Raw genomic sequence first — 111907 nt, forward strand, 5'->3', positions numbered from 1 at the left:
GGTTGAAACATTATGACTTCCTGCTAGTTGGTGCGCTTCACTCCATTCTGCCGCCCCATCTTTATATATTTCCACAACATCAAGATTTACAATATCCGTTCGGCTGTCTTGCATTAATTTAACTGTAAACATTTCTGTTTCTCCTGCTTCTGCTTTCAGTAAAAAAGAGCGCCTTAGCGCCCCTTCGGTTATTTGGGCTTTGTCCAAGCTTTCAAAATTAAGTCATAAATGATTTGTTGTTCAGGGAGTGGTCATGATTGCTCCCGAAATATAAACTCAACCCTGCATTTAATAATCTCGGTCAAGATTTCATCTCTTTTCTTATTTAAAGCAAAACTACCATCTGCATTTTGTTTGTGCTTTTCGATATAACCTTGCTCTTGGTCAGCCACAATCACATGATTATGCTGAATACCATCCACCAGAACACGCACACCTTGGAACTTGCGCTGAAGCTCAGGATCAGATGTTAGGTCGTCAACAGTTACTCTCATAACTCCACATTCCTAAATGTCTGCTCATCCATTTCTCTCAATTCAGCAATAGTGAACTTTCTGCCTGAGAGTGGATCAACAAACTTATCTATTGAATACTTCCCGTCCTTATACAGTTTGTACCGAGCATCCCCCAGCACACTGCGCTGATGATCTGCATCTTGTCTGGCGAACCATTCTTTATAGCTGGTGTTTGCATCAACCTGACCAATGATTCCGTCTCGCTGATCTTTCGAAATATCCTTCACTCTTTTATCTGAGGCAACGAAAGGTCTTAACCCGGAAATATCACCATCCTTATCGCAACCAACCTGATTGGTACGGCATCGGAAATGATATGGAGTCGCCTGATGCCCAGCTCCAATCTTCTGCACTCGCCCATCACGCGACATACATACAGAAGTCGTCCTGAAATCGAGTGTGGCAATATCTTTGGTGTATTCAAAGCCTAGAGCTTGCCAAGTCTCTAGGTAAGTATTGGAGCTAATATGGGCGCGTGCAGTACGTACTTCTGCATCAATGATATTCCGGGTTTGATTGAGTAATCCGTCCTGATAATTGAGTGCCTTTCGCCCTTTTATCCGCTGAATGATCTGCTGGTTGGTTTGTCCATTTGCAATCCCATCACGTAAGACATACTCAACCTTTTTTCTTAAATCAGCCGCAATGCCAGGGAAAATATAGTCAAGTAAATGCCCACCTGCATAAGGTGTTTTTGAGGCTAATTTATAAAGCTTTTCACCATTAAGCTTTGGCGGTTTTTTTCCTGCCAGTCTATAAATATAGCTGGCTTCATAAGCTGCCAATGCTACAGCTGACACGACAAATACCTCTGGTAGTGACACCATTAAAGAATGCTGCCAAGTATCAAGAATACTTTGCACTTCCTTTAACTGAGGAGTCGTGTACTTTGCACCGGATAATGCTGTTAGTTCCGCTTCACTCAAGTCTTCAAGTAGGTTGCGTAACTGGTTCAGCATTTCTAATGAAAGGCCATCTAGTTGAGCCAGAATCTCATTAACCGCATGTGATGAAAGGCGCTGTAGGTAAGAGTTATGCTGGGTGAGAGCATCAACTATTGCTTGCTGGAGTTCCTGGTTGTTCATCATTTACTCCATTAAATGGCTGATACCCACTTAAAGGCATTTGGGTCAGTTCTGTTTCCACTCGCTTTAACTCATCCTTATACTCATGCTCTGGCAGATTACCCGTCGCAATGTATTCCCAATAAGTCTGGAATGAGTTTTTCCCGGCAATCGCGCCTTCATAAAGCTGTTTAGCCAATTCGATGTCATATGCCGTAGAGCTGAATTCTGGCTTTACACTGAATGTGTATTTTGATGGGTCCAGCTTTAACCACTGAGCCGCATACTTGATTGCCTGCTCAATTGCTTCGGCAGCACACATCACAATGCTGTGAAGACTTGCATGCTGGTCATCCTGCCTGGCTCGACGAGCTTCACCTGATTCCTGGGTATTAGTATCGATAACTTTGGCACCTGCTTCTAAAGCTGCATTTTTCTGTGCATCCATTTCGGATTTGGTTTTATCAATACCAACACCTTGAATCTCTAGGTATCCGCATTTCGCTTCTAGTGGAAGTAGCCATGCTGCCATTACACCCGTTACAGAAACATCGTCGTCATTGCCCAAGCCACTAATCCATGGTTGTGGATGAGCCGTGTGATGCAAAGACTGAAAGTAATCAGCTGATAACTGGTAATACTTCAATGCGGCCTTTGCCATAGTCAGTAGCGGTACAGTTCCTACACTTGGCGCATTGTCCGTCGTGCCACAAAATACGAATGGGGTGAAACTCAGACTATTACTGCCGAGTGTTGGGGTTTTATCCTGCTCAGCACTGCCATCAAATAAGCGAACATTCAAAGAACCATCTTTTAGACCTAAAACCCGGTGAACAGTCTTAGTGCTATGGCTAAATTCATCTTCACTATTCTCGAATTGTTCCTCGAGCACCACCAGATTTAAATCCCGACGCCCACCAACATTGTTTTCCTTCCAGTTAATAATGGATAGAGCGTTATAAAGCGCAAAATATGGCTTTCCATCACCATCCACATCAACTAAAAGACCACAACGACCATATTCGAGTAGCTCTAGCACAACCCGGATAAATAGTTGTTTTAAACCAAATCCATCATTGGTGGCGTTTTCGCTTAGCCCAGCCATTAGATTACTAGGCAAATTGATTTCAGGATTCAGTTTAGATACCAGCCCAATCATTGTCCGTAGTGAATCTTGCACCCATAAAGGATATTGCGCCCGGGAGACATAACCTTTATAGATCTCACCAGTTAGATCGCCCTGCTTTTCAGCTTCAACCATCCCTGCTGATTTAGGTAAATATTGAGTCGTTGCTGACTTAATGGATTCTTCGCCGGCTACAGCATCCTGCATTATTTGCCAGCTTTTCTTTGCAGCAATATACTGCGGATGTTGATCTGTAACAGCCATAAATACACCAATAAAAAAGCACCTCGAAAGGTGCAAAATATTTAAGCCATGCCGCGGATTCTTCGAACCCCTATAGCCTTTTTATTAATCGGGAATAGATAAGCAACTGGATATGTACCAGCATCATTCATGTGATCAAAGCCTGCTTTCTTGTCTGGTTGTCCGTTCTCGTCATAAATCTGACGTTCCTGACATTTCGCAAAATGTGGGCACTTGCATGTATTTACAAACAAACGTCTTTCACCCAATGTATTACAGAGCAATGAGTTCATAGAGTTAATACGATCTTTTACAGCCGGGTTTGATGCATTCACATACACCTTAAAGCCTGCCTTTTTCAGCATCGCAATATCGGTTTCACTGGCGTTATTGGATTTGCGGTTATCGCCTGAAGCATCTGGGTACACACCAATAGAGTGTTTTGGGTACCGCTCTTTAATCGCTTCAATCATTGCAGGCGTATCAAATAGATTCACAAGCTCATCTACTGCATGCATGGTGTCACCACGACGCACATAAACCACAGCGGCCATTTTGGTAACGTTAAAGTCCATGCCGATGTGAAGCGTGTCGCCATCTTGAACTGTTTCACTTGAGCTATTGAGTACCCGGTTAAAGCAGTAATAAATAACGCCCTGATAACTCTCAAAACTAGCTTCATATTCCTGACTGAATGTTTTCGGGTCCATCTTGCGCTTGGCAACAATGATTTCCGATTCAGGAATATTTCCGCCTTGCAATGATGTATATGAGAAGCTTCGACAATCAGGCTCATGACCCGGCTGACCATCCATGAAAGTGTCATAGCAATGGTTGAAGCCTTTCGGTGTACCAATCCTTAAAACATGACCACCAACACGCTGCTCACCATTCACGATGTACTTACAGGTTGAAAGCATTGGACGCAGCACTTCTTCCCATGCAGCCCATTTACAGTCCGCCCATTCATCAATAATCAGGAAAAATAAGCCAGATCCACGAAGGTCATCATAGTTATCCAGACCAACCACACGCATGACATGACCACTTTTTAAAGTGATCGTGCATTCAGTTTCGTTGGGCTTTCCTGCGCGCCACGATGGCGGAATCGCCTGTTTTAATCGTTTCCAGAAGACACGCTTGGCCTGCTTGAATGTAGGTGCTGCATACCAGATTTCATCTTCAACCGACACATTCCATTTAGCTGCCAGTCGTGCAGCTCGACGCATCTCAGCCTTGGCCAAGAATGTCTTGCCAAAACGTCGACCACATACAGCATCACGAAAACGCGCTTCTTTTTGCCAGCCCCATAAGTAGATATTGGCCTGCTTTGGTGTAAGAGTGACTGCACCTTCTGGTGGCTCAAAGAATTGGCTCATTTGGAATTTCCTCATCAGGGTTCAGGCTGATTTTGTAATCTTCCTCAGGAGGTCGAGTTGCAGGAGGTCTTACTTCTTTTTGCAGTTTCTCAAGCTCTAAACGCTTAATCTCAATTTCAATCTGTTCTTTTTCAGATAAGCCACTTGGACCAGCACTTTTACCTGACTGCAGTAATCCTTGCGCCTGTTTAAGCACGTTCTGACGCATGACTTTGTTTTTACCCCAATCGTCATACATCTTTTGGAGTTCTTTAAAGTGGAATGCTTTGTTGGCAATCGGAATGTCTTCGATGTTTTCTTTAAAATCCTTTCGAGTTCGCTCAAAAAGGTCTTTTAATTTCTTGCTTAAATTACGTCCTGAGTATTTTGTTGGATCGTATAACGCCACCTGTTGACGGCTAATTTCTATTTTAAATTCCTGCTTTACAGTGTCTGCTACCTGTTGAGGTGTTTCAAAGCAAGCAAGAGACTGAACTATAAAGATTTTTACAGGCTCTTTAAGTGCTGCCACAGCCACCTCTCCGTAAAGCTACGTAAAGCAAAGCAGGCAAAAAATTTAAGCCAACTTCAATAAACACGTACCACATGCATGAGCAATTTTTGCTTTGCCGATTGTTGGACCATCATTTGCAAGCTCCACCATTTTTTGAACGTCTGGTGATGCACCGTAACGCTGGACTACACCATGGAATTCTTCGACGTCATGACCGCGCAAGAACAGCCTAGGCTCACCCATTGATGTATATTCAAACTCACCATATTTGTCTTTCTTATGCCCAATGTGATAAAGCTCATGCTCTACCAATGCGCAGAAATCCACATCACTCATCACCTGGCATACACGCGCATCCAATGTGATGATGTATTTAGGCACATCACCAAACCAGTCAATCAATTGAAGCTCTTGCCGGTCTTTACGCCAACCACCCACATTAATCATCACTCGTTCAGTCTGACCCAATACACGACGGTCTTTAGCTTCGCACTTGGTATAGGCCCAAAGGAATGAAATCTCAGGAGGTTGAAAACTTAATAGATGCTCATGATCTGGATTGTGGAGTTTCCCCCATTCTTCAAGAAATGTCTCTCTAATCCACGGCCATAAATCATTGTTGGCTGGCTCGAAGTGAAGTAGACCACTAGTTTCAATAAATTCTTCATCCTCGACATCTGTATTTTGATTATCTTGGATTGGCGGGTATGGTCTTTTCATAATCTTCAGCCATTAAAAAAGCCACCTTGCGGCAGCTCTATTTTTAACCCCTGGCCTCTCGACCAAGCTCATCTTCAGGAACTCTATAACGCCAATATCGATCAGGCTTAACCCACACAACATTGTCTTCAGTCTTCTTTTTAAAGCCGCTATTGACGCTTAATTTAAGCACTAAATTACCATCTGCATTTTCCTTTAAAAAATCCATTTGGTTTTGCTTAACTAAAAAATCGACTACGTCTTCTTGATAGAGGCAGCCATCTTTTTCAAGATTGATCAGCATCCATTGGATTACTTGATCAAGCATCTTGGCTGGGCCTGGGTGTTGGCTCAGTTTGTTCTGAAATATCAACAAGACTTTCTTCAGGGAAATTGCCACTATCTAATTTTTTCCCCGCAAACCACAGGCAACTGTACTTCCCGCTAAAATACTCACGCCCACTATCGTATTCTTTTGACATGAGGATTCGATCAATCGACATATCAGGGCCACCAACGTTCAGTTTAACCTTATCGCCAATCCGGTATTTAGGTTTACGCTCTTCGCTCATATTTTTCTCTTAAAGTTTCATTTGAATTAGAACCTTAAGATGAAGAATATTTACACAAGAGTCAATCCTCATAACACCACTTCAAATCATCCGGCACACTCAAATGCACATGCAGCTGAGTCACAGCAAAGTCATGCACATAATTCAAATACTCGGTCATTTGCTTAACTGTCGCCTTGGTTGTACTGCAAAGCCTGATGACCTGTTCACCGATAGCCTTATACTCATCTGGTTCGGTTTGCTTTACCTTAGCAATGGCATGACACATTTCACCAAACTGCTGGTCATCTCGACGATAGATATAAATCAGAAACTTCTTCTTGAACTCGTAATGGAGTGAATCTTCGTCCTGACCAGTCTTTCTTCTAATCTCACCGATCCACTTCCAGTAAAGTCTGTTCTGTGCTGCTGAACGCTCATCTGGTGTTTGATTAATCCTCACCACCAACGGCTTACCCTCACCAATCGCCTGGTTGTAATGGGTATGCATGTAGTTAATGGCTTTGGTGATGTCTGCATGACTCTGGATAGGAAACACGGCTTTTTGCATTTCCTGCTCCCAATAAAAAACCACCGCAATGGGTGGTTATATTTCCATTAATGACAGTATCGATCCCAATCTTCTTGCAACTTAAGTTTTTGCTGCTCCGATAACCGCCCTAGCGCATAAATTACGTAAGTGTTTTGACCTTCATCCACGGAGAATTGTCTATAAAACTTACCTGAATTACTCTCTATATATTCGCTAGGTGAGTAGTGGTTTGGGAAAGGTACTTTAGTGAAATCAAATTCACCATAATCATCTTCTATTGCTTTGAAGTGAACAATAACTTGCATGTCAAATCCATTTGAAAAATTGAAGACTATAATTTACGTCAAATAGATAGTTGAATCCAAATTAAATCAAAAAACTTCTTTATCTTCCATCACCAACATCCGCTCAACTCTCACCAACCACTGATCAAACATTGCTTCACTCTCTACCCGATTGCCCAATTGAAAGGTATCAAACTGGAAATGACATGAATGGCATAGTGGCACGGTGAATAGGTCAGAACTTTTAATCCCTCTACCCTTGCCATGCTTGGCGCTATTTGAATGAGCAGCTTGACTATGTGGATTACCGCATCGAATGCATGGCAGCTTTCTGATTGCTGCGAGTCTTTTGGGGTTCCGCATTTAATTGTTCTTCTATGCCGTGGATCTGCTTATTTACTTTGCGAAGTTCAGCACCGCACATTTCTTTAAATGCATAGCTTGAATACAAATGGTTGTAATTCATTAATCGACTGCGGTTTCTTTCGAGTACTTCTAAATTTCGTTTTGCTTCTATGATGTCCATACACCACCAATAAGAAAAGAAAAACCCCTCAACATCTAGAATGCGAGGGGTTTTGATTGCCGTAATACGTTCGGCGAATTCGCTATATAACAAACAAAAGGGATTTTTTAATGAAACTTCGCTATATGGCTAATCTATTTTAACTTTTCCACACTTTCGACATTCAGCCTGATTAAAGATATCAGACTCGTAATCGTAGTGATGAAAGCAGAATAAGCGTTTTAGGAATTGGAGCATCTGGATCTCCTGGCAATAAAAAACCCCAACTCAGGGGTTTAGTTTTAAAAGTCTATTAATAATCTATAGCTATAAAAGAACCTTTAGTGGTAATACTGTTGTTAGAAAATTCGCTTTTACCAACCTCAAGTTTTTCTTTAGTGCCCTTTATATTAATACCCAATAATGTGAAGTCTAAAAATGTAACCTCAGCTTCTGCTTTTTTATAAACAATTTCCAATATTTTTTCTTTTTGAAGAAAAAGAGAGAAAATACCTTCGTGAGCCAGAACTCTGAAATTTTTATGGTTTGGTACGGAGGCTATAATTAAAGGTAATTCACCGTTATGGGATTGTGGGAGATTCAACCAAATCTGAGGAGTTTCACCCTTACCAATTAAAAATACCACCCTATTTTTAGCAGTTATTATTAACCCATTATTGGTTAATTTATTACTACATAAGACAAGGTCTTTATATGGCTTGTAACTTTTTGGTAAGTCGATATTAAACATAATTTAACCTTCCCACTAACTACTTCTTGCAATGATCACTAAAATATTTTTCTATAGCTTTCATTATCTTAGAACGTTCATTTGGTAGGTATTCTCCAAGAAGATAAAGCACTAGGCTTATTAACAATCCAACGGCTATTGTAATCCATTCGGAATTTTGTACCGCACTAGCATTTTTATTGACAAAATAATCTGTTATGTTTTTAAAAATATTGAGAACATAGCCTATCACCCCACCAAGAATATATCCTGACAGTGTTTTAAGCTTAGATTCCTTCATTTTTAATCTTAGAAAATCAGCTTCCTTTAAAGGATAAACCGCTTGCAGTGACTCTAAGTTTCCGCCACTTACAATCCCCTTATCAACCTTAATTGTTTTGCTAATTTCCTGACTTACATAATTATCAGACACTTATCTTGTCCAGAAAAACAAGTCTGCCAATTCTATAGTATTTCTCAGATTAATCACTAAATATATTAAAATTTTATGCGCACATTGGTATAGAAAACCCATGCTCTTTCCAGTTGAGCTAATGGCGCTTTATTTTAGACAACAAAAAAGCCCACCATTTGGCGAGCTTTTAAATCAATCTAGTGCTTTAACGTACACTTCGATCACTATAACAGAAATATGCCATATCCCGTGCGCACGGTCAATAACTATTCAATCTATTTTCAACCGTTTATCATGGCCACATAAATAAAACTTGCCGCAGTAAATCATGCTCTTGATTGAGGTTCTGCCCAAAGTAAATTCACGCACCATTTGATCGAGTGACATCCCTCTCACATTCTTCTCAATGAACAACTGCACCGCACGCTTACCAGACTCACAAACCATCGTCGACTTATTGAAATCAACAATCAATTTCCGCACCTGCTCAGCCTCAAAATCATTAATCTGGCAAATGATCTGATCCTTGCGTGGTGCTGCCCCTTTGTTATTTTCAAGAATCAGCCAGTATATTTGATTGACCCCAAGTGAGTCCGGCTCATGTCCTGACTTCATACGTGAAATCTGGATGTATGCCCCATACTGCTTAAGCCAATCTTCAATACTAAAACGATCCCAATTCATCACTTCCGCCTTAACCATCGCATTCATCCCTATTTCCCTCAAACCTTTAACTTTTCAACTTGAATAATCAGCTTCCCGCCTTTTTCTGATGGCAACCGCTTCACGAGCAATTCATCCACTTGGGAATCATCCAGAATCAACCCACCTTTCGACAAAGCATCAAAGCAAGGCTTAACGATGTTATCGATGTCACGTATTTTCGCATCAGGTGGCGCGTATTCGATCTTTACGCGAACTCTGCCCTGATACCCTGCTGGCTCAATAAAACGCTTCATAACGTCAATAAAATGGATTGCACGCTTACTTAATCGATTGGTCTTGTTGGCCCCACGAATCCAATAGTGATTCACCGAAGGAGGTGTGATTAAAACTTCACACCAGAGCAATTCATCATTCATCACACCAAATCCTTTCCCTTCGACCAGATGAGCCGGAATCTTTGGCATTGGATCTGGATTGGATTTCTTTTTCCCCGACTTAGTTGTTACACCAAATCGAGGGCCAATACCGGCTTTTCGTGCCTGTGCTGCGGTGATTCGAAGATTAGTCATTGGCACCTCGCCACATCATCACAGCAAAGCAGGCCATGAGAATAAGCATCAACACGCCCAATGTTGTTGTTTTGAACTCCGCAAAAAGAATCACATTACAGAGCAGAAGTACCGCTACTTCTTGTTGGAATTTACTCATGCTCACCTCGCAGGGCTTCTAAATTCTCAATTTGAGCCTCGATAACATCCGCAAACTCACTATCGTCAGACCACAAATCAAATTCATTTCTTATGCTGGTGGTAAGTTTCTTGTATTCATCAATCCGCTTTTGCTGATCCTCAACTTCCTTCTTCACCTGGATATAACAAGCCTCCATGTTATTCAGCTGCTCTTTCAGGCTTTCAATCTGCTTCTCATACTTCCGCAGGTCGGCATCTTGGAGTTTGATTACTTCATCCATTTCTTGGGTTTTTGAATGCTCCTCCTGGAACATCCACCATGCAGCAGTGAGCAGCTCAGCTTCTTTATTTCGCCATTTTTCTGTGGCCACATAGCAATTCAAAGATTCATCAAACTTCAGAAGTGTTGAGCAGAAATATTTAAACGTTCTTGTTTTCTCGAACTCTTGTACTAATTCATTCATCCCAACCACTCCAATCACCCCGAATCAAATCTTCAAGCTGCTTACTTTCTTCATCTGCCGCCTGGTGCATCATTTCAAATTGCTGCTGAAGTAATTCCTTTTCCTGTAGATCAGTCGTCCGGTTGATCTGGTCTCTTAATTCTGTGAATCCTGTCATGCTGCTCTCCCTAGTGCATCAACCCATTTATCTAATTCAATCTGAGCAAACTGTTTAATTTCACGATCCTTGCTATGGCTTAAATGAGCCGCTTTAATGATGATTTGCTCAATCTTTTTCTGATTGCTTTTCTCATCCAGCTCAATAATTGAGATGCCATAACTAATTGCATTCCACTGGCTTTCCGAGATCCCTTTGTCCATCAATGAGACTTTGCTAACAAACTGCCGTGAGCAATTTAAAACTTTGGCTAGAGCACTGGTCCGACCCACTCCCATCTCAAGCCAAGCACGTATTTTTTTATTTCTGCTCATCCCTGTACTCCAAATAACTGCTTGGTCTTTTCTGTAGCCACATACAACCTGGTGCAGTGATTACATCTAAAAGCCAAGTAGCCCGCCTGAACTAGACCGCGCAATTTTTGATTTAAAGAAGATCTAGTTTTGTCACATACATGCTCTTCAAGCTCAGCTGACGTGACCTCATGTTTAGAAAAGGCCACATACACTGGGATGTCTTTGATTTCTTCGAAGCGCTGGATACTTGGTATGTTCACGCTGCACCTCCGAATAAATCACCCTGTTTTTCTGCTTGAGGATTAATCCAAAGTATTTCCTCACGTGTAACACCACCATAGGCACCTGAAGCCTGTGTGAACTTGGTGAGTTTTCTCCAGTTTCTTAATTTCGTGTCATACAGCTCACTCTGGTACCCGCATAAAATCACCTTGCCCTTTAATGAGAGAATGAGATCCAATAGCTGAATATGCTGCTCATCTGTTAAATCATGGCGATATGCCTTGGTACCAGAATCACGAGTACTACAGAGGTATGGTGGATCTATAAAAAATAGGGTTTCTGTTGAGTCGTATTGCTGGATAATTCGCAATGCATCATCATTTTCGATATATACAGATTTAAGTCTTTTAGCTGCCTGAATAAGTCTTAATGGATATTCATCCCAAAGCTTGGACTCATACGGTTTATCTCTGCCGCCAGTTGCCCTAAAGCCCGTTTTACCCTTAGTGGCTCCCGCAGATCCAAAGCCCATCTGTGCACGAATTACTAATCTTCTAGCTTTTTCAATTTCACATTCAGTGTGGCCATAAGCATCAACAAATTCATTCCTTGCATATGGGGTTAATTCAAGTTGCTCAATTAACTTCATTCGCTTTGATTCACACCGAAGCACCTTAAAGAAATTCACCACTTCAGAATCAAGGTCGTTATAAATCTCGGTACCACTCGGCATTTTGCTAAGCAAGATTGAAGCACCACCACCAAAAGGCTCTACATAGGTTTCATGTTTAGGAAAGTGGCTAATAATCCAATCAGCTAAACGAAACTTTCCACCGTGGTACCGGATAAGAGGATGATTCATTTTCACACCCCACCCCCTGCGCTTTCCTCTACTCGTACCGATGCAAAGCGACAAATATCCAAACGATCCATCACTCGAACTACGCCTTTTTTGCCATGACGGTTTTTAGCGATAATAATTTCTGTAATACCACTCGGCATTTCGTCATCACTGTTTACGATTGGATGGGCCAATAAAATCTGATCCGCGTCCTGCTCAATCTGGCCAGACTCTTTCAGGTCAGATGCTTTCGGACGTTTACCTTTTTCAGATTCACGGTTGAGCTGTGCCAGTGCGATTACAGGGCAATCAAATTCCTTCGCCATGGCCTTTAAATCACGACTGATTGAACTCACTTCCTGATAGCGGTCTTTCTTCGTCGGATCACGTACAAGTTGCAGGTAATCGACAATGATGCAGCCCAATTTTTTATAGTTGCGCTTGGCCTTACGTGCATAAGAATGAATCTCTGCAATAGTTGGCTTCTGCTTATCTTCGATGTGAATTGGCAGCTTGCTAAAACGATCCTGAGCGCCTGCAAATTCCATCATCATGCCGTCGTACAGGTCAGCATTGTGGATGTTGTTGTATGGAATCTGAGTGAGTGCTGAGATACAACGATTCGTGAATGTCTCTACATCCATCTCGGCAGATACAACCAGTACCGCTTCCTTGAACTGCATAGCGGTTTGAATCGCCACCATTTGCGCTAGAGTGGACTTTCCTGATCCAGGTCTACCACCAATCACACAAAAATGGCCGCGCTGAATGGTGCCCACTACGTTGTCCAAATGAGGCAGATTAAACTTAACCCCTGTGTACTGCTTATTGGCTTTTGCTTCTGCCTTCTGAATGAGTTGCTCACCAGAGCGTTTTAATGCTTCAGCAAACGTAAAACTAGACTTCTCCAATTTCTCATTGGTGGTCGCCTTGTTCAGGATATTTTCAGCAGCGTTATGCACATCAGGTACGGTTAAGTCTCTTGCCACTTCCTGAATGCTTCGGCCCATCTTTTCAACTTCACGATGCGCTTTCAGCTTGTTGAGTTCAGCAACATAAGATTCCAGGTTGTAGAAACTCGACGGTGCATCTGCCATCAGTGTCATCAGGTATTCAGATGGGCTTACACCAACCAGTGAGTTTTTCTCATTCAGTTTCTGTTCAACGAAAACCACGTCGTACGGTTTGTTTTCATTGGCAAGGTCGGTAATGGCCTTGTAGATCTCCTGGTGACGAGTTGCGAAGAAGCAGTTTTCATCCAGATCGCTCATCACGGTTTCAAGTGAGTTTTGAACGGTCATCAGTGCAGCAAGTACGCATTGCTCGATGGAGTTGTTATGAATATCGATCATTACCAATCCCCCATGTCGGCTTGATAGTTTTGAGGGTTTACTGGTTGAGAAAGAAGTGGATTTCCATACTCAGGATTTTGTTTTTTGTACTGAACAAACTTGTCGATAATCCACGCTGTGAATTTATGGAGTTTTTGAGATTCAGATAAAACTCGACCATCAAAATGAGAATTAAATGAACTCAGTTCAAATTCGAAATTTGGTAATTCAAAAATTGATTTTAGGTTTTGTTCATGTCCTGCAATTTTGATTTTATCGGCAAGTATTTTTTGATTAGGAATCCAGTCGTGTTCACAAACAAGATTCATTGAAAGATTCATTGGGAGATTCCCTATCCCAAATTTGGGTTCGTTACCGATACCGTTTTTGGGTTCGTTACCCTCCAAAATTGGGTTCGTTTGACCGTCTTTAACTGACCCATTATTGGTATCGTTCCCAATTTCGGTATTGTTCCGTTTTTGGGTTTGTTTAACTGTACCAATATTGGGTCTGTTATCTTCACGTGAACTAACTCCAATTAGCTGTAAAACTCGAACTTGTTTTGTGTGACCTTTACGCTCACCAGTGTCCGAAACAAGACCCAATTCAATAAGCTCGTTGACAACTTTTTGAACCGTTTTAATGTTCAAAACAGTATCTTCAGCAATACGTTTATTGCTTGGATAGCACTTATGATCCTCACCAGCCCGATCAGCAAGTGAAAGTAAGATGAGTCTTTGAGGTGAGCTTTTGACTGGCGCACTCCATGCCCAATTTGTTGCGTCAATACTCATAACATCACCTGCATTGCGAATTTGCATAATTCATTTTTCGCTTTGGCTACAGCCTGAGAATTGGCAATTGTTTTTTCAGCCATGTATCGTTCGACTGCTTTTTGAAACAAGTAAATCTTTCTATTTACTTCAATTTCGGTTAAAATTTGATTGTTCATAATGGGTTCCAACCTTTTGAATATTAAAAGCCTGACAGCGCACGTCAGGCTTTTTCTTTGCCTAAATCCCCGTGAATCCCTTCCAATCCCTCTCCAAAGCTAACGTCTGTAGACAGATCCCTTACTAAAGCTCCTAATCCCAAGCGCTCGAATGATTTTGCTTGTAAATTAAGTACATGCCACTCACCGACGATTTCCTTCTCTAGGAGATACGCCAGGTATTGAGCAAGGTCTTTACCCTTAATTTCGGCAAGTAGTTTTGCCCGCTCATGGATTTCAGGAGACAAGCGAACATGTGTAGATTTCTTTTCAAGACTCATAAATTCACCTATGCAACTTCTTTACTGTGTTTGATTGGCTGCTTGCCAGCAGCTAAATCTCGAATTTGGTATTCACGTGCTAATGGGATTTTGTTGTTAGGCCACTGGTAAACAGCAGAAGGTTCAATTCCTAGCAAGCCGGCTAGTTCAACGCCATTAACCCCAAGCAACTTGTATGCTTCTTGTTTGGTCATTGGTATTTACTCAATAAAGTAAGATTTCTTAGTATTTAATCAAAGAAAACTTATAAAAGCAATATGTAAGATTACTTATATGGAAAAAACAACTATTGGTCAGCGCATACGTGCGCTTAGACGTTCGAAAAAATTAACTCAAGTGCAATTAGCAAAGATTGCTGGAGTGAGTTCGCCCGCTGTAACTGAGTGGGAAAAAGATAGTTATTTGCCCAAAGCGGGATCATTAGAAGCAATGGCAAATCATTTTGGGGTAACGGCTGAATACATACTGACTGGCAAAGGTAATCCTAGCGCCACGCAAAAAGAGCAGTCCAATGTGGTTCCTGTGGCACCACGCATGGCCCCTGTCTTGTCATGGGTTCAGGCAGGTACGATGACCAATGTCGAATCTGTTGACATGTCCCAGGTGGAAGAGTGGCTGCCAATTCCAGATGGTGATTGTGAAAAATGCTTTTACCTGAAAGTTCAAGGCTTGAGTAACTACCCGGAATTCCATGAAGGTGATTACATTCTTGTAGATCCGACCCTGCCATTTGGCGACATGAACTCAGGCGACATTATTGTTGTTAGAAAGTTTGATGATGCAACTTTTAAGCGCCTGGTGATTGAGCCAGATGGCAGTAAATACCTTCAGGCAATCAACCCTGAATTTAAACCAAATATCATTCCGCTTGATGAAAATTGTGAATTTGTTGGTGAGGTGGTGGATTGTATTCGCTACGTTTATCGAGCTAAGAAAAAACCACGTAAAGGTTGAGAGCTCTAACTTTCTCAATTCTCATATTGTGAATATTTTTTATTTTGGGGTGCTTATGACAAAAAAACTATTGAAATATATTGCGCTATTGGCAATTGGGTTTATTGGTGGGTGCCTCTCACCTATGTTTTTATCACTATTCTCCCCGAATGTTGCTTCACTTGATCAAGCATATTCTATAGCGAATACATATATTGTTTTTACTACCATTTTCTTTGTAGGTATTACAGTATTACTGGCTCTTGGTAGTTATGTGATAAGCCAACAATTGGCTACAACACGAGAGCAGCTTGAAACTCAAGCCCATAAAGATTTAATGAAACGTATTAAATATAGTGAGTCAATTGCTACAGATATTGTTAAAAGCCTTGCTGAAAATGGTGATTTTAAAAACCAAATAACCCAAAATATTAAAGAGCATACTCATAGAATCCTAGCTGATGCGGCGCAGGAAAGTAACAACAAGGTTATAGAGGAGCAATCCAAAACTGTTAAACTTAAAGGCATGCTTGATGGTCTGGGTAAAAGGGAGGAATCGTGAGAAATTATACAAATTACGATATAGCTAATAAGGCATACTCTTATCTTCCTGATGGTGCACAAACCAAACCTCCAATTGATATTGAAGATATTATTATCTCTAATGGTATTAAAATTCGTGAAGATGGGTCTTTAAGTGATGGTGTGATTGGTAAAATCACATTCGAAGAAAGCAAGGCTATTATCTCTATTAATCCACGAGAAAATACATACAAGTCACGCAGAAGATTTACACTTGCTCATGAATTCGCTCATTTTGTGCTTCATTCTAATGAAGGCCAGCGTGAATTTATTGATATGAGTGACACTATGTATCGGTCTGATGCATCAAATGATTATGAGGTTGAGGCCAACCATTTCGCAGCATGTATATTGATGCCGGAAGGTTCGCTTATAGATTATGCAGAAAATTTGGTTGGATATTTCAAAGAAAATCCATTGGAATTTTCTGAGGACGAATTTGTTAGGAGGCTGGCATTTACATTTAATGTTTCTATCCAATCAATGCGTTTTAGATTAACGAATATGGGCATATTGAAGTAACTATGTCATAGGCAATAACAAGAAAACCCACCCCAGAGGTGGGTTTTCTTTTTTCTATTAAAACATAGAAAATAAGTTTTCTAAAAATAAAACTAACATTTCTTATATTTATGCTTGACACTAAAACTAAGTTTTCTTATATTTAACTCACAAACAAAGAAAGGCCCCAGCGTTGCTGTAACAACCTGGAGCGTGACCCACAACCAGCCTGTGAGTGAGATAAGTATGGCAACTAAATCCAATATTCTCAAGTCTGCATTCATTGCAGCATCAATCAGCGCGGGGATAGCAGTAGCTTACGCTTTCCAGCCGGCTAAAACTGCTGATGAATTAGCAGAGCCGCAAATCAACATCGCTGCAAAGCAATACGAAGTTCAAAGCGTGAATTGCAATCAAATCTGTGTCGCTACTGTTAAAGCTGACGATTACAACATCTATGTCGAGTATGCGCTGGATGATGGCTCGGTTGAGTTTTTAGACATTCTCAATGTCGTGCGTCATGAGGAAGCGGTTAATGCCTATGTTGATCGTTATGAGATTGAAAAGATTAATGCTGCGATTGCGAAGGGAGAGCGCTGATGGGTATTAAAAAATTAGTAACCATGACGGTTGAAGTTGAGATTGAAATTGAACTTTCAGACAGCCTTGCAAACCCAACTCCTGAAGATATTGAAGGCATTAATTACTGTGGCTTCGATGTTGAGAACTCTGATGATGTTTACAAAGAGGCTGCTCGCTTAGTCCTTCTTGGTTATGACGATTGCAACAATGATGTTTTTGGGTACATCAAACAATCATGGACCAAGGGTCTAAGCAATCCCCCAGAAGCTACAAGTTTTTATGACCTTAAAGATCTTTATGTCGAGGATTTTAAGGTTGAGGAAATTAACGCTGCGATTGCTGGGGGTGTGAAGTGAGTCATCCAACTTTAGAGCAATTCTTGAAAGATGTTGCCCACCATCAACTGACTGTGAACCTAGATCAAGGCTTATTTCGGGACGTGACAATTCAAAGACCGGGTTGCTGTGAAATGCATTATCACATCACCACTCGTCCGGGCTATTTAATGTTTACCGGTGACATGGGCAGCTTTGTATTTACTCGCCTTGCGGACATGTTTGGCTTTTTCCGTGACAAAGATGGCTACGACATTAATCCGGGTTACTGGGAAGAAAAATTAGAGGCTGTGGATTCTCGCGGTGGTGCCAAGGAATTCTCAAGCGACTTAGCAAAAGAGACATTAATTGAACATCTGCAAGATCATCTTGAAGGGCTAGATTCGGGTCGCTATGAGAAAGATCAGTCTGATGCTGAAGAAGCCAAAGAAGCTATAGAGCACCTGATTGGCTTGGCCGAAGATGATAAGCATGATTTTTACGAAACATTGCGCAACTGGGATGCTGATGATGCTGGTGGCTTAGATATGGATTGCTGGTGGGAGTGGGATTTTAACGATCATACCTATCGCTATATCTGGGCATGTTTTGCCATTGTTCACGCAATCAAGCTGTATGACGCGCATAAATCTAATGAGGTGCAACCATGAACACTTACGCTCAATTCTGTGGATGTGGTGCGGCAATGCGACCTATCAGCCACATCGGCAACCAATCTTTATTTCTGTGCCGTGATGGTCATAACACTCGCGTTACAAGCTGCAAGGTGAATGAAGATTTCACCCGTGATTTGTACTTTTCAGACCTGCCGAGCTTCAAGGTGGATTCTGATATTTCGATTGAAGATAACGTGCTGACGTTTGGTTTATATCGTCAGATTGGTGAAAACCTGTATGCAACAGCTGATTGTTCAATGCCTGTATTGCCTCACACGATGACGCAAATGCGTAGCTCGAATGGTGATATGCGATATGCCGAGCCAGTGGATATTGATTCTTGGTTGGTGGTGAAAGATACACCTGTGACCTTGCTGGATGTTTGGAACTTTGAAGGTGGGGAAGGTCAGACATTTACGCTGACGGATGAGCAGATTAAAGAATTACAGCGTCTTGTGAATGAGTACGCGGAACAACTATTTGAAGAGGTGGTTTGAGATGAATGCACCAGTAAAAACAGAAAATCAGGTTGCTGAGCATGATCCTAAGTCGATCAAAGCTTATGTATCAGACGCAAAAATCCGCCAAAAATTTGAAGAAGTGCTAGGTAAGAAAACTCAAGGCTTCCTGGCTTCGGTAATGCAGGTGGCGAACCAACCACAACTTAAAGGCGCAGTACCTGCAACTGTAATCAATGCAGCAATGATGGCAGCAACACTCGATTTGCCAATCAATAATAACCTTGGCTTTGCTTACATTGTTCCATACAAGCGCAAGTTTAAAGATGCTCAAGGTAAATGGTCTGAGTCTTTAGAGGCTCAATTCCAGATGGGATACAAAGGCTTTATTCAGTTGGCACAGCGTTCAGGTCAGTTTGCACGTATTGCAGCAACACCAGTATTTGAAGGTCAATTGATTTCAGCAAATCCCCTGCTTGGCTATGAGTTCGACTGGACAGTTCCAAATCAGGGTGAAGCTATTGGCTATGTGGCTTTCTTTAAGTTGCTGAATAGTTTTACTGCTGAGCTTTACATGAGCACTGCTGATGTGAAAAAGCATGCGGGCAAATACAGCCAGTCATTCAAATATGGTTCTGGTGTCTGGAAAGACAACTTTGAATCCATGGCTCTTAAGACTGTGACCAAGCTGCTGTTATCTAAACAGGCACCACTTTCAATTGAAATGCAGACGGCACAACTTGCGGATCAGGCGATTGTTCGTGATGTGGAAACCAATGATTTTGATTACATCGACCATAACGAAAGTGTTGGTGCTATTGAAACCAAAATGACTGTTCCAGATGCTGAGTTTCCGGTGCTTCTTGAGCAAGTTAAAGCAGGCGCATTCGAGAAAGACTATGTGCTGAGTGAATACGCGCTGACAGATGCACAACGTCAAGCTGTGGAGGTGTTGCCATGAAGTTATTCCGCTGTTCTTCCCTTCATAAACTTATTGGTGATGGTCGCTCTAAAGCGGCTATCATCAGCGATACAGCAAAATCAGCAATTCGTGATGTGGTTAAAGAAGACCTTTATGGCTTCCGCTCATTCACTGGTAATCAGTACACGGCTAAAGGGAATTTGCTTGAAGATGTGGCGATTGAAATGTCTGGAAAGATGCGATTTCGTAAGCTTACAAAACATGTTGGTCGGGTCGGTAATGACCTGATCACCGGTGAGTGTGATGTGCTGGATCCGGAACGCAAGCTGATCATCGACACCAAATGTACCTGGGATATTGGCACCCATCCTTTCTTTGTTGATGAGGCAATGGAGAAGGTTAAAAAAGCAGGATATGACGTTCAGATGCAGGCTTATATGTGGCTGTATGAATGCGAAGTTGCTGAGGTGGATTTCTGGTTATTCCCCACTCCTGTTGAGCTTACAAAAGATTGGGATGATCGAGAACAGTTGATCGATATGGTTGAAGCTATCGACATTCGTGACCGACTAACCACTGTAGTTATTGAACGTGATGAAGCAATCATCCAGAAGATCAAAGATAAGATTCCGCACTGTCAGGAGTATTACGCAAAGCTTATGGCTGAACGTAGCAAGGGAGTGAAAGCAGCATGAAAAAACCAACTCTAGTCCATCCGCTCATGACTGAAGCATTCATTATCTGGCTGCTCAGTATTGGCTACAGAGCAACGGTCAATCAGCATGGCGTTCGCTTCTTTTGTGAAGTGGTGAATAAGAACTTTCCGCGTGATGTGGTGATTGCAGGGACTGGCCGATTGAATAAGCCAGCAACTCAATTGTTTGAAGAATTTAAGAAATATAACCCTTTTGAGGTGGCGTGATGGATATTAATAAAGAAAGAGAAGCGTTTGAGCAAGCATTAGTAAATCAGAAAAATGTTTCTATTAATAACTTGCATGTATGTACCATTTTTGATGCTGAAAAAAACAAATACTCACCTTCTGATGTGTGTGATCCAAAAGAAGATTTTATTGTTGATTGGATTAATTCTAGTTGGTCGATCTGGCAATCAGCCAAAGCCCAAGCGGTGCCGGAATGGATCCGCATGGAGGATAAATATCCAAAAGCTGGCGAATCGGTTTTGATATGCATCAATGGAATACGTCAAAACATAGCATATTTTTATGATTGCTCAGTAAGTAATGAATACTCTGACCACGATTGGTTTGAACCGGTATTTACGGGTGGTGAAGCCGGCGATGAGTGTGTTGTTAAGACCGAAGATGTTACTCACTGGATGTTGCTACCACAGGAGCCAGCCAATGACTGAAATTCAACAAACAAACATTGCTGTGGCTAACTTCATCATTGATGAGCTGCACAAGGACAAGCCTTTCAATTTGGTTTTGGATGCAGGTGAAACGGGTGCTTTGTATCACATTGCGAGTGAATCACATCACCTGCACAGTGATTTTGTTCGCAAGCTGGAAGCAACCTTAAGACAGCGCGTGAACAATGGTACTGGCGTGATTCTTGAGATTAATAGCAATGCTGATCTGTATTACCACATGCTGTCGTCATATATCGCGAAGTTTGATCAGTATGGCGTGGTAAAGGCTTTGGGAGAAGTGTCGTGAATTTGATTGAGCAATTGGGCGGGTATGAAGAAGCAAAAGAACTTCTAAGAATATCCATGATAAAAGGTGATTATGATGGGGGTGTTTTAAAGAAGACTCTCCTAGAATACCGCCGTCAGCACAATATTTTTGAGAAAGGCGATCAAGTTTGTTATATAGGCGAAATTCAGAAAAACCCTTTTTGGGACTTAAATTCCATTTTTACTATCAAAGAAATTTGGGATGGCGAAATAGATTTAATTACCAGTGATGATGATCTTGGTTGCTTCCCTGTGCGACCTCATCAGATTGGCCATGCCACAGATGCGGAAATAGAAGCTGGTAAAAGATTGGAGGTGAATCAATGACGGCAATGGCAAACATGGGTAACTTTATTGTTGCCCTGCCACCTTCAGACATTTGGTTGACAGATGATCAGGCGGCAGAATTTTTGAGTTATGAAAAGGGATATTTCAAAGCATCCATTATCTGCTTAAAGGGATTTCCAAAACCAAAGTACATTACCGAAACCGTAAAAGGTCGAAGATGGAATTTAAAAAAACTATCTGACTGGCTGGAAAGCAGGCCTGAAGATTTGAAAAAAGCAGTAGGCAGACCCCGCAAAATATAGCGGGGTTTTTCTTGATTAAAATATGGATTACGCCAGAATTACGCCAAAGGTATTATAAGTTATTGATTTTATAAGTGGTAGTGGTGCGCTCAGCGGGACTCGAACCCACGCCACAGGCTTCGGAGACCTGTACTCTATCCAGTTGAGCTATGAGCGCGCGATGCACATCATAACAAAAATTCGCATAAGGTAAAGCAACTATCTATAACTTCGTTATTTTTATGCCTATCCTTTATACAGTGTGCCAAAACAGCAACAGAGAATTCCATGTGAATGACTTGGTTTATTTTGCAAGATCACTCACAATATCTCAACTTTTCACCATTTGAGATCTCTATGACTGATGCGCTGACATTAAGGGATTTGTCGAAGACCTATGGAAATGGTTTTCAGGCACTTAAAGGAATCAACTTAACTGTACCTGAAGGTGAATTCTATGCCCTGTTAGGACCTAATGGCGCGGGCAAGTCCACTACTATTGGTATTATCAGTTCATTAACAAGAAAAACCTCTGGAACTGTTGAGATTTTTGGTCACAATCTGGATACCCACCCTTCTGAAGCCAAACAATGTTTAGGCGTAGTACCCCAAGAATTTAACTTCGCCCAGTTTGAAAAGACCTTTGATATTCTGGTCACTCAAGCTGGTTATTACGGTATTTCTAAAAAAATTGCTCAAGCGCGTGCTGAAGAATATTTAAATAAACTGGGTCTTTGGGAAAAACGCGCTACTCAAGCTCGCATGCTTTCAGGTGGTATGAAACGTCGCCTGATGATCGCCCGTGCGATGATGCATGAACCAAAATTATTGATTCTGGATGAACCGACCGCCGGTGTGGATATCGAATTGCGTCGTTCCATGTGGGATTTTCTTAATGAAATGAACAATAATGGTACTTCTATTATTTTGACGACTCATTATCTGGAAGAAGCAGAGATGTTGTGTCGTCGGATTGCGATTATCGACCGTGGTGTGATCAAAGAAGATACCACCATGAAGAACTTCCTGAATCAGCTTAATGAAGAATCCTTTATCTTCGATCTGGCTGCGCCTATTGAGCCATTAAATATTGAAATTATTGGTGTGAAATTTAATTTAGTTGATCCAATGACCCTAGAAGTGACACTGGATAAAGCTCATAGCATGAATGACCTGTTCCAGTTACTGGAATCTCAGAATATTCAAGTACGCAGTATGCGTAACAAGTCAAATCGCTTAGAAGAACTGTTTGTGAAAATGGTCGAGAAAAATCTGGATGGAGCTACACAATGAATATAAATCAGCTCGGCGTCGCCTTATATACCATCGTTCATAAAGAAGTTCGCCGCTTTATGCGGATCTGGCCACAAACCCTGTTGCCACCTGCCATTACCATGAGTCTATATTTCGTGATCTTCGGTAATCTAGTCGGTTCACGTATTGGGGAAATGGGCGGCTATAGTTATATGGAGTTTATTGTCCCTGGTCTGATTATGATGGCGGTGATTACTAATAGTTATGCCAACGTTTCTTCCAGCTTCTTTAGCTCAAAATTTCAGAAAAGCATTGAAGAGCTAATTATGAGCCCTGTACCTTTACATGCCATTTTATGGGGCTATGTATTGGGTGGTATAATTCGTGGTCTGTTTGTTGCCATTATTGTCAGTGCCATGAGCCTGTTTTTTGCAGACCTTTATATTACTAACTGGTTTGTGACTATATATACAGTACTCATTACCTCGCTATTATTCTCTCTAGGCGGTTTTATTAATGCTGTCTATGCCAAATCTTTTGATGATATTTCGATCATCCCGACTTTTGTACTTACACCACTGACCTATTTAGGCGGTGTATTTTATGCGATTTCAGCCTTAAGTCCGTTCTGGCAAAATCTCTCTTTAGTTAACCCGATCGTGTATATGGTCAATGCGTTCCGTTTCGGCATTTTAGGTCATAGTGATGTCAATGTTTCCATTTCATTGGTCGTGATTACTTTCTGGTGTGCCGTGCTTTACGGTATTGCTTACTATTTATTGTCTCGTGGTTCAGGAATGCGTGAATAATGAGTGTAGAACATTCTCTCCTTGGTAAAGACACCAACTATCCAACAGAGTATCAACCCGATATTTTGTTCCCGATTTCCCGTGCGCCTGCCCGTGAAAAATATGCCCATGTTGAAGCTATTCAGCAAGGTAAAGACTGGTGGCATGTATTTGAAATTTCTTGGTTAAATGCTGCCGGCGTACCTCAAGTGGCAATTGGTCGAATTACCCTGCCAGCATTTTCCCCAAATCTCATTGAATCAAAATCTTTAAAGCTATATTTCAATAGTCTGAACTTTGCCAAGTTTGATTCGAAAGAGGCCTTTATTACAACTGTAGAAAAAGACCTCTCAAAAGCTGCCGGTGCTGAAATCACACTGGATCTTTTCCATGTTGATGAACTGGAAATTTCCAAGCCTGAAGGTATCTGTATTGATGACCTAACTCCGGAACGCCTGGAAAATCATCCAGATGCTTCTTTATTGTCTTTAAATCGGCACAGCGATGAAAATATCGAAGTGCAACTCTATTCACATTTATTAAGAAGTAACTGCCCAGTCACTGGACAACCGGATTGGGGTACAGTATTTATACGCTATCAGGGCAAAAAACCTTGTTATAAGAGTATTTTGGCTTATATTATTTCGTATCGTCAGCACAACGGTTTTCACGAACAATGTGTGGAACAGATGTTTGCCGATATCTGGCAAAATCTGAAACCGGAAAAGTTGATGGTATATGCGACCTATACACGCCGTGGTGGATTGGATATCAACCCTTGTCGTGTATCGGATTCCACATGGATGCCTCGCCCTATTCGTTTAGCGCGACAATAAAAAACATTGAGGTTTAAAAATGCCTTTTTTTGGTTTTATTCCTTCTGCAGAACTATTAAATACAATTCAGACTGCACAGAAAAATAAAAACTCGAGTGAACCGCTTTATCCACTGCGTGATAAAACTGCATTAATGATTAATGATGAAATTATTGATGCAATTCTCACGGAACTGGTACGCCGTTTTCCGGCAAGCGAAAAACGCGATACGGCAGAAAAATTGGCGGGCTATATCAAGTCTACTGTGGCAGTGTTACTCAAACAGTTACTAGGTAAAGCACCAAATGAAGTCGTCAAGGAGTCGATCGCTTTCTCTGAACGCAGCCTGTTTAAAGATCCGGAAGGAAATTTCCGTATTGGTGAACCTCTGGATGCCAATCTGGTCACCAATCTAAAACACCATTATGCAGAATTAAAAGCTGGCCAAAGTGTCGATAAACAAAGTCTCAGCAATTTGTACAAACAGTTTGGTGAAGCGACTGTACGTCATTTTATGGTCGACTTTAATAAAACCTTAGATTTAGGCATGATTAAACGCAAGGCTGCTGATATTGGTGCTTCAGCAGTAATCAAGGCGATTAATATTGCAGCAGATAAAATCATCCTGAATTTAAATAAGGATGAATTGCAGGCAATGGCAGAATATCACGACACTTTATTTTTTACTGAATAAAGCCGCATATTTATTAAAAAATGCAGATTAAGCCTGACTTCGGTCAGGCTTTTCTGTGGCTTAAGAAATAGCTTGTTACAGTTATTGTGAACTAAAATACAAAATGCTGAAAAAACAACCAAACTTTTCCTGTTTTTAAGGGAGTTTATATGACTCCTATTCATCAGAATGTTATCTTTAATATTGCCTCTAATGCCAGAAAATTGAGAAAAGTGAATTGATCTTTTTCATGGCACGATTCAAATGACATAGCCACAAACCTACCAAAAAATTGGAAATCATACCAAGATGTTGAAATCGAATTTTTATAAAAAATTGAAGCAGCTTTCGATCCTTGTCAGTGCATTCGGACTCAGTAGTTTAAGCCTGGCCAACGATTTTCAATATCATCCCTCTTATGCCAGTTTCAAGCAGAATACCATGCAGACCTATGGTCTAAGTGCTCAGCAAGTAGACAGTGCAATGACGGGAGCAAAAAATCTTCCAAATATTATTAATATCATGAATCGTCCAGGTGAAAGTAAGCCCTGGTATGCCTATAAGACCAATTTTCTGTCAGAAGGCACGATTCAACGTGGTGTACGTTTCAAGCAGCAATATGCTGCAACACTAAATCGCGCTGAGCAGCAGTTTGGTGTACCACAATCGATCATTCTGGGTATTTTGGGGGTAGAGACCGGTTTTGGCAGCAACAAGGGTTCATTTGTGACCCGTGATGCACTGGCAACTCTTGGCTTTGGTTATGAACGTCGTGCGCAATACTTCCAGGATGAACTGGCGGCATTGATCGCATGGTCATATAAGGATGGTGTGTCAGCATCCTCAATCGTCGGTTCTTATGCAGGTGCTGTCGGCTATCCGCAGTTTATGCCAAGTAATATTCCAAAGTATGGGGTCGACTATGATGGTAATGGCCATATCGATCTACGTAATTCTGCGGTAGATGCGATTGGTTCAATTGCAAACTATCTGGCTCAGAATGGCTGGCAACGAGATCAGCCAATTGCCTTTCCTGCCCGTTATAGCGGTTCGAATCCTGATTCTGTCATCGCCAAGGATCTCACACAGCCAACGCCTTATGGAGTAATCAAAACCCAAGGGATCAGTCCGATGAATCCGATTGTTCGTGTTGATGATCTTGATATGGTCAATGTCATTCAATTACAAGAAAATTACGGACCGATTTACTATATTACTTTTCCGAATTTTCAAGTGATTACCACGTACAATCGTAGTCGTATGTATGCCACTGCATTGTGGCTTTTAGGTACAGAAATTACGAACCGATAACAGTAAAAATTACTACATATTATTAAAGTCAAGATTTTTATTAAACAAAATGCCTAAATTTTAGGCATTTTTTACGCTTTGTTACAATATTGATTATTTTTTAATCACTCATTGTTTATTTTGCGTACTTTTTTTAACTATTTTAATTAAACACTAGACAGCCAGTTGCCAGCATGAATATTATCCAATTCGTTAAATGTAGTTGCATAAGTTAAATATCAGGCATGTTTATAGGGTTATCAGCTACTTAGGTCCAATCTAATGAAACATGCTGTTAGGAGTTGATTCAATGCATTCTTCTTTTCTGAAGTATTTTATGGCCATCGCCGCGACCGTTACCCTAACGCAATCGCAAGCAGATATGGTTCAGTCATCATCATTCAATAATGATCATGACAATTCGCGTCTTGCAGCGCGTGTATTAAACAAAGAAGCTCAAAGCTTCAATTCAAATTTCACAAATTTGAACAGCCTTTCAATCACTGAGCGTTCTGGCGATAAAGTTCGTCGTCAAACTATTGCAGCAAAAATTGCAATTCCTGCAGAAGAGCCTTCAGTGATTGAGAAACTGAACAATGTTGCTTCAAACACAGTTCGTAAATTCAGTCAGACAGGTACAGCATCTTGGTATGGTCGTCAGTTCCATGGCCGTAAAACTGCCAGTGGTGAAACATTCGATATGAATGCAATGACTGCTGCACACCGTAGCCTGCCATTAAACTGCTTTATCCGCGTGACTAACAAAAACAATGGTAAGAGTGTTGTTGTGAAGGTGAATGACCGTGGTCCATTCCATGGCAACCGTGTTCTAGATTTATCTTACGGTGCTGCTAAACAGCTTGGTATTACCAATGCTGGTACTGCACATGTCAATATTGAGCGTGTAGATGGTCCAAACTCATAAGATTTGACCGCTCTACATTTAACTCAAAAGCCACAGTCATGTGGCTTTTTTATTTGGTGATGTAGAGCAAGCATTCGACTTGCTTTTATCCTTAATACTGTCGATGTTATTCCATTCAGGTATAAGCTTTCTCTAACCCTTATCAACCCACTATCGATTTCATTTTGACCATACCTCCAAACTGTTTTATATTTTGAAAACCGACAGTACGTTCATGGATGGGAGCGATAGAATGAAAACAATATCCGAATGGTTAGATGAATATAGTGAAAGTCATCAAAACAAAACCAACAAACTGATCCATTGGGTCTGCGTGCCTACCATCTATTTTTCCATTATTGGCATCATGGCGCACTTTAGCGCTTTACTGACTGCTCTGCTCCTGGTTCTGGCTTTTGTGTTTTATGCACGTTTAGACATCGTACTGGCTGTAGCAATGGCAGCGCTAACCCTGATGATGGCTTGGTTCATCTGGGTTTTACCTGTAGGTATCGGCTTCTTTATTGCCTTGTTTGTTTTTGCCTGGATTGGGCAATTTTATGGACATAAAGTTGAAGGTAAAAAGCCTTCTTTCTTCAAAGACCTTCAATTCCTTCTCATTGGCCCGTTATGGTGCATGGATGCCTATTTAGGCAAAGTCCTACCTAAATGGAAATCTCGTCAATCTGAGGCAATACAGTGCGCTTAAAGCGTATGTAATATCATTACATTTATAAAACCAAGGAAAATTCCCTTATTGATAGGTTTTTCCTTGGTGTTTTAACCAACCACTGATGTGCTTATTGGATGGATCATGATGGGTCCAATGAATCACCCCACCTTTGTCGCTATATTCATACTCACCAAAAAACACAACCTGGTCACCATTTTGAATATTCTGGATGCGTGGCGCCAGATCAATATTGTGCGCAACTAATACAGTTTGACCAGTGGATAATTCCAGAATAAATTTCTGATGACGGGAACCTTCATTATCATCTTTCAATAACACTACCACCTTACCACTCGCTTGAACCTGAAGATCACTTTGTCTGTACTGGTAAGCTTGCTCTATACGCTGGGTATCATCAGAAAGCTTATGCGTACTTTTTTGAACATTAGTCTGCTCTTGAAGCGCAATTTCTGCTGAAGGTATAAAAGTATTGGTCTGTTGTTTAGATTCTGATAAATCCAGACCTAAATAAGCAGCCACCAAAAGTGCAATGACAGCCCCGATCCCCATATTGGTTTTATTTGCCATAATTCCTCCTTGATTATTCTTTATTTAGTCATAAAAAAAGCCCCATTCGGGGCTTTTTTCTAATCCGTTACCGAATTATTTTGCAGCAGCCTGAGCAGCAGCAACTTCTTCAGCGAAAGAAAGCTCAGCTTTCTTCTCGATACCTTCACCCACTTCGAAACGAACGAAGTTAGCAACAGTAGTACCAGTCGCTTTAAGAACTTCAGCAACTTTCTTGTCGTTGTCGATTACGTATTGTTGACGCTCAAGAACAACTTCGTTCAGGTATTTCTCAACAGAACCTACAACCATTTTCTCAACAATGTTTGCTGGTTTGCCAGATTCAAGTGCTTTTGCTTCAGCGATTTCTTTTTCTTTCGCGATAAGGTCAGCAGGAACTTGTTCAGCGTTTACAGCAACCGGGTTGAATGCAGCAATGTGCATTGCCAAGCCTTTACCTGTTTCAGCATCACCTGAGTAAGATACAACAACACCGATACGAAGACCGTGTTTGTAAACAGCAAGGTTTTCACCTTCAACAATTTTCGCACGACGTACTTGGATGTTTTCACCGATTTTTTGAACTAGCGCAATACGAGCTTCTTCTACAGTAGCGCCATCTTCAAGTTTAAGTTCAGCGATTTTAGCAGCATCAGTTTCGTTTGCAGCAAGTGCAGCAGCAGCAACTTTCGCAGAGAAACCAGCAAAGTTTTCGTCTTTAGCAACGAAGTCAGTTTGGCAGTTTACTTCTAGAAGGATTGCTTTATTGCCTTCTTGAGCAATTGTGATCGCGCCGTCAGCAGCAATGTTACCAGCTTTTTTAGCTGCTTTTGCTTGACCAGATTTACGAAGGTTGTCGATCGCTAATTCGATGTCACCACCAGCTTCTGTCAAAGCTTTTTTACATTCCATCATTGCTAGACCAGTACGATCACGCAGTTCTTTAACCATGCTTGCTGTAACTGCAGTCATGTTTATCTCCTAAATTCGGTAGAAAATGAATTCTTTTTAGAACAGAAACGGCCCAGAGGATTCTCATGGGCCGCCTGCATACATAACGCTTACTTTGCCACCATCACGTGTCGCAAAAATGACAAGCTAGCGTCTAACGCATTAAGCCTCAGAAGCAGGAGCTTCTTCTGCTTTAGCTTGTGCATTTGCTTGTGATTGAGCATATTCTTTACCAGCAAGAATCGCATCAGCCATAGCAGAAGCATAAAGTGTTACTGCACGGATCGCATCGTCGTTACCCGGAATAACGTAGTCTACGTTGTCTGGGTTAGAGTTAGTATCAACGATACCGATTACAGGAATACCAAGGTTTTTAGCTTCTTTGATTGCAATCGCTTCGTGATCAACATCGATTACGAATAATGCGTCAGGTAAACCACCCATGTTTTTAACGCCGCCTAAAGCACGTTCAAGTTTTTCCATCTCACGGCTACGTTCTAAAGCTTCACGTTTAGTAAGTTTAGCGAAAGTACCGTCTTGAGATTGAGTTTGAAGGTCTTTTAAACGGTTGATAGATTGGCGAAGAGTTTTCCAGTTCGTCAACATACCACCTAACCAACGGTGATCTACGTATGGTTGACCAGCGCGTTGAGCTTGTTCACGGATGATTGCAGAAGCAGCACGTTTAGTACCAACGAACAAAACTTTGTTCTTTTTGCTAGCCAGTTGGTTAGCGAAGTTCAAAGCATCATTTAACGCAGGAACAGTGTGCTCAAGGTTGATGATGTGAATTTTGTTACGCGCGCCAAAGATGTATTGACGCATTTTTGGGTTCCAGAAACGAGTTTGGTGACCAAAGTGCGCACCAGCTTGTAGAAGGTCGCGCATGCTTACGTTGTAATCTGCCATTTTCTTTACCTTAAAGTTTGGGTTAGGCCTCCATATATCCGCATTCTCCACCCTTGCGGGCACCCAGAGTAATGTGACGATATATGTGCGGATTTTTAATACACCATTCAATCAGCCTCGCAAATATATTCACGAAAAAGCATTTGATAAAATGGGCGGCTATTTATACCATAGTCACATACAAATTTCCAAAAGTTTTTAGAGATCATGAACACTACTTATCAAGCTCCCCGTCGTTTAATCAAATCCGCAGAAGATATCGAAAAGATGCGTATCGCTGGACGACTGGCTGCAGAAGTGTTGGATATGATCAAACCGCATATCAAACCCGGCGTAACAACACTGGAATTGGATACGATTTGTCATGACTATATTGTAAATGTGCAGAATGCCATTCCTGCATGTTTAGGTTATGGTGCAGCGCCTGGCCGCCCTGCTTTCCAGCATACAATCTGTACATCTGTAAACCATGTGGTCTGTCACGGGATCCCATCTGAAAACAAGATCCTGAAAAAAGGCGATATTTTAAATATTGATGTCACTGTCATCAAAGATGGTTTCCATGGGGATACCAATATGATGTACATCGTGGGTGGTGAAACTTCAATTTTAGCAAACCGTCTATGTAAAGTCGCTCAAGAAGCTATGTATCGTGGTATGGCGGTAGTGAAACCAGGTGCAACGATTGGTGATATTGGTCATGCGATTCAAAAATATGTTGAATCTGAACGTTTTAGCGTTGTTCGTGAATATTGTGGCCACGGAATCGGCACAACTTTCCATGATGAACCGCAGGTGCTGCACTATGGTCAGCCAGATACCGGTATGGTGCTTGAAGAAGGTATGACTTTTACGATTGAACCAATGGTAAATGCTGGTGTTTGGCAAACCAAACTGCTGGGTGATAAATGGACTGTGGTCACTAAAGACCATAAATTATCAGCTCAATATGAGCACACTCTTTTAGTAACAAAAAATGGCATTGAAGTGCTGACTGCTCGTCCTGAAGAAGATTTGTCACGTTTTAGTGCATAATAACAACACTTCCTCATATAAATGGTCACTTTAAAGTGGCCATTTTTAGTTTATATTTCCCCTATTATTCTCATTCTCAAAGCATATTCTTAGTTCCCGTCTATCTAAACTATCTATCGATGTTCAAGATAAGGTTGCACTGATTCAGCATTTTTTTCGTATATTTTTCCAAATTCTTTTGCCCAATGTGCACCATTTTAGGCTAAGATAATGTGCTTTTTATTTTTTAATCCCTATAAGAAGGAATACTGCCGTGGACGTACGTCTCTCTGATCGTGTGAATGCCATCAAACCGTCCCCTACGCTTGCTGTGACAAACAAGGCTGCTGAACTGAAAGCTGCTGGTCACAACGTTATTGGTTTGGGCGCAGGTGAGCCAGATTTTGATACCCCTCAACACATCAAAGATGCAGCAATTGCAGCAATTAACAACGGTTTCACCAAATACACCGCTGTTGATGGTACGCCAGGTCTTAAAAAAGCAATTATTGCTAAATTAAAACGTGACAATAACCTTGATTATCAAGCGAACCAAATCCTGGTTTCTTGTGGTGGTAAACAGTCTTTCTTTAACTTGGTACTTGCTTTGTTAAACAAAGGTGATGAAGTGATCATCCCTGCTCCATTCTGGGTAAGCTATCCAGACATGGTGATCATTGCTGAAGGCACACCAGTAATCGTGAAATGTGGTGAAGAACAACGTTTCAAAATTACTCCTGAGCAATTAGAAGCTGCGATCACTGACAAAACTCGTCTAGTGGTATTAAACAGTCCTTCTAACCCGACTGGCATGATCTACACTAAAGCTGAATTAGAAGCTTTAGCAGCAGTACTGCGTAAATACCCAGAAGTATTCATCGCATCTGATGACATGTACGAACCAATCCGTTGGGAAGATGAATTCTACAACATCGCAACTGTTGCGCCTGACCTTTACGACCGCACTATCGTATTAAACGGTGTGTCTAAAGCCTATGCAATGACAGGCTGGCGTATCGGCTATGCAGCAGGTCCTGCTAAACTGATCGGTGCGATGAAAAAAATCCAGTCTCAATCAACTTCTAACCCAACTTCTATTTCACAAGTTGCTGCAGAAGCTGCATTGAATGGTCCTCAAGACGTTCTTGTACCAATGGTTGAAGCGTTCAAACGTCGTCATGACCTAGTTGTGAATGGCTTGAATGACATTAAAGGTATTTCTTGTCTACCTGCTGATGGTGCATTCTATGCATACGCAAACATCAAACCATTGATTCGTGCGAAAGGTCTGAACTCTTGCACAGAATTCTCTGCTTGGTTATTAGAAGAAACTGGCGTTGCAGTCGTTCCTGGCGATGCATTCGGTCTAGGTGGTTTCATGCGTATCTCTTACGCAACTGCTGACGAAGTATTAGTTGATGCACTTGCACGTATCAAAAAAGCTGCTGATTCTATCGAAGGCGTTGATGAGGCGATTGCTTCGATCGAAGCTGAAAAAGCTGCGAAATAATCTAATTGATTAGATAAAAAAACCCGCGATCATCGCGGGTTTTTTTATGCAGTTTGTAGATGCTTACGGTATTTAAGTGCCAAACAAAGCAAACACATCAATGCGGCAAAGGTATAGGAAATAGCCAGCATCCACCAGAAACCACTTATTCCCGAAACATCCAGATTGAGATTGAAGAGCGACACTGGATGATAAGCCAAATACCAGCCTCCGCCCAATCCACCTAATAGCAGTACACCACTAAAAATAAACATGGGGAAGATCACCACTTTCCAGCAGCGTAGCATATTGACGCTAATCACCAGAATCGCATCAAAAATATGCATCCAGCATAATAAGAACATCAATGCCAGACTCACCGTAAGCACATCCGTATGATCACTAAATAGCGCCACAATCGGTTTCTGAAAAATTGCGATCAAGACCGCCAGAACAACTGCGCTTGCAACCACCACACGTAACGCTTTAAAAGTTAAAGCCCAGGCAGATTGCACTTGATTTGCACCAATCCTAGTAGAGACCAGAATGCTAAAGGCAGAGCTCATCGAAAATGGCACCATAAACAGCAGGCCAGCCAAACCCCTCGCTACTTGATGCGCATTCACCATTATCTCCCCCAAAGGCAAGATCAATAATGCAATCGCACTAATTGTAAAGACATCAATAAATACGACAATTGCTGAGGGTAAGCCGATTCTTAAAATTTTTAGCAAAGTCTTAAAATGGAAAATTGTCCCGACCAGTGCACACGCAACTGCTTTTCCAGAAATATCAGGTAATAGACCACTAATAGTGCCCATTGAACAGTCAGATGAGCAATAAAAGCTCCCTCAACCCCATAGGCGGGCACATAACCCTGAATCCCAAAAATCAGGCAATAAGCCAAACTCACTTTGAATATCAGATAAAAAATATTGGCATAGAATACACGCTTCGCCTGACCACAGGCTTGCGTTAAAATATATAAAATACGCACTAACAAATGTGCTGGAAGCGTCCAAGCCAGTAACCATAAACAAGGTTGAATCAAAGCCTGTAATGCACTATCTGCTTTTAATAAATGCAGCAATGGATCCGCATGAGTCAATAACCATCCTGCAAAGACAGACAGGACACCGACAATAAGGATGCTCTGTTTCAGGATTTTTTGAATATCATCAAAAGCACGTCGCCCATATGCTTCAGCAAGTTCCTGCATCATACCCTGCAAGATCCCCGTCCCCGAAACAAATAATAAAGAATAAATAGATAAACACACAGCCATAGCAGCCACATGTTGCGGTGAGTAATGAGACAGGAAAATCATGTCAAATATTCCGGCCAACATTATGATGCTATTACTCAAAAAAATAGGCACCCAAAGATGCAAAAACTGTTTCATTGCAAAATCACTCTATTCTTAATTTTTTTCTCGGGTTTTATTTTTAAACTGAATTATTTAAAACTGAGATATACAGTGGAAATCACATACAATCCTTGTGCCATAAATCTTTATATTTATTGATTTTTATAAAAAAGTTCAGTCTCTATCTTCAGTTCGCTTATAGAAAATAATAATTTTTTAAGCTCAGAAATTATGAGTTTTTCATTCTAATGTTTAACAATTTAATAAAAAGAAAGAATGATCACAACATGAAAAGTAGAACGCTATTTGAAATACGAACCTGCTAATCACTATTTTCATCAGATAAAATCACCAGACTTGCTCTTCCTTTATCTGATTATATTTATTTCAGGAATCAGGTTGCTGAAACATGGCAATGACCTCAGCTTCTGTCATTTTTTTGGTTTGATTGTTAAATGAATAAAATGCTGGCTGATGATCTATATAAATTTCTAAATTGAAATCCAGATCCTCTGGCAGTTGCTCCAAAGTAAATACATTAATATTGGCAAAGGAATGATCTTTGGTCCGCCAGAAAATAAAAGTATCACAGGCATTGCAAAAACCACGCTCTGCCCATTCAGAAGTACTTGCAACAGATAAATGCTGCTGATCAATAAAGTGAATATTTTCTATATCAATCGACATGAGAGGCCCACTTGTGTGGCGGCACATGGAACAATGACAGGCGGCCACTTCATAACTTCTAAGCTGAACTTCAAATCGAGTCACACCGCATAAACATCTCGCTTTCATGATTATTCTTCCTCGGTATTATTATTTTACCGGATTCATTATAAGTAAAAGGCTTTGTACATTTCCTCATACAATTTTTTATTGCTGATCGAAGCACCATCTGCCTAAACTTGTCATTCAAATCCAGTATTTAAAATAATAAGGACAAGCTATGAATCTCAAGAATCTTTCAGGTTTGCAGATTATGCAAGAGATGCTTAAGGGCGACCTACCTATGCCTTCTATGGCAACCACTATTCCCATGTCTGCAAGCGAAGTCGAACCGGGACACGTGACCTTTGTTGTAAAAGCTGATGAACGCCATCTGAATCCTATGGGAGGTATACATGGCGGTTTTGCTGCAACTGTTTTAGATACGGTAACAGGCTGCGCGATTCATACTTTACTTGAAGCCGGTGTCGGTTATGGCACAATTGATCTGAATGTAAAAATGTGCCGTCCAATTCCTCACAACCAAGAACTAAAAGCAATCGGAAAATCAATTAATCTCAGTAAAAATCTAGGCATTTCTGAGGGTCAAATTCTGGATGACGAAGGCCGTATTTATGCCCATGCCACAGCAACCTGCATGATTTTTCTCAATTCCGACCATTAACGTGTTTAAGGCTTAAAGTACGCCCCATTTCCCTTGCGGTGCTTTTACCAGTTTCGGCTGGGTCAATGCCCGATATTCGAAATAATGCTTAGAAACATTCGCTACACTCAGTACCTGAGTTTCTTTAGCAGAAGCTTGCCACACTTTAGCCTGGTTCGATCCGGTCAGAAGATTGCCAGCAAGCGCATAAATATAAAGATCTTTTTTCTGAGCTTCAGGCATGTTCAGAAAAATCTCAAAACTAAATTGGCGTTCTTTTTCGACCAGCCACTTTTCTGCAAACCATAGTTGCAACAAGTCACCCAGATATAACTGTTTAGTCGCTAAGGGCCATAAACGGATTTCTGCACCAGCCACAGGGGTAAAGTATTGAGCAGAATCTTGAATAATTTCGAGATAATGATCTTGATAAAAAGACAGTTGAGAGAAAATTTGAGGGATAGTGAGCGTATTCATTCGCTTTCTCCGGTTTAGCCATTTTTGTGCTGGCAAGTAGGTTTAAATCCACACTGTTTGACCATTTGGTCAAACGACTTTATGTTTTCAATCTAGCAAGTGAAATTTGTTCTGACAAGCATTTTTTAAGAAATTAATGCAATCGTTTAAATTAAAATCAGATAAGTGCAATTTGTAATAAATATGACAGTTTTTGCTTGACCCTTGATAAAATCTCTCTATAATCGCATTCAGATTCTCCCATAGCTCAGTCGGTAGAGCGACGGACTGTTAATCCGCAGGTCCCTGGTTCGAGCCCAGGTGGGAGAGCCAAATTCAGGAAAGCTCGCAGCATTAAAGCGGGCTTTTTTATTGCCTGAAATTTCATTTATAAAATGATTCGATTCTTCTTTTCTCTTATATATTCTTACTCTGCCCTTTTATTTACCTAGTTAGATTGGCCTATATTTTTATTTAATCAAATGTGTTTATACATACTTATTTTTAGTTAATAACAACGTTTACTATCTTGCATGATGCTAATTTCTCCACTCTTACTGTAAGAAACATCAGATTAAATTTTATATCGCTTAGGCTATTTTAAATTCTTTTAATAAATAAGTTAGCTACAGATTCTTTATAGTTATAAAAAAATCCCCCGATTTGGAGGATCTTCTTTGATGTCTTAATAAAGTAGCTTCTTAAGCTGCTTTTGTTGGCACACCACTATGGAAACGGAACATTTCATCTGGACTGAGAATCAGATTCTTTTCTACTTCCCGGATATGCTCAATTCGGCTTTGAATATCTTCTTGCGGATTTTTCAGTTTTGCAGTTTTAGCCACATCCAAAGCTAAGGCCAAGTAGTCCTCAAAATGGCGAGATTCAGATTTGAGCAAGTAACGGTAATAGCGTCCTAACTCGTCATCCACCAGCGGAGCAAGCGCATAGAAACGCTCACAAGAGCGTGCTTCTACAAAAGCACCAATCACCAGCACATCAATTAATGCTTCTGGTTCATAGGTCCGGATTTCCTTACGCAAACCACTCGCATAACGCCCTGCACTGAGACCAATCCATTGCTGGCCACGCTTATTCATGAATTCCAGCACCTGTTCATAGTGCAGCATTTCTTCACGTACCAGTTGCGCCAGTTTCACCTGCAAATCTACAAAGAAGCTATAGCGGAACATCAGGTTCATTGCTGTACTGGCTGCTTTCTTCTCACAGTTAGCATGATCCTGCATCAGGATCTCCAGATTCTGTAATGCCTCATCGAGCCAGGCTTTTGGTGTTTCACAACCCAGGAAGCCAATGACAGGCTTCATCAGTTCATCATAATCAATATTTGACATATGTTTCTTGCAATCTTAACGCGCAGCTTTAATTACAGCCTTCATTTGTTGAACCGCTTGCGCTAGACCAACAAAAACTGCATCTGCAATAATCGAGTGACCAATATTTAATTCATGAATTTGAGGAATTGCAGCAATTGGAGTGACATTATCCAGGTTCAGACCGTGACCTGCATTGACCACCAGACCTTTAGAAGCCGCATACTCTGCCCCTTTGATAATGCGCTCCAATTCAACCTGCTGTGCTTCAGGTGTTGCTGCATCGGCATAAGCACCTGTATGAAGCTCAATTGTAGGTGCACCACAAGCCACTGCTGCATCAATCTGGGCAAAGTCAGCATCAATAAATAGCGACACATCACAACCAATCGCAGTCAGTTCCTGAGTAGCCTTCTTTAAATCTTCAAAATGACCAATTACATCCAAACCACCTTCAGTCGTCACTTCCTGACGTTTTTCCGGTACAAAGCAGACATGCTGCGGCTGGATTTCTTTAGCAATCGTCACCATTTCATCAGTTACGGCCATTTCCAGATTCATATGCGTGGTCAATACCGGACGCATACGACGTACATCTTCGTCCTGAATATGTCGGCGGTCTTCGCGCAAATGCAGGGTAATTCCCTCTGCACCGGCTTGCTCACAGATCAATGCAGCATTGACTGGGTCTGGGTAGGTCGTACCACGTGCTTGTCTTAAAGTTGCGACATGGTCAATATTGACACCAAGTAATGCAGCCATAATATTTTCCTAACTACGATTGAGATTGAGAATTTTGGATCCACAATTGTCGACTTTTCAGTGGTCGGTCACCAAGCAAAGCAGTGATCACCTGTCGATATAGCTTCGTCAGTAATTGTAACTGTTCTGGATTAAAATCCCTACCATTTTCATAGTGCTGCATTGTTAAAATCTGCTGGCCCGACATGGTTGAGCGCAAGGCCTTGGCCGAAGGCATAAAACCTTCATTCAACTGAAAATAGTAATGTTGCAAGGGATTGATTGGTGCCTGATTTGCATCGACCGAAAAATCCAGTTCATAGCCCAGTTCTTCTAATAAGATATGTTCAAACTGACGCAGAACCTGTTTTAAATAAGTATTGGGATTTTCCTGATCGGAGAGTTTTTGTAAGGCATTCAACGTTTCGCCATATTTGGCAAAGGTCAGCGGCATTTGCACTTCAAGCGGACATAAACGCAACAGGATTTCATTTAGATAAAAGCCAGAAAAGAAGGCATCGCCAAAAAAAAAGATCGGCTGATTAACAATTTCTAATTTGGTGAAGTTTTTGAGTTCAGATTTGCCAGAGGCTAGCAAGCTGATGGGTTGATATTGTGGTGGAGGATTTTGTCTCAGTATTCCGTCAATACGGCCATATTCCTGGGTAAATAAATGCACAATATGACTGCGATCGCGATATTTACGATGATGAATCAAGTATCCATGCAGCACTTCATTACGCATAGGCTGCTTCTTTAGTCTTTATTCTTTTTTGATTTTTTCTCATCTTCTTCGTCATCCCCATCGGGAATGGCGGCACCCACAACAGCCGCGGTCCCTTTGACCGCGTACTTTGTGGTTTTATAGGCAACTTTGGCAGGAACGGTCACTACTTTATGAATACAGCCCTGCAAAAATAAAACACATGCAATGACTGCCAGAAATTTCATCATGATCCATTCCTATCCAATTTAAATGTCGCTATAACCTAGACTTTTCAGGGCTCGCTCATCATCAGACCAGCCGCCTTTGACTTTCACCCAAAGCGTTAGCATGATTTTCTGTTCGAACATCTTTTCCATATCGACACGTGCATCCATACCGATTTTTTTCAGCTTGGAGCCTTTTTCACCAATCACAATGGCTTTTTGGCCAGCACGATCAACGAAAATGGTGGCATCAATATAAGTACATGCCGGCTTCATATGACCTGTTTTTTCGTTCAGGGTCGGCTCTTCAGTTTTGAAAGACTCGATCTGAACAGTTAAATCGTATGGTAGCTCTTCGCCTAACTGACGCATGATCTTTTCACGAATAATTTCAGAGGCCAGGAAACGCTCTGAACGATCGGTAAGCTGATCCAGTGAATACAACGGTGGCTGGAATGGCAGGTACTTGGCAATCGTATCGCGTAAGTGTTCGAGATTTGCACCACGAAGTGCAGATACCGGTACGATTTCAGCAAAGTTCATCAGTTTGGCACGTTCACGAATCAGCGGTAAGGCCTCATTCTTGTTCTCAAACGTGTCCAGCTTGTTAATCACCAGAATTACTGGCATATCCGCATTTTTTAATTTCTCCAGAACAAGCTCGTCGTTCTGGGTCCATTTCTGTGCGTCAACTACAAACAGTACCAGGTTCACGTCACGCAGTGCAGAGTGCGCAGCTCGGTTCATCATTTTATTGATGGCACGCACTTCTTTCTTATGCATCCCCGGTGTATCAACAAATACTGCCTGAGATTTTTCACGTGAATCAATCCCTACGATTTTATGACGTGTGGTTTGTGGCTTACGTGAAGTAATCGAAAGTTTCTGGCCCAGTAAGTGGTTCATCAAGGTCGATTTACCTACGTTTGGACGTCCCACAATCGCCACGAAACCGCTACGATAATCAGAAGGAATTTCAGTACCCTGTGCACTAAAAAATTGACTAATCAAGTCATTGCTGTCGCTTTGCGACTCGTGATCAGCATCAATGTGATCGGAATGAGTAGTCATTAAGACTTATGCTCCAAATGTTTTAAAATATCTGCCGCAACCGCCTGTTCAGCGAATCGTCGGCTTGAACCTTCACCGGCCATGACCGGTAAACCTTCTACCTGACATTCCACTTTGAAATGCTGGTTCGGGGCATCACCCTGAATATCTACAACCTCGTAAACTGGGAGAGGTTTTTTACGTGCTTGTAAATATTCCTGTAGGCGTGATTTAGGGTCTTTCAGCTGGTCAGTTGGTTCTATATTGTCTAAATACGGTTCGTACCATTTTAGCACAATCGCCTGTAGTACAGTGAGATCACCGCAATCCACATAGATCGCACCAATAATGGCTTCGACCGTATCCGCAAGTATAGACTCACGATGATGACCACCCGATTTCAGCTCACCCGTACTGAGAATCAGGTTATGACTCAATTTTAGATCATTAGCAATTTTCCCTAACGCTTCCTGTCGGACAAGAGTCGCACGCATACGCGTCAGACGGCCCTCGTTTTCCTGCGGGTAAACAGTAAAGAGATAATTGGCTATGATCATCCCTAAAAGAGAATCGCCTAGAAATTCTAGGCGTTCATAGTTGTGTTTATGACTGACTGAACGATGGGTCAATGCCAGTTTTAACAGATCAGTTTGTTTAAACTGATAACCGATCCGTTTGGCAAGACGCTCATCATTTAGTTTTGACTGTGCTTTGATCAAAATCTTTCTCAAACTTCATCACTAAATCGATATTCATTATGAAATTCTTGCGAATTTCATAATTCTTGTGCACCTGTAAACCATCAGTGTTGGTTACCTTGGCAATTTCATCAAATTTCAGATCGCGAATATTGTTCATTTCTAAACGCTGACCCATCTGCTGACGAAATTTTTCTGGCGCAATATTTGCCGGAGAACTCTTTAAAAGTTCCTCAATCTGATTGTCCACCATACGATCATCAAAGTATGGCCCCCAAACTGCAATCGCCACTTTGGCAAGAAAAGCAAACCCCACGATTGCAAATAAAATTCCAATATACGAAGCACCTTGTTGATGTTTCATTTTTTATTTTCCTGACTGAAATAATTAATCGATTATTCCGTTTCGACTAAACGATGGCAGTTTAAAGCCAGGTTCTTTATGCATCCAGATATAGAATGCGCGACCTGTTAAGTTTTCTTCCGGAACAAAGCCCCAGAAACGACTGTCAGCACTTTGATCGCGATTATCCCCCATCGCAAAGTAATGGCCTTCTGGAACTTTCACTTCCCAATATAAACCATTTTCAGCTGAAAACTTACCATTTTCTATATAGTTAAGGAATGGAGCCTGACGAGCTACATTTACTCCTTCCAGTTCACGCATAGTGAAAGTATGTTCGCCAATGGTTTCTTTATGATAAATCGAATTTGGCGTATCCAGGCGATCTTTTTCACGGCTGAATTCTACTGGAACTTTTGCTACTTTCTCACCATTAATGGTTAACTGGCCGTGATCATAAACAATATGATCACCTGGCAAACCAATTACACGTTTGATATAGCTAATCGTTGGTTGTGGCGGATAGCGGAAGACCACGACATCACCACGTTCCGGGCTACCTGTATCCAGAATTTTTGTATTTACAATTGGTAATTTCACACCATAGTCAAATTTATTGACCAGGATAAAATCACCGGTTTCCAGGGTTGGAACCATGGAGTCTGATGGAATATTGAAAGGTTCGTACAGGAAAGAACGCAATACTAAAACGACCGCCAAAACCGGCCAGAAATCATAAGCCCAGGTAATAATGAAGTTTTCATTGCCCTTGCCTTTGGTCTGTCGTTGTTTCAGAACAAACTTATCCAGCAACCAGACCGCGACGAAAAATAAGGTCGCAGGAACAAGAATCAAATTAAAATCAAAATCCATGGGCTTATTATCCTTATAGTATTAGCGTTCGACTTTCAGTACAGCTAAGAACGCTTCTTGTGGAATTTCAACGCTACCCACCTGTTTCATACGTTTCTTACCTTCTTTCTGTTTTGCAAGAAGTTTCTTCTTACGTGATACGTCACCACCATAACATTTTGCCAATACGTTTTTACGCATTGCTTTTACAGTAGAACGGGCAATAATTTGCGCACCAATAGCCGCCTGAATTGCCACATCAAACATCTGACGAGGAATCAGGTCTTTCATTTTTTCAACCAGTGCAATCCCACGGTGACGTGCATCCTGGCGATGGCAAATCATTGCTAAAGCATCGACTTTTTCACCATTGATCAGGACATCCACTTTCACCAGTGATGAACTTTCAAAACGCACAAAGTTGTAATCTAGTGACGCAAAACCACGTGAACAAGATTTCAATTTATCAAAGAAATCCATCACCACTTCGGCCATTGGAATTTCAAAAGTAACGGATACCTGATTCGCCATGAACTTCATGTCTTTCTGTACACCACGGCGCTCAATACATAGGGTCATGACATTACCCAGGTATTCCTGTGGCACGAGGATATGACACTCTGCAATTGGTTCACGCAGGTCTTCAACAGTTGAGCCATCTGGCATTTTTGACGGGCTATCGATGTAAATGGTATTGCCATTTTTCATCACTGCTTCATAAATTACCGTTGGTGCTGAAGAGATCAAATCCAGATCGTATTCACGTTCTAGACGCTCCTGTACGATCTCCATGTGCAGCATACCTAAGAAGCCACAGCGGAAACCGAAGCCTAGAGCATCAGAACTTTCTGGTTCGAAGAACAGCGCAGAGTCATTGATTTGCAGTTTATGCAATGCTTCACGGAAAGGTTCAAAATCACTGGAATCGATTGGGAACAGGCCCGCATAGACCTGTGGTTTTACTTTTTTGAAACCAGGTAATGTTGGAACTTCTGGAGTAGTTGCCAGTGTAATGGTATCACCCACTGGTGCACCAAAAATGTCTTTAATACCGGCAATTACGAAACCAACTTCACCCGCTTCAAGAATATCGGTTTCAGTATGCTTCGGATTGAAAATACCGACTGAAGTGATGATATGTGTCTGACCCGTCGATTTCACCAGCATCTTGTCGCCTTTGCGAACACGCCCCTGTTTAACACGAACTAGAGATACCACGCCCAAGTAGTTATCGAACCATGAGTCAATAATCAACGCTTGCAGCGGTGCATCACGTTCACCTGTTGGTGCAGGAATGACATTCACCAGCGTTTCAAGTACACCTTCAATACCTAGGCCAGTTTTTGCTGAACAGGTCGGTGCTTCAGTCGCTTCAATCCCGATAATATCTTCAATTTCCTGAATTACACGTTCGGGTTCAGCCTGTGGCAAGTCAATCTTGTTCAGTACTGGTAAAACTTCCAGACCCTGCTCAATCGCGGTATAGCAGTTTGCTACAGACTGCGCTTCTACCCCTTGCGCTGCATCCACAACGAGAAGTGCACCTTCACAGGCCGCTAAAGAACGTGAAACTTCATAAGAGAAATCCACGTGTCCCGGGGTATCAATGAAGTTCAACTGATACTCCTGACCATTTGGATGGGTATAGTACAAGGTGACCGAAGCCGCTTTGATGGTAATCCCACGTTCGCGTTCAAGTTCCATAGAATCAAGAACTTGAGCCTGCATTTCACGATCCTGCAAACCACCACAAGTTTGAATAAAACGGTCTGCCAGAGTCGATTTACCGTGGTCAATATGCGCAATAATCGAGAAGTTACGAATGTTTTTAATATCAACAGATTTTTTAGCTTGCGCCATGGGCTACCTTGAGAAAAAAACGCGCCATGCAATTTAAAAAGTCATTGCATAACAAAAGCCGAATAGAAATTGCCGAGGATTATAGCAGAATGGAGATACAGAAAAAGAATTATCTTTCTTCTCTCTTAGCTGTCTTAAGCACATGACCAGTTTCTTCTTATTTTTCTTTTCCTCAGCTTTTTTCTTAGAAACAGCTTGTTAAATGGGCTGCTTCCTATTTAGTAGCTGCCTTCTATTCAATCTCGATATCATCACCTTATTAGATTGATTCTTCTCTTATTGCCTTTGCTTCTTCACTCAAATATAAAGTAGAAAAATCATAAGGGTTAATACTGTCTGAGAGGGGCTGATAAGCTTGGGTAAAACTTGGCGACATACGCTTCGGGCGACCCGACGCAATTTCGATACAAGCCCACTGCGTGCTACCAGTAAATAGGACATTCTGATCCTGTGGACGATAAAAAGCATACTGTCTGAATGAATATAAGGCATTCAGATCACTTAACCAGGTTCGTAGAATCAGCTCATCCCCTTCAAATGCCGCCTTGCGATACTGGACATGATGTTCAACTGCAACCATGGCATGTTTAAGTTGCAGATACTCATTTAAGCCGAGTCCTGATTGCTCGATATGGGCCGAGGCCACATCCTGCATCCACTGCACATAAACTACGTTATTCACATGTCCTAAACGGTCGATATGTTCAGGTTGTACCTTTAAAACTTGGTCAAAAATACCAGTCACTTTTCTCTTATCCTTTATCGCAATTTTTCCATGTACAGAGTCTACAGAAATTATGCCTCGGGTAAATTGCGAAAAATAAAAAACCGCCTATACAAGCGGTCTTTTATTGAAGATTCATTTATTTTATGAAATGCGCATCCCGACAATGGCACGTTGCCCCTGACGAATCAGACCGACACGGGCAACACTACCTTTTTTTAGATCTGCCACCGCTTCCACAAACTGGTTACTGTTCAATATCGCTTTACCATTGATTTGAGTCACAACATCATTTGGCATGATCCGTGCCTGAGCTGCGATCCCGTCTCTACGAACGTCCTGAATGACTACACCACCATTAATCTCTAAACGCTCTTTTTCAGCCGGACTTAATTCACGAATAGTAACGCCTAATACCGGACCTTTATTTGGCTGAGCCTGGTTGCCTGCTTTGGCTGGCGTTTCATCTGGCGCAGTTGTTAAGGTTGCATTGATATTACGACGTTTATCATCACGTAATACTTCCAGCTGAATCTGCTGTTTAGGCGCAGAACGGTTCAAATAGTTCAGCAACTGGCTAGTGCGTGAAATATCAGTACCGTTGTATTTTAAAATCACGTCACCGGCTTGCAGACCCGCTTTAGCTGCTGGCGAGTTTGGTGCCACCTGGGTAATTAAAGAACCTTCTGGCTTAGATAATTTGTAAGATTCAGCCAAAGTACGGTCGATATCTTGCAGGCTTACACCCAAATAAGAACGGGTCACCTTGCCATCGCGTTTCAGCTGGTCAGCGACTTCCATAGCGACATCAATGGGAATCGAAAATGACAGCCCCATATAACCACCAGTACCACTGAAGATTCGTGAGTTCACCCCAACCACTTCACCGCGCTGGTTAAATAGCGGTCCACCCGAGTTTCCCGGGTTGAGGGCAACGTCAGTTTGAATAAATGGTACGGCTGTTTCGCCCATCATGTTACGCATCTTGGCACTGACAATGCCGGCAGAAGCGGAGTAGTCAAAACCAAAAGGTGAACCGATTGCTAATACGGGTTCACCTACACGTAATTTATCGACATCACCAGTACGCAGTTCCGGGAAACCTGAACCATTAACTTTCAATAAAGCGACGTCAGTACGCTCGTCGCTTCCCACGACTGTCGCATCAATTTCCCGACGATCATTCAAGGTAATTGTCACTTTAGACGCATCTTCAACTACGTGGTGGTTGGTCAGCAGATAGCCATCCTTACTAATGAAGAAGGCACTCCCATATCCGGTTTTTTCCTGCGGTACGCGTGGCTGTGGAATAATCACCTGATTACCAAAGAAACGGCGTAAAATTTCAGGAACCTGTTGTTGCAAGAGCTCTTCTTCGCTCATTTTTTTGACAACACTCACACTGACAACTGCCGGACTGACCTGATCAACCAGGTTAGAAAAATCGACGGGTGTTACTGCCTGTAACTGAGCAGCACTCATAGTAACAGTCGCTGCAAATAATCCTTTTTTTAAATCCAGAATTTTCATATAAATTATTCACCCAAATTGTTGATAAATTTATGTAAATAGGTTTTATCACAAACTTCATATATTTTAAGTAACAATATGTTCGAAAGCTTGAATGTTAGCAACCTTTAATTTTTCTAAAGCATTAAGTTAAAGCTTTTATTAATTTTTTTCATCAATAAATGAGCACTTAAACGCTTGCCTTTTGTACAAAAAAGCGCTCTGATTACCGGACTTTTTTCAATTAGCTGATGGACATGTCTAATTTTCCCCTTACCCATCATTTTGACGTGATCATTGTGGGCAGTGGTGGTGCCGGCCTAAGTCTAGCACTTTCTTTGCCTGAACATTTTAATATTGCAGTTCTTGCCAAATCTACCCTGACCGATGCCAGTACCTATTATGCTCAAGGCGGTGTTGCAGCAGTACTGGATGAGACAGACTCGATTGAACAGCATATTGATGACACCATGATTGCAGGTGTACATCTGTGTGAAATGGATGCGGTGAAGCAGACGGTTGAAGGTGGTAAGCCTTCGGTGGATTTTCTGCTGAAACACGGCGTCCAATTTACTCTGGATGAGCAGGAACAATTACATTTGACCCGTGAAGGCGGCCATTCACAGCGCCGAATCATTCATGCGGCTGATGCTACTGGGCGTGCCATTTCTACCACGTTGGTACAGCGTGCTCAGGAAAAAGAAAATATTACCATCTTTGAAAATTACATTGCGATCGACCTGATCTGTTCACAAAAACTGGGCCTAGATGGTGAAAATCGCGCCTTAGGTTTATATGCACTCAATGAAGCAAGTGCACAAGTCCATACTTTCTTAGCACCATTTACTGCCCTGGCTTGTGGCGGTGCGATGAAAGCCTATCTTTATACTTCCAATCCGGATATCGCGACTGGTGATGGGATTGCGATGGCCTATCGTGCCGGTTGCCGGGTTGCCAATATGGAATTCAACCAGTTCCATCCGACCTGTTTATATCACCCACAAGCCCGTTCATTCCTGATCACAGAAGCCATGCGTGGTGAAGGTGCATATTTACGCCTACCTGATGGTGAGCGTTTTATGCTGCGTTTTGATGAGCGTGCAGAGCTGGCACCACGTGATATTGTGGCACGCGCGATTGACTATGAGATTAAACGTCTGGGCATTCGTCATGTCTGGCTAGATATTACCCATAAAGATGAAAGCTTCATCAAAGCACACTTCCCAACCTTATATGCACGTCTGTTAGAACTTGGCATCGACATCACCAAGGAAATGATTCCTGTGGTTCCTGCTGCGCATTATACCTGTGGTGGTGTGGTCGTAGATGAAAACAGTCAGACCGATATTGCTGGACTCTATGCGATTGGTGAAACTTCTTATACTGGCTTACACGGCGCTAACCGTATGGCCAGTAACTCACTTTTAGAATGTTTTGTATATGGCATGAGTGCTGCCAAACATATTCAGGAAAATTTCAAGGCAGATCAAGCTATCCCTGAGGTACCAGAATGGGATGATTCTCAGGTGACCAATCCTGATGAAGATGTGGTTATTCTGCAAAACTGGGACGAGCTGCGCCAGACCATGTGGAACTATGTGGGTATCGTCCGCACGACTAAACGTCTGGAACGTGCCCTGCACCGGATTGAGATGTTAAAGAAAGAAATTACCGAATACTATCAGGATTATCAGGTGAGCAAAAACTTGATCGAGCTGCGTAATCTGGTATTGGTTTCTGAGATGATTGTGCGTTGTGCCATGCAACGTAAAGAATCTCGTGGCCTGCATTTCACCCTGGATTATCCAGAATTGCTGCCTGAACTACGTAAAACTGTACTGATTCCACCAAGTTTTGAAGTAGAAACTCCTTTGGTGAATGCTTAAAGATATAGGCAGATAATATTTTTAAATGTTATCTGCCTTTTCTTTGGCTCTGATTTTTTAAGTTTTTAGAATAGACCTCTTGCGAAAGTAAAAAAACGTTTATACTCGTCCCATGAAATATGAAAATTTGACTAAATTTAATGATGGGGAATTTAAACGGCTTGTTGGAGTCCCTCGCCCATTATTCTTAAAAATGGTATCAGTGTTACAACACGCTGAGCTTGCCAAGAAAAAATCTGGAAGACCTCATTCGTTGTGTTTAGAGGATCAATTGTTGTTAACTTTAAATTACTTACGCTGTTATAGAACCCAAATTGAGTTATCCGCCGACTATAACCTAGCTGAAAGTAATGTGAATCGTACGATTCAGAAAGTTGAAAATGCTCTGATTCAATCACGGATTTTCGCATTGCCGAAAAGGAATCAAAAGTTTAATGAGGAGGATGATGTAATCGTTGATGTTACTGAGTCACAGATTGAGCGTCCCAAAAAAACAAAGAAAATTCTATAGCGGTAAAAAGAAGAAACATACCTTTAAAACACAGGTGATTTTTAATCCAAAGTTAAATCAGATCGTGAGTATCCAGGTAAGAAGTGGAAGGGTTCATGATCTAAGCATTGCCCGTAAATATGCTAAAGAATTTGCTAATTTTACATGTGTCATGGCAGATTTAGCATATAAAGGCTTTAAAGAAATTAAGAGTAAGCTACTCATACCAATAAAGAAACCTAAAAATATGAAATTATCCAAAGAAGCCAAGCGGATCAATAAGGAGATAAGTCGTCGTAGGATTCCAATTGAGCATATTAATTCAAAACTCAAAGCATTTCGTATTCTAGGGGAGCGTTATAGAAATAGGCGTAAACGATTTGGTTTAAGAATGAATTTAATAGCGGGAATGGTGAATTGGATGCTCATAAATTAACTTTCGCAAGAGATCTAATAATCAGGATTTAAATAAAGCCTATGATTTGTAAGAATTAATCAGCATTTTAAGGAATGCACGTGTTCTTTACGTGGTGGAACCGAATAGGTCGCTGTCACATGGGCAACCGGCTCTTCCTGATCAATCGAATAAATCCAGACTTCTCCCACAATGAGCGCCTTCCCCACTTTCATCAATTTACTTTCCCCTCGCAGATCAACACCACCCGAAGGTTTACGCAGAAAATTGATATTTAAGTTCGTAGTCACTGCCAGGCCAACCAGTCCAATCTCACCGAGGATCGCAATATATAAAGCCAGATCAGCTAAGGTCATCATGGTGGGGCCAGACACTGTGCCGCCGGGACGTAATTCCTGCTCACTCACTCGATACAGTAAGGTTGCACCCTGAGGCACTACAGCTTCGATCTGGCACTTTTCCAGGCTCTGTGGAAATTCCTGCTGTAAAAACTGGATGATTTCTTCTCTTGTACTTTTAATCATGTTTTATCTTCCTGATTTCTTCCAATATAGAAGATTCTTCCTTGAAATAACTAGAGAAAAGTATGCCAAAAATGTCTTTAGAATAAAATTATTTTAAATAAGACAGCGCCTGTTCAAACACCTGATCCGGTGTTTGAGTTGCATCCAGACATTTAATCCGTTCTGGATGACGCTGGCATAGTGTTGCATATCCAGCGCGAACTTTCTCAAAGAACGTAACTTTCTCTTGCTCAAACCGATCCAGAGCACCTCGGGCACGGGCACGATTCATACCCAGTTCAATCGGTGCATCCAGCCAAAACGTAATATCCGGCATACGTTCCACAAAATTTTGATTCAACAGATTCAGCTTGTCTTCACTGAGTCCACGCCCTGCACATTGATAGGCAAAGCTGGCATCACTGAAGCGATCACATAAGACAATTTTTCCAGCATTTAAAGCGGGTAGAATCACTTGTGCCAGATGCTGGGCACGTGCTGCATACATCAGCAATAACTCTGTATCATGGCACATCGCTTCTTCGTGGTTTACGGCCAACAATAGCGAACGAATCTGTTCTGCCATCGGTGTACCGCCCGGCTCGCGGGTCAGCACGACCTCTTTACCTTGAGCAATAAAATCATCATAGATACGACGAATGAGTGTGGTTTTCCCTACACCTTCAGTGCCTTCAAAGCTGATAAACATGCTCATTCCTTATTTTTTGAACGTAAAACAGAGAGATATTCTTGCACTGCTCTATTGTGGTCTTGCAGACTGCTGCTGAATTTATGCCCACCATTACCCGTTGCAACAAAATAAAGATTTTGTGAATTGTCCGGATGCATCGCTGCTTCAATGGCTTTTTTGCTTGGCAAAGCAATCGGTGTTGGTGGTAAGCCAGCCATGGTATAGGTGTTATAAGGTGTTGGAGTGCGTAGATCCTGGCGGGTGATATTACCTTTGTAATTCTCACCCATACCATAAATCACGGTTGGATCTGTCTGTAGACGCATGCCTATTTTCAAACGGCGCACAAATACACCAGATACCTGTTGTAACTCGCTATCCAGACTGGTTTCTTTTTCAATGATCGATGCCATGATTAGCGCTTCGTATTTATTCTGATATGGCAGATCTGAAGCACGTTTTTCCCAAGCCTGATCCAGAGACTTCATCTGGCGCTGATAAAGATCGGTCAGAATCTTGCGATCCGTTTCACCTTTGGCAAAGAAATAGGTATCTGGAGCAAATAGACCTTCAGGATGATTAAATGGAATATTGAGTTCTTTGAGCAATTGATCGGTTGGCAAATTCACCACTTCTTTAGTCACCAGATCATCTTTCTTTAAGGCATCAATCAGCTGTTTAAAGGTCGTGCCCTCAATCACCAGAATCCGGTTCATCTGAGCATTTTCTGCATTGGAAATCATGTCCAGTACTGCACGGATGCTCATACCTTGAGGAATTTCATAGACACCCGCCTTCATGGTGTCATGAATCATGATGCGCTGATACAGCTTTAAAATAATCGGAAAGCTGACATGATTTTCTTTGGCCAGCCGATCAATAAATCCAGAATAGGTTTCACCATTACTAATTGCCAGTAACTGTTTTTGACCTTCTACAGGATAATCTTTCCATAGGCTGGCTTTCAGGATCAGCCCTAGAACCAGGAGTATCCCGATTAGAAATAGAGCTATCCCCTTCATGAAACCAGGGCGTTTGGCATTATTTTTCTTTTTGGTTTTAGACTTGGAAGCTGACATATTAATAAGGCATCTGATTCAATCGAAGACGGTTAAAAAGTTCAATACAAGCATCTATATTTAAAGCACGCTGCTCAAATTGAGTGGCAATTTTCATCGGACTGAGCGCATTGCAGAAAAACAAGCTGTCGATATGGGGAATTTCATCCATTTCCACATCATGCTGCTGACAGATAATGCCCTGATCCTGCATACGTTGCAAAATTTCTGCACGCATTACACCGAAGACGCCATTATAACGAAGTTCTGGTGTAATCCATGTATTGTTTATACGAATGAAGCAATTACTGCTCACCCCTTCAACAATTGTACCCTGCACATCAGTTACCAATGCTTCCGGCCAGCCATGCTGATCCGCTTCCTGTTTAAGCAAAACCTGTTCCAGACGATTTAAGGTTTTCAGCCCCACCAGATTCGGCATACTGAGACCAATGGCCTGTTGCAATACACCCGTCTGAATCTGTTCATAACTGAAGTCCTGTACAGTTTTCGGATAATAAAACACCCAAAGATCTGCCGGATGGTCTGGCAGGCTATAACCACGCTGTCCTATACCACGACTCAGTACAATCTTTAAGGTTCCGTTCAGTTCAGCTTCTGATTTCAATAACGCTTGCAAACTTTTTTCAATCAGGTCCAGATCAGCATGCAAACTTAATTTTTGCTGGCTCATCCTTAAACGGGCTAGATGACGGTCTGCTAACTCGATCTGGTTTCGACGTATGCGGGCGGTAGTAAAGCAGCCATCACCATAATGAAAGGCACGATCCAGCACATCTATATCTTTGACAGGTTGAGCATTTTTTAAATACAGCATGCTTTTAAGGCCTCTCTGGTGACGGATAGAGCGATGAAATATAAGCTCTGTCTATATATCTGTTTTACTCACATAAAATTCATTTTTAATTATTTTTTATGCAAAAAATCTCCAGCTATTCTTGCCCCATTCAACAAAACAAAGAAACATTTGAGGCAAATATGAACATCCGTAAATTAAAAATTGGGGTATTGGCAGCACTTATTTCAGCAACCGCTTTTAGCGTATCTGCAAAAGACTTCCTGAACGTGTCTTATGACCCAACTCGCGAATTGTACGATAACTTTAATAAAGAATTCAGTGCTTACTGGAAAAAATCTACTGGCCAAGATGTGAACTTTAAACAGTCACATGGCGGTTCAGGCAAACAGGCACGTGCTGTCATTGATGGTCTAGATGCGGACGTCGTGACTTTGGCTCTAGCTGCAGATATTGATGAGATTGCAGCACGCGGCCTGCTACCTAAAGACTGGCAGAAAAAATTCCCACAAAACTCGACACCTTATACCTCAACCATCGTTTTCCTGGTGAAAAAAGGTAATCCTAAAGGCATTAAAGACTGGGGGGATCTGGTGAAACCGGGCGTAGAAATCATTACACCAAACCCGAAAACCTCTGGTGGTGCACGCTGGAACTATTTAGCAGCGTGGGCTTGGGCGAAACATCAGCCTGGTGGTAATGATACTAAAGCTCAAGACTTTGTTCGCCAGATTTATAAACAGACCAAAGTACTCGACTCTGGTGCACGTGGTGCGACTACTACATTCGCTGAGCGTGGTATCGGTGATGTATTGCTGGCTTGGGAGAATGAGGCGCATTTAGCGATTCGTGAACAGCCTGGCAAGTTCGAAATTATTACCCCTTCCTTATCGATTTTGGCTGAACCACCAGTGGCAATCGTTGAAAAGAATGCCAAAAAAGATGGTAATGAAAATCTGGCGAAAGCGTATCTGAACTACCTGTACTCACCTGCGGGTCAAACGGTTGCTGCAAAGAATTTCTACCGCCCACGTAATGCGGCAGTATTAAAACAATACAGTAATGTCTTTAAATCGCTGAAGCTGGTGACCATTGATAAAGAGTTTGGCGGTTGGGACAAAGTACAGAAAAAACACTTTGCCAATGGCGGTATCTTTGACCAGATCGTAAAGGCAAATAGCACAAAATCGTAATAATAAATGTCTATGCAATGGCCTTATTGAATAAGGCCATTGTTGTTTCAAATACTTATAAAATCTTTTATCTTATATTTTCATATAAAATTCATTTTTAATTATTTTTTATGCATAAAGATTAGGTTTATTCTTCACTCATGTTACAAAACGTGTAAGAGTGTGAGGTTCACATGAGCATTTCAACAAAACTAAAACTAGGGGTTCTGGCTGCTGTTATTTCAGCAACTTCGTTTTCTGCTGCAGCGCGCGACTTTCTGAATGTCTCTTATGATCCGACGCGTGAACTCTATGAAGACGTCAATAAAGAATTTGGTAAATACTGGAAAAGCCGTACTGGCCAAAGCATTAACTTCAAACAGTCACATGGTGGTTCAGGTAAACAGGCGCGTGCCGTGATTGATGGTCTGGATGCCGATGTCGTAACGTTGGCATTAGCCGCTGACATTGATGTACTGGTCGAAAAAGCCAAACTGTTACCTGCAGACTGGCAGAAAAAATTACCACAAAACTCAACACCATATACTTCTACCATCGTATTCCTGGTACGTAAAGGCAATCCAAAGGGCATCAAGGATTGGGGTGATCTGGTAAAACCGGGTGTAGAGATTATCACACCAAATCCTAAAACCTCAGGCGGTGCACGCTGGAACTATTTAGCAGCTTGGGTATATGCAAAACACTTACCGGGCGGTAACGACAAAACTGCACAAGAATTTGTTCGTAAAATCTATAAACAAACCAAAGTACTTGATTCAGGTGCGCGTGGTTCAACCACCACTTTTGCTGAACGTGGCATCGGTGACGTATTACTGGCTTGGGAAAATGAAGCACATTTAGCCCTTCGTGAACAACCGGGCAAGTTTGAAATTGTGACTCCTTCCCTGTCAATTCTAGCTGAGCCACCCGTGGCAATTGTTGAAAAGAATGCCAATAAAAAAGGTAACAAATACCTGGCCCAGGGTTATTTAAACTTCCTGTACTCACCACTGGGTCAGGAAATCTCAGCACGTAACTTCTATCGCCCACGTAATGAAAAAGTGCTGATGAAATATAGCCAAGTCTTTAAGCCATTAAAACTGGTGACTATTGATCAGGAGTTTGGTGGCTGGGATAAAGTACAGAAAGCCCACTTTGAAAATGGTGGTGTTTTTGACCAGATCGTTAAAGCTAACAGCGCAAAAAATTAATTTAAGCTGATTTCATACAGGAGCATCGACATGACTCATACGCTTATTGTTCCCGGTGTGGGTGGCAGTGAATACAATCACTGGCAAACCTGCCTGCAACACCGGCTCATGCGTTGCTCCCGTGTGCAGCAAAAGGACTGGAATCATCCGGTACTGGATGTATGGGTCGCAGAATTTGTTAAAACTCTGCAAGTCATTCCAGATGATGTACAAATTGTGGCACATAGCTTTGGCTGTTTGACCAGCGTGGCATCATTGGCCCAGCATCCTGAACTGAATACTAAAGTCAAAAATCTGGTTCTGGTTGCACCTGCCAATCCGGCACGTTTTGGGGAAAATGGTTTTGCCCGTGATAGCCAGACGGATTACAGCGCCTATTTCCAGCAGCTCAAGATTCAGGCTCCAACGACTTTGCTGATCAGTGAAAATGATCCATGGCTAAGTTTTGAAGATGCCCAGGTTCTGGCGAAAGCCTGGAATATCAAACCGATTAATCTGGGAGTTGTAGGCCATGTCAATGTTGCTTCCGGTTTTGGTCCTTTCCCTGAAATTGAACAATATTTGATTTCAGAAAAGGCTATGCACCATATCAGCAAAGTTAATGAGAGCAAGTATTATTTTAAATTTGCATTTTAGTCCCTGCAAATTATGCTTGTGCCGATTCTATTTTCTAATTTTCACTGGTTAACTTTAACCAGCATTCTCTCTTTTGAGGAGTAATCATGTCGCAGCGATCCCGAGTGCTGCCAGGATTTGGTCTTTCTCTAGGCTTTACCCTAGCGTATTTGTCATTAATCGTTCTGATCCCGTTATCTGCCGTTTTTATTAAATCACTCGGCATTGGCTGGGAAGGTTTATGGGAAATCCTGAGCTCTGAACGTATCTTGAAATCATTACAGCTAAGCTTTAGTTCAGCCATTATCGCTGCTTTGATTAATGTAGTTTTTGGCCTGTTACTGGCATGGTGTCTGGTGCGTTATAGCTTTCCGGGTAAACGTATTGTCGATGCACTGGTCGATCTGCCTTTTGCCCTACCAACTGCAGTTGCCGGTATTGCTCTGACTTCTTTATATGCACCGACGGGCTGGATTGGTCAGTATTTAGATCCAATTGGCATCAAGGTGGCTTATACTCCGATCGGTATTACCCTGGCTTTGATCTTTATCGGTATTCCTTTTGTGGTCCGTACGGTACAGCCAGTTCTTTCTGATTTAGAAACTGAACTGGAAGAAGCGGCTTCTGCACTCGGTGCGAACCGTTTTCAGATCGTCACCAAAGTCATTTTTCCAATTCTGCTGCCAGCACTGATCACAGGTTTTGCTTTGGCCTTTGCACGTGGTGTCGGTGAATATGGCTCAGTGATTTTCATTGCCGGTAACCAGCCCTTTGAAACTGAAATTGCGCCATTAATGATTATTTCCCGTCTGGAAGAATATGACTATGCAGGTGCGACCACAATTGCTGTAGTGATGCTGCTCATTTCCTTTGTGATGCTTTTCCTGATTAACTTATTGCAAGCTTGGGCGAGCCGTCGTACCGGGAGAACTGCACGATGAGTTTAAATACCAACAGCAATGCGCTGGCTGAAAAATTGCAATCCCGCGATGCGACTCGTGAGCCGACCTGGGTACGTTATACCCTGATTGCGATTGCACTGATCTTCTTTTTAAGCTGCCTGATTCTGCCTTTGGTTCTGGTCTTTGTTGAAGCGTTTAAACAAGGCGTTGGCGTATATACGCAAGCCCTCGTTCATCCAGATACTTTATCTGCGGTCAAACTGACCTTGCTAACGGCTGTGATCGCGGTACCGATGAATGTAGTATTCGGCGTAGCTGCAGCCTGGTCAGTGGCGAAGTTTAACTTCCCGGGTAAATCAATTTTGACCACCATTATCGATATGCCTTTCTCGGTATCACCTGTTATTGCAGGTTTGATGCTGGTACTGATTTTCGGTACTCAAGGCTGGATGGGTGGCTGGTTGATGGATAATGACATCAAGATCCTTTACGCTGTTCCTGCGATTGTTCTGGCAACGATCTTCATTACCGTACCTTTTGTAGCACGTGAGCTGATCCCTTTAATGGAAGCGCAAGGTACTGAAGAAGAAGAAGCTGCGATTGTACTAGGTGCATCTGGCTGGCAAACCTTCTGGAAAGTGACCCTGCCAAATATCAAATGGGGTCTGATTTACGGCGTAATTCTGTGTAATGCCCGCGCCATGGGTGAGTTCGGTGCAGTATCAGTGGTTTCTGGCCATATCCGTGGTGAAACCAATACTTTGCCGCTACACGTCGAAATTCTATATAACGAATATACCTTTAGTGCTGCGTTTGCCGTGTCATCGCTCCTGGCTCTCCTCGCAATTGTGACTCTGGTTCTGAAAACCTGGGTCGAACTGCGCCAGGAAAAACAAGACAAACGTAATGACGATTCAACAGTTTCTTAAGGAATGCCCACATGAGTATTCAAGTTAAAAATATTGAAAAACACTTTGGTGCATTCCATGCACTTAAAAACATTTCTCTGGATTTCCCAGATGGTCAGCTGGTTGCCCTGCTCGGCCCTTCAGGCTGCGGTAAAACGACTCTACTGCGTATTATTGCAGGTCTTGAATCTGCTGACGGTGGTCAGGTGATTCTGGAAGGCCAGGATGCAACCAATGTCCACGTACGTGAACGTGAAGTGGGTTTTGTATTCCAGCACTATGCCCTGTTCCGTCATATGACCGTATTCGATAACGTGGCTTTTGGTCTACGTGTACGCCCACGTTCAACCCGTCCATCAGAAGCAGAAATTAAAAAACGTGTGACCCGTTTGCTTGATCTGGTACAACTTGGCTTCCTGGCAGACCGTTATCCGGCTCAGCTTTCTGGTGGTCAGCGTCAACGTATTGCACTTGCGCGTGCACTAGCCGTTGAGCCACGTGTACTGTTACTGGATGAGCCGTTCGGCGCACTAGATGCCAAAGTCCGTAAAGAACTGCGCCGCTGGTTACGTACCCTGCATGATGAGCTGCACATTACTTCAATTTTTGTCACTCACGACCAGGAAGAAGCCTTAGAAGTTGCTGATCAGATCGTAGTGATGAATAAAGGCAATGTGGAACAGATCGGTTCACCACGTGAAGTGTATGAAACACCGAAAACACCATTCGTGTTTGACTTCCTGGGACAAGCTAACCGTTTCGAAGGCCAGAATAATGGCGGCATACTTCAGCTAGGTGAAGACCGTATCCAGTTCGATGCCGCCAAACAGGCAGCTCAGGGTAATGTCATTGTATTCGCTCGCCCGGATGAACTGCGTATTCATGCACAACCACAAGAGAATACGATTCAGGCCACGTTTATTCGTGAACTCTGGATTGCAGGAAAAGTTGTTGCGGAACTGAATGACCGCCAAGGTAATCTGATTGAAATTTCACTGACACCAGAAGAAGCTCGCGCTCATCAATTCCGTCCGGATCAAACTGTTTGGTTGAGTGCATTAAATCTGCATTTATTTGAAAACCAGGTCGCGTAAGACTGCAAGATGAGGCTTTTAAATGCCCCATCCTCTTATAGGGTAAAGAATTATGAATTTCCAACAATTAAGAATTATTCGAGAAACTGTTAGACAGAATTTTAACTTAACTGAAGCTTCAGCCGCGCTTTATACTTCGCAGTCAGGTGTCAGTAAGCATATTAAAGATTTAGAAGATGAGCTTGGTGTACAGCTATTTATCCGTAAAGGTAAACGCCTTTTAGGACTGACTGAACCAGGTCAGGCACTTCTCGGCATTGTAGAGCGTATGCTGGTTGATGCAGACAATATCAAACGTCTTGCAGATGACTTTAACAAGGTCGATGAAGGTACATTAACGATTGCAACGACACATACCCAGGCACGTTATGTATTACCGCCAATCGTGAACCAATTTAAAAAAGAATTTCCGAAAGTTCATCTGATTTTGCAACAAGCCAGTCCAATGGAAATCACCGAAATGCTTCTTCAGGGTGAAGCAGATATCGGGATTGCGACTGAAGCCTTGACGACTGAAGAAAATCTGGCGAGTGTGCCTTATTATAACTGGCAGCACAGTATTATTACGCCGCAAAATCACCCGCTGAATAGCAAAGAACAGGTTCGTATTGAAGACCTCGCTGGCTATCCGATTATTACTTATCACGGTGGTTTTACAGGCCGTTCTAAAATCGACTCAGCCTTTGAAGAAGCCGGTGTGGATGTGGATATTGTAATGTCAGCTCTGGATGCCGATGTGATTAAAACTTATGTAGAGCTCAACATGGGTGTCGGCATTGTCAATGATCTGGCTTATGATCCAGAACGTGACTATCGCCTGAAACAGATTAAAACCGATATTTTTGGGGTAAATACTACCTGGATTGCAGTACGTAAAGGTCACTTATTACGTGGTTATGGTTATGAGTTTATTTCTTTATGCTCACCAGATGCAGATATCAAGGCACTGAAAAAAGTCGCTTATCCAGATGAATAATATGGGTTGTACTTTCTAAATTGAAGAGGCGTATTGCCTCTTTTTTATTTTTTGAGTGGATAAAGAATATAAATATCAAGCATAATCACGTGCATAATAAATTGAATTATACCAAGATGATCAATAATAAATTTGCTCTTTTCTCCGTGGGCTTGTTTTTCTCCGGGTCAGGTTATGCAGCAGCGTTTGAACAATCTAACCAAAGCATCCAATCGTTTTTTGAAAAAAATAATTATGCTGAAGTTTCACTGGCTTGGGTTCGCCCTGATATCAGCGGTCAGGTACAACATACCGAAGAGCTGCAACAATTAGGCATCACGGATTTTTCAACAGGAAATCTTGTCCATAACCAATTGATCTCTAATGTCGCATTAAAATTCCAGTTGAATCCTCAAGTGTCGTGGGGACTGATTTACGATCAGCCTTATTCTATAGATATCGCTTATCATTATGATCCTGTTTTTGCAGGTGCAACACTTCCAATTGAGGCTGCTACCATTCAGTTTGAGAGCCATAATGTGACCTCATTAATTGGCTTTCAACCAAACGATAACTGGAATTTTTATACAGGGCTAAGTTATCAAAGCTTAGAAGGAAATTTATATTTATCCGGACAGACATTTTATATATTCAATGGTTATCGGGCCACATTTGAACGAGATGCCGCTCGGGGCTGGCTTGCTGGAATCAGTTATCAGATTCCAGAATATTTTTTTAGAACCGCACTGACCTATCGCTCTGCAATTACTCATCACAATAAAACCACTGAGTCGATTATTGTAGGTACGAATCCAGCACCTTATACAGAAATTCAAACTCCACAGTCTGTGAACTTGGATTTTCAGACAGCTTTAACTGATCGAAATGCGCTCTATGGCACGCTGCGTTGGTCAAACTGGCAAAATTTCGTGATCCAGCCGCCTAAATTTGGCGCTGTAATTGACTATGCGGCCTTACAGTTTCCGGAAGTAAAACCATTCAGGATGATTGATTATCGTGAGGATCAATGGTCTGGAAAAATCGGACTTGCTCATCAATGGCCATCTTTTGGCATAAATTCTATCGAACTCTTATGGGATTCTGGTACAGGAAATCCGGCTTCAACCCTGAATCCGAGTGATGGCTATTGGGGCATCGGACTAGGTCATCTTTATAAGATTCAAGAAACCTGGGATATTGCTACAGGACTATATTATTTAAAGTTTCAAAAACCTGAAATTTCCTTATCCGAACCTATTACGCCGCAGATCGCAGGTTTATCCGCAGTTTCTGATAACAGTGCCTGGATCCTAGGTATGAAGTTGGGCTATCATTTTCAATAGCTTTTAATAAATAAAAAAACGAGCCGAAGCTCGTTTTTTTATTAGGCTTAGCAGCTACAGCTTAGAAGCGGAAGCTTACACCCAGTTTTGCCACTGGGAACCATTCATATTTATTATCTTCGCGAATTTTACGCTCTTCATTTTCAATCGCTGTACCTACGCTAGGAGAACCTTCTACTGGTGCAAGACCTGTAGCAGTTAAATCCACAGTTGGGTTACCATTGTAGTATGCGCCGATTTCACCAAATACACCCCAACGGTTAGTAATTGCTGGAGAGAAACCAAGACCTACATACGGAGCAATATTATTTTTGTAAGATAACTTACCATTTACACGACCTTCTGTAGCACCAGCAGCAAGTTGATAGTCATTGTTATCAATGCTTAAAGTTTCACCACTACCAATACGGCGAGATAGATCGTAATCATTATCAATATATGCTACACCGGCAGCCATATAGAACCAGTTCGCCCAAGGACGAATCTCAGCATTCAAGTAAGTCAGGTTATTATCCATATCTAGGTCATATTTTGTACCATTGATTGATAAATCATCAGTCCAAGAAATATCACCACCATTATAACCTAGAGTAACACCTACATAAGGGTTAGCATTCCAAGAGATCGCGCCACCGTAACCGGTAGTACCGACTTCAGCACGAACAGCTGCAGGTTTAAAGAAAGAGAATTCAGCTACGCCTTCATCTGTTACGATTGTCTCATCAGCAGCCATGACAGATCCAGCTGTGGCAGCTAGAACGGATACTGCTAAAAGTTGATATAAAGCTTTCATTATTTCTCTCCTCAAAAGAACTTTTTTTTCATCATTAGTTATTCGTGATGAGCTCAATATAAAGGAGCCAATGAATATTTTTTATTCGTGTTTTGCTGGGCTTTTGTTATTTTTTGATACATATTAATTTTTCTTGTTGAATGATAAGCCTTTTTTAAACAATGTTTGTACATATCTAAAATACGAAAATGATACTAATCACTTTACTTGCGAATTTAATTCAGCACCCTTCTTAGTTTTCCATCTTTTTAGAGCAATATAGTGTAAAATATCGGAAATTTTTTTCTGGAAGGAAGATCATGTCTCAGCTTTCAACAATCATTGAACAAGCGTTTGAAGACCGTGCGAATTTCACAGCAGCAGATTGCCCTGCTGAAATCCGTCAAGCAGTTGAGGAAGTAATTGCTGGCCTGGACAATGGTACTTTACGTGTTGCTGAAAAAATCGAAGGTGAATGGGTTGTTCATCAATGGATTAAGAAAGCGGTATTGTTATCATTTAAATTAAACGATAACAAACCAATGGAAGCTTGTGATCTTCGCTTCTACGACAAAGTAGATACTAAATTCTCTGACTGGACTGATGAGCAGTTTAAAGCTGCTGGCGTACGTGTTGTTCCTCCGGCGGTAGCGCGTAAAGGTTCTTTCCAGGCGAAAAACGTGGTACTGATGCCTTCTTATGTGAACATCGGTGCTTATGTAGATGAAGGTACGATGGTCGATACTTGGGCAACTGTAGGTTCATGTGCTCAAATCGGTAAAAATGTTCACTTGTCAGGTGGTGTAGGAATCGGTGGTGTTCTTGAACCGCTTCAAGCTAACCCAACAATTATTGAAGACAACTGTTTCATCGGTGCACGTTCTGAAATCGTTGAAGGCGTAATCGTTGAAGAAGGTTCTGTCATTTCAATGGGCGTATTCATTGGTCAATCTACCAAGATTTATGACCGTGAAACTGGCGAAATCCATTATGGCCGCGTACCTGCTGGTTCTGTTGTGGTATCAGGCAGCCTGCCATCTAAATGTGGTAAATACAGCTTATATGCAGCTGTAATCGTGAAAAAAGTAGATGCGAAAACTCGTGCTAAAACTAGCCTGAACGATCTGCTACGCGAAGACTAAGATGTCTTAACTTAGAGGAAACATTTGTGTTCCTCGGAGCTTCAACCGCTCCTCGTCTCTACGGTCAGCAATGATCGTAGGGATTTTTATTTTTATACATTGTTATTTATTTTTCAGTGGTTAATGTTGTTATGAATACGCTTCGATCTTCCGCAATTCCAGTTTCTGATCCGTCTGCGGGCTTACGCATTACGGAGATCTTCTATTCATTACAAGGTGAAGCCAATACCGCAGGTTTACCGACCGTATTTATTCGCTTAACCGGATGTCCGCTGCGCTGTACCTATTGTGATACTACGTATTCTTTTGAAGGTGGTGAACGCAAATCTTTAGATGACATCATCCAGACCACGCTTGATTTTAAAACGCCTTATGTCTGTGTAACCGGTGGTGAACCATTAGCGCAACCGAACGCCCTACCTCTGATGCAACGACTTGCAGATTTAGGCTGTGAAGTTTCTTTAGAAACCAGTGGTGCGTTAGATGTTTCTAAAGTGGATACACGTGTATCCAAAGTTCTAGATTTAAAAACACCAACTTCAGGTGAAGTTGCACGAAATTTGCTTACAAATCTGGATCATTTAACTCAGCATGACCAGATTAAGTTTGTAATCTGTAATCGTGAAGATTATGAATGGTCAAAACAGCAGGTAGAACAGTACCAGTTAAATGAAAAAGTCAGCACGGTCTGGTTCTCCCCTGCATTTGCAGTTGAAAAAGGAGCTGCGCGCTTGCCACAATTGGCACGTGATCTGGCTCAATGGATTTTAGAAGACCATCTCCCTGTTCGTTTCCAGCTGCAGCTGCACAAGTTGTTATGGAATGATGAAACTGGTCGTTAATTTTTGTAAATTTACTATATTGGAGTATTTGTTATGCGCCCTCGTGCCATTGTATTGTTATCTGGCGGATTAGATTCAACAACCTGTCTGGCTTGGGCGCAGGCACGCTATGAATGTATCGCACTGAGTTTTATGTATGGCCAACGTTCCACTACAGAACTTGATGCAGCTCGTGCGCTGGCTCAACGCTCGGGAGTAGAACATCGTGTCATCAATATTGATTTAGGTAACCTGGGCGGCTCAGCCCTTACTGATCATAGCATTGAGGTACCGGATCAATTGCAGGAAGGTATTCCTGTAACCTATGTGCCTGCACGAAATACCATCTTCTTATCTTATGCTTTGGCCGCTGCAGAAGTGTTCGGTGCAGAGGCAATTGTGATCGGGATTAATGCGGTGGATTATTCAGGTTATCCAGACTGCCGCCCGGAATTTATTGAAGCTTTTGCCAATATGGCACGCCTTGCAACCAAGGTCGGTGTTGAAGGTCAAGCCCTGAAATTTGAAACACCTTTGTTACATTTATCCAAAGCAAATATCATTCGCTTAGGCCTAGAACATGGCGTAGACTACAGTCAAACGGTATCTTGCTACCAAGCAGATGACCAAGGACGTGCGTGTGGAACATGTGACAGTTGTCGTTTACGCAAGCAAGGTTTTGCTGATGCAGGTGTTGAAGACCCGACACGTTATTACCTTTAAAATCGATCAAGGTTATAAATCCATATTATGAATATTAAAGCCAAATTACTTGCGACTAGCCTACTCTCTTTGTCTGCCCTCTTTTCAACTGCATCTTTTGCAAATAATGATCAAGCTAAGGCAAAAGCAGAATTTGAGGCGATGAAAAAAGAATATACAACTGCTATGAAAAATGCTGGAAGCAGTTCAAATGTGCGTGACGGTTTAATTAAAGCCTGCGCTATTCCCTACAAACAGGCAGTGAAGTACAAAAAACTGACCCAGTCTGATGTGAATAAGCTTTGTACATGTGAAGTGGATGCAGAAGGTAAATTGACCCAAGCTCAGAAATGGCAGATTCAAAGCACCATTAACCAGAAGAAAAACCCTGCTACTTTAGACTTTGTTAAAAAACAAAGCCAAAACGTGCAGTCTTGTGTAGGCCCACAGCTCGCAGGTAAATTAAACTCACTTGCTGCAGAAGCCAATAAAGCCGCTCAAAAGAAATAATCCTGACGGATATTTTTCTAGAATAAGCCACTATAATGTGGCTTATTTTTTTGAAAAAATTTAGAAAAATTGGAGAGATCATGTCTGAGATCAGCTTACCTGAGCACACTTTTCCGACCACTACAGGTGAAATTAATCTGGCCCAATTAAATGCAGAATGGCTGGTTATCTATTTTTATCCTAAAGATTCGACACCTGGCTGTACTACTCAGGCAGTCGGCTTCTCTTGTTTAAAAGATCAGTTTGATGCGCTCAATACGACTATTCTGGGCGTATCACGTGACTCAGTTAAAGCGCATCAGAACTTTACTGAAAAACAGAATCTGACCATTAATCTGATCAGTGATAAAGAAGAAGTGTTATGTAAACACTTTGATGTCATTAAAGAAAAGAATATGTATGGCAAGAAAGTGATGGGCATTGAGCGCTCTACCTTCATTTTCCATAATGGCAAACTGGTCAAAGAATACCGTAAGGTGAAAGCTGCTGGCCATGCTGAACAGATTTTAGAAGATTTGAAAGCTTTACAGGCTGCTTAAGGTGTTTCATAGAATCAAAAAGGCATGCATAGAAATATCATGCCTTTTTCTTTAGAGTTGCTGCAAAGAATAATTCAGTTCACTAAAGAAACCGCAATCGACCACATTACACAGCCAATAAGTATATCCAATATTTTCCAGGCTTGTGGTCGCTGAAAAATAGGTTGCAAATAACGTGCTGCATAGCCCAGTCCAAAAAAGAATACAAAGGACGCACTAATCGCTCCTAAGGCAAATTGTATCTGTGCATTGGAATACTGGGTGGAGATAGAACCAATCAAGACCAAAGCATCTAGATAGACATGCGGATTGAGCCAGGTCAGCATCAAACAGATCAGCAAAACTTTATATAAAGAAGGCACATCTTTTTGATCTGTGTCCAGACGCTGCTCATTCTTCCAGGCCTGATAAAAATGCTGAGCGCCATAGATCGCCAGAAAAGTCGCGCCCAGATATTTCGCCATATTGATCCAGTGTGGATTGACCAGCATCAACTGTGAAAATCCCAAAACACCGGCAAAAATCAATATTGCATCAGATAAGGCACAACACATACAGATCGCAAAAACATACTGCTGTTTCAAGCCCTGTTTCAATACAAAAGCATTTTGCGCACCAATGGCAATAATCAGGCTAAAGCCTACCGCCAGACCTTGTATATATGCATTTAACATTGGAATATCATGGAATTATAAAGATGGAGATCATTATCTATGTTATTCTTTTCAATTAAATATAATTAAGAAAATATCATTCAGACTAAATTTTATTTAGGTAAGCTATGCTACTTAATTCTAAAAACTGTGATGCTTTTTTAGCCGTCGCAGAAACCCAAAGTTTTGATGCTGCCGCAAAAGTATTAAATATTACGGCTTCAGCAGTCACTTTAAGAGTACAGAATCTGGAAAGAGATTTGGGGCAAGTTCTAGTACTACGTGAGCGTCCTTGTAAAGTGACCAATGCTGGTCAAACCTTACTGAATTATTTGCAACATCAACGTCTGTTACAGCAGCAATTGATCCAGCAATTAAATGGTCAAAATAAAGCAGAATTTAGCTCGATTCATATCGCGGTAAATGCGGATTCTCTTGCGACCTGGTTATTTCCCTGTCTGAACACCACCCTGCTTGCAGAGAAAATCACTTTGAATCTTCAGGTTACTGTTCAAAGTGAAACCCATAAGCTTCTAGAGCAGGGTCAAGTCAATGCTTGTATTAGCAGTGAGAGTGAAGCCATGCCAGGCTGTAAGGCTCATTTTATCGGGCAGATGCATTATAGAATGGTTGCAACACCTGCCTTTGTGCATTCATGGTTTAGACAAGGCATTCACCGGGAATCACTACGTAAGGCACCTGCTGTAATTTACAATGATCAGGATCATCTACACAGCCATCTACTGTTAGCTCAATTTGGCTTAAACCAGCAATGTTTTCCTTTTCATTATATCCCCTCCTCAACCGCCTTTGCGGATGCCATTTTTTCAGGATTGGGATACGGTTTGGTGCCAGACTATCAAATTGCGGACCGGATTCAAAATGGGACATTGATCGAAATACTACCTGAATGCAGTTGTGATGTACCTTTATATTGGCATCACTGGAAACAGCAGTCTCCCGCTCTCAAACATTTAACCAAAGTCATTCTGGAACAGGCAGAACAATGCATGAATAGTCCAATTCAATAAATAGTTCTATTATGTCCTGCCGAATTCACAGAAATTGAATATCACATTATTGGGTTTTCCACTGTCCCATTAAATGAATATTAACTTTTTCACCCACGCCTGCAGTGGCTTTCTTCATCCCAAAATCTGAACGATTAATCATCGTGGTGGATTTCACATCGAGTAAATTAGGATTACCCTTGTTCGGTGTCAGCGTGGTATCGAATACCACTGGTCGAGTAACACCTCTTAGAGTGAGTTGACCCATGACCTGATAACGATTCGTACCATTTGGCTTAAACTGGGTACTTTTGAAATTGACTGTTTTATAGCGTGATGCATGAAACAGGTCCTCACCCATAATCATATTTTTAAGGCTAGGTTTGGAAACCTCTAGGCTATCGACCTGCATAGTGAACTCAGTAGATGACTGTTGTGGCCGATCAAGATCAAACTGCATGGTTGCCTTGAACTCTTGAAAATTTCCCTTTACAACATTCAAACCCAAGGAGTTAATGCTAAAGCCGACACTACTTTGAGGCGTCAATGTCCAGCTTTTGGCATACGCAGCCGATATACACATAGCAGATAGAGTGCCCGCATAAGCTATATGTTTCAGCAATAGATTCATTGTGTTCATCCTTAACAATCAAACGAACTCACTACCTTAAAACGGTTTCAGCCCAGATTTGTTTTATCATTTAGTTCAAACTTGTTGACCAATTGTTGATAAATCCCATTATTTTTAAATTTATGTAAAAACTCACTAGTACCTAAAGGAAAAGCTGATTCCACTACTTCCCCACGATAATACGCTTCACGTAACGGGGTGGCTGAAATTGCACCCACCAAGCTATCGAGTTCCACCATTTCCCACTCTGGGAACAAACTTAAATAATAAGAAGATTCATCTTTAAAGTGTCCAATTAGACCAACTTTTGCTTCTGCTTCAACTACTTCAGACACCAACGATTTCACCAGTTTTTGCCATTTTTCATCATTATAGACATCAATGACATGGACAAATTTAATGCGCTTCTGATCTGCTTCAGAAAAATTCAACAGGATCATTTCTTCACGTTCAGTGGCTAGAAATGGATTTTTAATATTGCGTTCTTGCTGTGCTGAGCCTAATGCCAGAATCACCTGCTGGCTTTGCTGCAAGGCAATTTTAATCGTTTGCATATGGGCCAGATGGAAAGGTTGAAAACGACCAATAAACACTAGGTAATCAAATTTATACTTCATAGCACATCTTACTTTTATGAACGCATCAGTTATGCCACAGGGAATTTTTTGCGACATAATAAGCGCCAATAAATTCATATTAATAAAGCAAGGATAGTACGATGACACTGAGCTGTATTCAACAACCGCATCAGCATTTAAATGCGAATTTAGACAATGGCGTACTGACCTTAGCCATTCACCGTCCTGAGGCAAAAAATGCGCTTTACGGCGAACTATATCTATGGATCGCACAGGCACTGGATGAAGCAGATCAGGATAGTAGTGTGCGTGTCGTGATTCTACGTGGTCAGGATGCAGACTTTAGTGCCGGCAATGACATGCAGGACTTCATGAAGTTTATTCAGACGCCTCTACAAGGTAAGGCTGGCGATACCCCTCCTTTTGTGCTGTTGAAGTCCGCTGCAAAATTTTCCAAGCCTCTAATTGCTGCCGTTCGTGGTGTAGCGATTGGGATCGGGGTAACGATTCTGCTGCATGCTGATCTGGTTTATAGTGACAATACTGCCCTGTTCCAGATTCCATTTGTTAGCCTTGGCCTGTCGCCTGAAGGCGCTTCAAGTAAACTGCTGGTACAACAAGCTGGCTATCATAAAGCAGCTGAGTTACTGCTTACTGCACAACGATTTAATAGTGAAAAAGCATTGGGTGCAGGTCTGGTAAATAGCATTGAGGAAGATGTCTATGCTGCTGCTGAAAAACAGGCACAAACTTTGGCTGCTTTACCACTTGCTTCCATTAAGCAGACCAAAGCATTAATGAAGCATGATCTGGCTGAAATTATCAAGTGTATTGATGATGAAGCTGAAATCTTTATGAAGCGTGTAGGCTCACCTGAAATGATGGAAGCAGTTCAGGCCTTTATGCAAAAACGGAAACCTGATTTCACACAATTCAACTAATTCTGAAACTTATCTTTTAATTGAGGCAGTTTAGACTGCCTCAATCTTTTATATTTTTGAAAGAATCCAGCTTATGACAAATGAAAACTCCCAAACGACTTCTCAAACAACTGATAGTTCAAATCCTGAAAAGAAACGTTACTACGAACCTGCTCCTCAGGATATTGATGTAGACAATTTCCGCAAGGTCATCGAAAGCCGCCGTTCAGTGCGTAAATTTACCAAGAAGCCAATTCCTGCTGAAGTACTGGATGCCTGTCTGGATCTGTCGTTGCTGGCACCAAACTCCTCAAACCTGCAGCCGTGGACTTTTTATGTGGTGCAGACCCCCTCCAAGAAAAAACGTCTGGTTAAAGCATGTATGAGCCAGCTTGCTGCTAAAACAGCTTCAGAGCTGATTGTCTGTGTGGCACGTACTGACCATGTAGATGAAATGGCAAAACTGAATATCAGTGAGTTTCCATTTCCTGAAGCTCCGCCAGCCATTAAAAAGTACTATAAGTACATTCCCTACAACTACAAGACCGGTTATTTGAATGCCTTTGGTAACTTTAAGAAAGTTGCTTTCAAAGTAGCTCGTACCTTTGACAAGCAAATGCCTGTTTCTGCATTTAGTCCTGCCGATGCTAAGCTATGGGCAAGTAAAACCACAGCATTGGCCTGTGAGAACCTGGTACTGGCTTTACGTGCTTATGGTTTTGATAGCTGTATGATGGAAGGTTTCGATGAACCGATGGTTCGTGAACTTCTAGACCTAAATGACCAGCAATATCCTGTGATGGTGATTGGTGCTGGTGAACGTGCCAAAGATGGTGTGTTCTTCCCGCAGTATCGTTTTGATCGAGAGCTGTTTATTCAGAAGGTTTAAGTTTAAAAATAGTATTTTAAAGGATTTAAGAATATTAATTTACTTAATATTTGATGACATGGATGTCGCTTAATTAAGTATATTAGAAAAAGGCTTTGTTGCACAAAGAATTAAAAGTAAAGATTTCTCATATCTACTCAAATTTAAGTGACAACTCGGGTATATGGTCTGCCTAAGTCCGTAAATTTATTTAATACTGCCACACGTGCATGAATCTCATTGATTTGGCTTTGAAAATTTCTCGCACTGAGTTTATTCCCCAACAATTTGATGCAATGCATCTTGGTTTCAACCAAACTTCGCCGATGATAGCCTGACCATTTCTTCCAAATAGTTCTTCCTAAACGCTTAATTGTTCGAAGCAATTCATTGCGTTCTAGCGAGCCCATCTTTTTATCTTTCGATGGCTTCGCATTTTTTCTTGGTGGAATGACCGCATGTGCATCTCGATCTAAAATGACTTGTCTGCAGTACTTCGTATCATAAGCACCATCGGTATAGACCGAATCAATTCGTTCGTCTAAAGGAATTTGAGTAAGTAAATCATCGAGTACTTGTGAATCGCTCACATTATTTGTAGTGAGCTGTACTGCACGTATTTGCAAGGTGTCGGCATATCAATACCAATATGAAGTTTGCGCCATTGTCGACGATATTCAGGCTGATGTTTCTTTCGTTTCCGTTCACCTTCACCTATAAACTTTAAGCCAGTAGAGTCGACAAGTAGATGTAGTCCATCACTACTTTTTTGATAGCCAATCGTAGTATCAATACGCTGTTGTCGTCTACAAATTGTAGTGTAGTCTGGCGCTACCCAATTTAACCCACAAAGATGGATGAGACTTTGAACAAAGCCAGTGACCATACGCAAGGACAATCGAAAGAGAGATTTAATCATTAGGCAACATTGGATAGCTGTGTCAGAGTAAGTTTGATTTCGTCCTTGTTTGCCTTTTGATGGGGCATACCATTGCGTAGCAGGATCAAACCAAATGGCAATATTTCCACGATTAATGAGTGCTCGGTTATATGAAGACCAATTGGTTGTACGATAAATTTTAGGTGTAAGCTTATTCATTTGAAAATTATATGGTGGAATAAGCCTTTAAAGATAGGTTTGTGCAACAAAGCCTATCACTTCTAAAATTTAAACTTTTATATCTAAGAGCTGGATAAATTCAAATGCCGGTTCTTCATAAGGATGACTGTCTTTTAATGCTTTCGCCACTTCAACCGCCTTTTCATCAGGCACAAGAATTTCGACCCGCCATTCTTCCACCTTTTCTAATTGGCCAATTTCCCCGATATGAGGATCTGCGCCTTGCTGTGGCTTAAATTGTCCAGTTCCCAGCACTTGCCAGGCACAGTCGGTATATTCACCAATCCCACCCGCACCTGCTGCAAAAACGGCCTTCTTGGTTTCCTCCAGGTTTTCATCTGGTACGTAATAAATCAGTTTAAGCATATATCTCTACAAGTTTTTCAAGCACTTACCGTATTATTAAGGGCTTTTGTAATAATATTCAATGCTTGATTTTGAGAGTTCTTGTTAAATGTTGCATATAGTTCTACCTGGGGTAAAGGTCGATCTGTCTGAATCACTTTCACTTCATCATTCAGTAACCGTAATAGATAATCGGGAGCAAAACTAAAACCCATACCCATATTGATCAGGTTAATATGCTGTAGCACATTGGTCGCCCACAGCACCTGATCGTGCTTTAGCTGATCAAAGGATATCAAGGCATTGAGTCTTTCGTAAAATATGGGTGATGCATTCTGATCACACATAATAATCGTATGATTTTTCAGTTCCTGTAATTTCAGTATCCGATCGGTTGGGTGCAAATGCTTGGCTGCAACCAAGTGAATTTGTTCTGTCAACAAATGGATACTGCCAAAACCTGGATGATCCAGCTGAAAACGGGTAATACTTAGATCTAGTTCGGCGTTTTTCAGACGTTGAAGCTGTTCCAGACAGAACAGGCTATGCAGATGAATTTTTAAATCTGGCATGCTCTTTTTAAGCTTTGCCAAAATATGTGGCATGACTTTTAGTTCGGCAACATTCAGAAAACCAATATGAATCTGGTTATTTTTCTGCTGGGCCACCTGTCGTGCTGACGCAACGGCCAATTTGGCATTTTCCAGAGCTTTTTCTGCATAGATTAAAAAGGCCTTACCTTCATCGGTTAACCGTATTTTTCGTGAAGAACGCTCAAACAGGTTAACACCAACTTCCTGCTCCAGATCTTTAATCTGCTGGCTTAAAGAAGGTTGGGCCGTGAACAGCTTTTCAGTAGCCCTAGTGAAACTCTGCTCCTGCGCCACGGTAATAAAATAGCGTAAATGTCGAAGTTCCATAGATTGCTCACTTCAAAAAATAGGTACTTATCTTACGATTTAGGCCAACATATTGAAAATATTAATAGATCAATAGCTTATGCTAATACTCATATAACTACCTTTTATACATGGCTAGATTTTGCCCCCTCATACATTTATGCCTGTATCAAGTTTACACATGGTATCTTGCATGACACAGTATTCGACACTGAATCGGGTGAAGGCGGGGGTCAGGCAGCTGAATCACTGAACTTGCCATATTTGGATGTGATTCAGATTGTTTCTCATGATGTGTATAGCACCTGGATTGCCAAGTCTGAAATTCATGAATCTGTGGCAGTTCTGGTTCGTCCGAATGGTTATGTAGTTTGGCGTTATAGGATAGTACCAATGATCAGTTTGATTATGAAAATACGCTGAAGACTGTGTTAAAGCAGATTCAATTAACTGTGTAGTGATAAAGCCACCTTTGGTTGGTTTTTCTTTAGTAGTGGTAAAGGAATCATAGTTGTCGATAATTAAGATCATACATATTTTTCAAACTTTCCATTATTTAAAGCGTCAAATTGATTAGATACCCAGCGACATGGATGTCACCCGTCAGACTGTGGGACAAGGACGTCCCACAGTCTGACAGCGGTTTTTTGTCTTGCGGAGCAGTGCTCCTCATGCCTCGTCAAAAGTAAATCCTTATATCCTCTAAATTTAAAAAAGCCACCTCTCGGTGGCTTTTTAAATCTGTTGATCAAGAACCCTGCAGCAAATAACTACCTACCAAGAACAGCACCTGTAAGCCAACAACAAAACCAAATAACCACCAACCTTTCTGACGTAATTCTGTTCTATCCATTATTCTGAACGTCTTAGCCATGTCATCACCTCATTCTTGAGTGTTGATACTGAACTGATTTATGCCATCTTTCCTTTAAAGCGCATAAATATTGTGCATTATTTACACAATATCACTTCTATGCAGATATAAAAGCAAAATCTAAACCAGTTCAGCGGGAGAAAATTAAATAAATGTTTCAAACTGCTTAAAAAGCAAAAAGCCACCCACTGGTGGCAATTGATGAAGCTAGTCTAAACAAAAGTAAATGATTTTTCTAGTTTTACTAATTTCCCATAAGTTCAAATTATAAAAAAGGGCCGCTGCTGCGACCCATTTTTTGAAGCTAAATCAGATTAGCCAATGAACTTACGCGCATTACGGAACATACGTAACCATGCACCGTCCTGATCCCAGTCTTCTGGTTTCCAAGAGTGCTGGATCGCACGGAAGTTACGCTCAGGGTGTGGCATCAGGATCGTCGCACGACCATCTTTCGAAGTGACACCAGAGATCCCTTCAGGCGAACCATTCGGGTTCAATGGATATTGCTCAGTCGCATTACCTTGGCTATCCACATAACGCATGATCACCTGGTTATTGGCATTCAATGCAGCAATGCTTTCAGCTGATGCAACCACACGACCTTCACCATGTGCTACAGCGATTGGAAGAATTGAACCTTCCATACCTTCTAGCAATACAGAATGAGATTTCTCTACACGAACATTGACGCTACGTGCTTCAAATACTTCCGACTTGTTGCGATGGAAACGAGGCCAAGTATCTGCACCTGGAATCAGTGGAGCCAATTGTGACAGCATCTGACAACCATTACAGATCCCTAGAGAGAAGGTCTCCTGACGGTTAAAGAATTTCTCGAACTGGTCACGAAGTTGCTGATTGAACAATACTGATTTCGCCCAGCCACCGCCTGCGCCCAATACGTCACCGTAAGAGAAGCCACCACATGTGACCAGACCTTCGAAGTCATCCAGACTGATACGACCAGCCAGAAGATCGCTCATGTGTACGTCAACAGTATTGAAGCCGACTTTGTCGAATGCTGCTGCCATTTCTACATGACCATTCACACCCTGTTCACGCAAAATTGCCATATTTGGACGACGTGAATTGATGTACGGTGCTTCGATTTGCTCATTCAGGTCAAATGTCGGTTGAGCAATCAAACCTTTGTGTGATTTGTCAGTAACCAACGAAAATTCTTGATCTGCAGTTTCTACGTTGTCACGCAGACGCTGGATTTGATGAGAAACTTCAGTCCAAGCGACTTGTAAATCAGCACGGTCAAGTACTAAACCATTTACAGATAACTGGTCAGAGCTGTTCACTGTACCTACTACAGAGATCGCATCTTTTAGAGTAGAAGTAGTGATTTCTGCTTGTAATGCTTCCCAATCTGCTTTCGCTATTTGCAGAACTGCACCGATTTCTTCAGCGAACAATGCTTCAACTGATTGGTCTTCTAGCGCTACGCCTAGGCGTGCAGCAAACATCATTTCCGCAACAGTTGCCAGTAAACCACCATCACCGATGTCATGGTAAGCCTTGATCAGACCACGGTTGTTCCAGTCTTGAACCAGTGCGAAGAATGCTTTGAAGTCATCAAAGCTATCGACATCAGGAGTCACTGAACCAATTGCTTTGTATACCTGAGCCAAGATCGAACCGCCTAAACGGAACTGACCCTTAGACAGATCAATACGAACCAGTACAGATTCAATATTTTTCAGCTCAGGGGTTAATGTTTTGCGAACATCAGTTACAGGTGCAAATGCAGTGATCACGCCTGACATTGGAGAAGTAACAGATTTGTCTTCGCCTTCGTCATTCCAGGTGGTACGCATTGACAATGAGTCTTTACCGACTGGAATTGCAATGCCCAGCGCTGGACACATTTCCATACCAATGGCTTTTACGCCTTCAAACAAGGCTTGGTCTTCGCCCGGTTGACCTGCAGCCGCCATCCAGTTTGCAGACAGTTTGATGTCGCTGATCTGATCAATCTTCGCAGACATGATGTTCGAGATCGATTCAGCAACTGATAAACGTGCAGAAGCCGCTGGGTTTAACAATGCAACTGGTGGACGTTCCCCCATTGCCATTGCTTCGCCCGTGTAACCGACAAGGCTGGTAGTCGTTACTGCAGCATCTGCTACAGGAACCTGCCATGGACCAACCATTTGATCACGTGCAACCATACCGGTAATCGAGCGGTCACCAATGGTGATCAGGAATGATTTAGATGCAACTGTTGGATTCTTGATCACGCGATAAATCGCATCTTTCAGATCAGTGACTTTAGACGCATCAAAGTCATCGCCTTTACGCGGAGCAGTTTCATATGAACGGCTCATACGTGGTGTACCACCAAGCATCACTTGCATTGGCATATCCACAGGCTTGTTGCCGAACAATGGATCCTCAACAGTCAGATGACGTGCTTCAGTTGCTTCACCCAGTACCGCAAACGGACAGCGTTCACGTGCACAGATAGATTCAAACAATGGTAAAGATTCTGGACGGATCGCAAGCACATAACGCTCTTGCGCTTCGTTTGACCAGATTTCCATTGGCGACATGCCTGGCTCAAGCGATGGGATCTTACGAAGATCCAGTACTGCACCTAACTCATGATCGTTTACCAGCTCAGGCATCGCATTCGAAATACCACCCGCACCGACGTCATGTACAGAAACAATTGGGTTTCCATCTTCCATGCGCCAGCAAGTATCGATCACTTCCTGACAACGGCGTTCCATTTCCGGGTTTTCACGTTGAACCGAAGCAAAGTCCAGGTTCTCACCCAGTTTACCGCTATCTACAGAAGATGCTGCACCACCGCCAAGGCCGATCAGCATGGCTGGACCACCTAGAACGATTAACAGATCACCCGGCTGGATAGCATCTTTCTCAACGTGGTCTGGACGGATGTTACCGTAACCACCCGCGATCATGATTGGCTTATGAAAGCCTTTCACTTCGCCATTGACGTTTTGTTCGAAAGTACGGAAATAACCAGTCAGCGCTGGACGACCAAATTCGTTGTTAAACGCTGCGCCACCCAATGGACCTTCAATCATGATCTGCAATGGAGATGCCATACGTGACGGTTTGCCGTAGTTTTCTTCCCAAGGCTGTTCGAAGCCAGGAATATTCAGGTTAGATACGGTGAAACCAGTTAAACCCGCTTTAGGTTTACCACCACGACCAGTCGCGCCTTCGTCACGAATCTCACCGCCTGAACCTGTTGCGGCACCAGCAAATGGTGCAATCGCTGTTGGGTGGTTATGAGTTTCCACTTTCATCAGGATGTGAGCGGCTTGACTCTTGTATTTATAAACGTGTTGACCGTTATCTTCTTGAGTTGGATAGAAACGTTGCGTATCAAAACCAACAATCACCGATGCGTTGTCTTTATAAGCCGACAATACGTCTGTTGGTGATTCTTTATAGGTATTTTTGATCATCTGGAACAATGACAATGGTTGAACTTCACCATCAATCGTCCATTCAGAACCGAAGATTTTATGACGGCAGTGCTCTGAGTTTGCCTGAGCAAACATCATCAGTTCGATGTCGTTCGGGTTACGACCCAGTTTAGTAAATGCCTCTGTCAGGTAATCAATTTCCTGTTCAGACAGCGCAAAACCGAATTCATTATTGGCTTTAACCAATGCCTCTTTACCTTGACCCAGAATATCAATCGAGTTCAAAGGTTTCGGAGCAGTTTCAGTAAATAATACTGCAGCATCTTCAATCGCATTGAAAACGCTTTCAGTCATGCGGTCATGCAAGATCTGTAATGCTTCTTTAGAAAGCTCTTTTTCGCCCTTCAAAGTAAACAAAACACCGCGTTCTAAACGATGAACCGGTGTATTACAGTTGGCAAAAATATCAGTTGCCTTTGATGACCACGGTGAAATCGTGCCGACACGCGGTGTCACCAGAATCTGGATTTCATCACTTGCAGCCTGGCGCAGTTCAAATGATTGACCATCGTTGAGAAGCTGTAAAGCGGATTGCTGTTGTTGCTCGTTGAGCGCTTGGTCAAAAAGATAAACAAATTGACTTTCTAGTGATTGAACAGAACTAATTGACGATAAACGTGTGAGTAGTTGAGCTTTCTTAAAAGAAGAATGTGCAGGTGCACCGGCAACGATAAACATGCTGATTTTGGCTCCACGGGATGATCGAGCGACCATGCCACAATGTGACTTGAGAGAGCGCATATTCTACTGTGAAATAAGGAAATCGGCTAGATGTCAAATCAGAAAACTACGTCTGAAATATCTTGGACTTTTAAAATATTTCGTTTATTTTCAGGTAGGAAAATTGAATGTAGTCGCACAGCTTAACACAAGTTTTTAAAGAAAAATTAAAACCCGTCAAGAATAATTCAACTTAAAAATTTTGTATTATTTTTCAACACTATTGATTATATCAAGCGGTTTAAAATTTAATCTCTATTTTTAATAAAAATGAGCCAAGGATTGACTTCTTTATTATTTCTTGATCAAAAATAGGTAGCTGCGCTGCTTTTTGCCATCTGTCTGAATAATGATCAACTATATTAGGGTCTGTTGACATTTACTGTTCATAATTAAACCTATAAAGGTAGCCATAAAAATATACAGGCTAAGGCAACAGAACTTTGATAATTTCTTTTGAGCTTGTCATATCGAGTAGCTATTCCTCTAAATTGCTTTAATCTACAAAACATATTTTCAACTAAATGCCTGATTTTATATAAATACCAGTCCATATGATCATTGTTCGATTGGCTATTTATTTTCTTTGGTATATTCGCTTTTGTCCCTGTTTTTCTGATCTGTTCACGCAGTGGTTCTGAATCATAGCCTTTATCTGCGCAGACCACTTTTGTCTCTTTTAAGTCTAATGTTGATATTAAATCAGGTGCAACTTTGACGTCATGTGTGGTTCCATCGGTAATCATGAAATCAACAGGATTGCCATTTGCATCAACAATCAAATGTATTTTTGAGGAGTTTCCTCCTACACTTTTAGAAATGGATTGATTCGCTATACCGGCAGAATGTTGATGAGCACGTACGTGAGAGCCATCAATAAAAATCCACTCCATATCGGGGCATGATGCTAATAATTTGAATAATCTAAGCAACTTACCACTGCTTGACCAACGATTAAAACGTTTGAAAATAGAGTTTGATTGACCGAAATAGGAAGGAATATCTCGCCACGGACAGCCTGTTCTAATTCTATAGAGAATAGCTTCAATAAAATTACGTAAGTTTGAGTTGTGATGAATAGATAAATTACGCAAAATAGTTTTCAACTTTTGCCAGTGTTGATCTGTCAGCATGGTACGAGGCATAGCGAATAGTAAAATTGGGTTTGGCGATTTGATTTTACTACTTCGCTATTTTTTAAGCTAAAAGTGTCAACACACCCTAACTATTCAGCTTACAGATTAAGATTTACTTTCTATCAAAATTATTGCTTTATAAAAAAACAGGCCGTTTGACCTGTTTTTTATTTTTAGTTTATTCTCACGAATATCCGTTTATTTTTGAAATTCGATACCCTAATAAGATTAGCTCAAGCAGTTTTATTTAATAAAATTCCCCCGCCTTCAATTTCTATCACACCATTTTCTCGTACATAAATTTTCCAGTCGGCCAGCAGCTCCTGTAATTTTTCTGGATAACGCTCTGCCAGATCATCTGTTTCACCGACATCTTCTGCCAGGTTATAGAGTTGCCATTTGTTTGGGCCATTCGGTGCAGGAATAAACAAGGCTTTCCAATCCCTTTGCGTAAGGCTTTCTGCCCAAAGAGTTCCCAACCCGTGACATGGTCTTCAGCATGAATATAGGCCTGCTGTTGCTGCAAATACGGCAGAATGCTTTTACCACGTAGTGTCACCAGTTTCCGACCTTTATACTGCTGTCCCGGATGCTGAATATTTAATGTTTCCAGTAAAGTAGGCAGTAGATCCATCACCGTTAAAAACTCATGACTGATGCCATTTTGACGTGCAAAGCCCTGATGCTTGATAAATGCCGGTGTACGAATTCCACCTTCACTGGTATGCGCTTTATAAAGTCGAGATGGCGCTGTGGCCGCCTGTGCCCAATGCTCACCATACCAGACATAGGAATTACCCTTGCCAATATTTTCCAGACGATTGTCATAATATTTGGCAATCACTGTCTCAATATCAGGACCAAAGACTGGTAATGCTTCCAGCTGCGCACCTTCTGCCCCATTGTCCGAAAGAAAAATAATAATGGTATTGTCGTATTGACCAGTCTGTTTTAAATGTTTAATCACACGACCAATATTCTGGTCCATGCGATCAACCATTGCTGCGTAGACTTCCATGGTACGTGCCGAGAACTGCTTTTCTTCATCCGTTAAGCTGTCCCAAAATTTAGTTTTTGCCAATACTGGATGAATCGTAACATCCTTACCTACTAAACCGAGCTCTTTGATTTTAGCTAAACGCTTCTGACGTAATACTTCAGGACCTTCATTATACGTACCTTTATATTTGGCAATATCTTCTGGGTAGGCTTGCAAAGGCCAGTGTGGTGCTGAAAATGGTAAATAGGCAAAGAATGGGTGTTCTGCACGACTCTCATCATCTTGCAGATAACTCAGCAAGCGATCTGTAAAATAGTCTGAACTATAAAAATCTTCCGGCAATGCAGTAATGTATTCATCATTTTCTGCATAGAGCCCACGAATCACTTTCAACAATTCCGGGGTTTCTTCTTCTGGAATATCCGGTTCAAACGCATAGTGATTGGCTGCACCCGGGAGCAAGGTAAATGACTTTTCAAAACCACGGCGTGTCGGAAAACGGTGGAGTTAAGCCCAGATGCCATTTTCCAGACATGATGGTGTAATAGCCTGCATCATGTAACAGTTCCGGTAGAGCCGCAACCTGATCATTTAAATACCCCTCATAACCCGGTTGACCTTTCTGTTCAGGTCGTATGGCTTCGGCCATGGAACCCAATCCTGCCAGATGATGGTCTGTGCCGGAAAGCAGCATGGAACGGATGGCTGAACAGGTCGATGCAGCATGGAAATTAGTTAAACGTAATCCTTCCAGGGCAATCGCATCTAAATGTGGTGTCTGGATCTCTCCACCAAATGCACCCAGATCAGAAAAGCCCAGATCATCAGCGACGATGAGTAAAATATTTGGTTGAGTAGTTTGTGCTGTGGTCATATTTGGTCTGCAAATTGATTTTATTATGGTGGTAATTTGCCTGAAATTGCTGGCTCAATCCTGTCACCAAATTGACAATCTTTCGCTGTATTTCAGCTAAGCTAATTCAAAATGACATTTCATGTCGCACTGCCCTAGTGCTTTACGCTCTTTTTTGGCATGATGCAGAAAGTAGAGAACTGAATAATGATAAATGACTCAAATGCGTTGGTTGGAACTGCTTTCGACAGTTCGGATTGGTAGTAAAAAGCAGAGCACTGAACTGGCACGTAGCCCGTTCCACAAAGATTATGACCGTATTATTTTTTCCCAGAGCTTCCGGCAGCTCAACCGTAAAACCCAGGTGCATCCCTTAACCCAGCACGATGGTATTCATACTCGCCTGACGCATTCACTGGAAGTCTCCTGTATTGGCCGCTCGCTAGGGATGCTGGCCGCAGAGAAAATTAAAGATCAGCTTCCCCCTTGGGTGTCACCCGCTGATGTAGGTGCCATCATTCAAGCTGCCTGTTTGGCGCATGATATTGGTAACCCGCCTTTTGGCCATGCCGGTGAATATGCGATCCGGGAATGGTTTGATGATGTATCACATACTGACTTCTTAAAAGATTTAAGTCCTGAACAGGAAGCAGATGTACGTCAGTTTGAAGGTAACGCCCAAGGCCTGCGCCTGCTTACCAAAATTGACTATCATCCAAATGATGGTGGCATGCGCCTGACCTATGCCACTTTAGGTGCTTATTTAAAATATCCGTGGCTGTCAAAAACCATGGCATCGCAGGTAGATTTGCCTGCCAGTAGCCGTGCCAAGTTTGGCTGCTATCAGGCAGAAAAAGAGATTTTAAAGCAGATCGCGGAAGAGCTTGGACTGATCCAGCTCGGCGAGTATCGATATTGTCGTCATCCACTGACCTATCTACTCGAAGCAGCCGATGATATCTGCTATGCCCTGATTGACCTAGAAGATGGCATCAGCTTGAACATGCTCAGCTATGCTGAAGTGGAACCGGTATTTTTAAATCTGCTCGGAGATTATGGCACGCCTTCTGAAATCGGCATGCCTGACACGACCTGGCAACAGAAAATTGCTGCACTGCGTGGCCGTGTGATGAAACGTCTGGTGAATGAAGTCACTACTGCTTTTGCACGCCACCATGATCAGATTTTGTCTGGTCAGTTACAAGGCACTTTACTACAGTATTGTTCGTCAGATATTGAAAGTGGTATTAATCGCGCTAAAGAACTGGCACGTGACAAGATTTTTGAACATCCACAGAAAGCAGGCTTAGAAATCATTGCCCATCAAAGTCTACAAAATATTCTGGATGCTTTTATTCCTCTGACCACACCGCATAAAAACCTGAGCTTTAAGGAGCAACGTTTAATGTCGATTCTGCAACGTTCAGGGGCGAATTTTAAAGACAGCCATTATGACAATATCATGCAGGTGCTGGATATTATCTCGAAATTTTCGGATCACCAGGCTTATAACCTGTCACAGGAGTTGCAAGGCAATAAAGCCGGATTGTTATAAAACATCTTGCTGAATTAGATGCTTATTGCAGCAAAATCACCTGTTTTGCAGAAGGAGATTTTGCCTTTCCTGAAAATGCTGACTACTATGCTGCAAAACTGAATTGAGTAATGATAAAAGATGATTGGATGCCTGATTGGTGAAGTGCTGGCGCTGGAAGCACCGACTGTATTATTAAATGTGAATGGTGTAGGTTATGAAATTGATACGCCGCTCACCACTTTTTGCCAGTTGCAAAAAGGCCAGAAAATTACCCTGTGGACACATCTGGCCGTACGTGAAGATGCACAATTACTGTATGGGTTTTTAAATGCTCAGGAAAAAACCATTTTCCGCACTTTATTAAAAGTGAACGGCGTTGGCCCGAAAATGGCACTTGGCATTCTTTCAACTTTAAGTGTTGAGGTGCTGATCCATACTGTTGAAATTGAAGATGTAAATACTTTGGTTAAAGTCCCAGGTGTCGGCAAGAAAACGGCTGAACGTTTGATGATTGAACTGCGCGACCGCTTTAAAGCCATGTCTGCTGGCACTGCTCCAAGCAATTCGACAGCTCCACAAATTCAGTTTATGGGCAATTCAGCTGTAGCTGAAGCGGAAGCTGCATTACAGTCATTGGGCTATAAACCTGCTGAAGCACAAAAACTGGTGAACGCTGCCAAAGGTGAATTTACTGAAGCCAGCGATATTATCCGCGCGGCATTAAAGTCGATGAATAGATAATAGGAAAATGACTTTACTTTAAATAAGAATGTTTATTCTCCTATTTATATAAATTACTCGCGACATGGATGTCGCCAGTTGAGTTGGGGTACAGGACGTACCCTCAACTCAACAAAAAGATTTTTGTTACTTTTGATCTTTCAAAAGTAAAACAACGCCTACACAATGGCAGCTAAACACAAATCATTATTTGAGGCTGTTTCCGCAGCATCAAACAGCTTCGATAAAGAGATTAAGTTAATAGATATGCAAGACCGTCTAATCAGTGGTTCTGAAAAACCCGAAGATCATTTTGATCGTGCCATCCGCCCGACTTCCCTCGATGACTATATCGGTCAACCTGTGGTACGTGAGCAAATGGAAATCTTTATTGGTGCAGCCCGTGGCCGTGCTGAAGCTCTCGATCATACTTTGATCTTTGGACCTCCAGGTCTGGGTAAAACGACGTTAGCGAATATTATTGCCCGTGAAATGGGTGGCAATCTCAAATCGACTTCTGGCCCAGTACTAGAACGTGCGGGCGATCTGGCAGCAATGCTGACCAACCTTGAGGAAGGTGATGTTCTGTTTATTGACGAGATTCACCGCCTGTCACCCGTGATTGAAGAAATCCTTTATCCAGCCATGGAAGACTACCAGCTGGATATCATGATTGGTGAAGGCCCTGCTGCCCGTTCGATTAAATTGGACTTACCACCATTTACTTTGGTCGCTGCAACCACACGTGCTGGTCTACTCACCTCTCCACTACGCGACCGTTTCGGGATTGTGCAGCGTCTGGAATTCTATTCAGTTGATGATCTGACCCATATCGTGAAACGTTCTGCGAGTTTGATGGATGTGCCAATGACCGAAGATGGCGCAAAAGAAATTGCACGTCGTTCACGTGGTACACCGCGTATTGCCAATCGTTTATTACGTCGTGTACGTGACTATGCTCAAGTCAAAGGCACAGGTGAAGTCACTCAGGAAATGGCTCAACGTGCATTAGATATGTTGAACGTGGATAAAGATGGCCTGGATACGCTTGACCGTCGTTACCTGTCGATGTTATTGGAACGCTTTGATGGTGGCCCGGCGGGTGTAGAAGCTTTGGCAGCAGCAATGGCAGAAGATTCAGGTACTCTGGAAGATGTGATTGAGCCTTATCTGATTCAGCAAGGTTATGTGATGCGTACTGCGCGCGGTCGTATTGCGACCAATATGGCTTATTTACAATTTGGCATGACGCCCCCTGAGCCAAAGTAAAGATAAAATTCTTTTGGCTTAGCCATTTTTTATCGCAAAGAAAAAGAGCTAATTGACTACTGCAATCAATTAGCTCCAAAAGCACAAACTCAAATCTTTATTATTAAGTAGTTTATTTAGCTATATAATTATTGCCCTTCAAACGAATACTTAGGCTATTTCTTTTAAAAATTCTATCAATAATAATTATGAAATAACCAAAGCAACTTTTATGCCAAAATAGTATTTAACTTAGAGAAATAGTTGAAACTTACATAATGAGAGTTTTTTAAATCAGATATAAATTCCCTTCAACAATTCCCTATTAGTTTGAATTTTTTAAATAAAATAGACCATTAGATTTTTATAATTACATAATTTTACAATATCTACCTCTGTAAAATTCCCTTTATCAGCAAGTACTAAAAATGAATATACCAAAAAGGTATGAAACCCATACTCAGAGGGTTTTGGTCAAATGTAGTGCATTATGTAATGCTCAGGCATCACTTTAACTCTATTCAGATTTTTAAGGTTCTCCCTGATATGAACATGCATAAGACGCTTTCACTTTGTCTCCCTCTTCTATTCTGTAGTCAACTAGCTTTAGCAGATTGGGTAGATGATTCAGTTAAAGCAGCCGAAGCGCATACCATCAAACTGCGCCAGCATATTCACCAATATCCTGAACTAGGCAATATGGAATTTAAAACCTCGGAATTAATACAAAAAGAATTAAAGTCCTATGGCATTGAAGTACGTAAAGGTTATGCCAAAACAGGTGTGATCGGCGTTCTAAAAGGTTCAAAACCTGGCCCAGTCATGGCATTACGTGCAGATATGGATGCCTTGCCGATTCAGGAAACGGCAGCCGTACCTTTTGCCAGCAAGCAGAAAGGCATTTATCAAGGTAAGGAAACTTATGTGATGCATGCCTGCGGTCATGATGCGCATACTGCAATGCTACTAGGTGCCGCCAAAGTGCTCGCTGCCAATAAAGATAAGATTGCCGGAACCGTGGTATTTGTATTCCAGCCTGCTGAAGAAGGCGGTGCAGATATTGATAACTTTAGCCAGGGCGATCAGATCGGCTCACGTAAAATGCTTGCCGATGGTGCACTCAAGAATCCCCAGCCTGAAGTCATTTTTGGAATGCATGTGATGGCTGGTATGCCAAGCGGCAATATTTTCTATAAAGATGGTGCGATTCTCAATAGCGCGGATCATTTACGTATTCAGGTAGATGGCCATCAGGTACATGGTTCAATGCCTTGGGCAGGTCGTGATCCCATCTATGCTTCTGCACAGATGATTAATAATTTACAAAGTCTGGTAAGTCGTAAAGCTGATTTAACCAAAGGCATGGGCGTGGTCAGTATTGGAAGTATTCAGGGGGGTACCACAGGAAACGTAATTCCTAATCAGGTGAATATGGTCGGTACGATTCGTTCTAATAGTGAAGATGTCCGTCAAGGTATTTTAAAAGACTTGCCGAAAATGCTGGAACACAATGCCGCAGCCAATGATGTCAAAGTCAAAGTAGAAATTGCACCTTATGCACCTGTTACCACCAATGATAAAACCTTGACCGAGTTGATGCGCTCGACTCTGGCTAAAGTGAATGGTGAAGATAAACTGCATCTACTTGATAACAATGCCAGTGCCAGTGAAGACTTCGCGTATTATGGCAAGCTGATGCCATCGCTCTTTGTGTTCGTCGGTGCAACGCCAGCAGATCAGGATCCAGCCAAAGCAGCACCAAACCATAACCCGAATTTTATAGTCGATGATGCGACTTTAAAAACCGGCGTAGAAAGTCATGTCCGCTTTATTCTGGATTATCCGAAAGTGGCTAATCAGGTACAAGCAAGCTGGAAACAAAATAACAAAAGCTGATTCTTAGTTCCTCAAGCATGAATGACTGGTCTCATTCATGCTTTTACTTCGCCGTATTAATAAGCAATTGGCCGTTCCGTACTGGCTTAGCCCCTACTCCATCCAGATTTGACATCTTGTGCCATTGGTCTAAAAGCTCACAGTGCTAAACTTTGACGCGCTAAATTGCTTGACTTTTGGAATGAATAAGGCAAATTCTAAGCCTGCTCCAGCCTCTAAAAACAAGCGATAATTTCGTAAAATCTGCATGGAACAAAACTATGGCGAATCACTTTGAATTCAATATCCGCGTCTATATTGAAGATACTGATGCGGGTGGCATTGTCTACCACGCTAACCATATTCGCTATATGGAACGTACCCGTACTGAATGGTTACGTGCTTCCGGAGTAAGTCACTACTGGCATCAGTCCGACTACAACTTTGTTGTGCACAAAATTAACGTCAAATATATGCGCCCAATCCTCATGGATGACCTGATTACCGTGACTGCACGTGTCATTTCATGTAAAGCTTCATCATTTGTATTGCAACAAAATATTTATCGTGGTGAAATCATGCTTGCATCTGGTGAGGTCGAGTTGGCATGTATTAGTGCAGACATGAAACCACGTCGTCTTCCTGATGAAATCCGCGAACTGATTCATAAAGAATTGGAACAAGACTAAAAAAATTATTTGGCACACGTAACAGCTATGGCAACTCAGTTAGAATCATCTCTTCAAGTCTCAGATCTTATTTTACAAGCAAGCCCTGTCGTACAACTGGTGATGCTTTCTCTCCTGTTAGCCTCGTTGTACAGCTGGTATCTGATTGCCAAGTTAACCATGAGCTATAAAAAGGCTCAGGCTGACGACGATCGTTTCCAGAAAATTTTCTGGTCAGGTGCCGAACTCAAAACGCTTTATAACAATGCCCAGCTCAATTCCAAACGTACCGGTCTGGAAGATATCTTCTATCAGGGTCTGGGCGAGTTCCTTAAACTTAAAAAACGCCATGCACCAACTGCCCAGTCGATTGAAGGAACCGAACGTATTCTGCGTGTAGGTTTAAGTCGTGATCAGGGACATCTGGAACAAGGCTTGGGTGCGCTGGCCAGTATTGGTTCAGTTGCTCCTTATGTCGGTCTGTTTGGTACCGTCTGGGGCATCATGAATGCCTTTATTGGTCTGGCAGATGTGGATCAGGTCACTTTGGCCACTGTCGCACCTGGTATTGCAGAGGCCCTGATTGCAACGGCGATTGGTTTATTTGCTGCAATTCCTGCGGTTTTAGCCTTTAACCATTTCACATCTAAAGGTGAAGCACTGTACTCTGACCGTGCTCTGTTCGCTGAAGAAATGGTGGCACTACTGCAACGTCAATCTGTGGGCGCTACGCAGGACAATGACTAATGGCCATTCAACGTTCAGGACGCTTCGAGCGTATTAAAAAACCACTGAAAAGTGACATGAATGTAGTGCCTTACATCGATGTAATGCTGGTACTTCTGGTCATTTTCATGGTGACTGCCCCAATGATTACCAGTGGCATCAAGGTCGATTTGCCGCAGGCCAATGGCTTGCCAATCGAATCCAAAGATGCGCCTACTATTGTCACTTTAAAAGAAGATGGTACTTATTTTCTGGAATATAAAAATCAGACCACAGGTCCTGTCACCCTAGAGGCTTTGACGCAGACTTTGATAGAAGCGCAAAGCACTGCTGAAAGTGAAAACAAGATCCTAAATGTCGTGATCAATGGTCATACTACTCGCCCTTATGGCGATGTGATGGCCTTGATGTCAAGCCTGCAGGATGCCGGTTTATCCCAAGTGGGCTTACTAACCAAGCCATTAGAATAAAGTATGAAAAATTATCAGAAACCACCGTTTCAGAAGAAAGCAATTGCAATTGGGTTTACGCTAGGAATCCATGCAGTTGCTTTGGTGGGCCTGCTTTTTCTGGGCATGAGTAAGCCACCTGAACCGCCAAAACAGATTAAAACGGTCTTAATTAAACCTGAAGACCTCAAGCCAGTGACTCGTGAAGAAACCGAGTTTGAAGAAACTGCACATGAAAATATTGCAGAAGAAATTACCCAAACTACTGAACCGAGTGTAGAGCCCGCGCCTGTGGTTCCAACGGCAGCTGCACCGGCACCTCCGGCACCGCAGCCTGCACCAGCACCCCCACAGATCGATATTCAAAAAGCTCAGCAAGAAGCAAAAGCAGCAGAGCTTGCTCAAGCCAAGGCTGCCCAACAAGCAGCCGAAGCTGCAAAACGTGCTGAAGCCGCCGAACAGGCAAAACAGGCTGCTGCCAAAGCCAAAGCAGAGGCTGCACAAAAATCTAAGGCTGAAGCTGAAGCAGCGCGTAAGGCCGAAGTAGAAGCACAGCGTAAAGCCGATGCTGCGCAAAAAGCCAAACTTGAAGCGCAGAAAAAGGCTGATTTAGCCGCCAAGCAAAAAGCCGAGGCAAAAGCCAAGGCAGATACCGAAGCTAAACGTAAAGCTGAAGCGGCAGCGAAGGCTAAAGCAGATGCCGAAGCTAAACGTAAAGCTGATGCCGCTGCAAAAGCTAAAGCAAAGGCTGAAGCTAAACGTAAAGCTGATGCGGCTGCGAAGGCTAAAGCAGATGCCGAAGCTAAACGTAAAGCTGATGCGGCTGCGAAGGCCAAAGCGGATGCTGATGCCAAGCATAAAGCTGATGCCGCTGCAAAAGCTAAAGCAGAGGCGGATGCTAAACATAAAGCTGACGCTGCGGCAAAGGCTAAAGCAGATGCAGATGCGAAAGCCAAGGCAGAAGCTGATGCCAAAGCCTCTGCAGCCAAACAGGCTGCTGAAGAAGCTGCACAGAAAAAAGCGGAATCTAAACGAATTGCCTCTACTGCAAAACGTGATTTCGAAAATAAAATCAGACGTGCATGGGATACCCCTGTGGGCTCTTCAGGCCAGAAAGCGACTGCTCGGGTCACTTTAAGCGATAGTGGTTCTGTGGTTTCTGTGGTGGTGAGTGCCAGTGATCCAGATATGAAAGCCAGTGTAGAAGCGGCAGTACGTGCTGCTGCACCTTATCCCATGCCTTCAGATCCGGATGCACGCCGTGAAGCACGAAGTTTTACTTCAACCTTTACAGCTCATTAATAAGAAACAGCCATAATAAAGAAAAAGTGTTATGGCTGTTTTTTTGAGTTAAACCTCAATTGAAACAGATTAAATAATAATCACTCTCCATAGTAATATAACAGTTTGATGATAAATTCGTGGTCTATTTCGCATAAATCTATGCGATGATGTAGCCCAATCACTTATAAATAACTCCGTTGATTTGAGTAAATAACGAATGATGGAAAAGACACGCAAACACCTACTCTGCCTTGCAATCATGACCACTTTGGGTGCCGTCACTGCGACCCAGTCTCAGGCCCAACTGCATCTGGAAATTACCAAAGCTCCTGAAGCTGCCCCTAAAATTGCCATTGTGCCTTTTAGCCAGGATCAGAGTATTTATCCGGTGGTGGAAAATGACCTGAATCGTTCTGGAAAATTTGCCAGTGCCTCGAAGAATTTACCTGCTACAGCACAACTGAATTCGCCAAATGCTGAAGCATGGGCAGCTGCAGGCGTACCTTATGTGGTGACCGGTTCATCCAAGACCAATCCGGATGGTTCTTATAGCATTCAGTATCAATTGTATGATGTCGAAAAACGTCAATACTTACTGAATGAGTTGCTGACTGTTCCTGCTTCACGTACCCGTCACGCAGCCCATATGATCAGTGATGCCATCTATCAGGCATTAACTGGTATTCCGGGAGATTTCACTGGCCGTATTGCTTATGTCTTGCGTAACCCGGCAACGCCTGATCAGCGTTATACCTTGCAGATTGCCGATACGGATGGTGAACAGCCAAAGACCATTTTGACTTCGCGTGATCCAATCCTGTCACCTGCCTGGACACCGGACGCGAAAAAAATTGCATATGTATCTTTTGAAACCAAACGTCCGGCCATTTATGTACAGGATCTGGCGACTGGTCAACGTGAAAAGCTGGCCAGCTTCCGTGGATTAAACGGTGCACCAAGCTTCTCTCCAGATGGCAAGAGCATGCTATTTACGGCGTCTATGCATGGTAACCCGGAAATCTATCAGATGAATCTGGAAACACGCCAGTTAAAACGCATGACCAACGATAGCGCAATTGATACAGAAGCACGTTATGCGCCGGATGGAAAATCATTTATCTTTACTTCAGATCGTGGTGGTTCTCCGCAGATTTACCGCTATGATTTTAATAATGAAAGTACCAAACGTCTGACTTTCCGTGGCGCATTTAATGCCCGTGCAACCTTAAGTGCAGATGGTAAGAAACTTGCATTGGTTCATCGTCCAAGTGGCAGTAACTATAAAGTGGCTGTACAGGATATTAGCTCAGGTGTGACCAATATCCTGACGCCAACCAGCCTGGACGAATCACCTAGCTTCTCGCCAAATGGTCAGATGGTGGTCTATGCCACTCGCGAAGGTAACCGTGGATTGTTATCCATCATGTCTCTTGATGGTCGGTTCCGCATGAATTTACCAAGTGAAACAGGTGAAGTCCGCGAACCTGCTTGGGCACCAAAATAATAGTTCAATATTTATAAATGCTTTACCCCATAATCAACCTTCATGGAGATGAAGAATGAACAAAGTAAAATTATTTGCACTTCCTTTACTTGCAGCCGCAATCGTAATGACTGGTTGTGCCAGCCGTAAACCAGCAGCTGAAGTTCAAACTGGCAACCTAGATACGAGTGGCACCACCACTGTAAGCACTGAAGGTCTAAGTGAAGATGCAGCTTTAAGCGCTCAAAATATGGCTGGTGCATCTGCTAAAGGTGTAACTGCGGAAAATAAGGCTTATTTAGCTAAACGTGTAGTTCACTTTGACTATGACAGCAGTGAACTGAGCAATGACGATATCCGCACTCTGCAAGCACATGCCCAGTTCCTGATGGCAAATGCAAACTCTCGTGTAGCTCTGACAGGCCATACAGATGAACGTGGTACACGTGAATACAACATGGCGCTTGGTGAACGTCGTGCCAAAGCAGTAGAAAGTTTCCTGATCACCTCTGGTGTAAATGCAGGCCAACTTGAAGCAGTGAGCTATGGTAAAGAAATGCCAGTTAATCCTGGTCATGATGAAAGTGCATGGAAAGAAAACCGCCGTGTAGAAATCAACTACGAAGCTGTTCCACCACTACTAAAATAAGTGATCATTTAAATAATGCATCATTAATAAAAAAGCACTCAATTGAGTGCTTTTTTATTAGGAAGATATTTGAAAGATCAAAGAATAAAATTACTCTTTGCCTTCAACTTCTTCGGCAGTTTGCATGGATTCAATCATGTCGTGTTTATTGAATTTTTTATATTCAGGTTTTGCTTCGTAATCCTTCCACGCTTCTTTCATTTTGTCTTCAGAAATTTCATCGAGATTAATCGCTTCGCTCGGCGTTGGAGTCGCATCAAACTTTAATGTTGTCATCTCTGTGCTCCTATGATCATTTTTTCCTTTGATTCAACATAGCACTTTCCACAGGAGTTGCAAGGGCAAAATCACAACAAATAATTCAGTTTAATTGTCCTTTTCGAACGTTCTCATCTAAAATATAGCCGTATATCGTTTTGATCTTTTTCCCCGATTATAAGTCTTGGAGTTTTTCCCTTATGTCATACCGCACCTTATCCCAATTTCTACAACAACAAAACGGGAACCTCACACCTGAACTTGCACAAGTAATTGAAACAATTGGAAATACCTGCAAGCGTATTGACCAACTCCTGCAAAAAGGTGCTCTAGCGGGTGTATTAGGTAGTGCTCAGCATGAAAATGTTCAAGGCGAAGAGCAAAAGAAACTGGATGTGATTTCCAATGATTATCTGATTGATGCATTAAAAGTACATCCACATGTAGGCGGTTTAGCTTCTGAAGAACTGGATGAATTCACTTCAGCTCAGGAAAATGGTCAATATCTAGTATTGTTCGATCCACTTGATGGTTCAAGCAATATTGATATCAACATGTGTGTGGGTACCATTTTTTCGATTCTTCCTGCAAAAAATAGTGTAACCCAGGCAGAAGACTTCATGCAGGCTGGTGTCAATCAGGTTGCTGCTGGTTATGTCCTGTATGGCCCATCAACCATGATGGCACTTACTGTGGGTGCTGGTGTAGTATTCTTCACTTTCGATCCTGAAACTCAAGAGTTTCTGCTGACTTCTGAAGCGATTCAGGTGGCTGCTGATACTAAAGAATATGCAATCAATGCATCGAATCAGCGTCACTGGGAAGCGCCTGTACAGCGTTATATCGATGAATTGCTGGCAGGTAAAACAGGTCCTCGCGCCAAAGATTTCAATATGCGCTGGGTTGCTTGTATGGTCGGCGATATTCACCGTATTCTGTGCCGTAGCGGGATCTTCATGTACCCATACGACTTAAAAGACCCAACTAAAGCAGGTCGTTTACGTTTAATGTATGAAGCCAATCCAATGAGTATGCTAATGGAACAGGCTGGCGGTGCATCAACGACTGGTCGTGTCCGCATTCTTGAAATCGAACCTACAAATCTGCATCAACGTGTTCCTGTCATCATTGGCTCAAAAAATGAAGTTGAGCTTGTGACCAGCTACCACCACTAATTTTTAAACGGCAGTTGATCCTTGATTGACTGCCGTGGACTTTCTTCTTATGCCAACCATCTTCCTTGAATCCAAAGACAATCCTAAAATCAAAAACTTACGCGGTTTAATTGAACAGAATTCTTATCGAAAAAAACAAGGACAGACTGTGCTTGAAGGCACGCACCTGTGTCTTGCATGGTTACATGAAAACAAGAAAATCAATTCGATCTTCACGACTGAACATGCTTTAGAGCATCCTGATTTCGACATTATTTTAAACAAATATACTGGTGTGGTCTTTGTCATTGGTGAATCGCTTTATAAAGACCTGAGTACCTTAGGCACTTCAATTGCCTGTATGGCGATTGTGGATATTCCAAGCTCAAACCAGGCACTTGATTTTACGGCTGACACCCTGATCCTTGAAAATGTGCAGGATCCCGGCAATGTCGGTACCCTGCTACGTTCAGCAGCAGCTGCCGGTATTGATCAGGTCATTTGTACCAAGGGTTCAGCATCTCTTTGGTCACCACGGGTATTACGTGCAGGTATGGGCGCACATTTTTCTTTGCAAACTTTTGAAAATATTGCACTAGAAGACCTTTTACCGCAATTCAAGATTCCGGTATATGTCACCAGCTCACATCGTTCTAGCAGCCTGTATAGCAAGGACTTGCATAAAGCCTGCGTCTGGATTCTGGGCAATGAAGGCCAAGGTGTATCTGACTATGCCCTGCAACATGCCGAAGCGGTGACTATTCCACAGCCAGGTGGACAGGAATCCCTGAATGTTGCGATTGCAGGCTCTATCTGTTTCTTTGAGATGGTACGTCAACGTATCTAATACGGTATTTAGGTTACATTGTTTTAATTCCAGTCAGTGTATTTATAAAATAGATTACACTACAAAAATAATAAGTTTTATTGTCAACCAAATCGTTATTCCCAACGTTATATGCACATGAACTTGGGAATAATGGTGGGTATCCAATGACAGGATTTTCCATCTCTATGGATTTAGCACCGAAACCGTTGCAGTCACAAGATGCGAGTATTCTAAAGAGTACGGCAGAGTCTCGCCTGAAAAATTTCATGCAGGACGTGACTGGGCGTGCTTTGGTGATGATGGAAAGTGCGACTCAAGGACAACATGGAATCGCAATGGATCTGGTTCAGGAAGCTTTTATTTCTTTGCATAAATCTTATGCAGAGAAAAGCACTGAAGAGTGGTATCCCCTGTTCTATACGATTCTGAATAACAAATTACAGGATTGGCGTCGTAAAGAAGCACGTCGCAACCAGCCATTTTCCTTTTTCAAAAAAGTCAGCTTCGATGACGACGAAGTCGAATTTGACAATCTGGTAGATGAATCTACGCCCTCACCTTTAGAATTTCTGGATCAGGCAGTAACTGCTGAAGAAATTCAGGAGGCGGTTGCCAAATTACCTGTGCGTCAGCAGCAAGCATTTATGCTCAGAGCCTGGGAAGGCTTTGATACTCAAACTACAGCGCAAATTATGAACTGTACAGAAGGCAGTGTGAAAACCCATTATCACCGTGCTATTCAAGGTCTACGTGCCTCTCTAGCACACTTAAATCCATATCTGGGAGGATCATCCGAATGAAGCAAGATGATTTCTTAAAGCAAGTAACTTCCAAACTTGATGGACTGGCACAGCACCACAAAGATAAACCGGTGGTGATGAATCATGTGCTGGAGCATATTCATGACGCACAACATTCACGCTTTGCATTTCTAAAAATGTCTGGCTTTGCTTTGGCTGCTGCGATTGCTGGCGTGGTAGTCCTACCGAATATTGTCAGTCATAACGAACCTCAGACTCAGGTAGTATCTACCCCCAAACTCTCCCCACAGATGCTTGAAGATCTGGAAATGTTAATGGTTTTAGGTGAGGACAAAGTTCCACATGGCAGCTAAAAGATTAGCAATTGCATTTTGTGCATTCAGCTTCCTGCAAACCAGCTTTGCGGGATTTGAACGTTTTTGGATTTTTTCCAAAGATGCCAATACGCAGGTCAATGAAACCTGGGATACTCTTTCTGATTCCGAACAACTGGCATTAATCAAACGTTATCAGTCCTTAAAAGAAATACCTGAACAGCAACGTATTAATTTACAGCAACGCATGGACTGGTTCACTCAGCTTCCTGAAGCTGAAAAGCAGCGTATGCGTGAAACCTGGCAAATGATGAGCAATCAGGAACGTAAGGAGTTAGGTGCGCGGATGCAAAAAGCATCGCCAGAAGAACGACTGGCGATCCGTGAAGAATATATCCAGAAATACCAGCAACTCACTCAACCTAAAACTCATTGATTTTAGTTAAATAAAAAAGCCTCCATCTGGAGGCTTTTTTTCATACTGCAATTATTTTCTAACTCGGCGATATCCTGCCAGACCTAATAATCCGAACATTCCCCAAATTCCAAATGAACCACCACCACTTGATGATGTATTGGTATTTTTAGCCGTATTTTTTAAGTTAATTCTAGCTGTATCTGACATCAATTCATCTGCATCAAAAACATGATACTGCATATCATAATCTGACTGACTAAAAGTATTTTTCACACTAAAGGTCAATTTTCCACCATAACAGGTTTCACCTGCAAAATTCCCTGGGCATGGTCCTTCTCGCTCTGCAGAAAGGCTTACTCCAGCAGGAAGCTTGACAATACGAATTGGAATCTCACGACCATCTTTATCACGATAGAAAGCAGCCTTGCCATTCATCCGTGGACCATCGCCATCATCACTGTCATTCTCTAAGGGATTCACAGTTACGGTCAGATTGTTTTCTGCGCTAATTCTATATTCGTCATTTTTTACAATCGGTTTAATATTTACAAATGCGCCCTGCAAAATACCTGTACTGCTGGCACCTGTCTGCTTGTCTTTAATTGTATAACGGCAATACTCCGTATCCGAGAGACTGGTTACTTTGCCATCAGTACGATACATCATGATACGGTTTAAATCAGGCTTCCATTCACATTTTAAATTTGGGTCATTAGGCGCACCTTGAACAATTAATGAACTGCCTAATCCAGATAAAGACCCTACACCTAAAGATTGCACTGTAATTTCATAATTTTGTGAATTTAATGCTTTAGCTTGTACTTGAGTAGTATTTAAAGTTTCTTGAGGCATGACCAAACTAAATGGATTAACGTATATGGCACGATATTTCTGGTATTGCTTGGTATATTTTAAAAGATCCTCATATTCTTTTAGCTCTTCCTTTAAGCCCTGTATTTCTTCAGGTTTTGTATTCTTATCTGCCAGAATAGAATTAATATCATCAATATTATCCTGATAATAATCCAGCAACTCAGTTAAAGAACTATTTTTTAGACCAGAAATATCCGCTGCAGTTAAGCGCCGGATTTCGACCGACCCAATTTCACAGGAATTTTTTGCGTCCGGATTAAATAACAATGTTGCCTTAGTCAACCGCTCAATTCCACGCTGATCAGTTTCTTCACAACTTTCTGTACCAATATTGACCAGATCCGTATTCGATTGTCGATCAATTGGATAATACATGCCTAAATAACGGTTGTTTATAGAAGGTTCGATATAAGCAGTTAATAGATCTGTGATCTTATTAGTAGATACATCAATATTCGTTGAAACACTGTTTTCAGCCAGTTCAGGCAACACACAGCGCGAGGAACCACTTGTATGGATCGCATTATAAGCAGTAAATAAATCTGCATCCTGTTCTTTACTTGGGTTTCCACCATTCAAGGCATATTCACAAGACAAGCCCTGGTTAAAGGCCAACACGTTATAAGCCAGACTCGAATTACCAGTATTGTCATAAAAGATGATAGAGCGAGCAGTATTTTCGACAATCGTGTTATTAATGGCACTAAAAGTGAAGAAAGAACTTAATGGACGGCTGATTTCATTGGCCATTCGGAAAATATGACCTGTGACACTGGTCGTATTTTTTGCAATTGTAGAGTTACTAATATCAGCTTTAGCATAACCACAAAAGTCCAGAATACTGGCCGTATCAGTAGAACCATTTTTGACAATGCTGCTTGCACTAATTTCTAGCTTGGTCTCTGTACTGCCCAAATTCCCCACACAATCCATGGCCAAAACACTGCCATATGTAGCTGCTTTATTCTGATGAATTAAGGAATCCTGAATCCTGATAATTTTTTCATTATTCATTGCCACTGCATAAATTGCTCCCCCTTCTGCAGCCGCTCGTGAATTTACAATTTCACTATTCACGAGGCTTAGAGGACCGGCGACATAAAATGTTCCACCATTACCTTTATCCAGACTAGTTTTTGCAGCATAACCATCTTTGAGGATGATACCATTTACCACCATGCTGGCTTGGCTAGCGACCGTATTAAATAAGCGGGTTTTCCCTTGGCCTGAAATGGTGGTTGTTAAAGCCTCACGTATTGGATATAAAAAGGTAATAGGACTTCTTTGAGTATAATTGAAGGGTGATTTTCCCAAAATATTGACATGGGATTCAACAATAATTTCACTATTGAGTTTGTATTCCCCAGCTTCGAGTTGAATGACATCTGGAGCGGAACCGTCATTACGCAATGTACGGCCAACATTACACCCTCCATAGGATTTATCCAGTTTGGCTGTCTTAATGGCTTCACGCAGGGAACAGGCACTGGTATTTTCCCCATCCTCGTCAGCAAATGTAGTGACATATATGGTTTTATCTTCGGCTGCCATTAAACTCATGGCAGATAAAATCATGGCTGCAAGCAGTCCTTTTTTATAATTTTTCATGATTTTTCCTTAATCTTTTAATCTGCGACGTAGGCCGATCAACCCTATCAAGCCCATTAAGCCAGCGATCCCCCATGCCCCACCAGAGGTCTTCACAGACTTGTCTTTCATTTCATTTTTAGGTTCCTGTACAATCTGGGTACTTAAAAGCAGATACGGTTTGGACTTATTAAATCGTGTAGATGAAGTAACTACCTGAATTTCAAAAATGTCAGCACCATGCCATTGTGAATCTGGGGTATAAACCACATTCCCATCAATATCAATGACTGTTTTGCCCTTGGAAACAGTTTTGGTTTGGATAACCTGTAAGCAGCCATCTTGCCAAGGCTCACCCTTTGGATTCTCTCCAATAATATTATTGCATTGTTCTTTAGGGATTAAATCACTATCTCCTAAAGCAGATTCAATTGAAAACTTTGCAGTCTCTCCTTTTAGAAGATCCTGCCCAACCAGACTGGTAGATGTTGGAACTGTAATTTCAATCGCACCACGATCACAAAATAAGTTATCCAGTAAACGGTCTACACCGCGTTGGTCTGCCGCCTCACAGCTTACTGAAGGATTGCTGCTATTGTAGCTAGTCCCTCTATTTACAATCGGTGAATCACTGACCTGATTATAATTCAACAGGATACGAGGACGTAGATAGCCCAAGAACTGATCTTTAGGAACGCTATAAGGACATAGAATAGCATCATTATTTTGTTTTAAATTTAGACAGACACCTTCACTTTGATCTGAAGCCTCTGCAAACAAGCGAGTACCTGTCCAGATCTGGTTTGGATACGCAGCATCACCTGTACCACAAGATGCTGTCACTAGATTATTGTGAATCGTACTTTTATCCGTAGTTTCAATCTGACAATCCTGCGCACCATTTCTTAAAATAATACTGTTCGCCACATAGGCTTTACCATTTGGGGCATTCATACGTAGTGCCGTACCCGTATTATCCACTATTGTCAGGTTATTGATTCCCACCCCATCAATCACATTGATCAGTGCTCCCTTATTTTTTAACAGGGTACTGCTTAGGACTTCAGCATTAATGGATTGAATATCGGCAGGATTATCGACTTGGCCCACTGTATAAATATTGGTAGCATTATTATTCAGCGTCTGGTTATTCTTTAAAACGCTTTGATAAACCAGAAAGTATGGAAGCTGGCTATAGAGTATGCCACCCTGTTGCGCCTGATTATTTTCAATCAGGCTGGTTTTTATTTCGACAAAAGCAATCAGATTCTGGCCAAATTTCCCCACATTATAAATGGCACCACCTTGACTCGCAGCCCCCTTATATAAGCGGCTGTAATCAATTATCAATTTTCCTTTATTATGAATTAGGCCACCTTGTTCGGCACAGCTACTTTTACCACAACCTTCAAGGTCGAGTTCTTTTAAATTGACTTGAATCAACTCTTCATCATTGCTAATACGGAAGAGATTATCTGTCCCTTTCATTTGAATATGAGCGTTATATAACCCCATTACCTTATCGGTACTACTAAATTCACCATCTACTTCTGCGATAGATTTAATCGTTACTGATTTCTTGATCGGGATATGCTTATTCAGTACATAGGTCGTTTTTTCTTTTAAGATAATGGTGCCAATAGCATTTTCGCCACCACAGCCCATATAACCTTCTTTAGCCAGGCCACGATTCACATATTCAACAGCTTCTCGAAGTGAACATTCCTTGTCATCTTTTTCAATATCTTCTGTGGTAGTTACAATAATTTCTGCACTATATGCCTGCCCCGCCATACATAGCAAAGCCATGCCTATGCTCTTCTTGAGCATACCCTTCTCCTTAATTTTTTATTTCTTTCTTTTTCTTCTAAAGTTGCATCTTCCTTGCAACAGCGAATTATTTTGCCTTACTTTCGCATAGACTGAGTAATTACTCAAGATGTTTTATAATTTAACGATATTCATCAATTAATGCATAAATCTGCCGCAGGTTAGCATTGCTGACTTTCAGCTTTTCGCCTTTAAGTAATTGAATAATCTGTTCTAATGTTTGCAAAAGTACGGAAGTTTGATGTGGTCCGTGATGCAGCAAATAATCAAAAATCTGTGGATCAAGATGAATACCACGTCGGTCCAATACCGAGGATACCAAGGCAAATCGGTCAGCATAAAGACTGCCATTTGGGACACGAACACTGACTGCCTGCGTGAGTCGGGACTGCAAATCAGGCAATTCAAGTTTTAATTCAATAGGCGCAAAACGGGAAGAAAATACCAGCTGACCACCGCCTTCATCATTATAATTAATCAAGTGAAAAACGGCGCGTTGCCAATGCGCAACCCCGCTAATGGCTTCAATATCATCCAGTGCGATCAGGTCAAACCGGTCCAGCGAAGTAATGGCTTCAGTAGGTGCATCCAGAAGTTCCAGCAAAGACACCTGTATAGCGGTCTTGCCGATTTCCAGATAAGAATCACAAATGGCAGAGAGTAAGTGACTTTTCCCTGTTCCAGCTCCGCCGTACACATAAAAGCGGCTGATTAGGCCTGCATGCAGCTGTCGGACTGCGTCAATTACATGACCCCATCCCGGGCCCGAAAAATCACTAATTCGAGCATCGAGTTGAGGTTCTATATCTAGCTGCAATTGACGCATATGATTCTGATGGCCTTATGAGTCTTTATGAAGAGGTACATCCATCTTACTTGATTTCTCTTCCTCTTGCAGTGGTTTTGCTTCTGACTTTTTCATTTCAATATCAACATCTAAGTCTGAAGTTTCTACGCTTATGGAACCTGTAGCCGGATCATTCATGACGACTGCCTGATTTCCATAAAATGATGTGCATTCATAATATTCACGTGCATGTCTCAGCAGAACCACAATTACCGCTGCAACTGGTAGAGCAATCAGCATTCCCAGGAAGCCAGCCAATTGTGCGCCCGCCAATACCGCAAAAACCACAGCAACTGGAGATAAACCTATTTTATCGCCGAGCAGGAATGGCTGTAATACATAGCCTTCTACTGCCTGGCCGACCATAAATACGACACCCACCAGAACCAGTTGCCACCAGTCAATCCCGAATTGCAGAAAGGTCGCAATGACAGCTGCAATAATCCCGACCGCAAATCCCAGATAAGGAATAATACTGGCCAGACCTGCCACCATGCCAATAATCAGACCAACTTCAAGACCAATCAATTGCAAACCAATCGCATAAACGATCCCCAGCAGAATCATCACCAGAAATTGTCCTTTCACAAAGGCCCCAAGTACACTGTGACATTCACCGACGATTCTTAATGTACTTTGTTCATAAGGACGTGGAATCAGGCGACGTAAGCTTTCCAGCATACGATCCCAATCCAGCAGGAAATAGAATGCAATAATTGGAATCAGGACAATCGTACCGCCAATCTGCAGAAAGTTAATTCCAGATTGTGCAAGGCGTAGCAGGAAGGCCTGAATGCTGTCGGCACTATAATTGGTTTGCACATAGTCCATGACCACATCAGAAATCTGTGTGGTATCAATTTCCATTTCAACGACATTGAAAGTATTCGACAGCCACGGCAAAAAGGTTGAATTAATCCAGCTAATGACCGCAGGTATATTGTCACGCGCATAAATCAGCTGCTGCCAGATCAGCGGCACCAGATACCAGATCGCCAGAATCATAACGATCCCGATTCCAGTAAAAACGATACTAATAGAGAGCCAACGTGGCAGACCGATATCGTGCAGTTTATCTACCAGCGGGCTGAACAGATAAGCCATTAAAAACGCTGCAACAAATGGAATTACAACGGGTTTTAGTAAATATAGAATCCACAACAACAAAGCTATCCCAGCTAGGATAAACACGCGACGCAATGTGCGATCTACCATAAAGTTTCGCCTTCTCTCTATTAATCTTTATAAAAAGTAAAATATTTTAATAAAGATAGCATTTTAGGGCATAAATACCATAAGAGTTTTGCATATTCAGGTTATAATCCCCCGCGCGAATGCGGAGACTTCATTATGAGCAACTCAACTTCTACCCCAAACACTGCTTTAAGCTACAAAGATGCAGGTGTCGATATTGAAGCGGGAGACGCGTTAGTCGACCGAATCAAGTCCGTCGCTAAGCGTACTAAACGTCCTGAAGTAATGGGCGGATTAGGCGGTTTCGGCGCCCTTTGTAAAATCCCTAAAGGTTATGAAGAACCTGTTCTCGTATCAGGCACAGATGGTGTTGGTACAAAATTACGTCTGGCACTGAATTTGAACCGTCATGACACCATTGGTCAAGATCTGGTTGCAATGTGTGTGAACGACCTTCTCGTTTGTGGTGCTGAACCACTCTTCTTCCTGGACTATTATGCGACTGGTCACCTAAATGTGGACGTGGCTGCAAATGTCGTAACAGGAATCGGTGCTGGCTGTGAACTTGCAGGCTGTGCACTGGTTGGTGGTGAAACTGCTGAAATGCCAGGCATGTATGAAGGTGAAGATTACGATCTTGCAGGCTTCTGTGTCGGTGTAGTTGAGCAAAGCAAAATTATTGATGGCTCTAAAGTAAAAGCGGGTGATGTACTTATTGGTGTTGCATCTTCGGGTGCACATTCAAACGGTTATTCTTTGCTTCGTAAAATTCTTGAAGTTAAAAATGTTGACCTGAATCAAATCGTTGATGGTCGTCCACTTGCTGACGTTGCAATGGAGCCAACACGCATTTATGTGAAATCGATTCTTGAACTGCTAAAACAGGTTGACGTACATGCAATGGCACACATCACTGGTGGCGGTTTACCAGGCAACCTGCCTCGCGTATTACCAAACGGTGCTCAAGCAGTCGTAAATGAATCTTCTTGGGAGTGGCCTGAGCTGTTCAAACTTCTTCAACGTGAAGGCGGTGTAGAGCAGTTCGAAATGTATCGTACCTTTAACTGTGGCGTAGGTATGGTTCTTGTTGTTGATGCAGCAGAAGCAGACAAAACTGTAGAGTTACTCAACGGTTTGGGCGAGAAAGCATGGGCAATGGGTCACATTGCAGATAATGCCGAGTCTGTAGAAGGCGCTGACGAAAAAATCCGTGTGATCTTCGCGTAATTTCGCATGATTAAAATTGCTGTACTTGTTTCAGGCAGTGGATCGAACCTGCAAGCCCTCATTGATGCCAATCTGTCAGGAGAAATTGTCGGGGTGCTTTCCAACAAGCCTGAAGCATTTGCTTTAGAGCGCGCTCATAAAGCAGGAATTCCGACTGCAGTCATTGAACATAAGCAGTATCCAAGCCGGGAAGCTTTTGATGATGTCATGCATCAGCAGCTTCTGGACTGGGATGTTGATCTAGTGGTACTTGCGGGCTTTATGCGAATTTTAAGTGAAAAATTTGTGAAAGCCTGGGAAGGAAAAATGCTGAATATTCACCCTTCCCTTTTGCCATATTACAAAGGCATGCATACCCATCAGCGCGTCCTGAATACCGGTGATGTTCTGCATGGTTGTACAGTGCATTATGTCACTCCCGAACTGGATGCTGGGCAAGCCTTAGCACAGGGTGTGTTAAAAATATCGCATCAAGATACGACTTACACTTTAGCTCAGCGTGTACATGTACTGGAACATCTGATTTACCCACAAGTGGTAGAATGGATCTGTAATGGGACAATTCAGCATACTGAACAAGGTGTGTTGTACCGTAATGCAAAAATGCAGGAACCCGTTCAATTCTGCAAATTCTAAAAGTCCAAATATAAAAAACGCATCCTCGGATGCGTTTTTTTATTTCTTTAGATGAGATGAACTTTAAGCAGACTGTTGCTGAATCAGTTGTTTGACCAGACTTGCGACTTGCTCAGGCTGCTCTAATGGGAACATATGCCCACCATCTACCACTGTAAATGGAATGCCAAATTTCTTTTGCACTTGCTGCGGAAATCTGCGCGCCAAAAATGGACCTTTCTTGGCAACCACCAGATGCACTGGTACTTTTGGTTTTGCCTGAGGTAACCACCATAGCGATGGATTAGTTCTAAAGATATTTACTTCATCCATTTTAGGAATGGTGAGTTCAACTCCACCTCGAACCGGATCATCCTTTAAGGCATAGTCAATATAAGCCTGGAAGCAATCTGCATCAAAATCCTGATAAAAGCCTTTTGGACGTAACAGTTCAGCTGCCTGTTCCCGAGACTCCCAATGATCACGACGGCGTTTCGACAAACCTGCAGGTGACATCTGGTCCAGTGCTTTTAAGCGGAAAGTTTTTGCAATATACAACGCCAAGGCTTCTTTGCCCATGATCATCGGTGGATCAAGCATAATCATTTGCGAAAAAAGTTCCGGACGCTGTAAGGAGGCCTGAAAGCTCAGGACTGAACCTAATGAATGCCCCAAACCAATCACTGGACGTCCATGAGACTGGCGCACGATACTGTCAATCACCTGCTGAGTCAGACTTTTCCAATGATTATCAATTGGATAACGCTTATCAGGCCCTAATAGCGGCACATAGATAATATCGTAATCATCTTGCAGTCCTTCAAACAGCTTTTGATAGACTTTAGATGGCACGCCATTGGCGTGCGCAAAATGAATCAATGGTTTCATTGTAATGTCGTTTTATTTTCTGACTGAAGTTTCTGTGCCACTGAAGTTGCAATTCCTTCACCAATCGATGAACCCATACGACCTAGTACTGACTCAAATGGACTATATTCAATGGTGTAATTAAGTGCTTTTTCAGTTTTTAGTTCACGTTTCAAAGTATTTAAACTGCCAATACGGTCTGCAATACCCAATTTTACCGCCTGTTCACCAGTCCAGAACAGACCTGAGAAAATAGCAGGATCAGTCGATTTCAATTTTGCTCCACGCCCCTGCTTTACAGCATTAATAAAGTGATCATGCACATTATCCAGCACACCTTGTACATGCGCTTTTTGCACAGGATCAACTGGCTGTGTCATTGACAGCAAAGCTTTATTTTCACCTGAAGTCATGGTGCGGTCTTCAACTCCAAGTTTTTGCAGCAGGTTATTCACACCATAGTTCGGCATGATCACACCGATTGAACCGACCAGACTCGATGGATTGACAATGATTTCATCTGCAGCAGATGCAATATAGTAAGCACCAGAAGCCCCGGTATCACCAATCACGGCATAGAGTTTTTTCTCAGGATGCTGTTTTTTCAGATACTGGATTTCCTGCCAGATTTCATCTGACTGGACTGGTGAACCACCCGGTGAATTAATATTTAAAACAACAGCCTTACTTTGCTTGTTTTCAAAGGCTTTTTTGAGTGATTTGATGGTATTGCTACTGTTTACGCTTTGCTTGTCTGCGGCAATCGTACCAATAATATCAACCACAGCAATGTGTGCACCTGCGCCTGCACTCGGATCAGAAGCACTCATGCTACAGCCTTTACCCAGCGCAAGAATGATAACCAGCAGATAAGCAAAGGTTAGAAATTTAAAGAAGATCCCCCAGCGACGTGCCCGTCGTTGCTCTTCTACTGAAGCTAAAACTGCTTTTTCCAGCAGTTTCCATTCTGGGCCAGTCGGTTGAACTGGTTGTTGCGTATTTTGTATTTGATTTTCAGGTTTTGGTGGCCAATCGGACATAAATAATCCAATAAATTAATTTATATTGAACCCATTATATACACCGAAAAGGGTAATTCTGTCTAAAGAAACCGTTTTCGCCTATAATAAATGCTATTCTTTTTTATTTTATCAATATTACAACTCAATGACTGAACGCAGCTCAAAGAATTCAGCTTACGGTTTACTCAAATATATTAGCCGCCAACCGCTTTCAGTTTCCCGATGGATTGCGCGTATTCTTGCCTTAATCATTAATATTTTTAAAGTTTCTAAAACTTCTGATGTAATTCGCCTGAACCTTGAGATCAGTTTGTCTGAACTGTCGACACAGGAAAGAGAACGGATTACCCGTGCTGCGATTCGCAATGAACTGATGTCTTATTTTGAATTTTTTAGTATTTGGGGCTCTACTAATCAGAAAAATATTGAGAGAGTGCATAAAGTTATAGGCGAAGATTTACTGCATGATGCCTTGGCACAAAATAAAGGTCTGGTATTGATTGTGCCGCACTTTGGCACTTGGGAAATCATGAATGCCTATATTGCACAATTCACTTCAATGACCATCATGTATAAGCCTGTAAAAAATCAGGCAGCGGATCAGTTTGTACGTGCAGCTCGTAGCCGCGAACAGGCCAATCTGGTGCCGACAGATGAGTCTGGTGTACGACAGATTTTCAGGGCATTGAAGCAAGGTGGCACTACTGTCATTCTGCCGGATCATACACCCAACGTTGGCGGTGAATATATTCCTTACTTTGGTGTTCCTCTAGCTACCAGTAATCTGAGCGCCAAGCTAATCCAGAAAACTAAAGCTCGTGCCCTGTTCCTTTATGCCCTGCGTAATGAGGATGCTGGCTTTGATATTCATATCGAGGCCATAGATGAAAAAATTTATCAGGGAGATGTCAATCAGGGTACAGGTATCATCATCAACACGATTGAAAACCTGATTCAGCGTCATCCTGAACATTATCACTGGAGCTATAAACGCTTTAGAGCTCACGAAGATTTGGGAAATATTTATAAACTTGATCATGACCAAGCTTTGTCCAAAGTGAACCAGTTAAGAACTTCTAACCCGGCTCCTATTGAACCATCTTTAGAATCAGTCATTTAGATTTTTTTTGTAACCACTTCCAGCGACTTCTTTCAGTTTCTAGAATGATTTGAGTTCCTTGCTGAGAGAAATGCAGGCTGCCATGCTCTGCTGTAGTCAATAAAGGAATTTCCAATTCTTTGAGCCGCTGCTGGGTCAACTGACTTGGATGCCCGTAACGGTTAAATCTTCCTGCAGACGCAATCGCCAGTTTAGGACGATAATGCTGCAAGAATTGATAAGCTGAACTGTGCTGACTGCCATGATGGCCTAAGACCAAGACATCCACTTTTAAATCAGGATAATCTTTGAGTAACTGATATTCAGTCTGCCAACCTGCATCTCCCATCAGCAGAAAATTCTGATACGGCCAGACATTTTTGAGCTGCAAATACACCACGCAAGACAGGTCATTTTTATTGAAATTAGTGGCATTTAATTGTTCTAGTTTTGGTGCAATGACCTTAATCTGCAGATCATTCTGCCATTGCCACTGCTGTCCCTGATAACATAATTGAAAGTTTGAAGAGGCTGCAGTTTCGGTCACTTCATTGGCATAGATATTCTGAATCTTGAGCTGGTCTTTAATGCTGTGATAAGCACCACTATGGTCCTGATCCAGATGCGTTAAAATCAGTTGATCCAGTTGAGAAACACCCTGTACCGACAGAAATGGCATGATTACCTGCTTTCCAATACTAAATTTTTCCTCATCATAATAACCGCCCATATCGATCATCATGTTATAGGCTCCATGACGGAGGAATATCGCCTGCCCTTGCCCAACGTCCAGCACCGAAAGCTGAAATGGTGGATGATAGAATTGAGGAATACAAATTGGTACTACCGCCACAGCCATCCAGGATTTTGGCAATACTCCATGTGGTAAGAATAAAATCAGCAAAGACAGGATAGATAGTCCAATCATCCAGAGATTCATCGCAACTGGAATTAACTGCGGTTTAAACCAGTGATCTAGCAGGTTTAAGAATCCCAACAGGATATTCAGCAACAGATCATTAAGCTGAAATAGCATGCTTGACACCGGTTCAGCGATAAAAAATATCATCGCTGCCAGAATATCGATCGGTACAATCAGCAGACCGATCCAAGGGATTGCGACCAGATTGCTGAACGGCGTGATCCAAGCAATCTGCTTAAAAAACAGCATCATTAAAGGAAATAAAGCGAGAAAGATTTTCCACTGTGATTCCACCAGCACTTTAGCTGCAAAATACAGTTTTTGTATTGCTGTCTGATTTTGCTCGGATGGTCGCTGTTGAATGGTCTGATAAATTCTGAGCAATACAAAACAGGCCCCATAGGACAGCCAGAAAGCCGCGGACAAGATACTAAAGGGATCAATGAATAACAGTAAGGCAGCGCTCAGAATCAGAAGTTTTAAAGCCTGCAGATTTTGTCGGAGCAGCATGAGAAAAACGCCAATCATACAGATCAGCAGAGTGCGGATTGCCGGGATTTCAAAACCCACAAAGGCACAGTACAGCACCACACAAAACAGAAACGGCAAAGCCAGAAAATACTGGCGTGGCCATCTTAGATAAAGCTGAGGCATACTTCGAGCAATGAATAATCGAAGTACGGAGCAGACCATCAGGGCAAAGATCAGCACATGTGGGCCAGAAATCGCGAGCAAGTGACTCATCCCCATACGTCGAAATTGCTGCTCAGTTGCAGGATTTAAAAGGCTTTCATCTCCGGTGAGCAAAGCCAGAAGCAGACCTATATTTTGTACAGGTTGCTTTGCTATGAACTCTCTTAATTGCAGCCGTTTTTGTTCTACCCAAAGTAGAAATTGCTGAGTTAAAGCTCTTTGCTCTCGAATATACTGACTATGCCCCAGTGTAGAAACAGTAGCTGAATCAAGTTGCTCTATCTGCTTGATCCGGAAACCGGCCATCACATTCTGTTGCAGTGCCCATTTTTCAGCATCAAAAGCACCGGGCGTTGCATAACTGTGATTAGGACGTACCTGACCTTGCAGCCGGTAATACTGACCCAGTTCAAGCGTATTTAAATTTTCATGATTCGCTGATAGTTGTGAAGTATTCGGAGGTTTTACAGATAGAAAACCCATCCAGGTTACCGTGCGTCCATCATGGTTTAATACTTCCAAAGGCTGCTGTATAGATTGATCACCGAGTTTATTCAAGCGTTTGACATAAACGATAATGTCTTTTTGCTGTACTTCATGCTCGACATTTAATAGCCGTTGGCTGAGCTGTTGATTGGCATAACCATGTCCCAGAAATATCCCGATTAGAATCCAAGTGCCAACCAGCACTCCTTTATGTAAGGAATTTTTTAGAAGCGCATTAAACTTAGAACTACAGAAATAACAGAGCACAGCAAGAAATATCACTGAGATTGAATTCAACTCAATACTCAGAAAAGATTTTCCCATACAAGCCAGGCCTAAAATCCAGCCCAGACACAGCCATTGCAACATGAAAATTTTCTTTTTTATTATTATGTACAGGCAATAATAAAGCCCACCGAGGTGAGCTTCAATTAAAGAGGATTATTCCTGCAATTAGTCATTCATCCATAGACCATCACGCATATGTAGAATCCGGTCTGCCGAATGTGCCAATTGTTCATCATGGGTCACAATTAACATGGCCATATTGAATTCGCTACGTAATTCCGTCAGCAACTCAAAGATTTTATCGGCTGTTTTACGGTCCAAGTTACCTGTTGGCTCATCTGCCATCATTAACTTCGGCTTGGTGACTACAGCACGTGCAAGCGCTACACGCTGACGCTCACCACCGGAGAGTTCACCGGGTTGATGGGTTAAACGATGGGTTAACCCAACACGTTCCAGCAAGTATTCTGCCTGCTGTTTCGCTTCTTTAAACTTGACGTTTTTACGCAGCATCAATGGCATCGCGACATTTTCTAGCGCAGTAAACTCTGGCAATAAATGGTGGAATTGATATACAAAGCCCAAATTTTCATTACGGACATAGCCACGGTCTGCTTCAGATAAATTGTCAAAACGGCGACCATTGACCATCACCTGTCCGGCAGAAGGACGATCCAATCCTCCGAGAATATGCAATAAGGTACTTTTACCGGAACCACTTGAACCGACAATAGAAACAAATTCCCCGGCCTTTACCTGTAATGAAATCCCTTTGATCACATCAACCGTAGATTTTCCATCTGTAAAAGATTTCTCGATATTTTGGGCATCTAGAACCAGATTACTCATAACGCAATGCCTCCGCCGGTTGAATTTTAGCAGCACGGAATGCTGGATAAATAGTGGCTAAGAAACTTAAAGCAAGTGACAGACCTACAATCACGACCACATCCTGCCAGCGCAGATAAGAAGGTAGGTAGTTGATGAAGTAAGCATCAAACATATTCAGGCCAAGTGAATTGTTTAACCAGCCAATAAAACTACTGATGCTAGTGGCGGCAATAATCCCGAGGATGGCGCCCGCACAGGTACCGATCACGCCAATCACAGTACCTTGAACCATAAAGATTCGGGTAATCGTGGCAGGTGAAGCACCCAAAGTACGTAAAATTGCGATATCCGATTTTTTATCTGTGACCACCATCACCAGTGAAGACACGATATTAAATGCTGCGACCAGAACAATCAGGAATAATAATAAGCTCACCATCGCTTTTTCCATCTGGATTGCACTGAACAAATTACCGTGAGTATAAGTCCAGTCAGAGGCATAGAAGTTACCCGGTAAATCACGCACAATTTCCTGAGAAACCTGAGGAGCAGCAAAAATGTCATCCAGCTTCATACGTACGCCTTGTGCACCATCTGGCAGACGTAACAAGGTTGAAGCATCATTCAGAGCAATATAGCCCATCATCGAATCAACTTCTGCACCAATGCTGAAGATCCCGACCACTTTAAAGCGTTTAAAACGGGGTACGACACCCGCTGGTGAAGGCGTCGCTTCAGGCAGAACCAAGGTAATGTTATCATTCAAGCCTACGCCCATGGCATCTGCCATTTGCTTGCCTAAAACAATCCCAAATTCACCTTTTTTCAGGTTATCAATACTACCCTCGACCATATGGTTCTGGATGATCGAAACTTTCTTCTCATACTTTGGTTCAATCCCGCTGACCATAATTCCGGCAACTTGCCCTTGAGCCGTGAGCATCCCTTGTAACTGGGTAAACGGAGCCACACCTTGAACGTGTTCATGCCGCTCAATCTGCTTTGCAAGTTCAGGCCAATTTGTTAGAATTTGCGTCGAAGAAACAGTGGCTTGAGGAACCATCCCCAAGACGCGATTTTTCAACTCTCGGTCAAAACCATTCATGACAGACAAAACTGTAATGAGGACTGCTACACCGAGCGTGAGACCGATCATTGAGACCAATGCGATAAAAGAAATGAAGTGGTTACTACGCCGTGCGCGAGTATATTTCAACCCTATATACAGCGAGATTGGTTTGAACATAACCATCTAGTCCGAGGTAATAAATTATGGAAAATGTACAGCATCCAAACGGATCCACTGAAAGACGAGTCATGTCTCGAATCGATGCTGCTTTACGAATCAATTATCAGATTATTTCCGATGATGTTGCCTTGAATGACCCTTACGATGCTAATTTCGTATTGCCCCGCTATTTTCTACTACTTGCAGAGCTAGATCAATTTGATCATGCAGTTAACTACGAATTAGAACAATTATCTGAAAAAGATCAACAAATTACTCGAATCTTATCCTTATTCAACCAAAAATTAAACCTTATTACCGGTTCTTTGTATGACGCAATTGTACAAAGCATGTTACCTGTACCGGAACATGTGAACTTTTCAGAGACTGGTTTTAGCTTCTTTAGCGATCAGCCGATTAGTGAAGGAACCTATCTGCATGTGACTTTAAGTCACCCGGAAAACTTCTTCCACATCGCGGCAACCGCTCAGGTGGCCTACAGTCGTGCAGAAGAAAACGGAAAATATCGTACGGGTGCTTATTTCATTACCCTGCACCCTCAGGATCGCGTCAAACTGGGCGAATGTGTGAAAGCCAGCTTTGCTTAAGACTGGCATCTATCTTTTTATTAAAGGCGGGCTTTATAGCTCGCCTTAATTTCTTTAGCGAAATATACCACTAAGCCGAACAATAAAATTACTACACCCACCAAAGCAATGAGCGGCAATTTCTCATTATTCAATAATACGCCTACCAGCAAGGCCAGCATCGGTGTCAGGACTGTAGTTAAAGATAAGGTGGTTGGCTTAATTTTCTGTACCAGCTTGAAATAACAAAACATCGCAATCAGCGAAGCCATAATTACCGCATACACCAGACCAAATAAGGACTTGGCATGTGGCATAGCAGTGGGTGCGTATTGCCAGATAAATGGCAACATACCGATAGAGAAAACGACTGACAAACCAATCGAACCGGCCGCCTGTGCCATAGGATCAATAGGTGCATTGATTTTCTTCACCCAGAACATGGATACGCAATAAACTAATACCCCAACCAGAGCGATCACGATTCCAATTGGCTGTATATGCTGATCTGCATCGCCTAGACAGATCACCGAAAGTCCGGTTAAAGCAATTCCCATCCCCAGCCATTGATTCAGCGAAAGCTGCATCTGAAAAACAAAACGCCCAATCAGGCCTGAAATGAGGGGTGCCAAGCCGAACATTAAGGCAATGATGCCAGAACTTAAATAATCCGTAGACCAGTAAGTAAAAATTTGCGAGCCGATAAAACTGCATGCACCCGCCAAGTAACTATGTAGGGAAACACGATCAAGCGGTAATCTGGTTTTAAATAACCACAGTAATACTAAGGCTAAAGGAAGTGCTAGAAAAAACCGGATCGCCAATGCCCACATCGGATGCAAATCTTCCACACTCCAGACAATCGCGAGCGGTGTGGTGGACCAGATGAAAACCAGCAAGGCATAGGTCAACATCAGGTTACTTTTTGGGGGCATACTTGATCTCGTTTTTTATTTAATCGCAGTTTTACGTTTCTGTTTTTGAATGGTTTGATCTAGAGAGCTGGAAAACTCACGCTTATCACGTTCAGAAATCGGCGGTGGACCCCCGGTTTGTACACCAGCACCACGCAAGGTATCCATAAAATCACGTAAATGCAGACGTGCTTTGACATTGGCCACTGTATAGATTTCACCACGCGGGTGAATCGCTATACCGCCTTTCTCGATGACTTGAGCAGCCAAAGGAATATCCTGCGTCACCACAATGTCATGCTCTTTCATACGATCGATAATTTCCTGATCTGCCGCATCTGCCCCGCTCATGACCTGAATAGAATTGATGCGAATCGACGGGGTAATTCCTACCGGTTGATTAGCCACAAAAGTGACTTCAAGCTGATAACGATCGGAGGCACGAATAATCACATCTTTCAGAATACGAGGTAATGCATCTGCATCGACCCAAAGTTTGAATGGCAACACA

133 protein-coding genes, 2 tRNA genes and 2 pseudogenes (2 of these 137 only partly in view) are annotated in these 111907 nt (G+C 42.1%); 63 read left to right on the top strand and 74 right to left on the bottom strand.

All coding sequences use genetic code 11. The features are described from left to right. The 27 genes from ACWM1W_RS10235 to ACWM1W_RS10365 form a co-directional block, all read right to left on the bottom strand. Positions 1-132 carry the start of a hypothetical protein gene (locus ACWM1W_RS10235; protein ID WP_004784406.1) on the bottom strand. The gene continues 264 nt to the left of window position 1, outside the view, so 132 of the gene's 396 nt are visible here — the first part of the coding sequence; the start codon lies at positions 130-132; its stop codon lies off the left edge, out of view. A gap of 119 nt (positions 133-251) precedes the next feature. Continuing rightward, entirely contained in the window at positions 252-494 is a 243-nt protein-coding gene (locus ACWM1W_RS10240; protein ID WP_461603225.1) for a hypothetical protein, read from the bottom strand. Further along, positions 491-1600, bottom strand: coding sequence for a phage head morphogenesis protein (locus ACWM1W_RS10245; protein ID WP_461603226.1), 1110 nt, complete (start codon positions 1598-1600; stop codon positions 491-493). Before ACWM1W_RS10245 ends, ACWM1W_RS10240 begins: the two co-directional genes overlap by 4 nt. Next, positions 1566-2969 carry a DUF4055 domain-containing protein gene (locus ACWM1W_RS10250; protein ID WP_461603227.1) on the bottom strand — a complete coding sequence of 468 codons (1404 nt, stop codon included), beginning with the start codon at positions 2967-2969 and terminating at the stop codon, positions 1566-1568. The genes ACWM1W_RS10245 and ACWM1W_RS10250 overlap by 35 nt, the downstream gene beginning before the upstream one ends. A 41-nt stretch (positions 2970-3010) precedes the next feature. Next, positions 3011-4327 carry a phage terminase large subunit family protein gene (locus tag ACWM1W_RS10255; protein ID WP_461603228.1) on the bottom strand — a complete coding sequence of 439 codons (1317 nt, stop codon included), beginning with the start codon at positions 4325-4327 and terminating at the stop codon, positions 3011-3013. Further along, the gene (locus ACWM1W_RS10260; protein ID WP_461603229.1) at positions 4311-4838 is read right to left on the bottom strand and encodes a DUF2280 domain-containing protein; all 528 of its coding nucleotides are present in this window, start codon (positions 4836-4838) and stop codon (positions 4311-4313) included. The genes ACWM1W_RS10255 and ACWM1W_RS10260 overlap by 17 nt, the downstream gene beginning before the upstream one ends. 45 nt (positions 4839-4883) lie before the next feature. Then, positions 4884-5540: a putative metallopeptidase gene (locus ACWM1W_RS10265; RefSeq protein ID WP_461603230.1), complete on the bottom strand. Its 657-nt coding sequence runs from the start codon at positions 5538-5540 to the stop codon at positions 4884-4886. 43 nt (positions 5541-5583) lie between these two features. Next, a complete protein-coding gene (locus ACWM1W_RS10270; RefSeq protein ID WP_180039332.1) occupies positions 5584-5847 on the bottom strand; it encodes a DUF6953 family protein in 264 nt (87 codons plus the stop codon). Next, entirely contained in the window at positions 5840-6091 is a 252-nt protein-coding gene (locus tag ACWM1W_RS10275) for a YodC family protein (RefSeq protein ID WP_180039333.1), read from the bottom strand. Before ACWM1W_RS10275 ends, ACWM1W_RS10270 begins: the two co-directional genes overlap by 8 nt. Positions 6092-6152: 61 nt before the next feature. Next, positions 6153-6641, bottom strand: coding sequence for a recombination protein NinB (locus tag ACWM1W_RS10280; protein WP_461603231.1), 489 nt, complete (start codon positions 6639-6641; stop codon positions 6153-6155). Positions 6642-6688: 47 nt separating this feature from the next. Continuing rightward, positions 6689-6928 (bottom strand): DEAD/DEAH box helicase family protein, encoded by a 240-nt coding sequence (locus tag ACWM1W_RS10285; RefSeq protein ID WP_180104775.1) that lies wholly within the window; start codon positions 6926-6928, stop codon positions 6689-6691. Between the two features lie 66 nt (positions 6929-6994). Continuing rightward, positions 6995-7270 (bottom strand): DUF968 domain-containing protein, encoded by a 276-nt coding sequence (locus ACWM1W_RS10290; RefSeq protein ID WP_461603232.1) that lies wholly within the window; start codon positions 7268-7270, stop codon positions 6995-6997. After that, complete coding sequence (locus tag ACWM1W_RS10295) at positions 7212-7433, bottom strand: hypothetical protein (RefSeq protein ID WP_461603233.1); 222 nt, start codon at positions 7431-7433, stop codon at positions 7212-7214. Before ACWM1W_RS10295 ends, ACWM1W_RS10290 begins: the two co-directional genes overlap by 59 nt. A gap of 292 nt (positions 7434-7725) precedes the next feature. Further along, the gene (locus ACWM1W_RS10300; RefSeq protein WP_461603234.1) at positions 7726-8163 is read right to left on the bottom strand and encodes a hypothetical protein; all 438 of its coding nucleotides are present in this window, start codon (positions 8161-8163) and stop codon (positions 7726-7728) included. A 19-nt stretch (positions 8164-8182) separates the two neighbouring features. After that, positions 8183-8575 (bottom strand): hypothetical protein, encoded by a 393-nt coding sequence (locus ACWM1W_RS10305; RefSeq protein ID WP_461603235.1) that lies wholly within the window; start codon positions 8573-8575, stop codon positions 8183-8185. A 252-nt stretch (positions 8576-8827) separates the two neighbouring features. Then, on the bottom strand, positions 8828-9268 hold the full coding sequence (locus ACWM1W_RS10310) for a hypothetical protein (RefSeq protein WP_461603236.1): 441 nt from the start codon (positions 9266-9268) through the stop codon (positions 8828-8830). 11 nt (positions 9269-9279) lie between these two features. Then, positions 9280-9792, bottom strand: a complete 513-nt coding sequence (locus tag ACWM1W_RS10315; RefSeq protein ID WP_461603237.1) for a RusA family crossover junction endodeoxyribonuclease — start codon at positions 9790-9792, stop codon at positions 9280-9282. Next, positions 9785-9931, bottom strand: coding sequence for a hypothetical protein (locus ACWM1W_RS10320; RefSeq protein ID WP_461603238.1), 147 nt, complete (start codon positions 9929-9931; stop codon positions 9785-9787). Before ACWM1W_RS10320 ends, ACWM1W_RS10315 begins: the two co-directional genes overlap by 8 nt. Next, positions 9924-10376, bottom strand: coding sequence for a hypothetical protein (locus tag ACWM1W_RS10325; RefSeq protein WP_461603239.1), 453 nt, complete (start codon positions 10374-10376; stop codon positions 9924-9926). Before ACWM1W_RS10325 ends, ACWM1W_RS10320 begins: the two co-directional genes overlap by 8 nt. Continuing rightward, positions 10369-10533 (bottom strand): hypothetical protein, encoded by a 165-nt coding sequence (locus tag ACWM1W_RS10330; RefSeq protein WP_461603240.1) that lies wholly within the window; start codon positions 10531-10533, stop codon positions 10369-10371. Before ACWM1W_RS10330 ends, ACWM1W_RS10325 begins: the two co-directional genes overlap by 8 nt. Then, complete coding sequence (locus ACWM1W_RS10335) at positions 10530-10847, bottom strand: hypothetical protein (RefSeq protein WP_461603241.1); 318 nt, start codon at positions 10845-10847, stop codon at positions 10530-10532. Before ACWM1W_RS10335 ends, ACWM1W_RS10330 begins: the two co-directional genes overlap by 4 nt. Positions 10848-11085: 238 nt before the next feature. Continuing rightward, the gene (locus ACWM1W_RS10340; protein WP_461603242.1) at positions 11086-11913 is read right to left on the bottom strand and encodes a DNA adenine methylase; all 828 of its coding nucleotides are present in this window, start codon (positions 11911-11913) and stop codon (positions 11086-11088) included. A gap of 2 nt (positions 11914-11915) precedes the next feature. Beyond that, positions 11916-13244, bottom strand: a complete 1329-nt coding sequence (locus tag ACWM1W_RS10345; RefSeq protein WP_461603243.1) for a replicative DNA helicase — start codon at positions 13242-13244, stop codon at positions 11916-11918. Beyond that, positions 13244-14017 (bottom strand): helix-turn-helix domain-containing protein, encoded by a 774-nt coding sequence (locus tag ACWM1W_RS10350; RefSeq protein WP_461603244.1) that lies wholly within the window; start codon positions 14015-14017, stop codon positions 13244-13246. The genes ACWM1W_RS10345 and ACWM1W_RS10350 overlap by 1 nt, the downstream gene beginning before the upstream one ends. Continuing rightward, positions 14014-14175 (bottom strand): hypothetical protein, encoded by a 162-nt coding sequence (locus tag ACWM1W_RS10355; protein ID WP_171069900.1) that lies wholly within the window; start codon positions 14173-14175, stop codon positions 14014-14016. The genes ACWM1W_RS10350 and ACWM1W_RS10355 overlap by 4 nt, the downstream gene beginning before the upstream one ends. A gap of 44 nt (positions 14176-14219) precedes the next feature. After that, positions 14220-14495, bottom strand: a complete 276-nt coding sequence (locus tag ACWM1W_RS10360; protein WP_347460648.1) for a type II toxin-antitoxin system HicB family antitoxin — start codon at positions 14493-14495, stop codon at positions 14220-14222. An 8-nt stretch (positions 14496-14503) separates the two neighbouring features. Next, complete coding sequence (locus tag ACWM1W_RS10365) at positions 14504-14689, bottom strand: Cro/CI family transcriptional regulator (RefSeq protein ID WP_005103769.1); 186 nt, start codon at positions 14687-14689, stop codon at positions 14504-14506. A gap of 79 nt (positions 14690-14768) precedes the next feature. Here ACWM1W_RS10365 and ACWM1W_RS10370 point away from each other — a divergent pair, with 79 nt between their 5' ends. The 14 genes from ACWM1W_RS10370 (at position 14769) to ACWM1W_RS10435 (ending at position 21752) form a co-directional block, all read left to right on the top strand. Further along, positions 14769-15449, top strand: a complete 681-nt coding sequence (locus ACWM1W_RS10370; RefSeq protein WP_461603245.1) for a LexA family protein — start codon at positions 14769-14771, stop codon at positions 15447-15449. A gap of 55 nt (positions 15450-15504) precedes the next feature. Then, positions 15505-15990 carry a hypothetical protein gene (locus ACWM1W_RS10375; protein WP_461603246.1) on the top strand — a complete coding sequence of 162 codons (486 nt, stop codon included), beginning with the start codon at positions 15505-15507 and terminating at the stop codon, positions 15988-15990. Beyond that, entirely contained in the window at positions 15987-16532 is a 546-nt protein-coding gene (locus ACWM1W_RS10380; RefSeq protein WP_461603247.1) for an ImmA/IrrE family metallo-endopeptidase, read from the top strand. The genes ACWM1W_RS10375 and ACWM1W_RS10380 overlap by 4 nt, the downstream gene beginning before the upstream one ends. Before the next feature lie 225 nt (positions 16533-16757). Continuing rightward, the gene (locus tag ACWM1W_RS10385; protein WP_461603248.1) at positions 16758-17111 is read left to right on the top strand and encodes a hypothetical protein; all 354 of its coding nucleotides are present in this window, start codon (positions 16758-16760) and stop codon (positions 17109-17111) included. Further along, entirely contained in the window at positions 17111-17449 is a 339-nt protein-coding gene (locus ACWM1W_RS10390) for a hypothetical protein (protein WP_461603249.1), read from the top strand. The genes ACWM1W_RS10385 and ACWM1W_RS10390 overlap by 1 nt, the downstream gene beginning before the upstream one ends. Continuing rightward, positions 17446-18078, top strand: a complete 633-nt coding sequence (locus tag ACWM1W_RS10395; RefSeq protein WP_461603250.1) for a hypothetical protein — start codon at positions 17446-17448, stop codon at positions 18076-18078. Before ACWM1W_RS10390 ends, ACWM1W_RS10395 begins: the two co-directional genes overlap by 4 nt. Further along, complete coding sequence (locus ACWM1W_RS10400) at positions 18075-18581, top strand: hypothetical protein (protein WP_461603251.1); 507 nt, start codon at positions 18075-18077, stop codon at positions 18579-18581. Before ACWM1W_RS10395 ends, ACWM1W_RS10400 begins: the two co-directional genes overlap by 4 nt. 1 nt (position 18582) lies before the next feature. After that, positions 18583-19503: a recombinase RecT gene (locus ACWM1W_RS10405; RefSeq protein ID WP_461603252.1), complete on the top strand. Its 921-nt coding sequence runs from the start codon at positions 18583-18585 to the stop codon at positions 19501-19503. Continuing rightward, positions 19500-20159, top strand: coding sequence for a hypothetical protein (locus tag ACWM1W_RS10410; protein WP_461603253.1), 660 nt, complete (start codon positions 19500-19502; stop codon positions 20157-20159). The genes ACWM1W_RS10405 and ACWM1W_RS10410 overlap by 4 nt, the downstream gene beginning before the upstream one ends. After that, positions 20156-20386 carry a hypothetical protein gene (locus ACWM1W_RS10415; RefSeq protein ID WP_461603254.1) on the top strand — a complete coding sequence of 77 codons (231 nt, stop codon included), beginning with the start codon at positions 20156-20158 and terminating at the stop codon, positions 20384-20386. Before ACWM1W_RS10410 ends, ACWM1W_RS10415 begins: the two co-directional genes overlap by 4 nt. After that, a complete protein-coding gene (locus tag ACWM1W_RS10420) occupies positions 20386-20835 on the top strand; it encodes a DUF551 domain-containing protein (protein WP_461603255.1) in 450 nt (149 codons plus the stop codon). Before ACWM1W_RS10415 ends, ACWM1W_RS10420 begins: the two co-directional genes overlap by 1 nt. Next, positions 20828-21142 carry a hypothetical protein gene (locus ACWM1W_RS10425; RefSeq protein ID WP_461603256.1) on the top strand — a complete coding sequence of 105 codons (315 nt, stop codon included), beginning with the start codon at positions 20828-20830 and terminating at the stop codon, positions 21140-21142. Before ACWM1W_RS10420 ends, ACWM1W_RS10425 begins: the two co-directional genes overlap by 8 nt. Next, positions 21139-21489 carry a hypothetical protein gene (locus tag ACWM1W_RS10430; protein WP_461603257.1) on the top strand — a complete coding sequence of 117 codons (351 nt, stop codon included), beginning with the start codon at positions 21139-21141 and terminating at the stop codon, positions 21487-21489. Before ACWM1W_RS10425 ends, ACWM1W_RS10430 begins: the two co-directional genes overlap by 4 nt. After that, on the top strand, positions 21486-21752 hold the full coding sequence (locus ACWM1W_RS10435; protein ID WP_416711702.1) for a hypothetical protein: 267 nt from the start codon (positions 21486-21488) through the stop codon (positions 21750-21752). The genes ACWM1W_RS10430 and ACWM1W_RS10435 overlap by 4 nt, the downstream gene beginning before the upstream one ends. A gap of 81 nt (positions 21753-21833) precedes the next feature. Here the strand turns inward: ACWM1W_RS10435 and ACWM1W_RS10440 are convergent. Next, a tRNA-Arg gene (locus ACWM1W_RS10440) sits at positions 21834-21909 on the bottom strand. Positions 21910-22088: 179 nt separating this feature from the next. Between ACWM1W_RS10440 and ACWM1W_RS10445 the strand changes: the two genes are divergently transcribed. The 7 genes from ACWM1W_RS10445 (at position 22089) to ACWM1W_RS10475 (ending at position 28164) form a co-directional block, all read left to right on the top strand. After that, positions 22089-23024, top strand: coding sequence for an ABC transporter ATP-binding protein (locus ACWM1W_RS10445; RefSeq protein ID WP_375726157.1), 936 nt, complete (start codon positions 22089-22091; stop codon positions 23022-23024). Continuing rightward, the gene (locus ACWM1W_RS10450; RefSeq protein WP_175967870.1) at positions 23021-23794 is read left to right on the top strand and encodes an ABC transporter permease; all 774 of its coding nucleotides are present in this window, start codon (positions 23021-23023) and stop codon (positions 23792-23794) included. Before ACWM1W_RS10445 ends, ACWM1W_RS10450 begins: the two co-directional genes overlap by 4 nt. Beyond that, on the top strand, positions 23794-24609 hold the full coding sequence (gene queF, locus ACWM1W_RS10455) for an NADPH-dependent 7-cyano-7-deazaguanine reductase QueF (RefSeq protein ID WP_034171236.1): 816 nt from the start codon (positions 23794-23796) through the stop codon (positions 24607-24609). The genes ACWM1W_RS10450 and queF overlap by 1 nt, the downstream gene beginning before the upstream one ends. 19 nt (positions 24610-24628) lie before the next feature. Next, complete coding sequence (locus tag ACWM1W_RS10460) at positions 24629-25282, top strand: hypothetical protein (RefSeq protein WP_004784477.1); 654 nt, start codon at positions 24629-24631, stop codon at positions 25280-25282. Positions 25283-25570: 288 nt separating this feature from the next. Further along, on the top strand, positions 25571-26572 hold the full coding sequence (gene mltB / locus ACWM1W_RS10465; protein ID WP_034171235.1) for a lytic murein transglycosylase B: 1002 nt from the start codon (positions 25571-25573) through the stop codon (positions 26570-26572). Positions 26573-26861: 289 nt separating this feature from the next. Then, entirely contained in the window at positions 26862-27476 is a 615-nt protein-coding gene (locus ACWM1W_RS10470) for a septal ring lytic transglycosylase RlpA family protein (RefSeq protein WP_004784482.1), read from the top strand. 232 nt (positions 27477-27708) lie between these two features. Beyond that, entirely contained in the window at positions 27709-28164 is a 456-nt protein-coding gene (locus ACWM1W_RS10475) for an Mpo1 family 2-hydroxy fatty acid dioxygenase (protein WP_005236656.1), read from the top strand. Positions 28165-28209: 45 nt separating this feature from the next. Here the strand turns inward: ACWM1W_RS10475 and ACWM1W_RS10480 are convergent, their stop codons facing one another. From ACWM1W_RS10480 to rpsB, 3 genes are all read right to left on the bottom strand, one after another. After that, positions 28210-28716 (bottom strand): DUF3465 domain-containing protein, encoded by a 507-nt coding sequence (locus ACWM1W_RS10480; RefSeq protein WP_448765218.1) that lies wholly within the window; start codon positions 28714-28716, stop codon positions 28210-28212. Positions 28717-28791: 75 nt separating this feature from the next. Further along, positions 28792-29667 carry a translation elongation factor Ts gene (tsf, locus tag ACWM1W_RS10485; protein WP_004784491.1) on the bottom strand — a complete coding sequence of 292 codons (876 nt, stop codon included), beginning with the start codon at positions 29665-29667 and terminating at the stop codon, positions 28792-28794. A gap of 141 nt (positions 29668-29808) precedes the next feature. Beyond that, positions 29809-30555 (bottom strand): 30S ribosomal protein S2, encoded by a 747-nt coding sequence (gene rpsB, locus ACWM1W_RS10490; protein ID WP_004784492.1) that lies wholly within the window; start codon positions 30553-30555, stop codon positions 29809-29811. A 207-nt stretch (positions 30556-30762) separates the two neighbouring features. On the opposite strand from rpsB, the gene map reads away from it, so the two are divergent. Both map and ACWM1W_RS10500 read left to right on the top strand, forming a co-directional pair. Beyond that, the gene (map, locus tag ACWM1W_RS10495; RefSeq protein WP_004784494.1) at positions 30763-31590 is read left to right on the top strand and encodes a type I methionyl aminopeptidase; all 828 of its coding nucleotides are present in this window, start codon (positions 30763-30765) and stop codon (positions 31588-31590) included. A 253-nt stretch (positions 31591-31843) separates the two neighbouring features. Next, positions 31844-33079 (top strand): pyridoxal phosphate-dependent aminotransferase, encoded by a 1236-nt coding sequence (locus ACWM1W_RS10500; RefSeq protein ID WP_312309435.1) that lies wholly within the window; start codon positions 31844-31846, stop codon positions 33077-33079. Positions 33080-33123: 44 nt separating this feature from the next. Here ACWM1W_RS10500 and ACWM1W_RS10505 read toward each other — a convergent pair whose 3' ends face one another. The 3 genes from ACWM1W_RS10505 to ACWM1W_RS10515 all read right to left on the bottom strand — a co-directional run bounded on the left by ACWM1W_RS10505 (position 33124) and on the right by ACWM1W_RS10515 (position 35219). Beyond that, complete coding sequence (locus ACWM1W_RS10505; RefSeq protein WP_375726155.1) at positions 33124-33879, bottom strand: MATE family efflux transporter; 756 nt, start codon at positions 33877-33879, stop codon at positions 33124-33126. Further along, positions 33786-34385, bottom strand: a complete 600-nt coding sequence (locus ACWM1W_RS10510) for an MATE family efflux transporter (RefSeq protein WP_375726154.1) — start codon at positions 34383-34385, stop codon at positions 33786-33788. The genes ACWM1W_RS10505 and ACWM1W_RS10510 overlap by 94 nt, the downstream gene beginning before the upstream one ends. Positions 34386-34811: 426 nt before the next feature. Next, positions 34812-35219: a GFA family protein gene (locus tag ACWM1W_RS10515; protein ID WP_175967872.1), complete on the bottom strand. Its 408-nt coding sequence runs from the start codon at positions 35217-35219 to the stop codon at positions 34812-34814. A gap of 151 nt (positions 35220-35370) precedes the next feature. Here ACWM1W_RS10515 and ACWM1W_RS10520 point away from each other — a divergent pair, with 151 nt between their 5' ends. After that, positions 35371-35814, top strand: coding sequence for a PaaI family thioesterase (locus ACWM1W_RS10520; RefSeq protein WP_034706607.1), 444 nt, complete (start codon positions 35371-35373; stop codon positions 35812-35814). A 12-nt stretch (positions 35815-35826) separates the two neighbouring features. Here the strand turns inward: ACWM1W_RS10520 and ACWM1W_RS10525 are convergent, their stop codons facing one another. Beyond that, a complete protein-coding gene (locus ACWM1W_RS10525; protein WP_375726153.1) occupies positions 35827-36270 on the bottom strand; it encodes a hypothetical protein in 444 nt (147 codons plus the stop codon). 236 nt (positions 36271-36506) lie between these two features. Here ACWM1W_RS10525 and ACWM1W_RS10530 point away from each other — a divergent pair. After that, a tRNA-Asn gene (locus tag ACWM1W_RS10530) sits at positions 36507-36582 on the top strand. 368 nt (positions 36583-36950) lie between these two features. Here ACWM1W_RS10530 and ACWM1W_RS10535 read toward each other — a convergent pair. From ACWM1W_RS10535 to ACWM1W_RS10585, 11 genes are all read right to left on the bottom strand, one after another. After that, the gene (locus ACWM1W_RS10535) at positions 36951-37604 is read right to left on the bottom strand and encodes a MiaE family protein (RefSeq protein WP_175967875.1); all 654 of its coding nucleotides are present in this window, start codon (positions 37602-37604) and stop codon (positions 36951-36953) included. A gap of 15 nt (positions 37605-37619) precedes the next feature. Continuing rightward, positions 37620-38345 (bottom strand): pyridoxine 5'-phosphate synthase, encoded by a 726-nt coding sequence (gene pdxJ, locus ACWM1W_RS10540; protein ID WP_375726152.1) that lies wholly within the window; start codon positions 38343-38345, stop codon positions 37620-37622. Positions 38346-38358: 13 nt separating this feature from the next. Further along, positions 38359-39069: a DNA repair protein RecO gene (gene recO, locus ACWM1W_RS10545; protein ID WP_175967879.1), complete on the bottom strand. Its 711-nt coding sequence runs from the start codon at positions 39067-39069 to the stop codon at positions 38359-38361. 11 nt (positions 39070-39080) lie between these two features. After that, positions 39081-39278: an NF038104 family lipoprotein gene (locus tag ACWM1W_RS10550; protein WP_034171227.1), complete on the bottom strand. Its 198-nt coding sequence runs from the start codon at positions 39276-39278 to the stop codon at positions 39081-39083. An 18-nt stretch (positions 39279-39296) separates the two neighbouring features. Continuing rightward, complete coding sequence (era, locus tag ACWM1W_RS10555; protein WP_214002037.1) at positions 39297-40325, bottom strand: GTPase Era; 1029 nt, start codon at positions 40323-40325, stop codon at positions 39297-39299. Beyond that, entirely contained in the window at positions 40325-41023 is a 699-nt protein-coding gene (gene rnc, locus ACWM1W_RS10560; protein ID WP_375726151.1) for a ribonuclease III, read from the bottom strand. Before rnc ends, era begins: the two co-directional genes overlap by 1 nt. After that, complete coding sequence (locus tag ACWM1W_RS10565; protein ID WP_034171224.1) at positions 40995-41366, bottom strand: DUF4845 domain-containing protein; 372 nt, start codon at positions 41364-41366, stop codon at positions 40995-40997. The genes rnc and ACWM1W_RS10565 overlap by 29 nt, the downstream gene beginning before the upstream one ends. A gap of 24 nt (positions 41367-41390) precedes the next feature. Next, positions 41391-42218, bottom strand: coding sequence for a signal peptidase I (lepB, locus tag ACWM1W_RS10570; protein WP_004784518.1), 828 nt, complete (start codon positions 42216-42218; stop codon positions 41391-41393). 21 nt (positions 42219-42239) lie between these two features. Beyond that, entirely contained in the window at positions 42240-44057 is a 1818-nt protein-coding gene (gene lepA, locus ACWM1W_RS10575) for a translation elongation factor 4 (protein ID WP_004784519.1), read from the bottom strand. A 259-nt stretch (positions 44058-44316) separates the two neighbouring features. After that, positions 44317-44802, bottom strand: coding sequence for an acyl-CoA thioesterase (locus ACWM1W_RS10580; protein WP_375726150.1), 486 nt, complete (start codon positions 44800-44802; stop codon positions 44317-44319). 123 nt (positions 44803-44925) lie between these two features. Then, positions 44926-46311 (bottom strand): Do family serine endopeptidase, encoded by a 1386-nt coding sequence (locus ACWM1W_RS10585; protein ID WP_375726149.1) that lies wholly within the window; start codon positions 46309-46311, stop codon positions 44926-44928. Between the two features lie 236 nt (positions 46312-46547). Between ACWM1W_RS10585 and nadB the strand changes: the two genes are divergently transcribed. After that, positions 46548-48176, top strand: a complete 1629-nt coding sequence (nadB, locus tag ACWM1W_RS10590) for an L-aspartate oxidase (protein ID WP_375726148.1) — start codon at positions 46548-46550, stop codon at positions 48174-48176. A 112-nt stretch (positions 48177-48288) separates the two neighbouring features. Beyond that, a protein-coding gene (locus tag ACWM1W_RS10595) for an IS5 family transposase (RefSeq protein WP_155757183.1) occupies positions 48289-49102 on the top strand; the annotation gives its coding sequence in 2 pieces (ribosomal slippage) (positions 48289-48675 and positions 48677-49102; 813 coding nt in all). Positions 49103-49161: 59 nt separating this feature from the next. Here ACWM1W_RS10595 and ACWM1W_RS10600 read toward each other — a convergent pair. From ACWM1W_RS10600 to pabC, 4 genes are all read right to left on the bottom strand, one after another. Continuing rightward, on the bottom strand, positions 49162-49602 hold the full coding sequence (locus ACWM1W_RS10600; protein WP_171248473.1) for a PaaI family thioesterase: 441 nt from the start codon (positions 49600-49602) through the stop codon (positions 49162-49164). Between the two features lie 91 nt (positions 49603-49693). Next, complete coding sequence (tmk, locus tag ACWM1W_RS10605; protein ID WP_125279347.1) at positions 49694-50293, bottom strand: dTMP kinase; 600 nt, start codon at positions 50291-50293, stop codon at positions 49694-49696. Between the two features lie 2 nt (positions 50294-50295). Further along, entirely contained in the window at positions 50296-51354 is a 1059-nt protein-coding gene (gene mltG / locus ACWM1W_RS10610; protein WP_375726147.1) for an endolytic transglycosylase MltG, read from the bottom strand. 1 nt (position 51355) lies between these two features. Further along, positions 51356-52171 (bottom strand): aminodeoxychorismate lyase, encoded by an 816-nt coding sequence (gene pabC, locus ACWM1W_RS10615; RefSeq protein WP_375726146.1) that lies wholly within the window; start codon positions 52169-52171, stop codon positions 51356-51358. Between the two features lie 161 nt (positions 52172-52332). Here pabC and ACWM1W_RS10620 point away from each other — a divergent pair, with 161 nt between their 5' ends. From ACWM1W_RS10620 to ACWM1W_RS10655, 8 genes are all read left to right on the top strand, one after another. Next, positions 52333-53343: a sulfate ABC transporter substrate-binding protein gene (locus tag ACWM1W_RS10620; protein WP_312087033.1), complete on the top strand. Its 1011-nt coding sequence runs from the start codon at positions 52333-52335 to the stop codon at positions 53341-53343. A gap of 173 nt (positions 53344-53516) precedes the next feature. Further along, positions 53517-54533, top strand: a complete 1017-nt coding sequence (locus tag ACWM1W_RS10625) for a sulfate ABC transporter substrate-binding protein (protein WP_375726145.1) — start codon at positions 53517-53519, stop codon at positions 54531-54533. Between the two features lie 30 nt (positions 54534-54563). Continuing rightward, a complete protein-coding gene (locus ACWM1W_RS10630) occupies positions 54564-55169 on the top strand; it encodes an RBBP9/YdeN family alpha/beta hydrolase (RefSeq protein WP_034171213.1) in 606 nt (201 codons plus the stop codon). An 86-nt stretch (positions 55170-55255) separates the two neighbouring features. Further along, positions 55256-56089 carry a sulfate ABC transporter permease subunit CysT gene (cysT, locus tag ACWM1W_RS10635; RefSeq protein WP_004784537.1) on the top strand — a complete coding sequence of 278 codons (834 nt, stop codon included), beginning with the start codon at positions 55256-55258 and terminating at the stop codon, positions 56087-56089. Next, a complete protein-coding gene (cysW, locus tag ACWM1W_RS10640; protein ID WP_034171212.1) occupies positions 56086-56979 on the top strand; it encodes a sulfate ABC transporter permease subunit CysW in 894 nt (297 codons plus the stop codon). The genes cysT and cysW overlap by 4 nt, the downstream gene beginning before the upstream one ends. Before the next feature lie 11 nt (positions 56980-56990). Further along, positions 56991-58052: a sulfate/molybdate ABC transporter ATP-binding protein gene (locus ACWM1W_RS10645; RefSeq protein ID WP_034171211.1), complete on the top strand. Its 1062-nt coding sequence runs from the start codon at positions 56991-56993 to the stop codon at positions 58050-58052. 52 nt (positions 58053-58104) lie between these two features. Beyond that, on the top strand, positions 58105-59028 hold the full coding sequence (locus tag ACWM1W_RS10650) for a CysB family HTH-type transcriptional regulator (RefSeq protein WP_004784546.1): 924 nt from the start codon (positions 58105-58107) through the stop codon (positions 59026-59028). Between the two features lie 89 nt (positions 59029-59117). Further along, complete coding sequence (locus ACWM1W_RS10655; RefSeq protein WP_375726159.1) at positions 59118-60350, top strand: OmpP1/FadL family transporter; 1233 nt, start codon at positions 59118-59120, stop codon at positions 60348-60350. Between the two features lie 61 nt (positions 60351-60411). Here ACWM1W_RS10655 and carO read toward each other — a convergent pair whose 3' ends face one another. Continuing rightward, entirely contained in the window at positions 60412-61143 is a 732-nt protein-coding gene (gene carO / locus ACWM1W_RS10660; protein WP_034171210.1) for an ornithine uptake porin CarO type 6, read from the bottom strand. 299 nt (positions 61144-61442) lie between these two features. On the opposite strand from carO, the gene dapD reads away from it, so the two are divergent. From dapD to ACWM1W_RS10685, 5 genes are all read left to right on the top strand, one after another. Beyond that, complete coding sequence (gene dapD, locus ACWM1W_RS10665) at positions 61443-62264, top strand: 2,3,4,5-tetrahydropyridine-2,6-dicarboxylate N-succinyltransferase (protein ID WP_004784553.1); 822 nt, start codon at positions 61443-61445, stop codon at positions 62262-62264. Positions 62265-62395: 131 nt separating this feature from the next. Next, positions 62396-63106, top strand: coding sequence for a 7-carboxy-7-deazaguanine synthase QueE (gene queE, locus ACWM1W_RS10670; protein WP_034171208.1), 711 nt, complete (start codon positions 62396-62398; stop codon positions 63104-63106). A gap of 33 nt (positions 63107-63139) precedes the next feature. Next, complete coding sequence (gene queC, locus ACWM1W_RS10675; protein WP_034704975.1) at positions 63140-63808, top strand: 7-cyano-7-deazaguanine synthase QueC; 669 nt, start codon at positions 63140-63142, stop codon at positions 63806-63808. A gap of 27 nt (positions 63809-63835) precedes the next feature. After that, positions 63836-64297 carry a hypothetical protein gene (locus ACWM1W_RS10680; protein ID WP_034171206.1) on the top strand — a complete coding sequence of 154 codons (462 nt, stop codon included), beginning with the start codon at positions 63836-63838 and terminating at the stop codon, positions 64295-64297. Positions 64298-64377: 80 nt separating this feature from the next. Next, positions 64378-64836 carry a peroxiredoxin gene (locus ACWM1W_RS10685; protein WP_034704977.1) on the top strand — a complete coding sequence of 153 codons (459 nt, stop codon included), beginning with the start codon at positions 64378-64380 and terminating at the stop codon, positions 64834-64836. A gap of 74 nt (positions 64837-64910) precedes the next feature. Here the strand turns inward: ACWM1W_RS10685 and ACWM1W_RS10690 are convergent, their stop codons facing one another. Further along, positions 64911-65510, bottom strand: a complete 600-nt coding sequence (locus ACWM1W_RS10690; protein WP_004784563.1) for a LysE/ArgO family amino acid transporter — start codon at positions 65508-65510, stop codon at positions 64911-64913. Positions 65511-65617: 107 nt separating this feature from the next. Between ACWM1W_RS10690 and ACWM1W_RS10695 the strand changes: the two genes are divergently transcribed. Further along, positions 65618-66520, top strand: coding sequence for a LysR family transcriptional regulator ArgP (locus tag ACWM1W_RS10695; RefSeq protein ID WP_375726144.1), 903 nt, complete (start codon positions 65618-65620; stop codon positions 66518-66520). Between the two features lie 46 nt (positions 66521-66566). Here ACWM1W_RS10695 and ACWM1W_RS10700 read toward each other — a convergent pair whose 3' ends face one another. Further along, a complete protein-coding gene (locus ACWM1W_RS10700; RefSeq protein ID WP_375726143.1) occupies positions 66567-67130 on the bottom strand; it encodes a YceI family protein in 564 nt (187 codons plus the stop codon). Between the two features lie 47 nt (positions 67131-67177). Next, complete coding sequence (locus tag ACWM1W_RS10705; protein ID WP_375726142.1) at positions 67178-67747, bottom strand: nicotinate-nicotinamide nucleotide adenylyltransferase; 570 nt, start codon at positions 67745-67747, stop codon at positions 67178-67180. A gap of 101 nt (positions 67748-67848) precedes the next feature. On the opposite strand from ACWM1W_RS10705, the gene ACWM1W_RS10710 reads away from it, so the two are divergent. After that, positions 67849-68649, top strand: coding sequence for an enoyl-CoA hydratase (locus tag ACWM1W_RS10710; protein WP_375726141.1), 801 nt, complete (start codon positions 67849-67851; stop codon positions 68647-68649). A gap of 73 nt (positions 68650-68722) precedes the next feature. Then, on the top strand, positions 68723-69517 hold the full coding sequence (locus ACWM1W_RS10715) for a nitroreductase family protein (protein WP_395522282.1): 795 nt from the start codon (positions 68723-68725) through the stop codon (positions 69515-69517). Between the two features lie 143 nt (positions 69518-69660). Here ACWM1W_RS10715 and ACWM1W_RS10720 read toward each other — a convergent pair. The 3 genes and pseudogenes from ACWM1W_RS10720 to ACWM1W_RS10730 all read right to left on the bottom strand — a co-directional run bounded on the left by ACWM1W_RS10720 (position 69661) and on the right by ACWM1W_RS10730 (position 71881). Then, a pseudogene (locus ACWM1W_RS10720) lies at positions 69661-70595 on the bottom strand (IS5 family transposase). A 69-nt stretch (positions 70596-70664) separates the two neighbouring features. Further along, entirely contained in the window at positions 70665-70982 is a 318-nt protein-coding gene (locus tag ACWM1W_RS10725) for a YqfO family protein (protein WP_312088469.1), read from the bottom strand. 17 nt (positions 70983-70999) lie between these two features. After that, complete coding sequence (locus ACWM1W_RS10730; RefSeq protein ID WP_375726269.1) at positions 71000-71881, bottom strand: LysR substrate-binding domain-containing protein; 882 nt, start codon at positions 71879-71881, stop codon at positions 71000-71002. Positions 71882-72049: 168 nt separating this feature from the next. On the opposite strand from ACWM1W_RS10730, the gene ACWM1W_RS10735 reads away from it, so the two are divergent. Continuing rightward, the gene (locus tag ACWM1W_RS10735) at positions 72050-72283 is read left to right on the top strand and encodes a hypothetical protein (protein ID WP_375726268.1); all 234 of its coding nucleotides are present in this window, start codon (positions 72050-72052) and stop codon (positions 72281-72283) included. Positions 72284-72608: 325 nt separating this feature from the next. On the opposite strand, the gene ACWM1W_RS10740 is transcribed toward ACWM1W_RS10735, so the two are convergent. The 5 genes and pseudogenes from ACWM1W_RS10740 to ACWM1W_RS10760 all read right to left on the bottom strand — a co-directional run bounded on the left by ACWM1W_RS10740 (position 72609) and on the right by ACWM1W_RS10760 (position 79934). Next, positions 72609-72734, bottom strand: a complete 126-nt coding sequence (locus ACWM1W_RS10740) for a KGW motif small protein (RefSeq protein ID WP_004784583.1) — start codon at positions 72732-72734, stop codon at positions 72609-72611. Positions 72735-73048: 314 nt separating this feature from the next. Then, positions 73049-76882, bottom strand: a complete 3834-nt coding sequence (purL, locus tag ACWM1W_RS10745; RefSeq protein WP_448765338.1) for a phosphoribosylformylglycinamidine synthase — start codon at positions 76880-76882, stop codon at positions 73049-73051. 283 nt (positions 76883-77165) lie between these two features. Further along, positions 77166-77303, bottom strand: coding sequence for a hypothetical protein (locus ACWM1W_RS10750; protein ID WP_375726267.1), 138 nt, complete (start codon positions 77301-77303; stop codon positions 77166-77168). A gap of 19 nt (positions 77304-77322) precedes the next feature. Further along, on the bottom strand, positions 77323-78069 hold the full coding sequence (locus ACWM1W_RS10755) for an IS5 family transposase (protein WP_261634917.1): 747 nt from the start codon (positions 78067-78069) through the stop codon (positions 77323-77325). A 224-nt stretch (positions 78070-78293) separates the two neighbouring features. Next, positions 78294-79934: pseudogene (locus ACWM1W_RS10760) on the bottom strand (arylsulfatase). A 193-nt stretch (positions 79935-80127) separates the two neighbouring features. Here ACWM1W_RS10760 and ACWM1W_RS10765 point away from each other — a divergent pair. From ACWM1W_RS10765 to pal, 10 genes are all read left to right on the top strand, one after another. After that, on the top strand, positions 80128-81468 hold the full coding sequence (locus tag ACWM1W_RS10765) for a deoxyguanosinetriphosphate triphosphohydrolase (protein WP_166138742.1): 1341 nt from the start codon (positions 80128-80130) through the stop codon (positions 81466-81468). Between the two features lie 120 nt (positions 81469-81588). Then, positions 81589-82191 (top strand): Holliday junction branch migration protein RuvA, encoded by a 603-nt coding sequence (gene ruvA / locus ACWM1W_RS10770; RefSeq protein WP_034170921.1) that lies wholly within the window; start codon positions 81589-81591, stop codon positions 82189-82191. Positions 82192-82437: 246 nt separating this feature from the next. Continuing rightward, positions 82438-83439: a Holliday junction branch migration DNA helicase RuvB gene (ruvB, locus tag ACWM1W_RS10775; RefSeq protein WP_034170977.1), complete on the top strand. Its 1002-nt coding sequence runs from the start codon at positions 82438-82440 to the stop codon at positions 83437-83439. Positions 83440-83964: 525 nt separating this feature from the next. Then, complete coding sequence (locus ACWM1W_RS10780) at positions 83965-85314, top strand: amidohydrolase (protein ID WP_034170922.1); 1350 nt, start codon at positions 83965-83967, stop codon at positions 85312-85314. 260 nt (positions 85315-85574) lie between these two features. Further along, positions 85575-85982 (top strand): tol-pal system-associated acyl-CoA thioesterase, encoded by a 408-nt coding sequence (gene ybgC / locus ACWM1W_RS10785; RefSeq protein WP_034170923.1) that lies wholly within the window; start codon positions 85575-85577, stop codon positions 85980-85982. Between the two features lie 27 nt (positions 85983-86009). Beyond that, complete coding sequence (tolQ, locus tag ACWM1W_RS10790; RefSeq protein ID WP_034170924.1) at positions 86010-86708, top strand: protein TolQ; 699 nt, start codon at positions 86010-86012, stop codon at positions 86706-86708. After that, the gene (tolR, locus tag ACWM1W_RS10795; protein WP_034170925.1) at positions 86708-87157 is read left to right on the top strand and encodes a protein TolR; all 450 of its coding nucleotides are present in this window, start codon (positions 86708-86710) and stop codon (positions 87155-87157) included. The genes tolQ and tolR overlap by 1 nt, the downstream gene beginning before the upstream one ends. A 3-nt stretch (positions 87158-87160) precedes the next feature. Then, positions 87161-88438, top strand: coding sequence for a cell envelope integrity protein TolA (tolA, locus tag ACWM1W_RS10800; RefSeq protein WP_461603258.1), 1278 nt, complete (start codon positions 87161-87163; stop codon positions 88436-88438). Between the two features lie 202 nt (positions 88439-88640). Further along, positions 88641-89924 carry a Tol-Pal system beta propeller repeat protein TolB gene (gene tolB / locus ACWM1W_RS10805; protein WP_171069914.1) on the top strand — a complete coding sequence of 428 codons (1284 nt, stop codon included), beginning with the start codon at positions 88641-88643 and terminating at the stop codon, positions 89922-89924. A gap of 55 nt (positions 89925-89979) precedes the next feature. Beyond that, a complete protein-coding gene (pal, locus tag ACWM1W_RS10810) occupies positions 89980-90552 on the top strand; it encodes a peptidoglycan-associated lipoprotein Pal (RefSeq protein WP_034702801.1) in 573 nt (190 codons plus the stop codon). 90 nt (positions 90553-90642) lie between these two features. Here the strand turns inward: pal and ACWM1W_RS10815 are convergent, their stop codons facing one another. Beyond that, positions 90643-90828: an NF038105 family protein gene (locus ACWM1W_RS10815; protein ID WP_004784609.1), complete on the bottom strand. Its 186-nt coding sequence runs from the start codon at positions 90826-90828 to the stop codon at positions 90643-90645. 182 nt (positions 90829-91010) lie between these two features. On the opposite strand from ACWM1W_RS10815, the gene ACWM1W_RS10820 reads away from it, so the two are divergent. The 5 genes from ACWM1W_RS10820 (at position 91011) to ACWM1W_RS10840 (ending at position 94304) form a co-directional block, all read left to right on the top strand. After that, complete coding sequence (locus tag ACWM1W_RS10820) at positions 91011-91985, top strand: class 1 fructose-bisphosphatase (RefSeq protein WP_034170928.1); 975 nt, start codon at positions 91011-91013, stop codon at positions 91983-91985. A gap of 49 nt (positions 91986-92034) precedes the next feature. Then, positions 92035-92811, top strand: coding sequence for a TrmH family RNA methyltransferase (locus ACWM1W_RS10825; RefSeq protein ID WP_034170929.1), 777 nt, complete (start codon positions 92035-92037; stop codon positions 92809-92811). A gap of 167 nt (positions 92812-92978) precedes the next feature. Then, complete coding sequence (locus ACWM1W_RS10830) at positions 92979-93593, top strand: RNA polymerase sigma factor (RefSeq protein WP_034170930.1); 615 nt, start codon at positions 92979-92981, stop codon at positions 93591-93593. Next, on the top strand, positions 93590-93907 hold the full coding sequence (locus tag ACWM1W_RS10835) for a hypothetical protein (protein ID WP_034702803.1): 318 nt from the start codon (positions 93590-93592) through the stop codon (positions 93905-93907). Before ACWM1W_RS10830 ends, ACWM1W_RS10835 begins: the two co-directional genes overlap by 4 nt. Further along, positions 93897-94304 (top strand): DUF3106 domain-containing protein, encoded by a 408-nt coding sequence (locus ACWM1W_RS10840; protein WP_448765286.1) that lies wholly within the window; start codon positions 93897-93899, stop codon positions 94302-94304. Before ACWM1W_RS10835 ends, ACWM1W_RS10840 begins: the two co-directional genes overlap by 11 nt. A 51-nt stretch (positions 94305-94355) precedes the next feature. Here ACWM1W_RS10840 and ACWM1W_RS10845 read toward each other — a convergent pair whose 3' ends face one another. The 4 genes from ACWM1W_RS10845 to cxpE all read right to left on the bottom strand — a co-directional run bounded on the left by ACWM1W_RS10845 (position 94356) and on the right by cxpE (position 100638). Then, positions 94356-96767 carry a CSLREA domain-containing protein gene (locus ACWM1W_RS10845; protein WP_448765287.1) on the bottom strand — a complete coding sequence of 804 codons (2412 nt, stop codon included), beginning with the start codon at positions 96765-96767 and terminating at the stop codon, positions 94356-94358. Between the two features lie 9 nt (positions 96768-96776). Further along, positions 96777-98576 carry a rhombotarget A gene (rbtA, locus tag ACWM1W_RS10850; RefSeq protein WP_448765288.1) on the bottom strand — a complete coding sequence of 600 codons (1800 nt, stop codon included), beginning with the start codon at positions 98574-98576 and terminating at the stop codon, positions 96777-96779. 121 nt (positions 98577-98697) lie between these two features. Then, positions 98698-99402: a DnaA regulatory inactivator Hda gene (gene hda / locus ACWM1W_RS10855; protein ID WP_034702811.1), complete on the bottom strand. Its 705-nt coding sequence runs from the start codon at positions 99400-99402 to the stop codon at positions 98698-98700. Between the two features lie 15 nt (positions 99403-99417). Continuing rightward, a complete protein-coding gene (cxpE, locus tag ACWM1W_RS10860; RefSeq protein ID WP_034702815.1) occupies positions 99418-100638 on the bottom strand; it encodes a chloramphenicol efflux transporter CxpE in 1221 nt (406 codons plus the stop codon). Between the two features lie 135 nt (positions 100639-100773). On the opposite strand from cxpE, the gene purM reads away from it, so the two are divergent. Continuing rightward, positions 100774-101844 carry a phosphoribosylformylglycinamidine cyclo-ligase gene (gene purM / locus ACWM1W_RS10865; protein ID WP_034702818.1) on the top strand — a complete coding sequence of 357 codons (1071 nt, stop codon included), beginning with the start codon at positions 100774-100776 and terminating at the stop codon, positions 101842-101844. A gap of 6 nt (positions 101845-101850) precedes the next feature. Next, positions 101851-102480 (top strand): phosphoribosylglycinamide formyltransferase, encoded by a 630-nt coding sequence (purN, locus tag ACWM1W_RS10870; RefSeq protein WP_034702820.1) that lies wholly within the window; start codon positions 101851-101853, stop codon positions 102478-102480. 63 nt (positions 102481-102543) lie between these two features. Here purN and ACWM1W_RS10875 read toward each other — a convergent pair whose 3' ends face one another. Beyond that, positions 102544-103347 (bottom strand): alpha/beta fold hydrolase, encoded by an 804-nt coding sequence (locus tag ACWM1W_RS10875; protein ID WP_034702822.1) that lies wholly within the window; start codon positions 103345-103347, stop codon positions 102544-102546. Continuing rightward, complete coding sequence (sppA, locus tag ACWM1W_RS10880) at positions 103344-104366, bottom strand: signal peptide peptidase SppA (RefSeq protein ID WP_034702824.1); 1023 nt, start codon at positions 104364-104366, stop codon at positions 103344-103346. The genes ACWM1W_RS10875 and sppA overlap by 4 nt, the downstream gene beginning before the upstream one ends. A gap of 127 nt (positions 104367-104493) precedes the next feature. Here sppA and ACWM1W_RS10885 point away from each other — a divergent pair, with 127 nt between their 5' ends. Next, complete coding sequence (locus ACWM1W_RS10885; RefSeq protein ID WP_214002031.1) at positions 104494-105468, top strand: lysophospholipid acyltransferase family protein; 975 nt, start codon at positions 104494-104496, stop codon at positions 105466-105468. Here ACWM1W_RS10885 and ACWM1W_RS10890 read toward each other — a convergent pair. The 3 genes from ACWM1W_RS10890 to ACWM1W_RS10900 form a co-directional block, all read right to left on the bottom strand. Further along, the gene (locus tag ACWM1W_RS10890) at positions 105461-107917 is read right to left on the bottom strand and encodes a DNA internalization-related competence protein ComEC/Rec2 (protein ID WP_448765289.1); all 2457 of its coding nucleotides are present in this window, start codon (positions 107915-107917) and stop codon (positions 105461-105463) included. The two genes, ACWM1W_RS10885 and ACWM1W_RS10890, sit on opposite strands and share 8 nt — an antisense overlap. Before the next feature lie 84 nt (positions 107918-108001). Next, complete coding sequence (lolD, locus tag ACWM1W_RS10895; protein WP_034170942.1) at positions 108002-108685, bottom strand: lipoprotein-releasing ABC transporter ATP-binding protein LolD; 684 nt, start codon at positions 108683-108685, stop codon at positions 108002-108004. Further along, entirely contained in the window at positions 108678-109913 is a 1236-nt protein-coding gene (locus tag ACWM1W_RS10900; RefSeq protein ID WP_034170943.1) for a lipoprotein-releasing ABC transporter permease subunit, read from the bottom strand. Before ACWM1W_RS10900 ends, lolD begins: the two co-directional genes overlap by 8 nt. 26 nt (positions 109914-109939) lie before the next feature. Here ACWM1W_RS10900 and ACWM1W_RS10905 point away from each other — a divergent pair, with 26 nt between their 5' ends. Then, a complete protein-coding gene (locus ACWM1W_RS10905; RefSeq protein WP_034170944.1) occupies positions 109940-110503 on the top strand; it encodes a PilZ domain-containing protein in 564 nt (187 codons plus the stop codon). Positions 110504-110523: 20 nt separating this feature from the next. On the opposite strand, the gene ACWM1W_RS10910 is transcribed toward ACWM1W_RS10905, so the two are convergent. Both ACWM1W_RS10910 and ACWM1W_RS10915 read right to left on the bottom strand, forming a co-directional pair. Beyond that, the gene (locus ACWM1W_RS10910; protein WP_004784646.1) at positions 110524-111417 is read right to left on the bottom strand and encodes a DMT family transporter; all 894 of its coding nucleotides are present in this window, start codon (positions 111415-111417) and stop codon (positions 110524-110526) included. 15 nt (positions 111418-111432) lie between these two features. Further along, positions 111433-111907, bottom strand: the 3' portion of a protein-coding gene (locus ACWM1W_RS10915) for a YaiI/YqxD family protein (RefSeq protein ID WP_005236716.1). Its footprint extends 11 nt past the window's final position; 475 of the gene's 486 nt are visible here — the last part of the coding sequence; its start codon lies beyond the right edge, outside the window; it ends in the stop codon at positions 111433-111435.

This window comes from Acinetobacter sp. TW_SC_4 (assembly GCF_054861205.1).

Bases quoted from the DNA above. Each gene is read 5' to 3' on its own strand.
- ACWM1W_RS10480 (WP_448765218.1), bottom strand. From the start codon at position 28,716: ATGGCAAATAAAACCAATATGGGGATCGGGGCTGTCATTGCACTTTTG.
- ACWM1W_RS10330 (WP_461603240.1), bottom strand. From the start codon at position 10,533: ATGACAGGATTCACAGAATTAAGAGACCAGATCAACCGGACGACTGAT.
- ACWM1W_RS10780 (WP_034170922.1), top strand. From the start codon at position 83,965: ATGAACATGCATAAGACGCTTTCACTTTGTCTCCCTCTTCTATTCTGT.
- ACWM1W_RS10535 (WP_175967875.1), bottom strand. From the start codon at position 37,604: ATGTCAAATATTGATTATGATGAACTGATGAAGCCTGTCATTGGCTTC.
- ACWM1W_RS10725 (WP_312088469.1), bottom strand. From the start codon at position 70,982: ATGCTTAAACTGATTTATTACGTACCAGATGAAAACCTGGAGGAAACC.
- ACWM1W_RS10450 (WP_175967870.1), top strand. From the start codon at position 23,021: ATGAATATAAATCAGCTCGGCGTCGCCTTATATACCATCGTTCATAAA.
- purM (WP_034702818.1), top strand. From the start codon at position 100,774: ATGAGCAACTCAACTTCTACCCCAAACACTGCTTTAAGCTACAAAGAT.
- ACWM1W_RS10625 (WP_375726145.1), top strand. From the start codon at position 53,517: ATGAGCATTTCAACAAAACTAAAACTAGGGGTTCTGGCTGCTGTTATT.
- tolR (WP_034170925.1), top strand. From the start codon at position 86,708: ATGGCCATTCAACGTTCAGGACGCTTCGAGCGTATTAAAAAACCACTG.
- ACWM1W_RS10355 (WP_171069900.1), bottom strand. From the start codon at position 14,175: ATGAACAATCAAATTTTAACCGAAATTGAAGTAAATAGAAAGATTTAC.
- ACWM1W_RS10825 (WP_034170929.1), top strand. From the start codon at position 92,035: ATGCCAACCATCTTCCTTGAATCCAAAGACAATCCTAAAATCAAAAAC.
- ACWM1W_RS10740 (WP_004784583.1), bottom strand. From the start codon at position 72,734: ATGGCTAAGACGTTCAGAATAATGGATAGAACAGAATTACGTCAGAAA.
- lepA (WP_004784519.1), bottom strand. From the start codon at position 44,057: ATGGCGCAAGCTAAAAAATCTGTTGATATTAAAAACATTCGTAACTTC.
- ACWM1W_RS10820 (WP_034170928.1), top strand. From the start codon at position 91,011: ATGTCATACCGCACCTTATCCCAATTTCTACAACAACAAAACGGGAAC.
- queE (WP_034171208.1), top strand. From the start codon at position 62,396: ATGAATACGCTTCGATCTTCCGCAATTCCAGTTTCTGATCCGTCTGCG.
- pabC (WP_375726146.1), bottom strand. From the start codon at position 52,171: ATGCTGTATTTAAAAAATGCTCAACCTGTCAAAGATATAGATGTGCTG.
- ACWM1W_RS10370 (WP_461603245.1), top strand. From the start codon at position 14,769: ATGGAAAAAACAACTATTGGTCAGCGCATACGTGCGCTTAGACGTTCG.
- ACWM1W_RS10415 (WP_461603254.1), top strand. From the start codon at position 20,156: ATGAAAAAACCAACTCTAGTCCATCCGCTCATGACTGAAGCATTCATT.
- ACWM1W_RS10845 (WP_448765287.1), bottom strand. From the start codon at position 96,767: ATGAAAAATTATAAAAAAGGACTGCTTGCAGCCATGATTTTATCTGCC.
- ACWM1W_RS10520 (WP_034706607.1), top strand. From the start codon at position 35,371: ATGAATCTCAAGAATCTTTCAGGTTTGCAGATTATGCAAGAGATGCTT.
- ACWM1W_RS10875 (WP_034702822.1), bottom strand. From the start codon at position 103,347: ATGAAACCATTGATTCATTTTGCGCACGCCAATGGCGTGCCATCTAAA.
- ACWM1W_RS10325 (WP_461603239.1), bottom strand. From the start codon at position 10,376: ATGAATGAATTAGTACAAGAGTTCGAGAAAACAAGAACGTTTAAATAT.
- ACWM1W_RS10310 (WP_461603236.1), bottom strand. From the start codon at position 9,268: ATGAATGCGATGGTTAAGGCGGAAGTGATGAATTGGGATCGTTTTAGT.
- ACWM1W_RS10240 (WP_461603225.1), bottom strand. From the start codon at position 494: ATGAGAGTAACTGTTGACGACCTAACATCTGATCCTGAGCTTCAGCGC.
- lepB (WP_004784518.1), bottom strand. From the start codon at position 42,218: ATGGATTTTGATTTTAATTTGATTCTTGTTCCTGCGACCTTATTTTTC.
- ACWM1W_RS10445 (WP_375726157.1), top strand. From the start codon at position 22,089: ATGACTGATGCGCTGACATTAAGGGATTTGTCGAAGACCTATGGAAAT.
- nadB (WP_375726148.1), top strand. From the start codon at position 46,548: ATGTCTAATTTTCCCCTTACCCATCATTTTGACGTGATCATTGTGGGC.
- cysT (WP_004784537.1), top strand. From the start codon at position 55,256: ATGTCGCAGCGATCCCGAGTGCTGCCAGGATTTGGTCTTTCTCTAGGC.
- ACWM1W_RS10630 (WP_034171213.1), top strand. From the start codon at position 54,564: ATGACTCATACGCTTATTGTTCCCGGTGTGGGTGGCAGTGAATACAAT.
- ACWM1W_RS10900 (WP_034170943.1), bottom strand. From the start codon at position 109,913: ATGTTCAAACCAATCTCGCTGTATATAGGGTTGAAATATACTCGCGCA.
- ACWM1W_RS10350 (WP_461603244.1), bottom strand. From the start codon at position 14,017: ATGAGTATTGACGCAACAAATTGGGCATGGAGTGCGCCAGTCAAAAGC.
- ACWM1W_RS10290 (WP_461603232.1), bottom strand. From the start codon at position 7,270: ATGCGGAACCCCAAAAGACTCGCAGCAATCAGAAAGCTGCCATGCATT.
- ACWM1W_RS10815 (WP_004784609.1), bottom strand. From the start codon at position 90,828: ATGACAACATTAAAGTTTGATGCGACTCCAACGCCGAGCGAAGCGATT.
- cxpE (WP_034702815.1), bottom strand. From the start codon at position 100,638: ATGGTAGATCGCACATTGCGTCGCGTGTTTATCCTAGCTGGGATAGCT.
- ACWM1W_RS10525 (WP_375726153.1), bottom strand. From the start codon at position 36,270: ATGAATACGCTCACTATCCCTCAAATTTTCTCTCAACTGTCTTTTTAT.
- ACWM1W_RS10690 (WP_004784563.1), bottom strand. From the start codon at position 65,510: ATGTTAAATGCATATATACAAGGTCTGGCGGTAGGCTTTAGCCTGATT.
- ACWM1W_RS10400 (WP_461603251.1), top strand. From the start codon at position 18,075: ATGAACACTTACGCTCAATTCTGTGGATGTGGTGCGGCAATGCGACCT.
- ACWM1W_RS10385 (WP_461603248.1), top strand. From the start codon at position 16,758: ATGGCAACTAAATCCAATATTCTCAAGTCTGCATTCATTGCAGCATCA.
- ACWM1W_RS10365 (WP_005103769.1), bottom strand. From the start codon at position 14,689: ATGACCAAACAAGAAGCATACAAGTTGCTTGGGGTTAATGGCGTTGAA.
- ACWM1W_RS10730 (WP_375726269.1), bottom strand. From the start codon at position 71,881: ATGGAACTTCGACATTTACGCTATTTTATTACCGTGGCGCAGGAGCAG.
- ACWM1W_RS10765 (WP_166138742.1), top strand. From the start codon at position 80,128: ATGACTCAAATGCGTTGGTTGGAACTGCTTTCGACAGTTCGGATTGGT.
- ACWM1W_RS10475 (WP_005236656.1), top strand. From the start codon at position 27,709: ATGAAAACAATATCCGAATGGTTAGATGAATATAGTGAAAGTCATCAA.
- cysW (WP_034171212.1), top strand. From the start codon at position 56,086: ATGAGTTTAAATACCAACAGCAATGCGCTGGCTGAAAAATTGCAATCC.
- ACWM1W_RS10345 (WP_461603243.1), bottom strand. From the start codon at position 13,244: ATGATCGATATTCATAACAACTCCATCGAGCAATGCGTACTTGCTGCA.
- ACWM1W_RS10375 (WP_461603246.1), top strand. From the start codon at position 15,505: ATGACAAAAAAACTATTGAAATATATTGCGCTATTGGCAATTGGGTTT.
- ACWM1W_RS10300 (WP_461603234.1), bottom strand. From the start codon at position 8,163: ATGTTTAATATCGACTTACCAAAAAGTTACAAGCCATATAAAGACCTT.
- purL (WP_448765338.1), bottom strand. From the start codon at position 76,882: ATGTTTATCGTTGCCGGTGCACCTGCACATTCTTCTTTTAAGAAAGCT.
- ACWM1W_RS10360 (WP_347460648.1), bottom strand. From the start codon at position 14,495: ATGAGTCTTGAAAAGAAATCTACACATGTTCGCTTGTCTCCTGAAATC.
- ACWM1W_RS10255 (WP_461603228.1), bottom strand. From the start codon at position 4,327: ATGAGCCAATTCTTTGAGCCACCAGAAGGTGCAGTCACTCTTACACCA.
- ACWM1W_RS10620 (WP_312087033.1), top strand. From the start codon at position 52,333: ATGAACATCCGTAAATTAAAAATTGGGGTATTGGCAGCACTTATTTCA.
- purN (WP_034702820.1), top strand. From the start codon at position 101,851: ATGATTAAAATTGCTGTACTTGTTTCAGGCAGTGGATCGAACCTGCAA.
- ACWM1W_RS10830 (WP_034170930.1), top strand. From the start codon at position 92,979: ATGGATTTAGCACCGAAACCGTTGCAGTCACAAGATGCGAGTATTCTA.
- carO (WP_034171210.1), bottom strand. From the start codon at position 61,143: ATGAAAGCTTTATATCAACTTTTAGCAGTATCCGTTCTAGCTGCCACA.
- ACWM1W_RS10320 (WP_461603238.1), bottom strand. From the start codon at position 9,931: ATGAGTAAATTCCAACAAGAAGTAGCGGTACTTCTGCTCTGTAATGTG.
- queF (WP_034171236.1), top strand. From the start codon at position 23,794: ATGAGTGTAGAACATTCTCTCCTTGGTAAAGACACCAACTATCCAACA.
- tsf (WP_004784491.1), bottom strand. From the start codon at position 29,667: ATGACTGCAGTTACAGCAAGCATGGTTAAAGAACTGCGTGATCGTACT.
- ACWM1W_RS10710 (WP_375726141.1), top strand. From the start codon at position 67,849: ATGACACTGAGCTGTATTCAACAACCGCATCAGCATTTAAATGCGAAT.
- ACWM1W_RS10550 (WP_034171227.1), bottom strand. From the start codon at position 39,278: ATGATGAAATTTCTGGCAGTCATTGCATGTGTTTTATTTTTGCAGGGC.
- ACWM1W_RS10265 (WP_461603230.1), bottom strand. From the start codon at position 5,540: ATGAAAAGACCATACCCGCCAATCCAAGATAATCAAAATACAGATGTC.
- ACWM1W_RS10695 (WP_375726144.1), top strand. From the start codon at position 65,618: ATGCTACTTAATTCTAAAAACTGTGATGCTTTTTTAGCCGTCGCAGAA.
- ACWM1W_RS10410 (WP_461603253.1), top strand. From the start codon at position 19,500: ATGAAGTTATTCCGCTGTTCTTCCCTTCATAAACTTATTGGTGATGGT.
- ACWM1W_RS10585 (WP_375726149.1), bottom strand. From the start codon at position 46,311: ATGAAAATTCTGGATTTAAAAAAAGGATTATTTGCAGCGACTGTTACT.
- ACWM1W_RS10750 (WP_375726267.1), bottom strand. From the start codon at position 77,303: ATGTCAACAGACCCTAATATAGTTGATCATTATTCAGACAGATGGCAA.
- ACWM1W_RS10460 (WP_004784477.1), top strand. From the start codon at position 24,629: ATGCCTTTTTTTGGTTTTATTCCTTCTGCAGAACTATTAAATACAATT.
- ACWM1W_RS10405 (WP_461603252.1), top strand. From the start codon at position 18,583: ATGAATGCACCAGTAAAAACAGAAAATCAGGTTGCTGAGCATGATCCT.
- ACWM1W_RS10680 (WP_034171206.1), top strand. From the start codon at position 63,836: ATGAATATTAAAGCCAAATTACTTGCGACTAGCCTACTCTCTTTGTCT.
- ACWM1W_RS10755 (WP_261634917.1), bottom strand. From the start codon at position 78,069: ATGCCTCGTACCATGCTGACAGATCAACACTGGCAAAAGTTGAAAACT.
- ACWM1W_RS10715 (WP_395522282.1), top strand. From the start codon at position 68,723: ATGACAAATGAAAACTCCCAAACGACTTCTCAAACAACTGATAGTTCA.
- ACWM1W_RS10890 (WP_448765289.1), bottom strand. From the start codon at position 107,917: ATGTTGCAATGGCTGTGTCTGGGCTGGATTTTAGGCCTGGCTTGTATG.
- ACWM1W_RS10425 (WP_461603256.1), top strand. From the start codon at position 20,828: ATGACTGAAATTCAACAAACAAACATTGCTGTGGCTAACTTCATCATT.
- sppA (WP_034702824.1), bottom strand. From the start codon at position 104,366: ATGTCCGATTGGCCACCAAAACCTGAAAATCAAATACAAAATACGCAA.
- ACWM1W_RS10435 (WP_416711702.1), top strand. From the start codon at position 21,486: ATGACGGCAATGGCAAACATGGGTAACTTTATTGTTGCCCTGCCACCT.
- ACWM1W_RS10645 (WP_034171211.1), top strand. From the start codon at position 56,991: ATGAGTATTCAAGTTAAAAATATTGAAAAACACTTTGGTGCATTCCAT.
- ACWM1W_RS10835 (WP_034702803.1), top strand. From the start codon at position 93,590: ATGAAGCAAGATGATTTCTTAAAGCAAGTAACTTCCAAACTTGATGGA.
- ACWM1W_RS10700 (WP_375726143.1), bottom strand. From the start codon at position 67,130: ATGAATCTATTGCTGAAACATATAGCTTATGCGGGCACTCTATCTGCT.
- ACWM1W_RS10295 (WP_461603233.1), bottom strand. From the start codon at position 7,433: ATGGACATCATAGAAGCAAAACGAAATTTAGAAGTACTCGAAAGAAAC.
- ACWM1W_RS10245 (WP_461603226.1), bottom strand. From the start codon at position 1,600: ATGAACAACCAGGAACTCCAGCAAGCAATAGTTGATGCTCTCACCCAG.
- dapD (WP_004784553.1), top strand. From the start codon at position 61,443: ATGTCTCAGCTTTCAACAATCATTGAACAAGCGTTTGAAGACCGTGCG.
- mltB (WP_034171235.1), top strand. From the start codon at position 25,571: ATGTTGAAATCGAATTTTTATAAAAAATTGAAGCAGCTTTCGATCCTT.
- ACWM1W_RS10885 (WP_214002031.1), top strand. From the start codon at position 104,494: ATGACTGAACGCAGCTCAAAGAATTCAGCTTACGGTTTACTCAAATAT.
- ACWM1W_RS10510 (WP_375726154.1), bottom strand. From the start codon at position 34,385: ATGATTTTCCTGTCTCATTACTCACCGCAACATGTGGCTGCTATGGCT.
- pal (WP_034702801.1), top strand. From the start codon at position 89,980: ATGAACAAAGTAAAATTATTTGCACTTCCTTTACTTGCAGCCGCAATC.
- recO (WP_175967879.1), bottom strand. From the start codon at position 39,069: ATGCGTAATGAAGTGCTGCATGGATACTTGATTCATCATCGTAAATAT.
- ACWM1W_RS10315 (WP_461603237.1), bottom strand. From the start codon at position 9,792: ATGACTAATCTTCGAATCACCGCAGCACAGGCACGAAAAGCCGGTATT.
- map (WP_004784494.1), top strand. From the start codon at position 30,763: ATGAACACTACTTATCAAGCTCCCCGTCGTTTAATCAAATCCGCAGAA.
- ACWM1W_RS10340 (WP_461603242.1), bottom strand. From the start codon at position 11,913: ATGAATCATCCTCTTATCCGGTACCACGGTGGAAAGTTTCGTTTAGCT.
- ACWM1W_RS10335 (WP_461603241.1), bottom strand. From the start codon at position 10,847: ATGAGCAGAAATAAAAAAATACGTGCTTGGCTTGAGATGGGAGTGGGT.
- ACWM1W_RS10280 (WP_461603231.1), bottom strand. From the start codon at position 6,641: ATGCAAAAAGCCGTGTTTCCTATCCAGAGTCATGCAGACATCACCAAA.
- ACWM1W_RS10390 (WP_461603249.1), top strand. From the start codon at position 17,111: ATGGGTATTAAAAAATTAGTAACCATGACGGTTGAAGTTGAGATTGAA.
- tolB (WP_171069914.1), top strand. From the start codon at position 88,641: ATGGAAAAGACACGCAAACACCTACTCTGCCTTGCAATCATGACCACT.
- ACWM1W_RS10565 (WP_034171224.1), bottom strand. From the start codon at position 41,366: ATGAAACATCAACAAGGTGCTTCGTATATTGGAATTTTATTTGCAATC.
- ACWM1W_RS10505 (WP_375726155.1), bottom strand. From the start codon at position 33,879: ATGGGCACTATTAGTGGTCTATTACCTGATATTTCTGGAAAAGCAGTT.
- rbtA (WP_448765288.1), bottom strand. From the start codon at position 98,576: ATGCTCAAGAAGAGCATAGGCATGGCTTTGCTATGTATGGCGGGGCAG.
- ruvA (WP_034170921.1), top strand. From the start codon at position 81,589: ATGATTGGATGCCTGATTGGTGAAGTGCTGGCGCTGGAAGCACCGACT.
- tmk (WP_125279347.1), bottom strand. From the start codon at position 50,293: ATGTTTATCAGCTTTGAAGGCACTGAAGGTGTAGGGAAAACCACACTC.
- ACWM1W_RS10420 (WP_461603255.1), top strand. From the start codon at position 20,386: ATGGATATTAATAAAGAAAGAGAAGCGTTTGAGCAAGCATTAGTAAAT.
- ACWM1W_RS10705 (WP_375726142.1), bottom strand. From the start codon at position 67,747: ATGAAGTATAAATTTGATTACCTAGTGTTTATTGGTCGTTTTCAACCT.
- ACWM1W_RS10685 (WP_034704977.1), top strand. From the start codon at position 64,378: ATGTCTGAGATCAGCTTACCTGAGCACACTTTTCCGACCACTACAGGT.
- mltG (WP_375726147.1), bottom strand. From the start codon at position 51,354: ATGTCAGCTTCCAAGTCTAAAACCAAAAAGAAAAATAATGCCAAACGC.
- tolQ (WP_034170924.1), top strand. From the start codon at position 86,010: ATGGCAACTCAGTTAGAATCATCTCTTCAAGTCTCAGATCTTATTTTA.
- lolD (WP_034170942.1), bottom strand. From the start codon at position 108,685: ATGAGTAATCTGGTTCTAGATGCCCAAAATATCGAGAAATCTTTTACA.
- ACWM1W_RS10840 (WP_448765286.1), top strand. From the start codon at position 93,897: ATGGCAGCTAAAAGATTAGCAATTGCATTTTGTGCATTCAGCTTCCTG.
- ACWM1W_RS10275 (WP_180039333.1), bottom strand. From the start codon at position 6,091: ATGAGCGAAGAGCGTAAACCTAAATACCGGATTGGCGATAAGGTTAAA.
- ACWM1W_RS10285 (WP_180104775.1), bottom strand. From the start codon at position 6,928: ATGCAAGTTATTGTTCACTTCAAAGCAATAGAAGATGATTATGGTGAA.
- tolA (WP_461603258.1), top strand. From the start codon at position 87,161: ATGAAAAATTATCAGAAACCACCGTTTCAGAAGAAAGCAATTGCAATT.
- queC (WP_034704975.1), top strand. From the start codon at position 63,140: ATGCGCCCTCGTGCCATTGTATTGTTATCTGGCGGATTAGATTCAACA.
- ruvB (WP_034170977.1), top strand. From the start codon at position 82,438: ATGCAAGACCGTCTAATCAGTGGTTCTGAAAAACCCGAAGATCATTTT.
- ACWM1W_RS10650 (WP_004784546.1), top strand. From the start codon at position 58,105: ATGAATTTCCAACAATTAAGAATTATTCGAGAAACTGTTAGACAGAAT.
- ACWM1W_RS10515 (WP_175967872.1), bottom strand. From the start codon at position 35,219: ATGAAAGCGAGATGTTTATGCGGTGTGACTCGATTTGAAGTTCAGCTT.
- hda (WP_034702811.1), bottom strand. From the start codon at position 99,402: ATGCGTCAATTGCAGCTAGATATAGAACCTCAACTCGATGCTCGAATT.
- era (WP_214002037.1), bottom strand. From the start codon at position 40,325: ATGACTACTCATTCCGATCACATTGATGCTGATCACGAGTCGCAAAGC.
- ACWM1W_RS10470 (WP_004784482.1), top strand. From the start codon at position 26,862: ATGCATTCTTCTTTTCTGAAGTATTTTATGGCCATCGCCGCGACCGTT.
- ACWM1W_RS10250 (WP_461603227.1), bottom strand. From the start codon at position 2,969: ATGGCTGTTACAGATCAACATCCGCAGTATATTGCTGCAAAGAAAAGC.
- rpsB (WP_004784492.1), bottom strand. From the start codon at position 30,555: ATGGCAGATTACAACGTAAGCATGCGCGACCTTCTACAAGCTGGTGCG.
- ACWM1W_RS10905 (WP_034170944.1), top strand. From the start codon at position 109,940: ATGGAAAATGTACAGCATCCAAACGGATCCACTGAAAGACGAGTCATG.
- ACWM1W_RS10910 (WP_004784646.1), bottom strand. From the start codon at position 111,417: ATGCCCCCAAAAAGTAACCTGATGTTGACCTATGCCTTGCTGGTTTTC.
- ACWM1W_RS10270 (WP_180039332.1), bottom strand. From the start codon at position 5,847: ATGCTTGATCAAGTAATCCAATGGATGCTGATCAATCTTGAAAAAGAT.
- pdxJ (WP_375726152.1), bottom strand. From the start codon at position 38,345: ATGGCTGCATTACTTGGTGTCAATATTGACCATGTCGCAACTTTAAGA.
- ybgC (WP_034170923.1), top strand. From the start codon at position 85,575: ATGGCGAATCACTTTGAATTCAATATCCGCGTCTATATTGAAGATACT.